Annotated in this window: 104 protein-coding genes, 4 pseudogenes and 1 riboswitch (1 of these 109 only partly in view); of the genes and pseudogenes, 31 read left to right on the top strand and 77 right to left on the bottom strand. The window is 60.4% G+C overall.

What is annotated here, in order from left to right; all coding sequences use genetic code 11:
• Window positions 1–572 carry the 5' portion of a LysR family transcriptional regulator gene (locus tag ATY79_RS28215; RefSeq protein ID WP_088705546.1) on the bottom strand. 337 nt of this gene lie to the left of the window's left edge, so 572 of the gene's 909 nt are visible here — the first part of the coding sequence; its start codon is at window positions 570–572; its stop codon lies off the left edge, out of view.
• Window positions 573–680: 108 nt separating this feature from the next.
• Between ATY79_RS28215 and ATY79_RS28210 the strand changes: the two genes are divergently transcribed.
• Genes ATY79_RS28210 through ATY79_RS28200 form a run of 3 tightly spaced genes read left to right on the top strand, consistent with a single transcriptional unit; the run spans window position 681 to window position 4908 of the window.
• Window positions 681–2081, top strand: a complete 1401-nt coding sequence (locus tag ATY79_RS28210; RefSeq protein ID WP_088705678.1) for a VOC family protein — start codon at window positions 681–683, stop codon at window positions 2079–2081.
• 53 nt (window positions 2082–2134) lie between these two features.
• Window positions 2135–3667 (top strand): aldehyde dehydrogenase family protein, encoded by a 1533-nt coding sequence (locus ATY79_RS28205; RefSeq protein ID WP_088705677.1) that lies wholly within the window; start codon window positions 2135–2137, stop codon window positions 3665–3667.
• Window positions 3668–3675: 8 nt separating this feature from the next.
• Entirely contained in the window at window positions 3676–4908 is a 1233-nt protein-coding gene (locus ATY79_RS28200; RefSeq protein WP_088705545.1) for a pyridoxal phosphate-dependent aminotransferase, read from the top strand.
• Window positions 4909–5034: 126 nt separating this feature from the next.
• Here the strand turns inward: ATY79_RS28200 and ATY79_RS28195 are convergent, their stop codons facing one another.
• Entirely contained in the window at window positions 5035–5214 is a 180-nt protein-coding gene (locus ATY79_RS28195; RefSeq protein ID WP_088705544.1) for a hypothetical protein, read from the bottom strand.
• A gap of 266 nt (window positions 5215–5480) precedes the next feature.
• Window positions 5481–6584 (bottom strand): saccharopine dehydrogenase family protein, encoded by a 1104-nt coding sequence (locus ATY79_RS28190; protein WP_088705543.1) that lies wholly within the window; start codon window positions 6582–6584, stop codon window positions 5481–5483.
• Between the two features lie 129 nt (window positions 6585–6713).
• On the opposite strand from ATY79_RS28190, the gene ATY79_RS28185 reads away from it, so the two are divergent.
• Window positions 6714–7145, top strand: a complete 432-nt coding sequence (locus ATY79_RS28185; RefSeq protein WP_088705542.1) for an Lrp/AsnC family transcriptional regulator — start codon at window positions 6714–6716, stop codon at window positions 7143–7145.
• Between the two features lie 36 nt (window positions 7146–7181).
• On the opposite strand, the gene ATY79_RS28180 is transcribed toward ATY79_RS28185, so the two are convergent.
• From ATY79_RS28180 to ATY79_RS28135, 9 genes are all read right to left on the bottom strand, one after another.
• Window positions 7182–8168, bottom strand: a complete 987-nt coding sequence (locus tag ATY79_RS28180; RefSeq protein WP_088705541.1) for a beta-ketoacyl-ACP synthase III — start codon at window positions 8166–8168, stop codon at window positions 7182–7184.
• The gene (locus ATY79_RS28175; protein ID WP_088705540.1) at window positions 8165–9433 is read right to left on the bottom strand and encodes an adenosylmethionine--8-amino-7-oxononanoate transaminase; all 1269 of its coding nucleotides are present in this window, start codon (window positions 9431–9433) and stop codon (window positions 8165–8167) included. Before ATY79_RS28175 ends, ATY79_RS28180 begins: the two co-directional genes overlap by 4 nt.
• Window positions 9430–10068, bottom strand: a complete 639-nt coding sequence (gene bioD / locus ATY79_RS28170) for a dethiobiotin synthase (RefSeq protein WP_088705539.1) — start codon at window positions 10066–10068, stop codon at window positions 9430–9432. Before bioD ends, ATY79_RS28175 begins: the two co-directional genes overlap by 4 nt.
• Window positions 10065–11210, bottom strand: coding sequence for an 8-amino-7-oxononanoate synthase (locus ATY79_RS28165; RefSeq protein WP_088705538.1), 1146 nt, complete (start codon window positions 11208–11210; stop codon window positions 10065–10067). Before ATY79_RS28165 ends, bioD begins: the two co-directional genes overlap by 4 nt.
• Window positions 11207–12178: a biotin synthase BioB gene (bioB, locus tag ATY79_RS28160; protein ID WP_348627581.1), complete on the bottom strand. Its 972-nt coding sequence runs from the start codon at window positions 12176–12178 to the stop codon at window positions 11207–11209. The genes ATY79_RS28165 and bioB overlap by 4 nt, the downstream gene beginning before the upstream one ends.
• A gap of 362 nt (window positions 12179–12540) precedes the next feature.
• A complete protein-coding gene (locus tag ATY79_RS28155; protein ID WP_088705536.1) occupies window positions 12541–13206 on the bottom strand; it encodes a GntR family transcriptional regulator in 666 nt (221 codons plus the stop codon).
• A 2064-nt stretch (window positions 13207–15270) separates the two neighbouring features.
• Window positions 15271–16095, bottom strand: coding sequence for a sugar phosphate isomerase/epimerase (locus tag ATY79_RS28145; protein ID WP_088705534.1), 825 nt, complete (start codon window positions 16093–16095; stop codon window positions 15271–15273).
• A gap of 49 nt (window positions 16096–16144) precedes the next feature.
• Window positions 16145–17317 (bottom strand): dihydrodipicolinate synthase family protein, encoded by a 1173-nt coding sequence (locus ATY79_RS28140; protein ID WP_088705676.1) that lies wholly within the window; start codon window positions 17315–17317, stop codon window positions 16145–16147.
• A 5-nt stretch (window positions 17318–17322) separates the two neighbouring features.
• A complete protein-coding gene (locus tag ATY79_RS28135) occupies window positions 17323–18498 on the bottom strand; it encodes a Gfo/Idh/MocA family oxidoreductase (RefSeq protein ID WP_088705533.1) in 1176 nt (391 codons plus the stop codon).
• Between the two features lie 248 nt (window positions 18499–18746).
• Between ATY79_RS28135 and ATY79_RS28130 the strand changes: the two genes are divergently transcribed.
• On the top strand, window positions 18747–19946 hold the full coding sequence (locus ATY79_RS28130; RefSeq protein ID WP_088705532.1) for an ROK family transcriptional regulator: 1200 nt from the start codon (window positions 18747–18749) through the stop codon (window positions 19944–19946).
• 2 nt (window positions 19947–19948) lie between these two features.
• Here ATY79_RS28130 and ATY79_RS28125 read toward each other — a convergent pair whose 3' ends face one another.
• From ATY79_RS28125 to hmgA, 10 genes are all read right to left on the bottom strand, one after another.
• Window positions 19949–21970 carry a beta-N-acetylhexosaminidase gene (locus ATY79_RS28125; RefSeq protein ID WP_189638084.1) on the bottom strand — a complete coding sequence of 674 codons (2022 nt, stop codon included), beginning with the start codon at window positions 21968–21970 and terminating at the stop codon, window positions 19949–19951.
• A 21-nt stretch (window positions 21971–21991) separates the two neighbouring features.
• Entirely contained in the window at window positions 21992–22462 is a 471-nt protein-coding gene (locus ATY79_RS28120; protein ID WP_088705531.1) for a GNAT family N-acetyltransferase, read from the bottom strand.
• A gap of 11 nt (window positions 22463–22473) precedes the next feature.
• On the bottom strand, window positions 22474–23406 hold the full coding sequence (locus ATY79_RS28115) for an ABC transporter ATP-binding protein (protein WP_088705530.1): 933 nt from the start codon (window positions 23404–23406) through the stop codon (window positions 22474–22476).
• Entirely contained in the window at window positions 23403–24215 is an 813-nt protein-coding gene (locus ATY79_RS28110; protein ID WP_088705529.1) for an ABC transporter ATP-binding protein, read from the bottom strand. Before ATY79_RS28110 ends, ATY79_RS28115 begins: the two co-directional genes overlap by 4 nt.
• Window positions 24212–25114, bottom strand: coding sequence for an ABC transporter permease (locus tag ATY79_RS28105; RefSeq protein WP_088705528.1), 903 nt, complete (start codon window positions 25112–25114; stop codon window positions 24212–24214). Before ATY79_RS28105 ends, ATY79_RS28110 begins: the two co-directional genes overlap by 4 nt.
• Entirely contained in the window at window positions 25111–26094 is a 984-nt protein-coding gene (locus tag ATY79_RS28100) for an ABC transporter permease (RefSeq protein ID WP_088705527.1), read from the bottom strand. The genes ATY79_RS28105 and ATY79_RS28100 overlap by 4 nt, the downstream gene beginning before the upstream one ends.
• A 24-nt stretch (window positions 26095–26118) precedes the next feature.
• Window positions 26119–27816: an ABC transporter substrate-binding protein gene (locus ATY79_RS28095; RefSeq protein ID WP_088705526.1), complete on the bottom strand. Its 1698-nt coding sequence runs from the start codon at window positions 27814–27816 to the stop codon at window positions 26119–26121.
• 201 nt (window positions 27817–28017) lie between these two features.
• Window positions 28018–28656, bottom strand: coding sequence for a maleylacetoacetate isomerase (maiA, locus tag ATY79_RS28090; protein WP_088705525.1), 639 nt, complete (start codon window positions 28654–28656; stop codon window positions 28018–28020).
• Window positions 28653–29678 carry a fumarylacetoacetate hydrolase family protein gene (locus ATY79_RS28085; RefSeq protein WP_088705524.1) on the bottom strand — a complete coding sequence of 342 codons (1026 nt, stop codon included), beginning with the start codon at window positions 29676–29678 and terminating at the stop codon, window positions 28653–28655. The genes maiA and ATY79_RS28085 overlap by 4 nt, the downstream gene beginning before the upstream one ends.
• Before the next feature lie 23 nt (window positions 29679–29701).
• Window positions 29702–31060 (bottom strand): homogentisate 1,2-dioxygenase, encoded by a 1359-nt coding sequence (hmgA, locus tag ATY79_RS28080; protein WP_088705523.1) that lies wholly within the window; start codon window positions 31058–31060, stop codon window positions 29702–29704.
• Between the two features lie 68 nt (window positions 31061–31128).
• Between hmgA and ATY79_RS28075 the strand changes: the two genes are divergently transcribed.
• Window positions 31129–31587, top strand: a complete 459-nt coding sequence (locus ATY79_RS28075; RefSeq protein ID WP_088705522.1) for a MarR family winged helix-turn-helix transcriptional regulator — start codon at window positions 31129–31131, stop codon at window positions 31585–31587.
• On the opposite strand, the gene ATY79_RS28070 is transcribed toward ATY79_RS28075, so the two are convergent.
• On the bottom strand, window positions 31573–32055 hold the full coding sequence (locus ATY79_RS28070) for an Lrp/AsnC family transcriptional regulator (RefSeq protein ID WP_088705521.1): 483 nt from the start codon (window positions 32053–32055) through the stop codon (window positions 31573–31575). The genes ATY79_RS28075 and ATY79_RS28070 overlap by 15 nt on opposite strands.
• 129 nt (window positions 32056–32184) lie before the next feature.
• Between ATY79_RS28070 and hppD the strand changes: the two genes are divergently transcribed.
• The gene (hppD, locus tag ATY79_RS28065) at window positions 32185–33294 is read left to right on the top strand and encodes a 4-hydroxyphenylpyruvate dioxygenase (RefSeq protein ID WP_088705520.1); all 1110 of its coding nucleotides are present in this window, start codon (window positions 32185–32187) and stop codon (window positions 33292–33294) included.
• A gap of 20 nt (window positions 33295–33314) precedes the next feature.
• Here hppD and ATY79_RS28060 read toward each other — a convergent pair whose 3' ends face one another.
• The 8 genes from ATY79_RS28060 to ATY79_RS28025 all read right to left on the bottom strand — a co-directional run bounded on the left by ATY79_RS28060 (window position 33315) and on the right by ATY79_RS28025 (window position 41401).
• Window positions 33315–34232: a DMT family transporter gene (locus tag ATY79_RS28060; protein WP_088705519.1), complete on the bottom strand. Its 918-nt coding sequence runs from the start codon at window positions 34230–34232 to the stop codon at window positions 33315–33317.
• A gap of 86 nt (window positions 34233–34318) precedes the next feature.
• A complete protein-coding gene (gene mmsB, locus ATY79_RS28055; protein ID WP_088705518.1) occupies window positions 34319–35203 on the bottom strand; it encodes a 3-hydroxyisobutyrate dehydrogenase in 885 nt (294 codons plus the stop codon).
• A gap of 9 nt (window positions 35204–35212) precedes the next feature.
• Window positions 35213–36808, bottom strand: coding sequence for an FAD-dependent oxidoreductase (locus ATY79_RS28050; protein WP_088705517.1), 1596 nt, complete (start codon window positions 36806–36808; stop codon window positions 35213–35215).
• 16 nt (window positions 36809–36824) lie between these two features.
• Window positions 36825–37814 (bottom strand): branched-chain amino acid ABC transporter permease, encoded by a 990-nt coding sequence (locus ATY79_RS28045; RefSeq protein ID WP_088705516.1) that lies wholly within the window; start codon window positions 37812–37814, stop codon window positions 36825–36827.
• 2 nt (window positions 37815–37816) lie between these two features.
• The gene (locus tag ATY79_RS28040) at window positions 37817–38704 is read right to left on the bottom strand and encodes a branched-chain amino acid ABC transporter permease (RefSeq protein WP_088705515.1); all 888 of its coding nucleotides are present in this window, start codon (window positions 38702–38704) and stop codon (window positions 37817–37819) included.
• Between the two features lie 4 nt (window positions 38705–38708).
• On the bottom strand, window positions 38709–39410 hold the full coding sequence (locus tag ATY79_RS28035) for an ABC transporter ATP-binding protein (RefSeq protein ID WP_088705514.1): 702 nt from the start codon (window positions 39408–39410) through the stop codon (window positions 38709–38711).
• Window positions 39410–40192, bottom strand: coding sequence for an ABC transporter ATP-binding protein (locus ATY79_RS28030; protein ID WP_088705513.1), 783 nt, complete (start codon window positions 40190–40192; stop codon window positions 39410–39412). Before ATY79_RS28030 ends, ATY79_RS28035 begins: the two co-directional genes overlap by 1 nt.
• Before the next feature lie 3 nt (window positions 40193–40195).
• Complete coding sequence (locus tag ATY79_RS28025; protein ID WP_088705512.1) at window positions 40196–41401, bottom strand: ABC transporter substrate-binding protein; 1206 nt, start codon at window positions 41399–41401, stop codon at window positions 40196–40198.
• 322 nt (window positions 41402–41723) lie between these two features.
• Here ATY79_RS28025 and ATY79_RS28020 point away from each other — a divergent pair, with 322 nt between their 5' ends.
• The 4 genes from ATY79_RS28020 to ATY79_RS28005 all read left to right on the top strand — a co-directional run bounded on the left by ATY79_RS28020 (window position 41724) and on the right by ATY79_RS28005 (window position 45860).
• Window positions 41724–42644: a LysR family transcriptional regulator gene (locus ATY79_RS28020; RefSeq protein WP_088705511.1), complete on the top strand. Its 921-nt coding sequence runs from the start codon at window positions 41724–41726 to the stop codon at window positions 42642–42644.
• Window positions 42645–42740: 96 nt separating this feature from the next.
• Complete coding sequence (locus tag ATY79_RS28015; RefSeq protein ID WP_088705510.1) at window positions 42741–43928, top strand: acyl-CoA dehydrogenase; 1188 nt, start codon at window positions 42741–42743, stop codon at window positions 43926–43928.
• Window positions 43929–44034: 106 nt separating this feature from the next.
• Entirely contained in the window at window positions 44035–44493 is a 459-nt protein-coding gene (locus ATY79_RS28010) for a DUF4126 domain-containing protein (protein WP_088705509.1), read from the top strand.
• Complete coding sequence (locus tag ATY79_RS28005; protein ID WP_088705508.1) at window positions 44493–45860, top strand: FAD-containing oxidoreductase; 1368 nt, start codon at window positions 44493–44495, stop codon at window positions 45858–45860. Before ATY79_RS28010 ends, ATY79_RS28005 begins: the two co-directional genes overlap by 1 nt.
• A gap of 155 nt (window positions 45861–46015) precedes the next feature.
• Here the strand turns inward: ATY79_RS28005 and ATY79_RS31770 are convergent.
• A pseudogene (locus ATY79_RS31770) lies at window positions 46016–46132 on the bottom strand (class C beta-lactamase); the annotation flags it as partial.
• A gap of 150 nt (window positions 46133–46282) precedes the next feature.
• Between ATY79_RS31770 and ATY79_RS27995 the strand changes: the two are divergent.
• On the top strand, window positions 46283–47119 hold the full coding sequence (locus ATY79_RS27995) for a nickel-binding protein (RefSeq protein ID WP_088705506.1): 837 nt from the start codon (window positions 46283–46285) through the stop codon (window positions 47117–47119).
• 226 nt (window positions 47120–47345) lie between these two features.
• On the opposite strand, the gene ATY79_RS27990 is transcribed toward ATY79_RS27995, so the two are convergent.
• The gene (locus ATY79_RS27990) at window positions 47346–48389 is read right to left on the bottom strand and encodes an NAD(P)-dependent alcohol dehydrogenase (RefSeq protein WP_088705505.1); all 1044 of its coding nucleotides are present in this window, start codon (window positions 48387–48389) and stop codon (window positions 47346–47348) included.
• Window positions 48390–48800: 411 nt separating this feature from the next.
• Here ATY79_RS27990 and ATY79_RS27985 point away from each other — a divergent pair, with 411 nt between their 5' ends.
• The 6 genes from ATY79_RS27985 (at window position 48801) to ATY79_RS27960 (ending at window position 54678) form a co-directional block, all read left to right on the top strand.
• Window positions 48801–49256: a PTS sugar transporter subunit IIA gene (locus ATY79_RS27985; protein WP_088705504.1), complete on the top strand. Its 456-nt coding sequence runs from the start codon at window positions 48801–48803 to the stop codon at window positions 49254–49256.
• A 512-nt stretch (window positions 49257–49768) separates the two neighbouring features.
• Window positions 49769–50794 (top strand): sulfate ABC transporter substrate-binding protein, encoded by a 1026-nt coding sequence (locus tag ATY79_RS27980; RefSeq protein WP_088705503.1) that lies wholly within the window; start codon window positions 49769–49771, stop codon window positions 50792–50794.
• Between the two features lie 8 nt (window positions 50795–50802).
• On the top strand, window positions 50803–51660 hold the full coding sequence (gene cysT, locus ATY79_RS27975) for a sulfate ABC transporter permease subunit CysT (RefSeq protein ID WP_088705502.1): 858 nt from the start codon (window positions 50803–50805) through the stop codon (window positions 51658–51660).
• Window positions 51650–52522 carry a sulfate ABC transporter permease subunit CysW gene (gene cysW, locus ATY79_RS27970; RefSeq protein ID WP_088705501.1) on the top strand — a complete coding sequence of 291 codons (873 nt, stop codon included), beginning with the start codon at window positions 51650–51652 and terminating at the stop codon, window positions 52520–52522. The genes cysT and cysW overlap by 11 nt, the downstream gene beginning before the upstream one ends.
• A 10-nt stretch (window positions 52523–52532) precedes the next feature.
• Entirely contained in the window at window positions 52533–53570 is a 1038-nt protein-coding gene (locus ATY79_RS27965; RefSeq protein WP_088705500.1) for a sulfate/molybdate ABC transporter ATP-binding protein, read from the top strand.
• A gap of 280 nt (window positions 53571–53850) precedes the next feature.
• Entirely contained in the window at window positions 53851–54678 is an 828-nt protein-coding gene (locus ATY79_RS27960) for a cell wall hydrolase (RefSeq protein ID WP_088705499.1), read from the top strand.
• An 11-nt stretch (window positions 54679–54689) separates the two neighbouring features.
• Here ATY79_RS27960 and ugpC read toward each other — a convergent pair whose 3' ends face one another.
• From ugpC to ATY79_RS27890, 14 genes and pseudogenes are all read right to left on the bottom strand, one after another.
• Window positions 54690–55745 carry a sn-glycerol-3-phosphate ABC transporter ATP-binding protein UgpC gene (gene ugpC / locus ATY79_RS27955; protein WP_088705498.1) on the bottom strand — a complete coding sequence of 352 codons (1056 nt, stop codon included), beginning with the start codon at window positions 55743–55745 and terminating at the stop codon, window positions 54690–54692.
• A 4-nt stretch (window positions 55746–55749) separates the two neighbouring features.
• Window positions 55750–56580 carry a carbohydrate ABC transporter permease gene (locus ATY79_RS27950; protein WP_088705497.1) on the bottom strand — a complete coding sequence of 277 codons (831 nt, stop codon included), beginning with the start codon at window positions 56578–56580 and terminating at the stop codon, window positions 55750–55752.
• 4 nt (window positions 56581–56584) lie between these two features.
• Window positions 56585–57520 (bottom strand): sugar ABC transporter permease, encoded by a 936-nt coding sequence (locus ATY79_RS27945; protein WP_088705496.1) that lies wholly within the window; start codon window positions 57518–57520, stop codon window positions 56585–56587.
• A gap of 84 nt (window positions 57521–57604) precedes the next feature.
• Window positions 57605–58864: a sugar ABC transporter substrate-binding protein gene (locus ATY79_RS27940; protein ID WP_088705495.1), complete on the bottom strand. Its 1260-nt coding sequence runs from the start codon at window positions 58862–58864 to the stop codon at window positions 57605–57607.
• A gap of 39 nt (window positions 58865–58903) precedes the next feature.
• Window positions 58904–60070 (bottom strand): PLP-dependent transferase, encoded by a 1167-nt coding sequence (locus tag ATY79_RS27935; protein WP_088705494.1) that lies wholly within the window; start codon window positions 60068–60070, stop codon window positions 58904–58906.
• Window positions 60067–60789 (bottom strand): FadR/GntR family transcriptional regulator, encoded by a 723-nt coding sequence (locus ATY79_RS27930; protein ID WP_088705493.1) that lies wholly within the window; start codon window positions 60787–60789, stop codon window positions 60067–60069. Before ATY79_RS27930 ends, ATY79_RS27935 begins: the two co-directional genes overlap by 4 nt.
• A gap of 524 nt (window positions 60790–61313) precedes the next feature.
• Window positions 61314–62730: pseudogene (locus ATY79_RS27925) on the bottom strand (M20 family metallopeptidase).
• Between the two features lie 301 nt (window positions 62731–63031).
• The gene (gene ribB, locus ATY79_RS27920; protein ID WP_088705492.1) at window positions 63032–63658 is read right to left on the bottom strand and encodes a 3,4-dihydroxy-2-butanone-4-phosphate synthase; all 627 of its coding nucleotides are present in this window, start codon (window positions 63656–63658) and stop codon (window positions 63032–63034) included.
• A 111-nt stretch (window positions 63659–63769) separates the two neighbouring features.
• Window positions 63770–63911: riboswitch (FMN riboswitch) on the bottom strand.
• Window positions 63912–64004: 93 nt separating this feature from the next.
• Window positions 64005–64787: a glucose 1-dehydrogenase gene (locus ATY79_RS27915; RefSeq protein ID WP_088705491.1), complete on the bottom strand. Its 783-nt coding sequence runs from the start codon at window positions 64785–64787 to the stop codon at window positions 64005–64007.
• Between the two features lie 74 nt (window positions 64788–64861).
• Window positions 64862–65605 (bottom strand): annotated as a pseudogene (gene tpiA, locus ATY79_RS27910) (triose-phosphate isomerase).
• Window positions 65583–66371 carry an SDR family oxidoreductase gene (locus ATY79_RS27905; RefSeq protein WP_088705490.1) on the bottom strand — a complete coding sequence of 263 codons (789 nt, stop codon included), beginning with the start codon at window positions 66369–66371 and terminating at the stop codon, window positions 65583–65585. Before ATY79_RS27905 ends, tpiA begins: the two are co-directional and overlap by 23 nt.
• A gap of 24 nt (window positions 66372–66395) precedes the next feature.
• Entirely contained in the window at window positions 66396–67874 is a 1479-nt protein-coding gene (locus tag ATY79_RS27900; protein ID WP_088705489.1) for a sugar ABC transporter ATP-binding protein, read from the bottom strand.
• Between the two features lie 28 nt (window positions 67875–67902).
• A complete protein-coding gene (locus tag ATY79_RS27895) occupies window positions 67903–68832 on the bottom strand; it encodes a sugar ABC transporter substrate-binding protein (RefSeq protein ID WP_088705488.1) in 930 nt (309 codons plus the stop codon).
• Window positions 68833–68949: 117 nt separating this feature from the next.
• The gene (locus ATY79_RS27890) at window positions 68950–69930 is read right to left on the bottom strand and encodes an ABC transporter permease (protein WP_088705487.1); all 981 of its coding nucleotides are present in this window, start codon (window positions 69928–69930) and stop codon (window positions 68950–68952) included.
• A 209-nt stretch (window positions 69931–70139) separates the two neighbouring features.
• Here ATY79_RS27890 and ATY79_RS27885 point away from each other — a divergent pair, with 209 nt between their 5' ends.
• The 4 genes from ATY79_RS27885 (at window position 70140) to ATY79_RS27870 (ending at window position 74408) form a co-directional block, all read left to right on the top strand.
• On the top strand, window positions 70140–70949 hold the full coding sequence (locus tag ATY79_RS27885; protein ID WP_088705486.1) for a transketolase: 810 nt from the start codon (window positions 70140–70142) through the stop codon (window positions 70947–70949).
• Window positions 70949–71905: a transketolase family protein gene (locus tag ATY79_RS27880; RefSeq protein ID WP_088705485.1), complete on the top strand. Its 957-nt coding sequence runs from the start codon at window positions 70949–70951 to the stop codon at window positions 71903–71905. Before ATY79_RS27885 ends, ATY79_RS27880 begins: the two co-directional genes overlap by 1 nt.
• A gap of 64 nt (window positions 71906–71969) precedes the next feature.
• Complete coding sequence (locus tag ATY79_RS27875) at window positions 71970–73436, top strand: FGGY-family carbohydrate kinase (RefSeq protein ID WP_088705484.1); 1467 nt, start codon at window positions 71970–71972, stop codon at window positions 73434–73436.
• Window positions 73437–73457: 21 nt separating this feature from the next.
• Window positions 73458–74408, top strand: a complete 951-nt coding sequence (locus tag ATY79_RS27870; RefSeq protein ID WP_088705483.1) for a sugar-binding transcriptional regulator — start codon at window positions 73458–73460, stop codon at window positions 74406–74408.
• 145 nt (window positions 74409–74553) lie between these two features.
• Here ATY79_RS27870 and ATY79_RS31935 read toward each other — a convergent pair whose 3' ends face one another.
• The 15 genes from ATY79_RS31935 to ATY79_RS27800 form a co-directional block, all read right to left on the bottom strand.
• The gene (locus ATY79_RS31935; RefSeq protein WP_280950905.1) at window positions 74554–74676 is read right to left on the bottom strand and encodes a hypothetical protein; all 123 of its coding nucleotides are present in this window, start codon (window positions 74674–74676) and stop codon (window positions 74554–74556) included.
• Between the two features lie 68 nt (window positions 74677–74744).
• Window positions 74745–75758 (bottom strand): GlxA family transcriptional regulator, encoded by a 1014-nt coding sequence (locus tag ATY79_RS27865; protein ID WP_088705674.1) that lies wholly within the window; start codon window positions 75756–75758, stop codon window positions 74745–74747.
• Window positions 75759–75797: 39 nt separating this feature from the next.
• Window positions 75798–76796, bottom strand: coding sequence for a 4-hydroxyproline epimerase (locus tag ATY79_RS27860; protein WP_088705482.1), 999 nt, complete (start codon window positions 76794–76796; stop codon window positions 75798–75800).
• Window positions 76797–76809: 13 nt separating this feature from the next.
• On the bottom strand, window positions 76810–77661 hold the full coding sequence (locus tag ATY79_RS27855; protein ID WP_088705481.1) for an ABC transporter permease subunit: 852 nt from the start codon (window positions 77659–77661) through the stop codon (window positions 76810–76812).
• Complete coding sequence (locus ATY79_RS27850; RefSeq protein WP_088705480.1) at window positions 77658–78506, bottom strand: ABC transporter permease subunit; 849 nt, start codon at window positions 78504–78506, stop codon at window positions 77658–77660. The genes ATY79_RS27855 and ATY79_RS27850 overlap by 4 nt, the downstream gene beginning before the upstream one ends.
• A 23-nt stretch (window positions 78507–78529) precedes the next feature.
• Window positions 78530–79660: a glycine betaine/L-proline ABC transporter ATP-binding protein gene (locus ATY79_RS27845; RefSeq protein ID WP_088705479.1), complete on the bottom strand. Its 1131-nt coding sequence runs from the start codon at window positions 79658–79660 to the stop codon at window positions 78530–78532.
• Window positions 79661–79704: 44 nt separating this feature from the next.
• Window positions 79705–80556, bottom strand: a complete 852-nt coding sequence (locus ATY79_RS27840) for a glycine betaine ABC transporter substrate-binding protein (RefSeq protein ID WP_088705478.1) — start codon at window positions 80554–80556, stop codon at window positions 79705–79707.
• Between the two features lie 78 nt (window positions 80557–80634).
• A complete protein-coding gene (locus tag ATY79_RS27835; RefSeq protein WP_088705477.1) occupies window positions 80635–81981 on the bottom strand; it encodes an FAD-binding oxidoreductase in 1347 nt (448 codons plus the stop codon).
• On the bottom strand, window positions 81978–83495 hold the full coding sequence (locus ATY79_RS27830) for an aldehyde dehydrogenase (protein WP_088705476.1): 1518 nt from the start codon (window positions 83493–83495) through the stop codon (window positions 81978–81980). Before ATY79_RS27830 ends, ATY79_RS27835 begins: the two co-directional genes overlap by 4 nt.
• Window positions 83488–84402, bottom strand: a complete 915-nt coding sequence (locus tag ATY79_RS27825; RefSeq protein ID WP_088705475.1) for a dihydrodipicolinate synthase family protein — start codon at window positions 84400–84402, stop codon at window positions 83488–83490. The genes ATY79_RS27830 and ATY79_RS27825 overlap by 8 nt, the downstream gene beginning before the upstream one ends.
• The gene (locus tag ATY79_RS27820) at window positions 84399–85115 is read right to left on the bottom strand and encodes a GntR family transcriptional regulator (protein ID WP_088705474.1); all 717 of its coding nucleotides are present in this window, start codon (window positions 85113–85115) and stop codon (window positions 84399–84401) included. The genes ATY79_RS27825 and ATY79_RS27820 overlap by 4 nt, the downstream gene beginning before the upstream one ends.
• Window positions 85116–85529: 414 nt before the next feature.
• Window positions 85530–86876 carry an FAD-binding oxidoreductase gene (locus tag ATY79_RS27815; RefSeq protein ID WP_088705473.1) on the bottom strand — a complete coding sequence of 449 codons (1347 nt, stop codon included), beginning with the start codon at window positions 86874–86876 and terminating at the stop codon, window positions 85530–85532.
• Between the two features lies 1 nt (window position 86877).
• A complete protein-coding gene (locus ATY79_RS27810; protein ID WP_088705472.1) occupies window positions 86878–87765 on the bottom strand; it encodes a dihydrodipicolinate synthase family protein in 888 nt (295 codons plus the stop codon).
• 161 nt (window positions 87766–87926) lie between these two features.
• Window positions 87927–88634: a GntR family transcriptional regulator gene (locus ATY79_RS27805; protein WP_088705471.1), complete on the bottom strand. Its 708-nt coding sequence runs from the start codon at window positions 88632–88634 to the stop codon at window positions 87927–87929.
• A gap of 259 nt (window positions 88635–88893) precedes the next feature.
• Window positions 88894–89781 (bottom strand): LysR substrate-binding domain-containing protein, encoded by an 888-nt coding sequence (locus ATY79_RS27800; protein WP_189638083.1) that lies wholly within the window; start codon window positions 89779–89781, stop codon window positions 88894–88896.
• Between the two features lie 223 nt (window positions 89782–90004).
• Here ATY79_RS27800 and nuoH point away from each other — a divergent pair, with 223 nt between their 5' ends.
• Genes nuoH through ATY79_RS27785 form a run of 3 tightly spaced genes read left to right on the top strand, consistent with a single transcriptional unit; the run spans window position 90005 to window position 92067 of the window.
• Entirely contained in the window at window positions 90005–90991 is a 987-nt protein-coding gene (gene nuoH, locus ATY79_RS27795) for an NADH-quinone oxidoreductase subunit NuoH (protein ID WP_088705672.1), read from the top strand.
• A 30-nt stretch (window positions 90992–91021) separates the two neighbouring features.
• Window positions 91022–91588 carry an NADH-quinone oxidoreductase subunit I gene (locus tag ATY79_RS27790; protein WP_088691661.1) on the top strand — a complete coding sequence of 189 codons (567 nt, stop codon included), beginning with the start codon at window positions 91022–91024 and terminating at the stop codon, window positions 91586–91588.
• 38 nt (window positions 91589–91626) lie between these two features.
• A complete protein-coding gene (locus ATY79_RS27785; RefSeq protein WP_088705470.1) occupies window positions 91627–92067 on the top strand; it encodes a CBS domain-containing protein in 441 nt (146 codons plus the stop codon).
• A 22-nt stretch (window positions 92068–92089) separates the two neighbouring features.
• Here ATY79_RS27785 and nuoG read toward each other — a convergent pair whose 3' ends face one another.
• The 14 genes from nuoG to ATY79_RS27715 all read right to left on the bottom strand — a co-directional run bounded on the left by nuoG (window position 92090) and on the right by ATY79_RS27715 (window position 106487).
• Entirely contained in the window at window positions 92090–94678 is a 2589-nt protein-coding gene (nuoG, locus tag ATY79_RS27780; RefSeq protein WP_088705469.1) for an NADH-quinone oxidoreductase subunit NuoG, read from the bottom strand.
• A gap of 29 nt (window positions 94679–94707) precedes the next feature.
• A complete protein-coding gene (nuoF, locus tag ATY79_RS27775) occupies window positions 94708–95973 on the bottom strand; it encodes an NADH-quinone oxidoreductase subunit NuoF (protein WP_088705468.1) in 1266 nt (421 codons plus the stop codon).
• A 4-nt stretch (window positions 95974–95977) separates the two neighbouring features.
• A complete protein-coding gene (gene nuoE, locus ATY79_RS27770) occupies window positions 95978–96493 on the bottom strand; it encodes an NADH-quinone oxidoreductase subunit NuoE (RefSeq protein WP_088705467.1) in 516 nt (171 codons plus the stop codon).
• Between the two features lie 17 nt (window positions 96494–96510).
• Complete coding sequence (gene nuoD, locus ATY79_RS27765) at window positions 96511–97725, bottom strand: NADH dehydrogenase (quinone) subunit D (protein WP_088705466.1); 1215 nt, start codon at window positions 97723–97725, stop codon at window positions 96511–96513.
• Window position 97726: 1 nt separating this feature from the next.
• Window positions 97727–98287 (bottom strand): NADH-quinone oxidoreductase subunit C, encoded by a 561-nt coding sequence (locus ATY79_RS27760; protein WP_088705465.1) that lies wholly within the window; start codon window positions 98285–98287, stop codon window positions 97727–97729.
• The gene (locus ATY79_RS27755; protein WP_088691667.1) at window positions 98284–98787 is read right to left on the bottom strand and encodes an NADH-quinone oxidoreductase subunit B; all 504 of its coding nucleotides are present in this window, start codon (window positions 98785–98787) and stop codon (window positions 98284–98286) included. Before ATY79_RS27755 ends, ATY79_RS27760 begins: the two co-directional genes overlap by 4 nt.
• Window positions 98775–99140 carry an NADH-quinone oxidoreductase subunit A gene (locus tag ATY79_RS27750; protein ID WP_088705464.1) on the bottom strand — a complete coding sequence of 122 codons (366 nt, stop codon included), beginning with the start codon at window positions 99138–99140 and terminating at the stop codon, window positions 98775–98777. The genes ATY79_RS27755 and ATY79_RS27750 overlap by 13 nt, the downstream gene beginning before the upstream one ends.
• A gap of 154 nt (window positions 99141–99294) precedes the next feature.
• Entirely contained in the window at window positions 99295–100734 is a 1440-nt protein-coding gene (locus ATY79_RS27745; protein ID WP_088705463.1) for an NADH-quinone oxidoreductase subunit N, read from the bottom strand.
• Window positions 100731–102206: an NADH-quinone oxidoreductase subunit M gene (locus tag ATY79_RS27740; protein ID WP_088705462.1), complete on the bottom strand. Its 1476-nt coding sequence runs from the start codon at window positions 102204–102206 to the stop codon at window positions 100731–100733. The genes ATY79_RS27745 and ATY79_RS27740 overlap by 4 nt, the downstream gene beginning before the upstream one ends.
• Window positions 102207–102215: 9 nt before the next feature.
• Window positions 102216–103973 carry a Na(+)/H(+) antiporter subunit D gene (locus ATY79_RS27735; RefSeq protein WP_088705461.1) on the bottom strand — a complete coding sequence of 586 codons (1758 nt, stop codon included), beginning with the start codon at window positions 103971–103973 and terminating at the stop codon, window positions 102216–102218.
• Window positions 103966–104220 carry a hypothetical protein gene (locus ATY79_RS27730; RefSeq protein WP_088705460.1) on the bottom strand — a complete coding sequence of 85 codons (255 nt, stop codon included), beginning with the start codon at window positions 104218–104220 and terminating at the stop codon, window positions 103966–103968. Before ATY79_RS27730 ends, ATY79_RS27735 begins: the two co-directional genes overlap by 8 nt.
• Window positions 104217–105680, bottom strand: a complete 1464-nt coding sequence (locus tag ATY79_RS27725; RefSeq protein ID WP_088705459.1) for a monovalent cation/H+ antiporter subunit D family protein — start codon at window positions 105678–105680, stop codon at window positions 104217–104219. Before ATY79_RS27725 ends, ATY79_RS27730 begins: the two co-directional genes overlap by 4 nt.
• A 4-nt stretch (window positions 105681–105684) precedes the next feature.
• The gene (gene nuoK / locus ATY79_RS27720) at window positions 105685–105987 is read right to left on the bottom strand and encodes an NADH-quinone oxidoreductase subunit NuoK (RefSeq protein WP_088691674.1); all 303 of its coding nucleotides are present in this window, start codon (window positions 105985–105987) and stop codon (window positions 105685–105687) included.
• Window positions 105987–106487, bottom strand: coding sequence for an NADH-quinone oxidoreductase subunit J (locus ATY79_RS27715; protein WP_088705458.1), 501 nt, complete (start codon window positions 106485–106487; stop codon window positions 105987–105989). The genes nuoK and ATY79_RS27715 overlap by 1 nt, the downstream gene beginning before the upstream one ends.
• 568 nt (window positions 106488–107055) lie before the next feature.
• Here ATY79_RS27715 and ATY79_RS27710 point away from each other — a divergent pair.
• The 6 genes from ATY79_RS27710 (at window position 107056) to ATY79_RS27685 (ending at window position 114086) form a co-directional block, all read left to right on the top strand.
• Entirely contained in the window at window positions 107056–108987 is a 1932-nt protein-coding gene (locus tag ATY79_RS27710; protein WP_088705457.1) for a methyl-accepting chemotaxis protein, read from the top strand.
• Window positions 108988–109213: 226 nt separating this feature from the next.
• Window positions 109214–109597, top strand: a complete 384-nt coding sequence (locus ATY79_RS27705) for a hypothetical protein (RefSeq protein ID WP_348627579.1) — start codon at window positions 109214–109216, stop codon at window positions 109595–109597.
• Window positions 109598–109857: 260 nt separating this feature from the next.
• Window positions 109858–111111 carry an aromatic ring-hydroxylating dioxygenase subunit alpha gene (locus ATY79_RS27700; protein ID WP_088705455.1) on the top strand — a complete coding sequence of 418 codons (1254 nt, stop codon included), beginning with the start codon at window positions 109858–109860 and terminating at the stop codon, window positions 111109–111111.
• Window positions 111101–112189, top strand: a complete 1089-nt coding sequence (locus tag ATY79_RS27695) for an FAD-binding oxidoreductase (protein WP_088705454.1) — start codon at window positions 111101–111103, stop codon at window positions 112187–112189. Before ATY79_RS27700 ends, ATY79_RS27695 begins: the two co-directional genes overlap by 11 nt.
• 56 nt (window positions 112190–112245) lie before the next feature.
• On the top strand, window positions 112246–113520 hold the full coding sequence (locus tag ATY79_RS27690; RefSeq protein WP_088705671.1) for a Xaa-Pro peptidase family protein: 1275 nt from the start codon (window positions 112246–112248) through the stop codon (window positions 113518–113520).
• A gap of 80 nt (window positions 113521–113600) precedes the next feature.
• On the top strand, window positions 113601–114086 hold the full coding sequence (locus ATY79_RS27685) for a DUF1643 domain-containing protein (protein WP_088705453.1): 486 nt from the start codon (window positions 113601–113603) through the stop codon (window positions 114084–114086).
• A 78-nt stretch (window positions 114087–114164) separates the two neighbouring features.
• On the opposite strand, the pseudogene ATY79_RS27680 reads toward ATY79_RS27685, so the two are convergent.
• A pseudogene (locus ATY79_RS27680) lies at window positions 114165–114756 on the bottom strand (electron transfer flavoprotein subunit alpha/FixB family protein); the annotation flags it as partial.

Here is a 114756-nt window from a genome sequence, read left to right as displayed (position 1 = left end):
TGAAGCAGTTCGAGGGGGCTGGCGACGGGATCCGATTGCAGCAGGTTCGGACTGGCGACAGGAACGATCTTTTCGTCGCAGAGAAAGGTGCAGGTTGCCCGTGCCCAGATCGGTTGACCGTAATGAATGGCAAGGTCGACGTTGTCTTGTTCGAAATCGAATGGCTCTGAGCGCGATGTAATGTCTACGAGCGAGCCCGGATAGGCTGCCAGGAAAGCTGGTAGCCGTGGTGTTAGCCAACGACTGCCAAACGTCGGCAGGGTGGCGATCGAAAGTGTCTCTGTTGCATCCGCGCCGGATGCTGCCCGGATCATCATCTCTTCAGTCTGGTGCAGCAGGCGTCGTGCTTCAGGCAGCAGCCGCCTGCCCGCGTCCGACAGGATCGCCCGCTGCCGAACCCGTTCGAAGAGAAGGACGCCGAGCTGGGTCTCCAGCTCCTTGATCTGTCGGCTGACGGCGCTTTGCGTGAGGTTGAGCTCAAGGGCTGCGCGCGTGAAGTTGCCGTGGCGGGCAGCCGACTCGAATGATTGCAGCGTGATCAGGTCGGGTATCAGCTTTCGAGGCAATGTCATTCCGAAACCGCATTATCCCAGCTTCATTTGTCGTTATTCATCTACTCTACGTGCGATATGATCGCAATCCAGAATGAACTCGTCGAATGGATGTCCGTGAGAAAAGATATGTCGACAAGAAGTTACGCCTCCTCCTGCGCGATCCGCTCCGCATTTTCTGCAGCCATGTCGGCTATGTATCGAACCGAAGTACCGGCTTACGGCACGCTGATGGACATTGTTGCCACCGTGAACGCGGAAACGCTTGCCGCCGATCCGACCCTCAAGCGCAGACTTCAAGAAACCGACACCTTGGAGCGTGTCTCCGAAGAGCGCCACGGTGCCATTCGCCTCGGGACCGCTGCCGAGCTTGCGATGATGAGACGCGTCTTTGCGGTCATGGGGATGTATCCTGTTGGCTACTACGACCTCAGCGAAGCGGGGGTACCGGTCCACTCCACCGCTTTCCGGCCGGTCGGCGACGCGGCGCTGAAGCGCAACCCGTTCCGCGTCTTCACCTCCTTGCTGCGCCTTGACCTGATTGCCGACGAAGGGCTACGAGCGCAAGCCGAGGCCATCCTGCAAGAACGCCAGATCTTTACCGCCGGTGCCATCGAACTGACGCAAAAGGCCGAGCGCCAAGGCGGTCTCGATGACGGCGATGCCAAGCGCTTCGTTGCGGAAGCGCTTGAAACCTTCCGCTGGCATGATCAGGCAAATGTCGATCTTGCGATGTACAAGCGGCTGCATGATGCGCACCGGCTGATTGCCGACGTCGTCTCCTTCAAGGGGCCACATATCAATCATCTGACGCCGCGCACGCTCGACATCGATCAGGTGCAGCGTTTGATGCCGGAACACGGCATTGCGCCGAAGGCGGTCGTCGAAGGTCCGCCAAGCCGACGCTGCGCAATCCTTCTGCGGCAGACATCATTCAAGGCTCTTGAGGAAGCCGTTTCCTTCAAGGATGCGAACGGCAATTGGCACAAGGGCACTCATACTGCCCGTTTCGGAGAGATCGAAAGCCGTGGCATCGCACTGACGCCTAAGGGTCGTGCGCTCTATGACAAGCTCCTGACGGATTCGCGCAAGGCAGTGCGTCCCGAAGCCGACGGCTCGAATGCTGCCGCCTACGAGACGGCGCTTGCCAATGCTTTCGTACCCTTCCCCGACGACTGGGCCGAAATCCGAGCACAGGGGCTCGGCTATTTCCGCTACTGGCTGACGGAGAAGGGCAACAGCGCGGTTGCGGCGGCCGAAAGCAGCGTCGATCAACTGGTGGCAGACGGCCTCGTCGGCTTCGATCCGATCGTCTACGAAGACTTCCTGCCCGTCAGCGCGGCCGGCATCTTCCAGTCCAATCTCGGCGACGAAGCGGCGCAGAAGTTCACCGCCAGCCCCAATCAGCAGCGCTTCGAGCGCGATCTCGGGACCGCGGTTCTCGATGAGTTCGATCACTATGCCGGTATCGAGGCGCAATCGATCGCTCACTGCCGGGCTCGCCTGAGCGCCGTTGAAGCAGCCGAGTGAAGCTACTCCACGGCAACTGGCACATATCAAACACCAAGATAAAGGGTCCTCACATGACCATCGCAGCAAGAGCAGTCAATGTAGAGCAGGAGGCCGTTGCGCTTCTCGATAAGATCGGCGTCGACAAGGCGCTCTATACCGGCGGCGACATGGCCTCCTATAGCCCGGTCACGGGCGCGCAACTGGCGGCCCTGAAAACAGACAGCCGGGAAGCAGCGACCGCGAAGATAGAAAAGGCCGCCGACGCCTTCAAGGCCTGGCGCCTGGTCCCCGCACCCAAGCGCGGCGAACTTGTCCGCCTGCTCGGCGAGGAGCTGCGTGCCGTCAAGACCGAACTTGGTCGATTGGTGTCGATTGAGGCCGGCAAAATTCCGTCCGAAGGTCTCGGTGAAGTGCAGGAAATGATCGACATCTGCGATTTCGCGGTCGGTCTTTCCCGTCAGCTTTACGGCCTGACCATTGCAACCGAACGGGCCGGCCATCGAATGATGGAAACCTGGCACCCGCTCGGCGTCGTTGGCGTCATCTCCGCCTTCAATTTCCCTGTCGCGGTCTGGGCCTGGAACGCCGCTCTTGCTCTGGTCTGCGGCAACGCGGTCGTGTGGAAGCCTTCCGAAAAGACGCCGCTGACCGCCCTTGCCTCGCAAGCCATTCTGCAGCGTGCGATTGCTCGTTTCGGCGATGCACCGGTGGGCTTGAGCGAAGTGTTGATCGGCGATCGCACCATTGGTGAGGTCCTTGTCGACCATCCGAAGGTGCCGGTTGTTTCCGCGACCGGTTCGACGCGGATGGGTCGCGAGGTTGGCCCGCGTCTTGCCCGCCGCTTTGCCCGGTCGATCCTGGAGCTCGGCGGCAACAATGCAGGTATCGTGTGCCCGTCGGCTGATCTCGACATGGCGTTGCGCGCCATCGCCTTCGGCGCCATGGGTACCGCCGGCCAGCGCTGCACGACGCTTCGCCGCCTCTTCGTTCACGAGAGCGTCTACGACCAGCTCGTGCCGCGGCTGAAGAAGGCCTATGCCAACGTCTCCGTCGGCAATCCGCTCGAAAGCACGGCGCTCGTCGGCCCGTTGATCGACAAGCTTGCCTTCGACGGTATGCAGAAGGCGCTTGGCGAGGCGAAGGACCACGGCGGCATGGTAAACGGCGGCGATCGCGTCGCGATGCCACACGGAGGGGCCTACTACGTCAAGCCGGCGTTGGTGGAAATGCCCTCGCAGGTCGGGCCAGTGCTCGAAGAAACCTTCGCGCCGATCCTCTACGTGATGAAATACACCGACTTCGACAAGGTTATCGAAGACCACAACGCCGTCGGTGCGGGTCTGTCGTCGTCGATCTTTACGCTGGACCTGCGGGAAGCCGAACGCTTCCTGGCGGCCAACGGATCCGATTGTGGCATTGCCAACGTCAACATCGGTACGTCTGGCGCTGAGATCGGCGGCGCATTCGGTGGCGAGAAGGAAACGGGCGGCGGGCGCGAATCCGGTTCCGACGCGTGGAAGGCTTACATGCGCCGCGCCACCAACACGATCAACTACTCGAAGGCGCTGCCGCTCGCCCAGGGCGTCTCCTTCGAAATCGGGTAGGTGCAATCATGACGATCGACGTGAAGATTGAGGAGGCGGGCTTCCGGCCCGCCTCAAGACTATCGGCCATCGGCGTCTCCGAGATCCTTAAGATTGGCGCGCGCGCGGCAGCCATGAAGCGGGACGGCAAGCCTGTCATCATCCTCGGTGCAGGCGAACCCGATTTCGAAACGCCAGAGCACATCAAGCAGGCCGCCTGGGACGCCATGCAGCGCGGCGACACCAAGTATACGGCGCTCGACGGTACGCCGGCTCTTAAACAAGCGATCCGCACCAAGTTCCAGCGCGAAAATGGCCTCGCGTTCGATGTCAGCGAAATAACTGTCGCGACGGGCGCCAAGCAGATCCTTTTCAACGCGATGATGGCGAGCGTCGGCCCGGGCGATGAGGTCATCATTCCCACGCCCTACTGGACATCCTACTCCGACATTGTTCAGATCTGCGAAGGCAAGCCCGTTCTCGTTGCCTGCGATGCAAAGAGCGGCTTTCGGCTAACCGCCGAGAAGCTCGAAGCGGCGATCACGCCGCGGACGCGCTGGCTGTTGCTGAATTCGCCGTCCAATCCTTCCGGTGCCGCTTATGGCGCCGACGATTATCGACCGTTGCTGGACGTCCTCCTCAGGCACCCGCATGTCTGGCTGATGGTAGACGACATGTACGAGCATATCGTCTACGACGATTTCCGCTTCGTTACGCCGTTGCAGCTGGAACCGCGCCTGCGTGAGCGAACGCTCACGATCAATGGCGTCTCGAAGGCCTATGCCATGACCGGTTGGCGTATCGGTTATGCGGGTGGTCCCATGGCGCTCATCAAGGCGATGGCCGTGGTACAGAGTCAGGCAACCTCCTGCCCGTCCTCGATCAGCCAGGCTGCGGCCGTTGCGGCACTCAACGGACCGCAGGATTTTCTGGCCGGGCGGACGGAGAGCTTCAGGCGCCGGCGCGATCTTGTCGTTTCGGGTCTGAACCGCATCGATGGTCTTGATTGCCGCACTCCCGAGGGTGCCTTTTATACTTTCTCTGGATGTGGCGGGATTCTCGGCCGAAGAACGCCGGGCGGTCGCAAGATCACGACGGACAGCGAGTTTTGCGCCTACCTTCTTGACGAAGCGAATGTTGCCGTCGTCCCAGGTTCGGCCTTCGGCCTTTCGCCGTACTTCAGGATCTCCTACGCTTCAGCGGAAGCGGACCTCAGGGAAGCCTTGGAGCGGATCGCGACCGCTTGCCGGTGTCTCACGTAATTCAAATTCTGTAGCGCAGGGCGGGCTTGCCAGTTCCGGCGAATTTTCGCAACGCGTTGCATATGTCCTGGCCGACATCGCGCTGGTTGGACAGCATTGGTTGAGAGCCTACCGAGACTGGCCGGGTCAGCCCGGCCCGTTTCTGTCAATTTCCTCGTGACGATCGAGGCCACCGCCAACAAACAGCCGTCGAATTTTGCCTGAACAACGCGCCTCGGATTGAGTGAGTGCATGCGCCGATTGCCCGCGCCACATGTCTTCGAGCTCGTCGACGACGTCCTCGATGTGCGTCGAGACCACGCGCATTCATTGCGGTTCGACGGGCCGATATGCACGTTTGATGATCGTCAGATGGCAGCACATGCAGAACAAAAATAGCGGGCCGGGGTGGTGAAATAGGAATGCAAAAATGTGCCCACGCCAATCTGATTGCAGCGGCTTTGCCGAAGACTTGACCCGACGTGCGTCGGATTTTGATCTGACTGCGATGGCGCCTCGACGGCAGATAGCGCCGCTCAAAAACGCCCGGGTCAACCGTCCGGGCGTTTCCGTTGGTAACTTCGGTCGAGACGTTAGCCGGCAATCTTTTCGCCGTAAGCCTTCTGAGCGTAGTAGTGGCCGAAGCGACTGTCCAGGAACGCGTCGAGACCAATGTCTTCCTGTTTAACAAAGCCCTTCGTCGGCAGCTCTTCCTTTGCCAGCATGTCAAGCACGGCGCAGATGCTCGATGCGGTGGTGATCTGGATGGCGCTCATCATGCGGCCCGCAACGACAGCACTGTAGACCTTGTTGGCGTAGGTCTCCTGCACAAGGCGACCATTCTTCCAGCCGGAAACCGTCACGAAGATGATCACAACGTCCTGCATCGTCGAGGGTAAAGCGTGTTCCAGAATATCCTTCAGCACCTCGCGGCGGTGGCGCAGGCCGAGATCGCTGAGCAGTGCCTTCATGATGGCGGCATGACCGGGATAGCGGATCGTGCGGTAGTTCAGGGTCCGCACCTTGCCCTTCAACGTTTCGCACAGGGTGCCGAGACCGCCGGATGTGTTGAAGGCCTCGTAGGTTACGCCATCAAGGGAAAATTCCTCCCGCTCTTCCAGCGCCGGAACTTCGATCAGCTGGCCGTCGACGATGGCCTCGCAGGGCTCGATGTATTCGTTGATAACCCCGTCGGTGCTCCAGGTCAGATTGTAGTTCAAGGCGTTCGAGGGGTACTGTGGTAGCGCACCAACACGCATTCGGACGCTATCGATTGTGTCGAAGCGGCTGGCGAGATCGTTTGCGACAATCGAGATGAAGCCCGGCGCCAGGCCACACTGGGGGATGAAGGCGGTTGATGCGCTGGCGGCGATCGCCTTGACCCGGCGGGTGGATTCGACGTCTTCGGTCAGGTCGAGGTAATGGACGCCGGCCTCGGCCGCAGCCTCGGCGATCGCGATCGTCAGATGGAACGGGGCGGCACTGAGGACGGCAAACTTGCCGCAGAGAAGTTTGACCAGCGAAGCGTGGTCGGCAATGTCGACTTCCGCCAGGCTGAGCGCGGAACTGGTCTCCATGTGATCCAGCTGCTGCCTGCTGCGGTCGGCCAACGTGACGTGATAGTCGCCGGAATGGATGAGAAGACGGGCAATCGTCGAGCCGATCTTGCCGGCGCCGATGACAACGATGTTTTTCATATAGGTTCCCTCTGCTGGATCGAGACATCTTTATTCCTTCTTTATTTCCGTCGGTTCAGTTGATTCACAGCGCGAGAATGATAAAATCGACTAAATAGTTTTGACATATCGCCGTGCCGGATGCTCAATATGACGATGAATGACAAGGATCGGCAACTTCTGTCGATTCTCAGCGAGAACGCCCGAATGCCAACCGCGATGCTGGCGCGCAGGCTTGGCTTGTCGCGCACCACGGTGCAGGCGAAAATCGAGCGCCTGGAACGGGACGGCGTGATCGCGGGCTATGGGGTCCGCCTATCGGACGACTTCGAGAGTGGCCAGATAAAGGCGCATGTCCTTATCACCCTGGCGGCCAAGGCGCTCGGGCGCGTCACGCAGGAGCTGCAGTCGATCGCCCATGTCCGATCCGTTCATTCGGTGAGCGGCAGCTTTGATATGATCGCAATCATTGCCGCGGCATCGATCAGCGAGCTCGACATGGTCATTGACAAAATCGGCGATATCGAAGGCGTGGAGAAAACGCTCTCGTCGATCATCTTGTCGACGCGCATCAATCGCTAGCGTCCTCAGGTCCGTCGCGCTGTCTTTGCGCAAGACCTAGGCGCGATAGACGACCGCTGCGCCGGTAAGTCCGGCGCCAGCTGCAGAAAGAAGCAGGATTTCACCATCCCGGAGAGGTCGTTTAGCGGCTTCCAGCGACAAGGAGAGCGGGATCGTTGCGGCCGAAGAGTTCCCAAATCGGTCAAGCGAGCAGACGGTCCGTTCGGCTTCGATGCCAAGATTGGTCGCAACCGCCTGGAAGATCCGTACATTAGCCTGGTGCGGCACGAACCTGGTAATTGCCCCGGCCTGAACAGCCGCCCTATCGAGCGCCCTTTGCGAGGCGGCGCTCATCATCTCGACCGCCCGCGAAAACACCTCGCGTCCGTCCCGCATCGTCATCAGATATTCCGCAGCTGCGCGCTCTGGCGCGAAGGGCTTGTTGCTGCCGCCGGCGGCAATCGAGATCAGGTCATAGCCGCTGCCTTCCGAGCACAGATCGGTGCCGAGGACACCGGCGGCCGGATCGCCCGCCGGCGACAACACGACGGCGCCCGCCGCATCGGCAAACAGCACGCAACTGGCGCGTTCCGCGGGATTGATGCGACGGCTGAGGATATTGGCGGCGATGATAAGAACGGCCCTGCCTTGTGCGCGCACGAAGGCGTCTGCGAGCGTCAGTGCGTACAAGAATCCGGAGCAGGCGCCGGCAAGGTCGATCGCGCCGGAGTGCTCAAGTCCAAGCCTGTGCGCGACAAGCGGCGCGGTTGGTGGCAGCAGGTGATCCGGTGTGGAGGTTGCCAGCAGCGTCAAGCCAATCTCAGAACGGCAGATCCCGGCATTGTCGAGCGCCATGGCTCCTGCTTCTGCAGCAAGGCCGCTCAGGGTATCGCCCTCTTCGGCCCAGTAGCGCGTGCGAATTCCCGTGCGGCGCTCGATCCAGCCTGCTTCGAGCCCGAGTGATTGTTCGATTTCGGCGTTTTCGACGCAACGGCCAGGCACACTGTGCCCGAAGCCTGCCATACGCGCGGAGCGGACGTTCATGCTTGAGTTCCGATCAGGAGGCTTGCCGCTTCGTCGATCGCATCATACAGGCGGTCGACCTCGGCGTCCGTTACACAATAGGGCGGCATCAGATAGATGACGTTTCCAAGCGGGCGAACAAGAAGCTGACGCTCGCGAAAAAAGGCGCGCAACTGCGGTCCTATGTCGGCTAAATATCCGTCTGAAGGAACAGCCAAATCCAGAGCGGCAATGGTTCCGGACTGGCGCAGGTTCCTGAAGCGCCGATCATTGACAAAGCGAGCGAGCCCCTGCCCTTGCAGGGTAACGAGGCGATCGATGCGCGCCTGAACCGGCTCCTGCGACCAGATCGCCAGGTTCGCGACGGCAGCCGCGCAGGCGATCGGATTGGCGGTATAGGAACTCGAATGGAAGAAGGTCTTGCGCCGGTCGGTCGAAAGATGCGCATCAAAGATCTCGCTTGTGCAAAGTGTTGCTGCAAGCGGCAAAGAACCGCCGGTCAAACCTTTCGACGTGCACAGGATGTCTGGACAAATGCCCGCCTGTTCGCATGCAAACAGGGTGCCCGTCCTGCCCCAGCCCGTCATCACCTCATCGGCGACGAGGAGCACGCCGTGGGATCGGGCGATCTTGCTGAGTTCACCAAGCAGCGAGGGCTCGAACATCTTCATGCCACCGGCGCCAAGCACGAGCGGCTCGATCAGGAGCGCCGCAACGCGGCCGGAACGGCAGGCAAGCTCGAAGGCATCAAGCGTGCTCTGCGCTCTGCCGGGTTCTGGAAAGGCAATCCGGTCGACGCCAAACAGCAAGGGTTCATAGGCGGCGTTGAAGACACCCCTTTCGCCGACGGACATGGTGCCGATCGTGTCGCCATGATAACCATGCTCCATGACGACGATCCGGTCGCGCTGTCGCCCCCTATTGTGGAAGAAACCGAGCGCCATTTTCAATGCGACTTCGACGGCTGTCGAGCCGCTGTCGGAATAAAAGACGTGCTCAAGCCCCTTCGGGCTTACAGCGATTAGCCCACGGGCGAGATCCTCCGCCGGGGCGTGAGTGTATTCGGCAAAGATGATCTGATCGTAGCACTCCGTTGCCCTGCGGACAGCCTCCATGATCGCCGGATGCCGATGGCCGTGGGTGACCACCCACCATGAGGAGATCGCATCGAGAACGCGGTTGCCGTCTTCGTCGATGAGATAGGCTCCGTCGGTGGCCACGACCTTCTTCATCGCCGGCTCAAGGGCATGCTGCGTGAACGGATGCCATACCGGCTGGTGCGTCATGACTGGTCACTCCGAAACATCGCAACATCGAAGCCGCGATGAAAGGCCGCCATCAGCGTTTCGTGGTTGAGCGGGTCGCTCGGCTCCAGGCGCCCCAGCGAGCGCGCTCCGCTCATCTGGACGATGATCTTCTGCGTTTCGCGATTTTCTTCACCGACAAAGGCAATGCCGAAGATCGGAACCTGACGTCGCTGCAGTGCTTCCAACGACATCAGGCTATGATTGATGGTGCCGAGCGCTGTCCTGGCGCACAGGATCACCGGCGCCTGCCACCGGGCGAAAACGTCGGCAAAAAGGATCTTCGATGTCAGCGGAACGAGAATGCCGCCGGCGCCTTCAATGACAAGCGGACCAGGGGGTGAGGGTAGCGCAAGTGCGTCCGGATCTATCGTCACGTCGTCGAGCGCAGCCGCATGGTGCGGGGACGCAGGCGTTCTCAGCCGGTAGGCCTCAGGGACAATCCGCTCGGGCGGTACCCTGCCCAATCGGCTGACCGTTTCAGCGTCCGTCTCCTCGCCGAGCCCTGCCTGTACAGGTTTCCAGTAGTATGCTCCGAGCGCGGATGTCAAAGCGGCGCAGAAGACCGTCTTGCCGATACCGGTGTCGGTGCCGGTGACGACGAAGCGCTGCGTCATTGCCGCTCCTCCCGCAGGGTGTCGGCGAGACTTTCGAACAACCGCGAGACGGTTGCTTCGTCGACATTCAGAGTAATCGAGATACGCAGCCGCGCCGTGCCTTCAGGCACGGTGGGAGGCCGGATCGGTCTGACGTCGAAGCCCTCGCTGCGCAAGCGTTCAGCGATGAGCACGGCGCGACGATTGTCGCCGATCACAATCGGCAGAATCTGCGATCCGCTCGCCTGTACCCCCGTTGCCGCTTCCATCGTACGACTGGCGAAAGAGACAAGTCCGGCAAGCCTGTCGCGGCGCTCCGGCTCGTCAGCGAGGATCCTCAAGGCCTCTCGCAGCGTCGCAGCCATGAGCGGGGATGGCGCCGTCGAATAGATGAAATTCCGAGCGCGGTTGATGAGGAAGTCGCAGATGATTGCCGGTCCGAGGACAACCGCACCCGATGCACCGAGCGCCTTGCCGCAGGTATGCAGGCTGATGCAGTTTTCCGGATGACCGAGAGCCTCCGACAGGCCGCGCCCACCTTTCCCGAAGACGCCCGTTGCATGCGCCTCGTCAATGATGAGGAAGCCGTCGTGCTGTGCAGCAACGTCCATCAGCTGGCGGAGCGGGGCGCAATCGCCATCCATTGAATAGAGGCTTTCGACCGCGATCCACGGTCGACCGGTGCCCCCGGCCCGCCGCCATCTGCCGATCGCATCGGCGACTGCGTCCACGTCGTTATGTGTGGTTGCGACCGACGGTGCGCGGCTTGTCGAGATCCCCTCATGGGCGCTCGCATGGATCAGCGCGTCATAGACGATGATGTCGTCGCGCTGCGGCAAGGTCGAAAACAGCGCTACATTCGCGGCATAGCCGCTGCCGAAGTAAAGAGCACGCGCCGCTCCGAAATAGGCGGCGGCCTCCCGCTCCAGCGCCTCATGCTCGGGATGATTGCCGCGAAGCAGGCGCGAGCCCCCTGCCCCGACTGGCACGCCGCGATCGATCGCCTCGCGGAGCGCGTCCTCGAGCCGCTTTGAATGGGCAAGGCCCAGATAGTCGTTCGAGGTGAAATCGGCGCCGGATACTGGAACCAGGCTTCGGCTTCTCCCCTTGCGATCAAGTCCAGCGAGCTTGCGCTCGTAAAGCGCAAGTTTGGCGCCAGTCATTCGGCTCGCTCCAGTTGCTCCGCCTTCAGCCCGAGACGACGAAAGAGTGCCGCATCCTCATCCTCGCCGGGATTGTCCGCAGTTAACAGGGTCTCGCCCACGAAAATCGAATTCGCGCCGGCGAAGAAACAGAGCGCCTGGGTCTCGTCCGACATGTCCGTGCGACCTGCAGACAGACGCACATAGGACGTCGGCATGAGAATGCGCGCCAGTGCGACGGTCCGGACGAAGTCGATCGGATCGATCGGTTGGGCATCGGCAAGCTTCGAGCCAGAGATTGGGATCAGCATATTGATCGGCACGCTCTCAGGTGGCGTCGGCAGGTTCGCAAGCGTGACAAGCATCGAGATGCGATCTCCCGCCGTCTCACCCATGCCGAGAATGCCGCCGGCACAAACCTTGATGCCAGCGTCACGCACATTGGCAAGCGTCTCCAACCGATCCGCAAAGCTGCGGGTCGTGATGATCTCGCTATAGAAGCGCTCGGAGGTATCGATGTTGTGATTGTAGTAGTCGAGGCCGGCCTTGGCGAGCCTTGCCGATTGCTGTGGGGTCAGCATGCCAAGCGTCATGCAGGTCTCCATACCAAGCGCTCGGACGCCCTCGACCATCGCGACAATCGCGTCCATGTCGCGATCCTTGGGGCTGCGCCATGCGGCACCCATGCAGTATCGCGTGGCGCCCCCCTCTTTGGCTTGTCGCGCTTGTGTGAGAACGCGCTCGACTTCCATCAGTTTTGAAGCCTTCAGCCCAGTCGGGTAGTGGGCAGATTGACTGCAATAGCCGCAGTCCTCGGCGCATCCGCCGGTCTTGACCGACAGGAGGCGGCTCATCTGGACTGCGTTCGGATCGAAATTGGCGCGATGGATGCCGTGCGCACGATAGAGAAGGTCGTTGAAGGGCAAATTATAGATAATCGTGGCTTCTGATTGGGTGGCAGCGCCTTTAGGGGCGGCGCTGCCCGGGATATCCTGCGTCGAACGGGCTGCGGGGGATGGCATCAATTCAAAATCCTCTCGTCATGACGCTTCGATTCGTAGATAGAAGACGATTTTATCTATAATTGGCTGAAACAATATTAGGCAAGCGCCTTTTTCTGGCTCGTCCCTGATGGTGGAGTTGGTCCAGAAGCAGGCGTCCGCGTTCAGACCTCAGTCATGAGCAGTCTGGGTCGACGCTACCGTGTCATGCTTCAATCAGGCGCCTGGCAGGAGCGCACGCCGCGACTTGCGGCAAGGGCGCGGGAAGAGGGCAGTGCTGGGCTCGTCCAGTTCGGGGGTCGCAGACCGGCGATACCAATTGACGAGGTATAGATCCACGGTCGTCGACACTAGCCGACGATCGCAAACCGTTCACGCGAGGCATGCTGCAGTCGCCGCGGCGGCCCGCCGATCCATTGCACGTGTCGCTCCAACGCGGTCACGGCATTCTCGACCTTGCCGGAACGAAGAAATGCGAGAATGGTACGATGGTCATTGTCGATCCGCGGCTCCCATTCCGTCAGCCAGGTGGCGAACAGAAATCGGGCGCTTGCTGCATGGAGATCGTCAATGACGGAGAGCAAGCGCGGCATGCCGCAGGGTTGGAGGATCAGCGTATGGAACCTGCGATTGGCCTCTTCCCAGGTGCGGACATCGAGCGCATTGTCGCCGTCGATCGTCGCCTGTTCGGCTTGATCGAGACGTGATGGCGTAAGATGCTCGGCCGAGTGGCGCAGTGCCAGCCCTTCAAGGGCAGCGCGCATCTTCGCAACCTCCTGCACTTCCTTCAAATCGAAGGAGGCAACGCGAACGCCGCGGCGCGGCTCGCTGACGGCAAGGCCTTGCGCTTCCAGGCGACGCAGAGCCTCTCGCACCGGGACGTGCGACGACCCGAATTCCTCTGCTATGTGGTCCTGCTTCAGCTTCGAGCCAGGCGGCAAGGCACCTGTCACAATGCGCTCGGCGAGCGCGCGACTTATACGGCCGGCTATCGTGTCATCGTTATGAATAGTCATATTTTAGAGATAGTTCCTGCGCTCGACGCTGTCGAGGTGCGCCCTTCCTAGGGCTGTGGATTTGTCTTAGCAAGACGGTAGATCGGGAGATCTGACGATCCTGTCAGCAACATGTTTCCCTGACGTCGGCCATGTCGGGAAGCAGTTGGAGGGGTCTCGCAGAGAGCGGCTGTAAGCCTCCTGCATGGCGGATGTGCTCAGCGTGACGACGGCCTTAATTTCTGACGGAGCTTTCGAAGGCGACCTCCGACCTTCTTCCGCTTCTGGTCGCTGCGGTGCTTATGTGCGCGAAGCGTCCGCGCGAGGGGCGCTGCTTCCTCCGACACGCCAGGCCGACAAGGTGTGGCGCCAATCTCTGGTCGCCACGACCGGCTTGGTCTCAACAAGTGTTGAAGGCTACTGCGGATTGGCGATGAATATCTCGTCCGTGGCTGCCCAAAGGAATCCGGTGTCGATGATCCGCGGATATCACCTGATAGAGGGCTTCACTTTTTGCTGCGCTGCCGCCACGGAATGCAACCCGGGCAGGCCTAGGGGGCAATTTCCGTCGGTATCGCCGAGGGACTTGCAGCTCGAAGGACCATCTTTGTGGCGGACGGCATAAGCGCCGGCCTTGCGGACAGGAGGAATGCAATCGGTTTTCGGGTGCCGCGAGGCAGCGAGAGCATCTCGTCGCTTGCGGCGCTTGTCTCGACGGTTGACGATGGCTTCGGTTTGGGGCCTGTCGCAGAGCCTGTCTGCCGATGAACCAGCTTGGGTCTGATGTCGTTGTGTCGAGCCGGCGTTGCGCACCACGCAGGTGCTGGCCGAAGCGAGATTGGGCCCTCTGAGCTGGAAGATCTGAAAGGGACCCGCTAGCTCGCGCGCGCCTGATGCGGCATTTGGTGCGCGTGCAGATGCTGCCGTTGGAGTAGCATCGTCTTGAACATCACTGCGCGCGCCCCGGGAGAGGTGGCACGGCTTTGATGGGCACTTTCCTGAGAGCCAGCTGTGGCGTTTGAACGCGCGGCATGGGCCGCCGGCCGATCACTGGGGATGCTGGAAAAGCTCTCGTTTGATCAAGGTGGAAGGCAGAAGGACGCGGGCAAGTGTTGTTCAGGGTGGTGGCGGCGGGAACGCGGGCACTGGCGTGCGGAACGGCATTGGCGAGGCGGTGGGTGGCCAGGCACTGCTCTCGCCGTTGGTCGGGACCGCTGCGGATGGGCCGCAAACACCCTCACTGGTGGTGCGTCGAACTGCTGTCTTTGTGGGGAGCGGAAAAGTTCCCCGCGGGGAACATTTCGTCAGGCAGCTATCCCACGATGCCGTTTTCAGGGAAACCTAGGAGGCATTTTGAGATCGTGCTTGGGATGGCTGGCAGGGTTGCCAGTGAGCCACCCGGCTCGCTAAGCCTCGCGTCGGCGACTAGCCGCGGTGCTGGCTGTCGGCTGTCCCGGCGTTGGATCGGCCGGCTGCATCCTCATTGGCGGCGGAGCGGGCTGCAGTATTTTGCGATTTGGATAGAGTTCCCCGCGGGGAACATTTGGGAAGCCGTATCGTGTACTGCCGTTGGAGATGGCCAGTTCGCCCCAAAGCCGGCCGAGCCAGCACCCTCACCCGTTGTTGTTTTCCCCGCGAGCCGGCGAAATGCGGTTGACAAATCACCGTCTTCTCCGAGATTCTATTGGTGGCCCTTCCGATGCACGGGGCGTCCGCAAGAGGCCCAAAGTGGCCGAACTGGGCCCAAAAGCGCATTTGATGGAATTTTCTCCGGCCCCTGTCTCCGACCAGATCAATAAGATCTAGCGGAAGCGAATGCGGCGTTAGCTGCCGTATACGAAAATATATACGAATATCCAAGGATTTAGCTTGTCTCCAGCGAGGCCAGATCAGCATGACTGCCGGTTCAAATATCCCGGCGGAACAAATCCATGGCGGCACTTTCCGCACGATCTTGAACGTCGAGGTTGGCTGACATTAGCTGATGCGATCTCGAACCCGTGAGGACCTTATGCGATGCGCGAAGGGTGAACCTTGCCGACCAGCCTCGTTGGAAAGCCGCCCTCGAAATTTGCACCGTGACCGTCAGCAAACGCTTCGGAAGCGATCAACGCAGGTCGAAAGCACCTTTTCGCCGGGCCGTTTCCACCAATTTCCGGCCGAAAAAATCTCCACCTCCTGGGCGCCCCCATAGCCGGCCATTTCGATCGCGCGCCGGATTCCCTTGAGGTCTATGACGCCGTCTCCCATCATTCCGCGGTCGAGCAGGAGATCCGTTGTCGGAACCAGCCAGTCGCAGATGTGGTGTGCGAGGATGCGGCCAGACGCGCCGGCGCGCGCGATCTGCTGCATGAGTTTCGGATCCCACCAGACATGATAAACGTCGATGGCAACGCCAACGCCGTCGCCAAGCAGGTCGCAGATATCGAGTGCCTGCTCGAGCGTATTCACGCAGGCGCGGTCTGCGGCATACATCGGATGCAGCGGTTCGATGGCTAGCGGTATGCCGGCGGCGCGCGCGTGCGGGAGGATTGCGCCGATCCCATCGGCAACCATTTCGCGCGCATGCGCAATATCCCGGGATCCTGCGGGCAGACCACCGACGACAAGGACGAGGCAGTCGGCGTTGAGAGCTGCAGCTTCGTCAATGGCCTTCCGGTTGTCGTCAATGGCGGCGGCGCGTGCCGCGGCATCGGCGGCTGGGAACATGCCGCCGCGGCAAAGGCCGGTCACACGCAACTTGTTATCGGCGACGATACGGGCGGCTTCCGAAAGCCCGATGGCGTGAACCTGATCGCGCCAGGGAGCGATCGCCACGATATCCTGCTTGAGGCACGCCTCGACGGCCTGCTTCATATTGTACTGTTCTCGAACCGTCGCGAGATTGATCGAAAGGCCGTCGACAGCCATGCGTTGTCCTCCCTCACCTCGCCGATGCGAGGCGGATGCCGTGGTGTTGTTAGATTCCTGCCGTAGCGAGGATTGCTTTCATTCGTTGGGTGGCGAGATCCGGGTCGCTAAGGACGCGGGCCTGGTCGGCAAGGCGGAACAGTTCCGCAAGGTGCGTGATCGAGCGCGCGCTCTGCTGGCCGCCGAGCATCTGGAAGTGGTTCTGGAAGCCGTTGAGATAGGCCAGGAAGACGACGCCGGTCTTATAGAACCGGGTCGGCGCCTTGAAGATATGCCGGGACAGGGGCACGGTCGGTGCCAGGATATTGTGGAAGCCGGTGAGATCGTTTGCGGCGAGCTTGTGCAGGGCAGCGCTGGCAGCAGGGGCGATGGCGTCAAAAATGCCGAGCAGGGCATGCGAGTAGCCTTGTTCGTCCCCGGCGATAAGCTCCGCATAGTTGAAGTCGTCGCCGGTGTACATCTTGACCGCCGGATCAAGCCTGCGGCGCATGACGATCTCCTTTTCCGCCGACAGTAGAGAAATCTTCACGCCGTCCACCTTGCTTGCGTGGTCGTTGATGATCGCGACTGCCGTTTCCATCGCCTGCATGTCATTTTGCGAACCCCAGTAGCCCGCCAGCGCGGGATCGAACATGTCCCCCAGCCAATGAATGATTACCGGCCGGCGAACCTGCCGCAGAATGCGGTCATAGACCTGCACGTAATCCTCCGGGCTCTTGGCGGCCGCCGCAAGGGCCCGGCTTGCCATGAGGATGATCCGGCCGCCCTGTCCTTCGACGTAGGCGACCTGCTCCTCATAGGCGCGGATCACGTCGTCGATGCTGATATCACGCCCGGGGGACAGATGGTCGGTGCCGGCGCCGTAGGCGATCAGCGCATCAGGGCGTTTGCGCGCAGCCGATTGGACATTGGCAATCAGTTCCTTGGCGCCCGTCCAGTCAAGCCCCATGCCGCGCTGGGCAGTGTCCATGGCCTCGGCGACGCCGAGGCCGAGATCCCAAAGGTATTCACGGAACGCGACCGTGCGCTCCCAATCGATGCTGCGATCGAGCCAGGGATCGTTGTCGGCCAACGGATCGACCACCACGTGGGCGGCCGCAAAGGCGACGCGGTTGAAGGCGTGCCTGCCGGCCGGTGGCTCCGGTGCTGCAAGCGGTGTGTTGGCGACGGTGTAATCCTTGAGGGTACCGCCGGACAGGGGAAGACGAAGTGTTGCTGTCATGGTCGTCACGCAACCTTGCGAACGGACCCGTCGGCGAGCGAGGGAACATCCACCCAGCGGCGCTCTTTCCAGCTCTTGTGGGCCAGTTCGGCGAGTTGAACTCCCTTGGCGCCCTCGCGCAGGGTGAATTTCCATGGTGCGTCCTCAACGACGTAGCGCAGGTAGTCCTCCCACTGGGCCTTGAAGCCGTTGTCGAACACCTGGGTTTCCGGCACCTCGTCCCAGGTCTCGTAGAAGTTGATCGCCTGTGGCTGGTCCGGGTTCCAGACCGGCTTTGGCGTATTGACGCGATGCTGGGTCCAGCACTTCGTCAAACCGCAAACTGCTGATCCGTGTGTGCCGTCGACCTGGAAGGTCACGAGGTCGTCGCGACGCACGCGCACTGCCCAGGACGAATTGATGTGGGCGACGATGCCGCCCTCAAGCTCGAAGGTCGAATAGGCTGCGTCGTCGGCATCGGCCCGATAGGTCTTTCCGCTCTCGTCGACGCGGCTCGGAATATGGGTGGAGGCATAGCAACTGACAGCCTTGACCTCACCAAAGAGGTTGTCGAGTACGTAGCGCCAGTGCGGCAGCATATCGAGGATCATGCCGCCACCGTCGGCGGCGCGATAGTTCCAGGAGGGACGCTGCGCCTTTACGCCCCAATCCCCTTCGAACACCCAGTAGCCAAATTCGCCGCGCACCGAGAGGATCTTGCCGAAGAAGCCGCTGTCCTTCAAAAGCGCGATCTTGCGCAGTCCCGGCAAGTAGAGTTTGTCTTGAACGACGCCGTTCTTGACACAGCGCTCTTCGGCGAGCTTAGCCACGCTAAGCGCCTCCTCAAGCGTCTCCGAGATCGGCTTTTCGCAATAGACATGCTTGCCCGCTTCGATTGCCTTTTTGAGCAGCGAGACGCGCATTTGCGTGGAGCCGGCGTCGAAGAAGACCTTGTTGTTCGGATCAGCAAGCGCGCTGTCGAGATCGGTCGTCGTGCGCGTCAGGCCGTGCCTGCGGGCGATCGCTTCGATCTTGTCGGCATTACGTCCGACGAGGATCGGATCGGGCATCAGGCGGTCGCCGTTGGAAAGTTGAAGCCCGCCTTGCTCCCGGATCGCCAGAATGGACCGCACCAGATGCTGGTTGTAACCCATGCGGCCCGTGATTCCATGCATGATGATGCCGAGCGATATCGTCGCCATTTCCGTCCTCCTCGCAAATAAATAACCAGTTAGTTACATAAGTGACATGCGCTTCCCATGCTGTCAACCCGGCCCGACATACGCAGTCCTGCTGCGGCCTCGAACTCCGAAAAAAGTCGCTGCGCCAATTCAGCACCGCAATCCTTCAGTTTCGCTCGCGACACTCAACGCAAACCGCTGGATATCCGGGGCGGAACCCCTTATGCGGTAAGGCACGCGTTTGGTTTGAACTCCCGCAAGTCGAGTCAATGAAGGCAATTTCAGGCACCAACCTAGAGCAGGCAAAATCGCACAATCGGCGTGTCGTGATCGAGGCGATCCGAACGAATGGGCCGTTGTCGCGGGCGGCACTGGCCCGGTTGACGGCGCTCAGCACGCAAACGGTATCCAATATCGTCGAAGAGCTGGAAGGGTCCGAGCTACTGAAGGCAGAAGCCCCGCAGAAGGCGGCTCGTGGACAGCCGATCACGCCCTACTCGATCAATCCAAACGGTGCCTATTCCATTGGCCTGGAGCTGGAGCGGGATCACGCTGTTGGCGTTCTGACCGATCTTTCGGGAAGTGTCCGAGCCAGGATCGAGAAGGCCGTCGACAGGCCGGCGCCTGCCGCGGCGATGCCGATCCTTGCCGGTATCGCCGATGAACTGCAACACAGCTTCCGCTTCGATCGCGCCCGCCTCCTGGGTGTCGGTATCGCGATGCCGGGGCGTTATGCCGCCGAAGGTGTCACATCTTTGAGCCCGGTGACGCTTCCTGGCTGGCAGGGCTTCCCCGTGGCCAGAAAACTTGCCGAGCTTGTTGGCGTGCCCGTCCTTGTCGAAAACGACGCCACCGCTGCTGCGATCGGCGAGCGCCTCTATGGCGTTGCCCGTGGCCTGAGCAGCTTCGTCTATCTGTTTCTCGGCGGTGGCATTGGCGCCGGCATGTTCCTTGACGGCCATCTTTACAAGGGAAGCCGCAGCAATGCCGGCGAGATTGGCCATATGATCGTGGTTCCGAATGGTCTGCCCTGCGTGTGCGGCAAGCGTGGCTGTCTGGACCGCTATGTCTCGCTCGGCTCGGCCTATGAATATCTCGAGATTCGTGGTTCGAGACAGCACGATCCTGAAATTCTGGCCGCCCTTGTCGAGCAAGGCAACAGTCGCATTGACGCCTGGTCAAAGGCTGCCGCTGAGCCCATGCGTCAGACGATCGATTTTCTGGAGTTGGCCTTCGATCCGCAGACTATCGTGCTTGGCGGTTCGATGCCTCCATCGCTGCTGCAGCGCCTCGCTCGTCAGCTGGAACCCCTATATACGCCGGTTAATCCGGGGGAGGAACGAAACCTTCCCCGCATCATGATCGGGGCTACCGGCAGGGACACGGCGATTTTGGGCGCCGCGGCACTGCCGATCTTTTCGGAAACGAACCCGCAGTTCGATGTCCTTCAAAAGCCTCTCGGCCGATAGCCTCAGGGATAGGCATAGAGGACCGGCATCAATCCGGCGACCGCCTTGAAGCGCTCCCAGGACTTGCAGGCCGGCTTCGTCCAGGCGCTTTCGGCAAGCGCCGAGATCCGCGGGAACACCAGGCGATCGAAGACCGCACGATCGGTCATCGGTTCCGACCATATGCAGGCCTGGATGCCGCGCAACTTCTTCTTTTGCTCGTCACTCCAGCCTTCGACAGGATCGAAGTTGTAGAGCTTTTCCGGCTCTGACCAGCCGGCCCAGCTGGCACCAGGCTCGTCCCAGTCGGGGCTGTTTGCCATATCGAGGTAGTAGACCTGCCCAGGGCACACCACCATCTCGTAACCCTGGCCGGCCAGCGCTGCCGAGACCTCGACGCTGCGCCAGCCACAGAGATAGCTCTTTGCCTTGTCGATGACGTTGCCGTGCGCTGCTTCTTCCCATCCGCCGGTGATGCAGCCTTGTTCGGCGAGGAACGTCTGGATCCTTTCGAGAAAGATGGATTGCAAAACAGCGGCCCCCGATCCGTCGATTTCGTCAGCGCCATGCGTGTTGGTGATGACGTTGAGGCGCTTGGCGTGGGTGTTGGCCATGGCGTCTCCGCCGATCTCGCGCAGCCGCGCCAAGGCTTCCGGCGAGCCCGACCAGGCGCCAAGGGGCACCTCGTCGGCGCCGATATGGATCGTCTTGAAGGGAAAGAGCTCGATCAGTTCGCTCAGGATGGTCTCGAGAACCTCATATGTTTTCTCGCGCGCGGGGTTCACGCAGTTGTCGGGGAAGCCCTGGACGGAAAAATAGCTTCCGACCTCCTGTGGATCACGCAGCTCGGGGATCGCCTGTTGCATGGCATAGCAATGTCCGGGCACGTCGATCTCCGGCACGACCTCGATGCCGAGCGACTTGGCATGGGCGACGATCTCGCGCACCGCAGCCTTGGTGTAATAACCGCCGGTGCGTGCCGCGCCCGAGCCGAGGAGTGGCGGAATGGCAAGGCCATGTCCACGCCAGGCGCCGACTTCAGTGAGGGCTGGATAGGCGTCGATTTCAACGCGCCAGGCCTCATCGTCGGAGAGGTGCCAATGGAAGCGGTTGACCTTGTTCCAGGCGAGGATGCTGAGCAGCTGCTTGATTTCAGCCTTGCCGTAGAACTGGCGGGCAACGTCGAGATGCAGGCCCCGCCATCCCATGGATGGCTCATCGCGGATCTCGCCTGCGACGGGGAAGCGGAACGCGTGCGGATAAAGATGCGCTCCGCGCCAGATCTGGCCAAGCGTGATCAGACCATAGAGCAAGCCGGTCTGCGTGCTGGCACAAACGCGTACGGTATCGCCGGCGAAGGACACACGATATGCCTCTGGCGCGAAGCCATCGACGACGTCAAGTATCACAGGCATTCCGCCTTCGGAGGCGGGACGCACGATACCCTCGACGGCAAAGAGCTGTTCGACGAGGCCGGTAAAGGCAGCCGCCGCCGCAATCGCCTCAGGATTGCTGGCGTTTAGCGCAAAGCCCGGAGGGAGCGAACGCGTGCCCGATACCGACACCTCGTTCGGCCACGGCACGATTGCGACAGGCTCCGGCGGATTGGCCGGTACGGGATAGATTTCGGCGCCACGCCTCAATGGCGCATTGTTGGCAAGCGATCGGGTCGGCGAGACCGAAAGCGACAGCGTGCTGCCGTCGGCAAACGCCACATAGGCGCCGGTTGCGCCATCCGTCCAGTGCTGGAACGACCAGCTGAGAGCGGAGATGGTCAACGTCCATGTCTTGCCTGCCTCAAGCTCGAAGTTGGCAGGCGGCAGGAATTCGGTGAAGTTCGAAAGCCGGCGGCCGATCGTGCCACCCTCGATAAGCACCGCCGGATCCACCCGTCCGGGTCCACTGACGCAAAGGGCGAATTTGGCGATCGAATTCGATGAAAGGTTCTTGAGGCTGAGCGTATAGGCCTGAGCTCGTTCTTCCGAAGCTGGCAACCATGAGGTTTCGAGCCGCAGGGCGGGTTGGCGCTGTATCGACATGATCATCTCTTGATAACGTTGCGAGGACTAGGTTCTGAGCATTCCGGCATAGACGCCGGGAGCGGAATTGGGGATCGGCATGGCGCCGACGGCTTTCTCGTAAAAGGCGGCAGGCCCGACATCGCCAATGATGGCGTATCCGTAGCCCATGGTCCTGAGATCGAAGAGGCTGGCAAGCAGCAGTGCATGCCCGATCCCGAGCCCACGCGATCCTTCTTCGACGCCGGTCGGCCCGAAAAAACTGCGCGCAATGGATTCATGGCAGGCAAAACCGACCAGGCGCTGGTCACGGGTCGCGATAAAGCAGGTTGGCGGCTGGCGAGTCAGTGCGACAGCCGTCTCGCTCGCCCAGCCGTCGCCAAATTCATCTGCGACCCATTTGGTCACGAGCCTGGCTTCCGGAGCGAGTGGGCGTCGGATCGTCACACCAAGATCCTTCATCCTGGCTGTGACATCCGCGTTTGGCTCAAGAACCGACAGATTGACGAGATAATCCAAGACCGCCTCCCTTAATTCGATGCCACAAGCGGGCGGACAAAATGGTTTGGCCCGACCTGTTCGACCGCCGTCGATGGCGGCCGGCTCATGGCACGGACCTTTTCGGCCTGCTCGAGAAAGCGGGCGCTTCCTCCGGTGACGAACGGCTTGGCGCCATCGGGCACGGCCGACAGCAGCAGTTGCGTGTATCGGTGCCGCGGACTGCCGATGACAGAATTTGTATCCCCCCATTCGACCATTTGACCGGCAAACATCACGACAATTTCCTCAGCGACGTGCGCGGCCGTGGCTATGTCGTGGGTGATGTAGAGAAGTGCGAGGTTCTTTTCACGCTTGATGCGAGCAAGAAGATCCAGAATTCCCATGCGGATCGAGACGTCGAGCATGGACGTTGGTTCGTCGGCCACGAGTACACCCGGCGCGACCGCGAGTGCGCGCGCGATGTTGACGCGTTGGCGCTGGCCGCCCGAGAGCTCGTGCGGAAACTTCCGTTTGGTGATGGCAGCATCGAGCCCAACCTCGGCAAGGAGCGTCGAGACGGCGTCCGACAGGGCGGCCCTGCCCTTTGCATGCTTGTGCAGGGTTAGCGGTCGCGACAAGTGGTACTCGATCGAAAAGACCGGATTGAGCGAGGAGAATGGATCCTGAAACACCATCTGTACTTCCCGCCGATAGGCGCGTTCATCCACGGCGGGGCCGACGGCGGTGAAATCGCGTCCCTTGAACCAAAGCTTGCCCGACGTCGGCTGATCCATACGCGCGATGATGCGCGCGCATGTCGTCTTGCCGCAGCCTGATTCTCCGACGAGCGCAAGAGCTCTGCCGGGATTGAGCGATAGCGAGATCCCGCGCAAGGCGTGGACAGGACCGAAGCGGCGTTCGATATCGGTCAGACGGATCACGGGTTCGGACGAAACCGTAGACAGTTGAGAGCTCGTGGTCATGCGATCGCTCCCACCAGACGCTGGCCGGGGAGCTGCGGTATGGCCTTCCACAGTTTGCGGGTGTAGTCGTGCGCCGGCGCCTGGCTAACTTGCCTGACATCGCCGACCTCGACGAGTTCGCCTTTCAGCATGACCCCAATCCGGTGGCAGAGCTGTGCCATCAGGTGCAGGTCGTGGGTGATGAACAGCACCGAGAAGCCGTAGGTTCGTTGCAGGTCGATGACCTGCTCGAGGATCTCCCGCTGCACAACGACGTCGAGCGCGGTCGTCGGCTCGTCCATGATAATCAGTTCGGGCCTCAGAGCCAGGCAGATTGCAATCACGATGCGCTGGCGCATGCCACCGCTGAATTGATGCGGATAGTCCGATACTCGGCTGGTTGGAATACCGACCAGCTTGAACATTGCCTCGGCCTGCTGGCGCGATTGGCTTTTCGAGCACCCGGTGTGCCGATGCAGCACGTCATGAAACTGCGCATCGACCCGCATGAGCGGGTTCAACGAGTTCATTGCACTTTGAAAGACCATGCCGACGCGTTTCCAGCGGATCTTCTGCATCTCCCCTTGCGGCAACTGCAAGAGGTCCTGTCCGTCCAGGAGGATCTTTCCGCTGGCGACCCAGGCGGGCGGTTTCGAAAGACGCGTTATGGCATAGGCGATCGTGCTCTTGCCGCAGCCCGACTCGCCAGCAAGGCCGAACAGCTCGCCTCGGCCGATGGTGAAGGACACATCCTTCACTGCGCGGAACTCGCCCCGCTCCAGCAGATAGTCAACGTTGAGGTCGCGTATCTCAAGGAGATCATTGCTCATCGGGCAGCCTCCAGATTGCGATTGCGTGCCCGATTGAGCCTGAGCCAGCGGCTGAGCGCAGGGCCGGAACGAAGCTGCGGATTGGCAATCTCGTCAAAGGTGAAATTGACAAGCGCCAGGCCGAGGCCAATCAGTGCGATGCCGGCGGCCGGCGCTCCGATATCCCACCACGCGCCAAGGATGATCGCCGATGAGTTCTGCGCGTTGTAGAGCATGGTTCCCCAACTGACCTGCAAGGGGTCGCCGAAGCCGAGGTATTCGAGCGTGGTTTGCGCGACGATCGCGTAGATGATGCTACCGACCAGATTGATGCCGATAAGCGGCAACAGGTTTGGCAGGAGCTCGACAAAGACGATGCGCCATCCCGGCTCGCCGATCATTCTCGCAGCAGTGACGAAATCGCGGGTCCGCAGTGCCAGCGTTTGCGATCGGGTCATGCGCGCTCCCCAGGGCCAGGAGGTCAGGGCGATGATAGCCATGATCGCGAGCGGCCCGACGGTGCCGGCAAACGATGCAAGCAGGATGAGAAGCGGTATGTTGGGTATGACAAGGACCGCATTCGTCGCAAGGTCGAGCGCTGCATCCGTGCGACCGCCGACGTAGCCGGCAATCAGGCCGATCACCGTGCCAAGAGCCGTGATGGCGATGCCTGTTGCAAAGCCGACCGCGATCGATGTGCGCGCTCCCCAGACGAACTGGGTGTAGACATCGCGGCCCATCTTCGTCGTGCCCATGACGTGCTCGATCGTTGGAGGCTGATGCGAGCGGCCGACGCGCGCGCTGGGGTTTTTCGGTGCGATGACCGGCGCCAGGATCGCCATCAGGCAAAGTGCCAAGATGATGACAACACCGACGATCGCCTTGCGCTGCTGGCGGATCAGTTTGAGGGCGGCATTCATTGGGCAGCCTCCCGCAATCTCGGATCAACAAGACCGTAGATGATGTCGACGAGCAGGTTGGCTCCAAGTGTTGCCATCGTCATCATAAGGAGCTGCCCCTGGATCACGGGATAGTCGCGGGCGACGCTTGCGGTAAACAATGTCAGGCCGAGACCCGGATAGTTGAAAACGATCTCGGTAACGATCGACCCACCGAAGACGGCGCCGAGCATCAGTGCGAGGTTCGTCAACACCGGCAGCATGGCGTTTCTCGCGCCGTACCCGAACATCACGGTCATCGACGTCAATCCCTTGGCCCGACCCATGGTGACGTAATCTTCGCCGAGCACGGAGATCATTGACGATCGCATCGTCGTCTGGAACTCGCCGATGAGATAAGGCGACAGTGTCAACACCGGCATGATGGCGTGAAAGAAGACGCTGCCGACGAACGCGAAATTCAGTCCGGGGTCCAGGCTTGGATCGTAGGCGTAGCCGACGGGAAACCAGCGGAGCGATACGCCGAACAGGAAGAGCGTTGTCAGTGCAATGATCACCGGCGGAACGGCAATCATGACGACTGACAAGGGTGAAACGATCGTGTCGAAACGGCCGCCGCGCCGCCACGCGGCCACCGCGCCGAGCGTCACGCCGACGAGCAGGGAAAACAGGATTGCCGTGACGACCAGGAAGGCGGTCCACAGGGCAGAGCGACTGAGCACGGCGACGACGGTCTGCGGATAATATTTCACCGAAACCCCGAGATCGAGCGTTGCCAACCCTTTCAGATAATCAACGAACTGGGTGGCGATCGGCGCATCGACCGCGCCGAAGCGCGCCTTGATCGCTTCGATCGCGGCGGGTGTGGCGCGTGAGCCGAGTTGGGCGATCATTGCATCGACGGGAGTCCCCGGCATCAGCCGGGGAACCGTGAAATTCATGACAATCGCAAACACCAGCGCGATCGTGTAGACGCCAAGGCGTCGAGAGGAAATACGCATGCTGTTGTTTTCCTGGCCGACGGCCTATTGCACGGGCTTCAGACGCAGCAGGTGCACGAGACGCATACGGTTGTTGTCATGGTTTTCCGGGTTCATGACGGGTTCCTTGTCCGTCACCCAGCCGGTGAAACGCTTGGTCGAATACTGATACCAGGTCGGACCGTTGAACACGGGCACCATCGGCATATCGTCAGCAACGATCACCTGAATCTCGTCGAAGAGCTTGCGGCGTTCTTCGTCGCTGGTCGCCTTGCGGTAGGCATTGAACGTTTCGTCCAGCTTCGGGTTGGAGTAGCGTGTCGCTGCACTCGTGATGCGGCCGCCAAAGGCCGTCGACATCGACTGATAGTAGCCACGGAAGGGTGTCGAGCCGTCGGCGCGGGAGTTCAGAGCGACATCGAAGCTGCCTTCGAGCAACTGCTTTTGCCACTGCTCGTATTCCGGCGTTGCCACCGACACATTGAGGCCGGCCGCACGCAACCCCTCAGCGGCGATCTGCGCATCATCTATCCAGTCGGTCCAGCCGTTGGGGATGATGATCGTGAAGGCGATCGGCTGCCCGTCAGGCGTCGTCCGGAAATTGTCGGCGCCCTTCTTGTAGCCGGCATCGTCCAGAACCTTGTTTGCCTTGCCGACGTCATAGGCCATCCATTCGTCAGCGGCCCCTTCGGCTGCCTTGTTGCGCCAGGCTTCGAAGCGTGGCGGCAGTCCGCTTGCATGCTGGCTTGCGACCGGATAGCCGAAGCCCGCGACATCGACCATCGAAGCGCGATCCATGGCGAGGCTGAAGGCGCGGCGGAAATTGAGATCATTGAACGCCTGAGCGTTTGCTGCATTGCCGGTCTTCAGGTTCATCTGGAACGCAACTGTTTCGGCCGGTGGCTGCCAATAGCCGTTGTTCTTCGGGTCCAGCGTCACGAATGTCTTGTCGATCTGCGGCAGGAACGAACCGATCCAGTCCATCGTCCCTTCGGGCAGTAGTGCCAGCATCTGGTCGTTGCCCGATATCTGCGGAAGTTTAAGGCAATCGACACGCAGCGAGGCTGCGTCCCAATAGTTGGGATTACGGCACTGTTCGTAGACTTGCGGCGTGAAACGCCGGATCTCGGTCATCGGGCCGGAGCCGACCGGATTTTCGTTCTTGAAGGCGACCGGATCGGCGACGTCCTTCCAGACATGTTCTGGTACGACAGGGAAATCGGCAAGCGATTCCGGGAATTCGGTATTCACGTCCTTGAGGTTGATCTTGACCTCGCTTGGCGACGGCGCCTCGACCGACGCGACTGTCTCACCGACACCTACCGTATCGGTCGCCGGGTTCTTCAGCATCAGTTCCAGCGTGTACTTGACGTCTGCGGACGTCAGCGGCTGGCCGTCCGACCATTTGACGCCATCGCGCAAAACATAGGTGATCGATTTGAGGTCGTCGGAAAACTTGTAGCTTGTCGCCAGCCGGAAAATGGGTTTTCCGCCGTCATCGGCATTGAAGATAACCAGCGGCTCGTAGATGAAATCCATCGTGCTCTGGCGTCGGCCCGCAAGGTCGAAAGGATTGAAATTCCTGACCCAGCTGGTCTGCTCCTCGATGTGCATCGACAGCATCGCCTCGGCTTTCGCCGGCGTTGCGAGGACGCCTCCGTTGGTCATCAAAGAGACTGCGAGGCTGGTCGCAGACAAAAGGATAGCGCGGCGCGAAAACGCGCAATAATGCCTTGTTTTCATTATCTTAGGTTCCCTCTTTGAGCTTGATTTTATTTGGTCAATCAATTTGATTTAATCAAACTACGATTTTTCTCGAGGGTCAATCCGAGGCACCGAAAATTATTCTCGCCGAGCAATGGAATGCGCGGAAGAACGGAGGAAGAGCCGGTGTGGAAGGCTTGCCAACAGCAGGCGTAAGCTATGCTTCGCGATGGATTGGACTTATGCCGGCTTGGCCGCGTCCGGATGGGCTGCCCTGAACGCCGGCAGCATGTTGCACTCATCTGCAATGCGCGTGATGCGGGAAAACGGCGACATTTCAATGCCCCAGCGCCGAGCGTTGTAGACCTGCGGCACGAGGCAGAAATCGGCCATGGAAGGCGTGTCGCCAAAGCAGAAGCGGCCTGTTGTCGGATCATCAAGCATCTGTTCCAGGGCCTGCAGTCCGCTGCCGATGAACTTGATCATCCACTCCGTTCGCGCACCCTCGTCACCGGTAAGGCGGGCGACGTGGGAAACGACGTTGAGGTTGCAGATCGGATGAATGTCCATCGCGACGGCATAGGAGAGCGCCCTCACCCGTTGCCGCCCCACGACGCCGCCGGGCAGGAAGCCGCTGTCTGGCCTTGTCTCGGCAAGGTATTCGATGATGGCCAACGATTGCGTCAGGGTATGCCCGTCGATGCAAAGGCTCGGGAGGAGGCCCTGGGGATTGATCTCCAGGTAAGCTCGGTCCTTATGCGCGCAGGTAAGAAGGTCCACCGGGATGGTCCTGTAGGCAAGTCCCAATGTTTGCAGCGCGATGCGGACCCTGTAACTCGCGGAGGAACGCCAGTAGTCGAAAAGCACGATCTCGGTCATTGCCGCTTCTCTCCATCGTGGCGTTCCACCGTCTGTTCGATCGCGCCGAATATCGAAGCCCCATGCCCGTCGTTCATCTCGATGCGAACCCTATCGCCGAAATGCAGGTAGGGTGTTTTGGGTCCGCCGTGCTCGATGGTCTCGATCATCCTGATCTCGGCAATGCAGGAATATCCGTCTCCTCCCTCGGCAATTGGCCTGCCGGGGCCGCCATCACGCTTGTTGGAAACCGTGCCGGAACCGATGATCGAGCCTGCCGTCAGCGGGCGTGTTTTTGCCGCATGCGAAATGAGCTGTCCGAAGTCGAATGTCATGTCCACACCGGCATTGGCGCGGCCAAACGGAATGCCGTTCAGGCTCACCAGCAAGGGAAGATGGATCTTGCCGTCCTTCCATGCGTCGCCAAGCTCGTCTGTTGTTACGGCGACCGGCGAGAACGCCGATGACGGCTTCGATTGGAAGAAGCCGAATCCCTTGCCGAGTTCGTCGGGAATGAGGCCTCGTAGCGACACGTCATTCACCAGCACGACCAGCCGGATTGCGTTGAGCGCCTGATCGGGTGTCGCGCCCATCGGGACATCGTCGACGATAACGGCAACCTCGCCTTCCATGTCGATGCCGTACTTCTCGTCAGCAGCAAGGATCGGGTCGCGCGGTGCGAGAAAGCTGTCGGAGCCGCCCTGGTACATCAGCGGATCAGTATAGAATGTTCGCGGCATTTCGGCGTTTCTGGCCTTTCGCACCAACTCGACATGGTTGACGTAGGCAGACCCATCTGCCCATTGGTAGGCACGCGGCAGCGGTGAATGCACAAGCCTTGGGTCAAAGGACTGCGATGGCTCCGAGCCGGCTTCCAGCCGCTCGCCGATGCGGGCAAGTTGTGGCGCGATTGTTGACCAGTCGTCCAGCGCTGCCTGCAGCGTGCCGGCGACCTCGCGCGCATCGGCAAAGCGCATCAGGTCGCGGGAGACGACGATCAGCTGGCCGTCCCGGGTGGAATCTTTGAGTGTGGCGAGCTTCATGGGATCTGTCCGGGTTCAACAGCTTATTTGGCGCCTGGCGTTCCATCGAAGCGCCTTTCCAGGCCATCCCAGCAATCGATGTAATCGTCCTGCAGCGTCTCAAGCTCAGCGGCGTATTTTGTCAATTGCTGCGGGAAACGGGTCTCGAACATAAACGCCATTGTATGATCGAGCTTGACCGGCTTCAGCTCCACCTTGGACGCCTTTTCGAAGCCGGGCGCGTCCGGTCCATGCGGCAGCATCATGTTGTGCAAGCTCATGCCACCGGGGACGAAGCCCTTTTCCTTGGCGTCATATTGTCCGTGGATCAGGCCCATGAACTCGCTCATGATGTTGCGATGGTACCACGGCGGTCGGAAGGTGTGCTCGGCGACCAGCCAGCGTGGTGGAAAGATCACGAAGTCGACATTCGCCGTACCCTCTTCGCCGCTCGGTGCCGTCAGCACCGTGAAGATCGAGGGATCCGGGTGATCGAAGAGAATGGCTCCGACCGGGGAGAAGGTCCGCAGATCATATTTGAACGGCGTGTAGTTTCCATGCCATGCGACGACGTCGAGGGGCGAATGATCAATCTCCGTCACATAGAACCTGCCGCACCACTTTACATGCACCCGGCAGGGCGTTTCCTTATCCTCGAAGGCTGCAACCGGGGTCTTGAAGTCACGGGCGTTCGCCAGGCAATTGGCGCCAATCGGCCCACGATCCGGCATGGTAAATTTGGCCCCGTAGTTCTCGCAGATATAGCCCCGGCATTCGCCTCCGTCGCCGAGACGGGAAACCTTGAACATCATGCCGCGGGGGATAAGGCAGATTTCGGCTGGCTCGACCTCCATCGCCCCCATTTCGGTGAAGACGCGGATGGCGCCGAATTGCGGAACAATCAGCAATTCGCCATCGGCATTGAAGAAATAGTCATCGACCATGTCGTCGTTGAAGACGTAGGCATGCGCGGCCATACCGACCTGGGTCATGACGTCGCCGGCTGCTGTCATCGTACGGATTCCGGCCAGGAAGTCCGTGCGCGCTGTCGGTGCAGGAATGGGATCCCAGCGTAGCTGGCCAAGCGGCAGGGCGTGATCGTTGAGGCAGGGCGCTGATTTCCAGAAGGGATAGCTTACATTGGAAAATCTGCGCGTGTGACGCACGCTTGGCCTGATGCGGTAGAGCCAGGAGCGCTCGTTCGTTCCGCGCGGAGCGGTAAACGGTGAGCCGGAAAGCTGTTCGGCGTAGAGACCGTAATTGCATTTTTGTGGACTGTTCTGGCCCTGCGGCAATGCCCCGGGGAGCGCCTCCGTCTCGAAGTCGTTGCCAAACCCGGGCATGTAGGCCGGTGCCTTTGTTTCTGTGCCTGCACGGGAAAGCGGTGCTTCCGTGGTATCCATGCTTGCATCTCCTCCATCCCTTGAGTTACAAACGTAACCGTTGATTTTGTAACTATCAAGGAGCGGTCATGGCGAATGGATTCGAGCTTGATGGTTTCATTCCCTACCGGCTCAACCGGGCATCGGAAGTGATCAGCCTGTCGTTCGCCAGGCAATATAAGGAAGAGTTCGACTTGACCCGGCCCGAATGGCGCACACTGGCTGCACTCGGCGGCGTCGGCGTGATGACGGCCAAGGACATTGGTGCTCATTCGCACATGCATAAGACCAAGGTTAGCCGGGCGGTCCATGCACTGGAGCAGCGGCATTGGCTGAAACGGATCCCGAGCGAAACCGACAGACGTTTCGAGCAGATTGAGCTCACTGCGCTTGGGAGGCAATACTACCAGAAGATCACCGTCCTTGCTCAGAAGTACCAGGAGACAGTGCGCCAGATGCTCGGCGATGAGGCGCTTTGCCAGCTCGACCTTGGGCTGCAGGCCATCGAAGCGTCTGCCGGACTCCGGCGCAAATCAGGTGAACGATAATCCGCTTAACGGATAGCCTTCGAAGTTCTTCAACGTATTGAGAACGATCGAGGTCTTCACGTGCTGGACGGATTCGTGCGGTAGAAGCACATCGTTGACGAAGCGCGAAAGGCCGGCGAGACCACGGGTTGCGACCTTGAGGTGATAGTCCATCTCGCCTGTCAGCGCATAGGCTTCCAGAACCTCGGGAAGACCATTGACCAATTGCGCAAAGCGGCGCGCGTTGTCGCGATTATGGGTCGCCAGCGTAACCGAAATGACGACCAGCAGATTAAGTCCCAATTTGTCCGGATCGAGATTTGCCTGATAACCGCGAATGAAGCCCTCGGCCTCCAGTCGCGTTCGCCGTCGCGAACATTGCGAGGCTGAAAGTGCAATGCGTTCCGATAGTTCGATATTGGTCAAGCGTCCGTCACTTTGAAGCTCGGCGAGGATCCGGAGATCAAATCCATCCAGTTGCTCAGACATTGTATGATATGCTCGCTATTTGCATCTTTCGTGCGGATATTTTGCCAAGAGCGCTCACTATGCAAGCACATTGCATCGATGCGGGGCCATAATTTGCATCCAAACGGTCGCAGCCGCAGGAGGAGCAAAATGGGCCCGTATCCACATGACGCACCGCCGTCTCAGATTACCCCGGACAATCCTGCAGGTACGGATGGGTTCGAATTCGTCGAGTTTGCGCATCCCGAGCCCGCGAAGCTTTCAGAACTGTTCACGCGCATGGGGTATCGACCGGTCGCAAAGCACAAGAGCAAGGACATCACCGTCTGGCGCCAGGGCGACATCAACTACATCGTCAATGCCGAGCCCGGCAGCCATGCCATGCGCTTCGTCGACAATCACGGCCCCTGCGCGCCTTCGATGGCGTGGCGCGTTGTCGATGCCCGGCATGCCTTCGATCACGCCGTTGCCAGGGGCGCCACCCCTTATGAAGGCAATGACAAGACCCTCGATGTTCCTGCCATCGTAGGCATCGGCGGATCGCTGCTCTACTTCGTCGACCGCTACGGTGCGAAAGGATCGGCTTACGATCTCGAGTTCGACTGGCTGGGCGAGCGTGATCCGAAACCAAAGGGCGTCGGCTTCTTCTACCTCGATCATCTGACCCATAACGTCTATCGGGGCAACATGGACAAGTGGTGGGACTTTTATCGCGAACTCTTCAATTTCAAACAGATCCACTTCTTCAACATCGACGGCCGCATCACCGGTCTGATGAGCCGCGCGATCACCTCGCCCTGTGGCAAGATCCGGATTCCGCTGAATGAATCGAAGGACGAGACCAGCCAGATCGAGGAATATCTGAAGCGATACAAGGGCGAAGGCATCCAGCATATCGCTGTCGGCACCGATGCCATCTACGAGGCGACGGACGCCCTTGCAGAGAATGGCCTTCGCTTCATGCCCGGCCCGCCCGAGACTTATTACGACATGTCACGCGAACGCGTCCATGGACATGACGAACCAATTCACAGGATGCGCAGGCATGGCATCCTGATCGACGGCGAAGGCGTGCTTGATGGCGGTACGACGAAGATCCTGCTGCAGATCTTCTCCAAGACCGTGATCGGTCCAATCTTCTTCGAGTTCATCCAGCGCAAGGGCGACGAAGGTTTTGGCGAAGGCAACTTCCGGGCGCTTTTCGAATCCATCGAAGCCGACCAGATACGCCGCGGCGTGATCAAGCCGGCCGCCGCCTAGCGGTCGACCGAACTGCGAAATCAATGGCCGTCGGGGGCAACGGCCTCTGGCGGCATGGTTTCCAGCAGGTTCTTGCGATGGAAGATAAACAGGCCGGCGACGACGATGATCGTGCCGCCCGTGATCACGTAGAGATCCGGAGCGTCGCCGAAGAACACGTATCCGAGCGCAATTGCCCAGATCAACAGGCTGTACTGCAGCGGTGCCAGCAGTGACGCTGGGGCAAGCTTCAGCGAACGTGTGATCAAAAGGTGGGCGCATGAGGCAATGACGCCAAGCGCAAGCATGCCTGCGAGCTCGACTGACGTTGTCGGCTGCCACGTACCGATCGAGAGCGCTGCCCCGACGACGAGCGCTGCGACCATCTGCCACGTCACGAGCGTTGTGTCGCTGGTGTTGCGGAGGTGTCGGTTGAGCACCAGCGTCATCGCAAAGGACAGGCTGCCGACAATGCCGAAGAGAGAGGGCAGCGACAGCATCGCGGAGGATGGACGCAGTGCGATCACCACCCCGCAGAAGCCGACGAAGACCGCCAGCCATCGGCGCCAGCCGATCCGCTCGTTGAGAAGGAAGTGCGAGAGCGCGGCAACGTAAATCGGGCCAGCCATGTAGAAGGTCATGACGCCAGCGAGCGGCAGATAGGCGACCGCGGCGTAGAACAGGCCGACATCGAGCGTGGCGAAGAGCACGCGCAAAAACTGCAGTCCTTTCTCCTCTACCCTGACGAGTTGGGCAGGACCCTGCAGAGCGATGAGCGGCCCCAGAATGGCGAAACTTCCAAGCGAGCGGATAAGCAGCACCTGCCCGACAGAAAAGTTTGTCACCAGCCACTTACCCATCGCGTCATTAAGGGCGAAGAGAAAGTCTCCAAGCAGCATCAGTGCAACGCCCATCACTACGACGTTCTTGAGGCCAGTCGCGGTGGGCTGCGGTTGCATGTCAAAATTCCTGTAGACGGTCGCCGCCTCGTTGCGGCAGTCGGGGCGTCGCGTATCTAGAACAGGGTGTCAAGTCGTTACGGAGGCTATTGCGACCTGCCGCGGAACATTTCGATGATCGCCGAGAAATCGCGCTCGCCGTTCCCCTGTTTCTCGAAAAGGGCGTAAAGCTGCGAGGCTTCGGCCCCAAGCGGCGTCGACGCACCGGTTGAAAGTGCCGCCTCCTGTGACAGCCGCAGGTCCTTCAGCATCAGCGCGGCCGCAAACCCCGGCTTGTAGCCATTGTTCGCAGGCGATGTCGGAACCGGCCCTGGAACAGGGCAATAGGTGCTGATCGACCAGCACTGACCCGACGACGTCGAGGCAACGTCGAACAGGGCCTGATGGGAAAGCCCGAGTTTTTCACCAAGCGCGAAAGCCTCGCAGACACCGATCATCGAGATGCCGAGGATCATGTTGTTGCAGATCTTGGCCGCTTGTCCGGCGCCTGCATCCCCGCAATGAACGATCTTCTTGCCCATGGCTTCCAGGATCGGTTTGGCCTTCACAAAGGCCTCGTCGGAACCTCCGGCCATAAAAGTCAGCGTGCCAGCCGCCGCCCCGCCGGTGCCGCCCGAAACCGGGGCGTCAAGGGAAAGACAACCGGCGCTGCTCGCCATGTCGTGCGCCTTGCGGGCGCTGTCGACGTCGATCGTGGAACTGTCGATTACAAGCGTACCGGCGGAGATCGAGCGAAGGATATCAGTCCAGGCGCTGAGAACGTGCTTACCCTGCGGCAGCATGGTCACGACGATTTCCGCGTCTAAGACCGCCTGGCTGATATGGCTTGCTGCCGTCACGCCATGTGCTTCTGCCGCTTGCAGGACCGGGGCAGCCAGGTCGAAGCCGGTGACCTCGTGCCCGGCCTTGACGAGGTTGGCGGCCATCGGCCCGCCCATATTGCCGAGCCCGATGAAGGCAATCCTTGACATGACATTCTCCTATCTGTTGTCTTCCAGAATCATGGCCGCCGCCTTTTCGGCGATCATGATGGTCGGTGAATTGGTGTTGCCCGATGTGATCGTCGGCATCACGGAGGCGTCGGCAATGCGAAGCTTCGCCAGCGCCTTGAACTTCAGGCGAGGGTCAACAACACTTTCGCGATCAGAACCCATCCGACATGTTCCGACAGGATGAAAGATCGTCGTCCCGATATCGCCGGCCACCTGCGCCAGTTCTGTATCGGTACGATAGCTCGGGCCTGGCTTGAACTCCTGCGGGTTAAACCGCGCCAATGACGGTTGCGCGACGATTTTCCGCGTCAGGCGTATCGAACGGATAGCTATGTCGCGATCGCGTTCGGTCGAGAGATAGTTCGGGCTGATTGTCGGTTGGGCGGCAAAATCGGGGCTCACCGCGTGCACCGAGCCGCGGCTCTCCGGCCTCAGGTTGCAGACACTCGCGGTGATGGCAGGGAACGGATGAACCGGATCGCCGAACTTGTCGAGCGACACCGGCTGCACATGATATTGAAGATCAGGCGTCTCCTTGTCGGGACCCGAGCGGGTAAAGACGCCGAGTTGGCTCGGCGCCATAGCCATCGGTCCTGAGCGCCTGACGAGATATTCCAGGCCGATCGCGGCCTTGCCGATGAGGCTTGTTGCCTTCTCGTTGAGTGTCGCAACGCCGGTGACCTTGTAGGCCATCCGAAGCTGCAGGTGGTCCTGCAAGTTCTCGCCAATAGTCCTCACCTCCGTGGCGACCTCGATGCCCGCATTCTTGAGCACCTCACCGCGGCCAATCCCCGACAGTTCCAGAATATGCGGTGAACCGATCGCGCCGGCCGCAAGGATGGTTTCCCGTGCGGCGTAAGCGCGTCTGGTGGTGCCGCCATGATGATAGTCGACGCCACTGACTGCACCTTCCTCAATCAGCAGCCGGGATACCTGCGCTTTCGTCAGAACCGTCAGATTGCCGCGTCGCATGGCTGGACGCAGGAAGGCCTTGGCGGTGTTCCAGCGAATGCCAGATCGTTGATTGACGTCGAAGTAACCCGATCCTTCGTTGTCGCCCGTATTGAAATCCGGGCTTTCGGGAATGCCCGCCTCCCTCGCGGCCGCCTGAAACGCGTCGAGCACCGCCCAGCGAACGCGGGCTTTTTCCACGCGCCATTCCCCGCCCGAGCCATGCACATCATTCTCGCCGCGATAAAAATCCTCCGACTTGCGGAAGAATGGCAGCACGTCCTCCCAGCTCCAGCCGGTGCATCCCATCTGCCGCCAGAGATCATAGTCGCGCGCCTGACCGCGCATGTAGATCATGCCGTTGATCGAGGAGCAGCCGCCGAGCACCTTGCCGCGTGGATAGTTGAGCGCGCGCCCGTTCAATCCGTCCTGCGGCGCGGTCGTGAAGCACCAATCGGTGCGCGGGTTGTTGATGCAGTAGAGATAGCCGACGGGAATATGAATCCAGTGGTAATTGTCGCTGCCGCCGGCTTCCAGCAAGAGAACGCGCGTGTTTCGGTCCTCGGACAGCCGATTGGCGAGCACGCAGCCGGCGCTGCCGGCACCAATGATGATGTAGTCGAAGCGATCCATGGGAATGCCAGGCGGGTTAGCGGCGGTAGACGAAGCCGAGTTTCCGGCCGAGGCGCGACGCGTAGAACTCACCAACGATGCCGCGGCGGAATATCAGCACGCAAATCATGAACACGATGCCGGTGATGATCGTCACCGGGAATTCCGATGTTGCAAGGTAGTTTTCCAGCGTTACGACCAGGCCAGCGCCAAACAGTGGACCGATCAACGTGCCGATGCCGCCAAGCAGCGTCATCAGGATCACTTCGCCGGACATCTGCCAAGCAACATCGGTCAAGGTCGCGAACTGGAAGACCAGCGACTTTACCGCTCCAGCGAGGCCCGCCAATGCTGCCGACATGACGAAGGCGCCAAGCTTGTAGCGGGCGACGGAATAACCGAGCGATATCGCCCGCTGCTCGTTTTCGCGGATCGATTTGAGGATCATTCCGAATGGCGAATTGATGAAGCGCCAGATGATCAGGATACCGACGACGAAGACGGCGAGGACGAAGTAATACATGTTGGTCGAGCTGTTGAGGTCGATGAGACCGAACAGATGACCGCGTGGCACGGACTGGATTCCGTCCTCGCCGCGCGTGAACTCCGATTGCAGGCAGAAGAAGAAGAACATCTGCGACAAGGCCAGTGTGATCATGGCAAAGTAGATGCCCTGTCGGCGGATCGCGAAAAAACCCATGATCAGGCCGAGGACGGCAGCGCCCGCGACACCGACCGCGATGCCAAGTTCCGGCGAAAACCCCCACTCCTTGACGGCATGCGCCGTGAAATAGGCGGCGCCGCCGAAGAAGGTCGCGTGGCCGAACGACAGTAGACCGGTATAGCCGAGCAACAGGTTGAAGGCGCAGGCAAACAACGCGAAGCACAGGAGCTTCATCAGAAAAATCGGGTAGAAGAAGAACGGCGCAAGCAGCAAAAGCAGCAAGCCGATGACGATGAAGGCCGCCTGCACCGAGATGGCGGTTCGGCTCTTTTCTGTGCTGATGGTTTCGGTGATCTCTGTCATCGTCACGCATCCCGGCCGAAGAGGCCCGCTGGCCTGATGAGAAGGACAATTGCCATGATGACGAAGATCACGATGTTGGAGGCTTCTGGATAGAACACCTTGGTAAGACCTTCCGCGATGCCGAGGACATAGCCGGTAATGATCGCCCCCATGATCGAGCCCATCCCGCCAACCACGACGACGGCGAAAACGACGATGATCATGCTGGAGCCCATCAGCGGCGACACCTGATAAATCGGGGCTGCCAGCACGCCCGCGAAAGCCGCAAGACCGGCTCCAAGCGCGTAGGTCAATGTCAGTAGAACCGGTACGTTGACGCCGAATGCCTGGACAAGCGTCGCATTTTCGGTGGCGGCCCTCAGATAGGCCCCAAGCTTCGTCTTCTCGATCAAGAGCCAGGTGCCAAGACAGACCACAAGCGAGACGACGACGACCCAGCCGCGATAGATCGGCAGGAACATGAAGCCGAGATTGACCGCGCCGGCGAGTGCCGCGGGCTGCGCATAGGGCTGGCCTGAAGAACCGTACAGGTAGCGGAATGTGCCTTCGACCGCCAGAGCAAGGCCGAAAGTGAAGAGCAGGCCATAGAGTGGATCGAGATCGTAGAGCCGGCGAAGAAACAGTCGCTCGATGACAGCGCCGGCCAGTCCGACGATGATGGGGGCAAGGATCAGCGACGGCCAGTAGCCGATGCCGGCATAGGCAAGCAGGAGATAGGCGGCAAAAGCGCCGAGCATATACTGTGCGCCATGGGCGAAATTGATGACGCGCAACAGGCCGAAGATGATGGCGAGTCCGAGGCTCAAGAGGGCATAAAAAGAGCCGTTGATCAGGCCGATCAGCAACTGGCCCATGAACGCCTGCAGGGGAATGCCGAAGATCGTCGTCATCAGATCACACTCCCAGAACCTTGTGCAGCGTCTCCATCCGCTCCGGCAATTCGCCCACCGGGAACTCTGACACCATCTGCCCGTGGTCCATAAGATAGAAGCGATCGGCGATCCGGCTAGCGAAACGGAAATTCTGTTCGACGAGCAGGATCGTCATGCCGCGCTCCTTCAATTGCTTCAGAACCTCGCCGATGCGCTGGACGATGACAGGCGCCAGTCCCTCGGTGGGTTCATCGAGCAACAGCATGCGAACACCGGTGCGCAGAATGCGGGCGATTGCCAGCATCTGCTGCTCGCCACCCGACAGCTTCGTGCCTGCACTATTGCGGCGCTCGTAGAGGTTTGGAAACAGTTCGTAGATCTCGTCAACCGACATGCCGCCCGAGGCAACGACGGGCGGCAGCATCAGATTTTCAAACACCGTCAGCGTCGAAAATATGCCGCGCTCTTCCGGCACGAAGCCGATACCGCGATTCGCCGTCTTGTGCAGCGGCACATGCATCATGTCTTCGCCGGCAAAGGCGAGCTTGCCCTTGCGGGTGCGGACGATGCCGGTGATGGTGCGCAGCGTCGTCGTTTTTCCGACGCCGTTACGGCCAAGAATGGTGATCGTCTCACCCTCGCCGACCCGCATGTCGACGCCGTGCAGGATGTGGCTTTCGCCATACCAGGCGTTGAGGCCCTGGACCTCAAGAAGTGTCGCCATCAGCCCTCCTCCGAGCCCATGTAGGCCTGGCGTACCCGCGCATCGGCGCTGACGGTCGCATAATCGCCTTCGGCAAGAATTTCTCCGCGCTGGAGCACCGTCACATGCTGGCAGATATTGGCGACCACAGACAGATTGTGCTCGACCATCAAGACGGCGCGGTCGCGCGCCACTTCCCGGATCAGCGCCGAGACGATCCCGACATCCTCGTGGCCCATACCTGCCATCGGTTCGTCGAGCAGGAGAACCCGTGGATCGAGGGCAAGGGTCGTTGCGATTTCCAGAACGCGCTTGCGACCATAGGAAAGATCAGCTGCGATCTGGTCGCGCTCCTTGGAGAGGCCGACTTTGGCAAGCAGTTGGTCCGCGCGATCGTTCAACGCATCGAGGGCCGATAATGGACGCCAGAACTGCGTCGACAAATTGCTTGGCCGCTGCAACGCCACCCGTACATTGTCGAGAACGCTCAGATGCGGGAAGACCGCGGAGATCTGGAATGATCGTACCAGCCCCATGCGCGCCACCTTGTCCGGCGCGGTTTTGGTGATGTCGGTACCCATCAAGGTGATGGTGCCGGCGGTCGGCTGCAGGAACTTTGTCAGAAGGTTGAAGACTGTCGTCTTGCCAGCGCCGTTGGGCCCGATCAGCGCATGCACGCTTGCATCATGAACGTCGAGATCGACATTCTTGACGGCAGTGAAGCCGCCGAAGTCGCGGCGCAAACCGCGGGCGGAAAGGACCACCCGCGGCGCTGCGTTCGATTGGGTTGCGGAAACCGCCATCACCTAGTTCACCAGGGCACAGCCGCTCTTGGCGGGATCGATATAGGCTTCCTTGCCGGGAATGGTCGCGAGAACGTTGAAGTAGTCCCACGCTTCCTTGCTTTCGGCAGGCTTCTTGACCTGTAGCAGGTACATGTCGTGGATCATGCGGCCGTTCGGGCCGACGGTGCCACCGCGGGCAAAGACGTCATCGACGGGCAGTTCATGCAACTGCCTGGCGACGGCGTCGGTGTCATCGGTCCCGGCCTTGTCGATCGCCTTGAGATACTGGAGGACGGCCGAATAGGTACCCGCGTGGACCATGTTCGGCATCTTGCCGGTGCGGGCGAAGAACTTCTTGCCGAATTCGCGGCTCTTGTCATCGAGGTTCCAGTAGTAGCCTTCCGTCAGCGTCAGGCCCTGTGCCGCCTCTAGGCCGAGACCGTGAACTTCAGCCAATGTAAAGAGCAGTGCCGCCAGATGCTGGCCACCCTGGGTGATGCCGAACTCGGCTGCCTGCTTGATGGCGTTGGAGGTATCGAGACCGGCATTGGCAAGGCCGATCACCTTGGCGCCGGACGATTGAGCCTGCAGCAGGAAGGACGAGAAATCCTGGTTCGACAGGGGATGGCGCACGGCGCCAACCACCTTGCCGCCGGCGGACTTCACGAAATCGCTCGTCTGCTGCTCCAGCGAATAGCCGAACGCATAATCGGCCGTCAGGAAGAACCAGCTGTCGCCGCCCTGTTTGACAAGTGCGCCCCCTGTGCCCACGGCCAGCGCATGCGTGTCATAGGCCCAGTGGAAGCCGTAGGGCGAGCAGGCCTTGCCAGTCAGGTCGGTTGTTGCCGCACCGGTGACGATGTCGATCTTCTTCTTCTCCTTCGCGATCGCCTGGACAGCGAGCGCCACCGAAGAAGTGGTCAATTCCATGATCGCGTCGACCTGCTCGGTGTCGTACCACTGACGGGCAATGTTGGAGGCGATGTCGGCCTTGTTCTGATGGTCGGCATCGACGATCTCGACCGGGACACCGAGTACCTTACCGCCGAAATCCTCGACCGCCATCTTGGCGGCTTCGACAGAGGACTTGCCGCCAAAGTCTGCGTAGACACCGGACTGATCGTTCAAGATGCCGATTTTCACCTTACCGTCGGATGCACCACCGGCGAGCACGGCGGTGCTGCTTGCAAGCAGAAATGCCAGCGAGGCAATGAGATTCTTTCGCATATGTCTCTCCTCCCAGAGATTGGCCAGAATGCGGATCTGTTCAAATTTGGCCAGCCGCCCTCCTCAAGGCCGCCAACCCATGCCTTACGATCATGGAATTGCACCAATCAGGCAAGGCCGCTTTACAACTAATTCCAAACAGTATCTGTTCGTTTTTGAACAGAACTGTTGCTCTGTCGTGACCGTGACGCAATGAATGCAGATCGTTAGGGTGCTTTCTTTGGAAGATAGGGCGGACATGGTCGAGGTGCAGGCTGCGTCGCATTAGACGAAAGACCAATATCGAGCGGCCGGCCGATACCAGGGCTGGCAGGGGGCTTGAATGAACAATTCGCCGCAATTTACCTGGGATGACCTGCAGTTCTTTCTGGCTGTTGCTCGCACCGGGCAGCTTTCGACCGCCGCGCGGCAATTGCGCACCAGCCATGCGACCGTCTCGCGCCGCATCGACCGGCTCGAGTTTGCCCTGAAGGTCAAGCTCTTCGAGCGCAACCCACGCGGATATGTGATGACGGCAATGGGGGCGCGCTTCGTCGAGACCGCAGAGAAGATGGAGCAGGAAACGGAGCGGCTGCGTGCTGACCTGACCGACGGCGCCACGATACAGCGCGGGGTCGTGCGCCTCAGCGCACCGGAGGGCTTCTCCAACTTCTTTTTTGCGCGTGTGTTGCCACGGTTCGTGGCAAGCCATCCCAATCTGTCGCTCGAGCTCGTGACCATCCAGCAGATCATGTCGCTGTCGCGCAAGGAGGCGGATATCACCGTCGTCCTCGATGAACCGAAGGGCGGACCTTATTTTTCCGACAAGCTCACCGACTATCATCTCCAGGTCTACGGCTCTAAGGAGTACCTGAAACGAAGTGCGCCGATTACCTGCCGAGACGACCTCCTGGAGCACCCCTTCATCAGCTATATTGAGGAGATGATCTTTGCGCCCGGGCTCGACTATCTCGGCGACGTACATCCGCGCATCAAACCGCAGTTTCAAAGCTCGAGCATCTTTGCGCAGCTGACGGCAACGCGAAACGGCCTCGGGCTGTGTGTTCTTCCCTATTTCTTCGCCAGCCGTTACCCCGAACTCGAACGGGTTCTTCCCGACGAGGTCGATCTCAGGCGGCACTACTGGATCACCTGCCATCGCGACTTGCGCCAGTCGCCACGAGTGCGGGCGGTTATCGATTTCCTGCGCGAAGCGGTCGTTGGCGAGGATGTCCGCTTCATTCCGCCCTGGGTGAAACGCTAGATCGACGTCGAAATCTCCTTGCGAGTTGACCCTTCTAGCAGGCGGGTCTAAGCCCGAAGGACGGTTGCACCGGCAGGTGGATGAGGAGGAATGACCATGCAGCATACCCGCGAGATCTTCGACTGGGCCGATCCGTTCCGGCTCGTTGAGCAGCTGACGGATGAGGAGCGCATGGTGCAGGAGACGGCGCACGCTTACGCGCAGGACAAGCTGGTGCCGCGTGTGCTGGACGCCTTCCGCCACGAGAAGACGGATCCTGATATCTTCCGCGAGATGGGCGAGCTTGGGCTGCTTGGACCGACGATTGCCCCGGAATATGGTGGCGCCGGCTTGGGTTACGTCGCCTATGGCCTGATCGCCCGCGAGGTCGAACGCGTCGACAGCGGCTACCGCTCGATGATGAGCGTGCAGTCCTCACTCGTCATGGTGCCGATCGATGCCTTCGGTTCGGTGGCACAGAAGCAGAAATACCTGCCGAAGCTTGGCTCCGGCGAGTGGATCGGCTGCTTCGGCCTCACCGAACCAAACCACGGCTCGGATCCGGGCTCGATGGTGACTCGGGCGCGAAAGGTCGATGGCGGCTATAGCCTGACCGGCGCCAAGACCTGGATTTCCAATGCCCCGATCGCCGACGTCTTTGTCGTCTGGGCCAAGACCGAGGACGGCATTATTCGCGGCTTCATCCTGGAGAAGGGCTGGAAGGGCCTGTCGGCGCCGGCGATCCACGGCAAGGTCGGTCTGCGCGCCTCGATCACCGGCGAGGTGGTGATGGACGAGGTCTTTGTGCCGGAAGAGAACCTGCTGCCCAACGTATCGGGCCTCAAGGGTCCCTTTACCTGCCTGAACTCGGCCCGCTTCGGTATCGCCTGGGGCGCGCTTGGCGCTGCCGAGGACTGCTATGCAAAGGCCCGCCAATATGTTCTCGATCGCAAGCAGTTCGGCCGGCCGCTCGCGGCCAACCAGTTGATCCAGAAGAAGCTTGCCGACATGATAACGGAGATTTCGCTCGGCCTCCAGGGCTGCATCAGGCTTGGCCGCATGAAGGAAGACGGGCACCCGCCGGTCGAATTGACCTCGATCGTCAAGCGCAATTCGTGCGGCAAGGCGCTCGATATTGCTAGGCTCGCGCGCGACATGCTCGGCGGCAACGGCATTTCCGACGAGTTCGGCATTGCCCGCCATCTCGTCAACCTCGAGGTGGTCAACACCTATGAAGGGACGCATGACGTCCACGCCCTTATCCTCGGCCGCGCTGTCACCGGCATCGCCGCCTTCGCCAATTGACTCACGTAAACCATCGCGTCAACGGTCGCATAAATTGAAACCTGCGCGACAATGTGCCAGCCTCTCGTGACCGCGATTGGATTACGCGCGGCATGGGGGATTGCACATGTTTTTGTTTCTTGCATTTCTGATCGGAATTATCGCAGGGCTCAGAGCCATGACGGCGCCAGCCGCCGTTGCCTGGGGGGCTGCTCTCGGCTGGTTTGACGTTTCCCAATCACCGCTTGCCTTCATGGGATATCGCTGGACGCCTTGGGTGTTTAGCCTGCTTGCCGTCGTCGAGTTGATTACCGACCAGTTGCCCTCGACACCATCCCGCAAGGTTCCCATGCAATTTGTCGCGCGGCTGATCATGGGCGCGCTGACCGGTGCCACGATCGGCGCCTCCGGCGGGTCGCTTGTCGGTGGGCTCATTGCCGGTGTCGTCGGTGCCGCGGTCGGCACATTCGGCGGAGCGGCGGCTCGTGGTAAGCTCGCTGCCGCCCTCGGCAAGGATACACCGGCTGCGCTGATCGAGGATGCGGTTGCGATCATCGGCGCACTCATCATCGTGGGAGCAGTGTGATGCCCAGTTTCGACGCCATCGTCATCGGGGCCGGCCAATCCGGTCCCTTCCTCGCCGCTCGTATGGTCGCGAAGGGTATGAAAGTGGCGCTGATCGAGCGCAAGTTCCTTGGCGGAACCTGTGTCAATGCCGGCTGCATGCCGACGAAGACGCTGGTGGCAAGCGCCCGTGCAGCCCATATAGCCCGACGCGGCGCAGACTTTGGCGTGATGATTCCCGGTGCCGTGGGCATTGACATGGCGGCGGTGCGCAAGCGTGCCGAAACCGTGACGATGAACGCCCGCAACGGCCTCATCAACTGGTTTGCGGGCATGGACGGCATGACCGTCATTTATGGTCACGCGCGCTTCGAAGACCCTCATAGCGTGACAGTCGACGGGCAGACCCTGACGGCCCCGAAGATCTTCCTGAACGTCGGCGCGCGCCCAACCATTCCCGACATGCCCGGCATCGGCGATATCGAGTATCTGACGAGCACCTCGATCATCCATCTCGACCGTCTGCCCAGGCATTTGGCGATCATCGGCGGCAGCTATATCGGGCTTGAGTTCGCGCAGATGTATCGTCGTTTCGGGGCCGACGTGACGGTGATCGAGCGCGGCCCGAAGCTCGCTTCGCGGGAGGATGCGGACATCTCGGATGCGATCGCCGATATCCTGCGTTCGGAAGGCATTGCAGTGCATACGGATGCCGACGGGATCGGATTCTCGAAGACGTCCGGCGGCATCGAGGTCAGGATCGGCCATGGTCAGCCGGCCGTCGCGGCAAGCCATGTGCTCGTTGCCACCGGACGCACGCCCAATACCGATGATCTTGGCCTCGACAAGGCTGGCGTCGCCATCGACCGGCGCGGCTATATCACCGTCGATGACAAGCTTGCCACCAACGTCGAGGGCATCTTTGCGCTCGGCGATTGCAATGGCCGCGGAGCCTTTACTCACACATCCTACAACGATTTCGAGATCGCTGCCGCCAACCTGCTTGACGGCGAAGACCGCAAGCTCAGTGACCGGATCCTCGCCTATGCGCTCTACATCGACCCACCGCTCGGTCGCGTCGGCATGAGCGAGAAGGAAGCGCGCGCCACCGGCCGCAAGATCATGATTTCGACCCGCCCGATGAGCCGGGTCGGGCGTGCCAACGAGCGGGCCGAGACCAAGGGCTTCATGAAAGTGATCGCCGACGCCGAGACGCAGCAGATCCTGGGCGCCGCCATCCTCGGGATCGAGGGCGACGAGGCGATCCACGGCTTCATCGACGCGATGAACGCCAAAGCCCCCTACCCAGTCCTGAAATGGGCCATGCCGATCCATCCGACTGTCTCCGAGCTGATCCCGACCCTGCTCGGGGATCTGCAGGCGATTTAGCGGGCGATTTATCCGCAGCGGGACGCGGTCATTGTCGCAGCCATCAGCGCGGCGGGGACGAATGCCGGTCTAACCACTTGATGGTCGTTGGAGGAGCCATGAAGCTCATCCTCTGCCTGCGGAGGTCTAATCGGCGCTTGCGGCCGGGAGTCGTCCTCGAGTGCCGTCAATATCTTATAGGCAGCCTTCACTCGCTCGCTGTTCGGATAGTTCTTATTTGCGAAGACTGCGACCCCGATATTCTTGGATGGCACGAAGGCGACATAGGCGCCGTCGGCGATGTCGGCCTTCCGTCAGTGGCTATCAGAGGCAGCGCAAGCGTCCGCCTGACCTGCCTGCCATTCCCCCGCTGTGGACCGAGCAGTGCCGGCGGCGTAAGATGCCGCCGTTAATGCTGGGGGCTCTCCGAAGGACGCACGCACGTGGCTATCTTCATGGACCGGCATGATCTTGCGGGGACATCCGCTGAAGATATTGCCGAGGCGCATCGCAGGGATCTGGCCGTTGAGGATCGGTATGGGGTGAAGTTCCTCACCTACTGGTATGACCAGCGGCGCGGAACCGCGTTCTGTCTGATCGATGCGCCGGACGCCGAAACCGCCCAATGCGTGCATCGCGAAGCACATGGTTTTATCGCGGCTGAAGTGGTCGAGGTGGCGCTGTCGGCGGTCGAGGCCTTCCTTGGACGCATTCACGAACCCCAACAAAAGGCAGGCGGGACCGGTGTCGAAAGGGATGCCGGGCATCGGGCAATCCTGTTTACCGATATCGTCGGTTCGACGGAGATGACATCGCGGCTCGGTGATCGGATGGCCGCCGAGCTCGTGCGGGCGCATGACGCAATCGTGCGCCGCTGCCTGGCGCAATGCGAAGGCAGGGAGGTCAAGCACACCGGTGATGGCATCATGGCCTCTTTCGCCTCTACGCACGCCGCCGTCGGTTGCGCGATGAGTATCCAGCGCGAATTCAGGACCTATAATGGCGGCACGCCGGAACCGATCCATGTTCGCATCGGGCTTGATTGCGGCGAGCCGATCGAGGACAGCCGCGATCTCTTCGGCTCGACTGTGCAACTGGCCGCCCGGCTGTGTGCGGCAGCCGGGGCTGATCAGATCCTTGTTTCGGAAAACATCTTTAGAGAGCACGGAGCGGCCCGTCTTTTCGCCAATGCCACGCGCCGGCGCCTCAAGGGGTTCACGATACCGGTACTGGCATTTGAGTGCGATTGGGCCGACGCCGAAGGGGCGCGGCCCACATAGGCAATTTTCAGTGTCGATGCCAGCTCGCCAACCGCGGATGATCTCAAGGACGGGTGCAAGGCTCTTGTATCGCCCCGCAAGAATACCGAACGAGCTTGAGACCTGCATGGGTCGGGCGCTTGGCGAATGGGATATGACGCATGGCAATGCCAATGGGATTTCGGCGGGCATGATCCTCGGGCCCTGATGGTGTTTCCCTGTTCTTTGAAACGCCACCGACCGTGCGCTACCCCATCACGATCTGCAGTTTCACATCGCTCGGACGCGCCTCGACGGCGCGATCGAAGGCCGTGATGGCGTCCTCGAAGCTGAACGTCTCTGAAATCAGCGGCTTCAGATCGACACGGCCGGAGCCGAGCAGCGCAATCGAGCGCTCGTACTGGTGCGCGTAGCGGAACACGGTCTCAACGCGGATTTCCTTTGTCGAGGCGGTCGAGACGTCGAAGCCGATCGGATTGACCGGCAGGCCGACAGCAACGATCACGCCGCCTGGTCTCGGCAGTTCCATGATGCTTTCCCAAGCTTTCGGCGAGCCGGAGCATTCGAAGATCACATCGGCACCCCAGCCGTCCGTCAGACGCGCGACTTCTTCGACGAGGTTCTTCTCGCGGATATTGACCGGGATGACGCCCTGATATTGGGCAGCGATGTCGAGTTTCGGCTGGGCAAGGTCGGCGACAACCGCGCGGGCGCAGCCGCCGGCAAGAGCGGCAATCGCCACCATCGTGCCGATCGGGCCCGCGCCAAGCACGACGGCGGTATCACCGGGGACGATTTTTGCCTTCGCTGCGGCCTGCATGCCGACGGCGAAGGGCTCGACCATGGCGCCTTCGGCGAAGCTGACATTATCAGGGAGCTTGTAGGTATAGTTGGCAGGATGGACGACTTCGGGTGTCAGCACTCCGTGGATCGGCGGCGTGGCCCAGAAGGTGACGGCTGGATCGATATTGTACATGCCAAGCCGACTTGCCTTGGAATTGGGATCGGGAATGCCAGGCTCCATGCAGACGCGGTCGCCGACCTTCAGATGGGTGACGCCGGGGCCGACCTCGACGACTGTGCCGGCGGCTTCGTGGCCGAGCACCATCGGGTCGTTGACCACGAAGGGACCGATCTTGCCGTGAGTATAATAGTGGACATCGGAACCACAGACGCCGACCGTGTGGATCCTGATCTTCACCTGTCCTGGACCTGTGTCCATCGGCAGCTCGATGTCACGGAGCGCAAGTTCATGCTGGCGCTCGAGCACCAGCGCGCGGACTTTGGCCATGTCAGCTTCCTTCCCGTGTGCCTGCCCGCGCCGTCTCAAATCAACGCGGCTTGGGAAAGACTATAAGACCCGAAGCCTTCGCAATTCAATTCCATTGCGAAGCTTTTGCTCATTAATTGATGATTTGCTCATTTTCTTCGAAACGTGATCGCGGTCGGGACCTCATCTCTGTGGCAATCGGCCGAAGAGATCCAGGCAGAGCAGTTTGGAGCATTCGGTGCAAAATTTGGATAATCTTTATGCGATGCTTATGTTTGTGGTGGCCTGTCACACTCGAATTTTTATCTGCTCCAGGCATATGAACGCGGAGGAATACAGGCCAGGGCACCGGTTTGCAGCAATGGAAGCGATGCTATCATCTTCGAAGACGCCGCCCGCCACCGGTTCTTGCACAATGACAAGAGAAACTTCATGGACCTTTCGTTGATCATCCGTCCCGAGCACACCTTCATCGGCGTGTCGGTTGCGACGAAATGGAGGGGGCTGCAGACGATTGCGGAAAAGGCCGCCGCCGCCTTCGGCATCGAAGAAAAGAAGATACTGCAAGCCCTGGAAAGCCGCGAAAGCCTCGGCTCGACGGGTATCGGCAATGGCGTCGCCGTTCCACACGCCGTGGTGGAAGGGATGACGCATCCGCGTGGCCTGCTCCTGCGCTTTGCGCGGCCCCTTGATTTCGAGGCCGTTGACGATGTGCCAACCGACATTGCCTTCGCGCTGTTGTTTGGCGAGGCCAACCGCGGCGAATATCTGAATGTGCTGGCGGCGATCGCACGCCAACTGCAGACGCCGGGCGTTCTTGCGGCCATGCGTAAGGCAAGAACGGCAGAAGAGCTCTATTCGGATTTCCTGGCCGACTCGCGTCTTTGACGATCAGCCAGGCGGTTGAGCTGGTTAGACGTCGCGCCGGAACCGGAAGAAACCTTCGACCTGGTCATCGCCGTCCTCTTCGTCGTGATGCTGCAGGTTCAAGCGGTCCTGGCAACCATGGATGACTATGATGCCGGCGGTCGATGCATTGTCCCGGAAAAGCCGTTGCCATCGGGATCCAGCACGATGGTTCTCGAAATACGCGCCGGGATCAGCATGAGCTTGTCGGTCACGTTGTATTCATATTGCGACGGTCCACTCCGATGTTCGTGTGGCAATTGGCGCCAAATTAGATGATCCGGCTGCCGCAAGATTATCAAGGGTAAGTGCTGTCAGAAGTCGCCCTTGCGAGCTCGTCTCTGAAGTTTCGCCGCGTCAAAGGGAGCAAGCCTATTTCGAAAGGGCGGCTCAAATGGGATGCCATTCCAGGTTCCGGGCTGGAACAGAAACATTCTTCGTTTCATTATACGACCAACTTGGTAGAGTTTCGGCCACAAACGAAGGAGGTTTCCATGCAGTCTATAAGGATCACACGGCTTCTCGCGGCTGTGGCGCTGGCAGGCAGCGTCGCAATCGGTGCCGTCGCTCCCGCTTTCGCGGATCAGACGCTTCTCAACGTATCCTACGATCCGACGAGAGAACTGTACAAGGACTTCAACGCCGCCTTCGCAGCGAAGTGGCAGAAGGACACGGGCGAAGCGGTGACGATCAAGGCGTCGCATGGTGGCTCCGGCGCGCAGGCGCGCTCGGTGATCGACGGGCTTGATGCCGACGTCGTAACCCTTGCTCTTGAGGGCGATATCGACGCGATTGCCACCAAGACCGGCAAGATTCCCGCTGATTGGAAAACGAAGTTCCCGAACAATTCGACGCCCTATACGTCGACGATCGTCTTCCTGGTTCGCAAGGGCAATCCAAAGGGCGTCAAGGACTGGGCCGATCTGGTCAAGGACGACGTTCAGGTTATCACGCCCAACCCGAAGACCTCGGGCGGTGCGCGCTGGAACTTCCTCGCAGCCTGGGCCTGGGCTAAGCAGGCCAATGGCGGCGATGACGCCAAGGCGCAGGAATATGTGACGAAGCTGCTGCAGCATGTTCCGGTTCTCGATACCGGAGCGCGCGGCGCAACGACGACCTTTGTGCAGCGCGGCCTTGGCGACGTTCTTCTTGCCTGGGAAAACGAAGCCTATCTGTCGCTTGAAGAGCTTGGTCCCGACCAGTTCGAGATCGTCACGCCGACCTTCTCGATCCGCGCTGACCCGCCGGTCGCAGTCGTCGACGGCAATGTCGACAAGAAGGGCACCCGCAAACTTGCGGAAGCCTACCTGAATTATCTCTACTCGGACGAGGGCCAGAAGATTGCCGCGAAGCACTTCTACCGGCCGACAAAGCCCGAAGCGGCCGACAAGGCAGACATTGCGCGCTTCCCGAACCTGAAGCTGGCGACGATCGACGACTTCGGCGGCTGGAAGGTGGCGCAGCCGAAATTCTTCGGCGATGGCGGCGTATTTGACCAAATCTACAAGCCGGCACAATAATACGTCGCATGAGAGCACATAGCCCCACGCGGTGGCGGTTCAGACGGCCGAGTGTCATTCCAGGCTTTGGAATGGCGCTCGGCCTTACCTTGACCTGGCTCACCCTTCTGATCCTGATCCCACTTTCAGGCCTTGCCTGGCGGTCAAGCGAACTTGGCTGGACAAAGTTCCTCGCCATTGCCTTCGATCCTCGCACGTTAAGCGCTCTTCGCATCAGCTTTGGCGCCGCTTTTGCTGCGGCTTGCATCAATGCAGCCTTCGGCGTGGTGCTGGCCTGGGTCCTCGTGCGCTATCGCTTCCCAGGCAAGCGCATCATCGATGCCATGGTCGATCTGCCCTTTGCGCTGCCGACCGCCGTTGCCGGTATCGCTCTGGCGACGCTTTATGCACCGAACGGTTGGATCGGCCAGTTTCTGACGCCGCTTGGCATCAAGATCGCCTTCACACCGCTCGGCATCGTCATCGCTCTCGTCTTCGTTGGCCTGCCCTTCGTCGTCCGCACGGTGCAGCCGGTGATCGAAGAAATCGACAAGGAAGTCGAGGAGGCCGCGGCAACGCTCGGCGCCACTCGTCTCCAGACCATCTTTCGTGTGCTTCTGCCGGGATTGGCGCCACCTGTCCTGACGGGCTTTGCGCTCGCTTTTGCCCGCGGCGTCGGCGAGTATGGTTCGGTGATTTTCATCGCCGGCAATCTTCCGTTCAAGTCGGAGATCGCGCCGTTGCTGATCGTCATCAAGCTTGAAGAATATAATTATGCGGCCGCGACAGGCATCGCCGCCGTGATGTTGGTGATCTCGTTCATCATGTTGTTGATCATCAACCTCATCCAGAGCTGGAGCAGACGGAGGTACGGCTATGGCGCTTGATACAAGCCTTCAGCCGACAAAGGTGCGTTCGGCCGTTACCGAGCATCGGTTCGCACGCTGGACGCTGATCCTTGCTTCGCTGATTTTTCTGACGCTGATCCTGCTTTTGCCATTGTCGGCCGTCTTCGTCGAAGCGTTCCGCAAGGGTGCGGGGCCATTCATCGAGGCATTGCAGGACGAGGAGACCTTTTCGGCCATTCGTCTAACGCTTATCGTCGCAGGCGTCAGCGTGCCTCTTAACCTAACCTTCGGCGTGGCAGCTGCTTGGGCGATCGCCAAGTTCGAGTTCAAGGGAAAGGCCTTGCTGACAACGTTGATCGACTTGCCCTTCTCGGTCTCGCCCGTCATTTCAGGTCTGGTCTTCGTCCTGCTGCTTGGTGCCAATACCTACCTTGGTCATTGGTTGAGTGCCTACGATATAAAGATCCTGTTCGCCGTTCCGGGGCTGATTCTCGCCACCATGTTCGTGACCTTTCCCTTCGTGGCGCGCGAGCTGATACCGCTGATGCAGGAACAGGGAACGGGTGACGAAGAGGCGGCGATTTCGCTCGGGGCCAGTGGTTGGCAAACCTTTTGGCATGTGACTTTGCCGAATATCAAATGGGGCCTGCTCTACGGCGTGCTGCTCTGCAACGCCCGCGCCATGGGCGAGTTCGGCGCCGTTTCGGTGGTGTCCGGCCATATCCGGGGACAGACGAACACGATGCCCCTGCAGGTGGAAATTCTCTATAACGAGTACAATTTCACCGGCGCGTTCGCCGTTGCCACCCTGCTTGCCTTGCTTGCGCTTGTGACCCTTGTTTTGAAGACGCTGCTCGAGATGCGATACAGCGAAGAAATCGCCGCCAGCCGGCGGCACTGAAGGAATTAGAATGGAAGTTCGCGTACAAAACCTGCGCAAGGAGTTCGAGCGCTTTCCGGCGCTGCACGACGTCTCGCTCGACATCCGCTCCGGTGAGCTGATTGCGCTGCTGGGGCCGTCCGGATCCGGTAAGACGACGCTGCTGCGTCTTATCGCGGGTCTCGAGAGCCCGACGGAAGGGCTTATCTACTTTGGCGACGAGGACGCGTCGAAGAAGACCGTCCAACAGCGCAACATCGGCTTCGTGTTCCAGCACTATGCCCTCTTCCGGCATATGACCGTGCTCGATAATGTCGCCTTTGGCCTCAATGTGCGTGATGGCGCGCGACGCCCGCCCAAAGCGGAAATCCGCAGGCGAGCACTGGAACTTCTCGACCTTGTCCAGCTCTCGGGTCTCGAGAAGCGCTATCCGGCCCAGCTTTCCGGCGGCCAGCGCCAGCGCGTCGCGCTGGCGCGCGCCATGGCGGTCGAACCGAACGTGCTTCTGCTCGACGAACCCTTCGGTGCGCTCGATGCCCAGGTGCGCAAGGACCTGCGCAAATGGCTGCGCGAGATCCATGATCGCACCGGTCACACCACCGTTTTCGTCACGCATGACCAGGATGAGGCGATGGAACTTGCCGACCGCGTTGTCGTCATGAGCCAGGGCGCGATCGAGCAGGTCGGAACACCCGACGAAGTGTATGACAATCCGAACTCCCCCTTCGTCTTCGGTTTTGTCGGGCAGTCCAACTGTCTTGATGTACGGGTCAATGGCGGCGAAGTCTGGTTCGAGGACCGGCCGCTCGGGCTGAAGGCCGAGGGCGAAGCGGATGGCGACGCGCAGATCTATTTCCGACCGCACGACGTTGAATTGCGGGATGGCTGTGGCGGCTGCATCGCCGGCTTGCTGACGACGAGCCGGCGTGTTGCCGGCACGCGCCATATCGAGGTTGATATCGGCAAGGGGCATCCGCCGATCGAACTCGAACTGTCGCCGGCGCAAGCCGGGGCCCTCGATCGCAGCCGGATTGCCTTTAGACCGACGCGATGGAAATTGTTCCGATAGCGATGTGAAGGAGCCTCGACGTGGTCGGTTTTTGCGCTCCGAATCAGCTTTGTGACGGCCGGCTGATTTGTCCGTCGCGCCCGTTTGGCATCCGTCGCCCGGCCGGAAATATCATCGATTTCAGTGGTGATGGGAGCGCCAATGAGCCTCGTTAGGCTGGCAAAAGGCAGCCAAATCAAATTGTGATACTAATTGGGTTTGAAATTTACCTGAAACGCAGGTAGAAAAGCGACCACTTAATCGAGAAGGGCTTACTACACCAAATAGGGGGCACCTGCCATTGAGGGCGCATCTAGCGTTGGGAAAATCTCTCGCCGGGATTTTGTTTGCGGGCGTGGCGGCTGTGGGCTGCACGACCGCACAGCAACCGGCTCCGAAGGTGGCGAGCCAGGCCACCAAGCCCAAGAATGCGGCGCAAGCGGCGCAGTCAACCAAAGTCACCTTCAATTACACTGCCAAGGATCGCGATTGCCTGAAACGGGCAATGTACTTCGAATCCGAGCATTCGGATCGCGACGGCTACATGGCGGTCGGAACGGTGGTCATGAACCGCCTGACGTCGGGTGCCTATCCCGATTCAATCTGCGGTGTCGTTGCCCAACAGAGGCAGTTTGCGCCTGGCGTCATGACGCGCGAAGTCGAGCCTATGGCGGAGATCGAACTGACAGATGCTGCCGATGCAATCTTGCGTGGCGAACGGCATCCGGGCGTCAAGGACGCGATGTTCTTTCACACGGATGGCCTGACGTTCCCGTACCGAAATATGCATTACGTGACGATTGCCGGCGGCAATGCGTTCTACGAGAAGCGCGGCCGGGATGGCGAGCTGCAGACGCCTGCACCGCTGCCCTCATATGAAGTTGCAATGAACTATCTGCCTGGCCAGAGCATGATGCCGGCGCAGTTTTCGGCGCTTGTTCCAACGACCGTCCCGGTGCCGATCCCCATGCCAGGCCCTGTGGCGACCTTGGGAACGGAACCGGCCGTTCCAGCACCGACGGAAGCAGTTGTGCCGGTCAGTACGGAGGCGGTGATCCCGGTCGCCATTCCGACACCGAGACCAGACCTGAATAACGCCGTGTTGCGCGGCAGCCTCGCCCACGGCTGAGGCTGCTCTTCCTATTTTGCCCTGTTTCCATCCGTGTCGAAGACGTGCAGGTGTTGCGCGGGGAACGACACGTTGATCGTCGGACCTGATGTCAGCGCGGCCCGATCCAGCGTGAAGATCTTGAATGGCAGGCCATGCAGCGACAGGTGCAGGATGATGCCGAATCCGGTCGGCTCGACCAGTTCGACGTTCGCGTTAAGGCCACCCTGAGCGGCAATGACGACATGCTCTGGCCGAATGCCGAGCGTGACCTTGGTACCGTTTGGCAGCGACAGCGGCGTAGCCAGCGGCACGACCGTCCCGTCCTTCAGGCGGACACCGCCGTCTGCATAGGTCGCGTCGAGGAAATTCATGCCCGGCGAGCCGATGAAGCCGGCAACGAAAAGGTTGGCAGGACGATCGTAAAGCTCGAGCGGGCTGCCAACCTGCTGGACGACGCCGCCATGCATGGCGACGATCCGGTCGGCCAGCGTCATCGCCTCGATCTGGTCGTGGGTGACGTAGATCGACGTCGCCTTGAGATCGCCATGCAGTTTCTTGATTTCGGCGCGCATCTGTTCGCGCAGGCGCGCGTCGAGGTTCGACAGCGGCTCATCAAAAAGGAAGGCCTTCGGCTGGCGCACGATCGCGCGGCCCATGGCGACGCGCTGGCGCTGGCCGCCCGAAAGCGCTTTCGGGCGACGCTCCAGCAGCGGGTCGAGGCCGAGCTTGGAGGCGGCGGCGCCGACGGCGCTTGCGATCTTTTCTTTCGCCGTTTTTCGCAGCTTCAGGCTATAGCTCATGTTGCCGGCGACATTCATGTGCGGATAGAGCGCGTAGGACTGGAACACCATGGCGATGTCGCGATCCTTCGGATGCAGCTCGTTCACTCGGTTACCGGCGATGCGGATCTCACCGCCGGTGACGTCCTCCAGCCCGGCGATCATGCGCAGCAGCGTAGACTTGCCGCAACCCGACGGCCCGACGAGCACGACGAATTCGCCGTCCTTGATCCTGAGGTCGACGTCGTGCAGCACCTTGACGGGGCCGTAGGCCTTCTTGACGTTCTGGATATCGATCGATGCCATTTGATTAACCCTTGACCGCGCCGGCCGTCAGGCCCTGGACGAGATAACGCTGAATGAGCAGGAAGAAGAGACCGGCCGGGATGAGTGCGAGCACGCCCGCCGCCATCATCTGCCCGAAGTCCACGGAGAATTTGGACACGAAGGTCAAAAGCCCGACCGGGAAGGTTGCTGCGTCGTTGCCGTTGATCAGCATGAGGGCAAAGAGCAGTTCGCTCCACGCGGCGGTAAAGACGAAGCCGAGCGTTGCCGCAATACCAGGCAGCGTCAGCGGCAGGATGATCTGCCGGAAGGCGGTAAACTGCGTTGCGCCGTCGATCATCGCCGCTTCCTCGAGATCCTTCGGGATGCCATCGAAGAACGACTGCATCAGGAAGGTGGCGAAGGGCACGTTGAAGGCAGTGTAGACGACGACAAGGCCGGTGAGGCTGTTCGTCAGGTGCAGTGGCGTCAGGATTTTGAAGATTGGCGCAACCAGCATGACAAGCGGGAACATCTGGGTCAGCAGCATCAGCGCGACGATCCAGTACTTGGCCCGGAAATTGAAGCGCGACAGCGCGTAGCCGGAGAGCGAAGCGCAGATCGTCACGACAACGGCTGTCGAGGCCGACACGACCAGACTGTTCTTGAAGAAGGTCGGGAAGGCGCTGTGCTGGATGACGAAGGAATAGTGTTCCCAGGTCGTCCGCGAGGGCCACATCCGGACCCCCTCGGTATAGAGCAGGTCGTTCGGCGTCACCGACACCTTGAGAAGCCAGAACAGCGGAAACAGCGCAAAGACGATGTAGCAGAGAATGGCCAGGCGATGAGCGATGGTGGGGAGAATGGATCGCTTCATGGCGTCAGTCCTTGTTCAGCAGGGTCTGCCGCAGCAGGATGATCAGCATCGAATAGGCAAGCAGCAGCACCAGCAGCACCAGCGCGATCGCCGAGGCGTAGCCGAAGTCCAGGCGCTTGAAGGCCTGCGTGAAGATGTAGCTTGCGACGATCTGTGTGCGGTCGGCCGGCCCGCCGCCGGTCATGACAACGATCAGGTCGGCGAAGTTGGACACCCAGACCGTGCGCAAAAGCACGGTGATGGCAATGGTTGGTGCGAGGAAGGGCAAGGTGATCGAACGGAAACGCTGGAACCAGCCAGCGCCGTCGATGGAGGCTGCCTCGTAAAGATCGCGCGGGATTGCCTGGAGTGCGGCAAGCAGCGTGATTGCGAAGAAGGGGATGCCCCACCAGATATTGGCGATAATTGGTCCCCACATGGCATGTTGCGGATCGGAGAGGATGTTGCCGGGCTCGCTCATCAGGCCGAGCGCAAACAGCCAGTGCGGGATTGGCCCGATCACGGGATTGAAGAGCCACGCCCAGTTGAGGCCCGCGAGGAAGGACGGAACAGCCCAGGGCAGGAAGACGAGCGCCTGTACGACGCCCCTGCCCCAGAACGGCTTGTCGAGCAAAAGCGCGAGAATGAGGCCGAAGACGAATTGCAGCAGGACGGAGGCGCCTGTCCACCAGAGCGTATTTTTTAATGCACCATAGAAGGCTGCGTCTTTCGAAAGTGCTCGAAAATGCTCAAGCCCGACAAAGCCGCCCGAAAACGGATTGAGCAGCTGGATGTCGCGAAACGCGTAGGATACCCCGATCACCAGCGGCACCAGCATGACCGCAATGATCAGGATCAGCGATGGCGCGCTGTAAAGATAGGGTTCGCAGGCATCGGCGACGCGCTTCAGCCAGGGGCGTCTGTCCTGGCGCCTGTCCAGCGTATCGGCAGTCATGGTCATCAGGCAAAATCCGTTTCGCGGCGCGCTTTGCGCCATCGCAAGACAGTGAAAGAGGCGGCGGACAGGTCCGCCGCCGGTGGTCGGCTACTTCTTGGCGAGAAACTTCTGCTGTGCCTTGGTCAGATAGTCTGCCCACTGGTCAGCCAGTTCCTTCGGCGTGATGTCGCCGAGAAGCGCCTGCTGCGTCGTCTTGATGGCGAGCGAGTCCTTGAAGAAGGCGAATTCCTCGAGGTAGGTCGGCATCACCGTCGGAACGACGTTCGGATCTGCCAGTTCCTCGAACCAGCCCTTGAACTGTTCGCCGGCATAGAAAGGATCTTTCTCGGCCGATGTGTGGACTGGAAGCGCACCCGTCCGCTTGTTCCACTCGATATTGCCTTCCGGACCCTCAAGCGTTTCGATGAGCTTCCAGGAAAGATCCTTGTTCTGGCTCGTCGTAAACATCGACCAACCGGCGAAGCCGATTGTCGTGAAGGCCTTGCCGGCTGGGCCGGCCGGCATCTTCGTCACGCCGAAATCATCCGGCTTCATGCGCTGGGCGATGGCGATCAGAGCGTCGGGGTCCTGGTCGAGCATGGCGCAGGTGCCGGAATAGAAGCCGGCGACGGTTTCATTGAAGCCCCAGTTGACGCTGTCCTTCGGGGTCAGGCCTTTTTTGTAGAGATCGACGACCCATTCGAGACCCTTTGCCCAGCCTTCGCTGTTCATCGTCGAGGTGCCGTCCTCGTTGAAGAACTTGTTGGAACCGGCCATCGTCGCGCCGAACATCACCCAGCCGTTCAGGCCGCCCGGGCCGCCACGCAGGCAGTAGCCGGACTTGCCGGGGAGCTTGGAGACCTTTTCGGAGGCGGCGACGAAATCGTCGAGTGTCTTCGGCGGTTCGGCAACGCCAGCTTCCTGGAAGAGTTTCTTGTTGTAGAACAGCGCGCGCAGGTAGAAGCCGTAGGGCAGCATGTAGGCGGTGTTCTTGACGTCGCGGCCGAGTTCAAGCGCGCGCGGCGTCAGGCCCTTGGTGTGCTCCCACTTGGTGAGGTAGGGCTCGAGGCTTTCAAGCATGCCATTGTTGGCATAGAGCGAAAGCCAGGTGTCGGGCATTTCCATCACGTCAGGCGTGTCGCCGGCCGAAACCATTGTCGCGAACTTCTGGAAGGCTTCGTTCCAGGGCAGCGAGATGATGTCGACCTTGGTGCCGGGATTTGCCGCCTCGAACTTGCCGACGATCGACTTCAGCGTCTCGGTGCGTTCGGGGCTGGTGATGACCTCGACGAGTTTCAGCGTGGTATCGGCGAGCGCCGTACCAGCCATCATCGTGGCGAGTAGAGTGGCGGTGATCAGTCTTTTCATGCTTGCTCCCCTTTTTTCAGGTTTTTCAGGTTTCGAACGTTACGACGCGACCTTCAGTGCCGCCTCGATGTCCTTCCACAAGGCCTCGGTTCCTTCGAGGCCGACGTGAAGGCGTACGGACCGCGCATGGATCCCGAAGGTATGCGCGGAATTCGGCTGTGCCTTCTGCTGAAGCACGACCTCGCCTGGTACGATCAGGCTTTCATGCCCGCCCCAGCTCACTCCCAGTTTGAAGAGCTTGAGGTGATCGGCGAAGGCGCGGATATCGACACCTTCGCGGAATATGAAGGAGAACAGGCCCGACGTGCCGTTGAGGCCCGCAGGCAGGCGGTTGGCAAGGCCCGGATGGCAGACTGTCTCCACCACGTCGAGCTCCTGCAGGCGCTTGGCGATCGTCATCGCAGCTGCCTCATGTGCCCGCATGCGGATCGGCAAGGTACGCAGGCCGCGGATCAAAAGCCATGCATCGAACGGTGACAGCTTGCCGCCGAGATAGGGATAGGCCTCCGCCTTGATGCGCGCGATCATCTCCTTCGAGCCGGCGACGACGCCAGCAACGACGTCGCTGTGGCCGCCGAGATATTTCGAGGCCGAATGGATGACAATATCGACACCGAGCGAGATCGGCTGCTGGAAGTAGGGGCTTGCCCAGCTGTTGTCGATCATCGTGACAATGCCATGCTTCCTGGCGAGTGCCGCGAGCGCGCCGACGTCGTGGGCTTCCATAACCCAGCTCGTCGGGCTTTCCATGTAGAAGACCTTGGCGCCCGGCAGTGCCTTTGCGACGGCTTCCTCGTCGCGACCATCGACATAGGTCACCTCGACCTTCATGCGCTTCAGGATGGTGCCGAACAGGCGGAAGGCATCAGGATAGACGTGCTTGACTGCAACGATCCGGTCGCCCGGCTCGACGAAGGACAGGACCGCCGAGGAGATTGCAGCCATGCCGCTTGCAAAGCCGAGGGCATCTTCGGCTCCTTCGAGCTTTGCCAGCATCTCCTCGAACATGCGAACGGTCGGGTTGAGGCCGCGCGTATAGATCGGGCGCACCTTCTCTCCGCGATAGGAGGAGATCATGTCGTCGTAGTCGGAAAAGGTGAAAAGCGACGTCTGGAAAATCGGCGGCACAACGGCTTCGGCGAAGTTTCCCTCGTCGTGTGCAGTGATCAGCGAGGCAAGATCGAACGCGTCTGCGCCGTTATTCATTTGGACATTTCCTTGATGTCTTCCTCGACAACCTCGAGGATTTTCAGGGTCTCCTCCCGCGCGGCCTCGGCATCCCGGGCGGCGATCGCGTTGAAGAGCGTACGGTGAAAGGGAAAGGAGCGGCGGGCAAAATCCTCGCGCTCGAACGGGTGCTCCCAGAACTGCCAGAAGGTCTCGCGCATCTGCTCGAGAAGCTGGCGAAAGAGCGGGTTATGGGTCGCGTCGTAGATGGCAAGGTGGAAGGCGAGGTCTTCCGGGCCTGATGTGCCTTTCTCGATATGGACGCGCTCCATCTCGTTGAGGTTCTGCTCGATGAGAACGAGATCCTTGTCGGTCCGTTTTCTTGCGGCGACCATGCAGGCCTCGCATTCGATCCCGCGTCGCACCTCCAGCGTCTGCAGCAGCACGTCGCGCAGATGGCCGGTGTCGAGGGAAAGCGGCATATGGATTGTCGCCTTCGAAACCGGTTTCAAGAGGTAAGTACCGCTGCCCTTGCGGGTTTCGATAACGCCGAGTGCCTGGAAGTGACGGATCGCTTCACGGATCGTCGAGCGGCCCACCATCAGCGCCGACATCAGTTCGCGCTCCGCCGGCAGCCGATCGCCGGCTTTTAGCTGCGCGCTTTGGACATAGTCGGCGAGCGCGTCTGTTACCTGACGCGCCCGATCGATCGCCGGAAGCGGCCGGATAATCGGCCTATCGTTGCCTGATGCCTTCATGGTTCCCCAGATTATTATAGGCAGTCGACCCTTAAATTGGTCTGACATCTTAGCATTTCGCAAAGATCACGCGGCGTCAAGCTGTCTTTGGTAGCGACAGGATCTTCGCGAACACGGCAACAAAAACCAACCGGAACGGATCTTGTAGCATCAGCATGAACTCCACACCGGAGCGGTAGGTGCTGCCATTGGCGCTGGTGTCGCGGCGCTGCGGGTGGCAACGGGGGAAGCGCTATCGGGGGTTTTCGTAGGCGGCTATGCTGGAAGCTACGGACCGAGCGTTGGTGTTGCCGCCGGCCTGGGATAGGGGAGGCTTAGGGTGACCTCAGCGATCTCCACCAATAGCTTGAAACAGGCACCTCCCAGAGCGGGAGGTGCCTTTTGATTTTCTTGTACGCCATGTACCCGCCTTGCAAAGGCTGAACAAACCTCTCGTCGCGGCAGTCGTGGGTGGCGGCGTTTCTTTTTCATTGTTATCAAATATCTTTGAGAGCGTTACTCAGGTTTCAGCCAACCAGGGCACTCTAGTTCTGTGGCAGCAAAAAGCTGCCGACCTTCTGCGGCACACCTGTCTCTCCCATATCCCAATAGATGCCGGCCATTACCGCGAGTCCCTCGCGCACGAGGGAAACCGGAAGGTGCTCGTTCGGCGCATGCTGCGAGCATCCCGGGTAGGAATGCGGAATCCAGATGGTGGGAAGTCGGAGAATGTCCGAGAGGATGTCGTTCGGCAGCGAGCCGCCAAGGTTGGGCAATATCGCCGGCTTCTTTCCAGTGGTTCGGGCGATCGAAGCAACCGCCCACCGAACCCAGGGATGATCGGGGTCGAGGCGCGTGGCGTAGAAGCTCTCGTCTGCCGATTTCGCGACCTGAACCATCGCAAAGCCGTTTTTATTAAGATGCCGACCTAGCGCTGGCAGGATGTCAGCCGTATCGATCCCGACGACGAAGCGTAACTGACACCGCGCCCAGGCGCGCGGTGGAATGGCGTTCACCGGGGTCTTTGGATTTCCCGCTTCGCATGCAAGCACAGAAAACGACGGCCATGCAAACACCTTTTCGGCGGCCGACAAGCCGGGTTCACCCCATTCAGGATCGACCTTTGCGTCGCTGCTGTCCTCGACCTCACAGTCACAAAGAGCCTCCCTGACGTTGTCAGGAATTTCCGCCGGCCGCCATTCCGGAATCAGGATTTCTCCGCTCTGCGACACGATGCTCGAGATCGCATGCGCGAGTTGGATTGCCGGATCGGAAAGCAGCCCGCCCCAGTTGCCCGAATGATGTCCACCTTTGCGCGCGTCGATCCAAAGGTCGAAGCTCATCGCGACCGCGCGACCCGAGAAACACGGTCGGACGGCCGGCAGACAGTCGCGGGCCGTCGGATGCGATCAGGACGTCCGATCGGAATAGCTCCTTATGGTTTTCAGCCAGCTTCCTCAGGCCCGGGGAAATCTTCTCCTCGCCCATCTCGATCAGATACTTGGCGTTGAAGCCCAACCGGCCCCTTGATTCCAGCACGGCCCGAAGCGCGCCGATGTTGATTGAATGCTGCCCCTTGTTGTCGGCCGTGCCGCGGCCAAACCACTTCCCATCGCGCTCTACGAGGTTCCAGGGCGATAGCCCCTCTTCCCAGCCATCGGCAAGGCCCCGCACGACATCGCCATGCCCATAACCCAGGACCGTCGGCCGAGCCTCGTCCTCGAGGCGCTCGGCGTACAGGAAAGGCCAGCCGTCCTGTGACAGTTTGCGGCAGGAAAATCCAAGCGCTTCGAAGGCAGGCCTGATTTCGGCCTCGATATAGTCGGTCAGAATGGGAGTTCGTTCGGGATTCTGGCTCTCCGTCGGCATGCAGATCCGCAGCGCCAGGTCGGCTCGGAGATCGCCGGAATCGAAATAGGCTTCAGCCTTGGCAATAGCGGCATCGCGGTCGGGTTCGGACACGGTCCCCTCCAACGCTTAAACCCTGAGTATTATTTATTAGAACATGCTTGCAGACGTTTTGCCAGGGCGGGCAGCAGTGCAGCACCCAAGTCTGTGCACAGTTTTCGGGCAGCCAACGGATCGTCGGCGACCTACGCGATCAACCACGCCTGGGGCAAGGTCCAGACGGTGGACCTCTCGACCTCCGACTTCGTGCTCTTCAACCCGAACTACGGCGGCAAAGGCGCACTCGCCAATCGGTGGCCAACCACGTCGACGTATCGTCTGCGACGCTTGCAGCGAATGCCGCAAGCATCCCATTTCAGGCGGCCTTCTCGGACAGGGCGGAAGTCCGGTAGGCGATGAGGTCCTCGATCGTGATCAAACGCAGCCCGTGTTTCTCTGCAAATTTCTCCAGTTCCGGCAGTCGCGCCATGGTGCCGTCGTCATTTGCCACCTCGCAGATCACGCCGGACGGGGAAAGCCCTGCAAGCTTCGCCAGATCGACGGCGGCCTCGGTATGGCCGGGCCGAGACAGGACGCCGCCCGGATGTGCCCGCAGCGGAAAGATGTGGCCGGGCCGTGCGAAGTCATTCGGGCCGGACTCCTGTCTGACGAGCGCCCGAACTGTTGCCGCCCGGTCAGCCGCCGAAATGCCGGTAGTCGTCTCTGGGATGTAGTCCACAGAGACAGTGAACGCGGTCTTGAGCGTCTCGGTGTTGTGCGCAACCATCAGCGGAATGTCGAGCTCGTCGAGCCTCTCGCCTTCCATGGCGACGCAGATCAAGCCTCTGGCGTGGTTCATCATGAACGCGATCGCCTCGGGAGTAATCGCGTCGGATGCGATTACCAGATCGCCTTCGTTTTCCCGATCGCGGTCATCGACGACCACGACGATCTCGCCGCGAGTAATCGCGGCCACAGCTTCCTCAATCTTTGAAATTGCCACTTTCTTGCCTTTCAAGGGTTAGCCGCCGGAGCGGCGAGCATGGCCAGTTAAAGCCACAATTTTCCCTTGGGCGAACAAGCATAGGAAACGCCGCACGAGTGGCGCCCACAGCATTGTTCTCTTCCATCCGGACTATACCGTCGGCTCCGGCATCGCACCGGATCTGCTGACCCTTCCTTTCGGAAGGCGCTCGCGGGCTCCGAGTTGCCTCGATACCGCCGGTGGGGAATTGCACCCCGCCCTGAGAACAAACGTAACATAGACATTCGATGCCCGGTTCTGCAAGAGCGGCGGGCGTCAAATCTTGTTCTCCAAGCGAACGCACCGTTTCGAAAATGCAGCAAGGCTAGGACATGATCAGACCACCGTCGACATTGATCGTCTGACCGGTGATGTAGGCAGCGTCATCGCTTGCCAGGAATGTTACCAGGCCTGCAACATCTTCGCCCGACCCGGCTCGCTTCATCGGAATGCCTTCGACCCATTCCTTCATCAGCTCGCCGGGGCCGTAGTTTCCAAGAAGCTTCCCCCACGCCTGGTCATTGTAGGCCCACATGTCTGTCTCGATGATACCGGGGCAGAAGGCATTGACGGTGATGTTCTCGGTCGCGACTTCCTTGGCGAGGCTCTGCGTGATGCCGACCACGCCCATCTTCGATGCGGCATAGTGGGGCGTGAAGATGAAACCGTCACGCGCCTGACCGGAGGCCGTGTTGATGATCCGGCCGCCTCGTCCATGCTTGCGCATGCGCAAAATAGCTTCCTGCGCGCACAGGAAGACGCCCTTGGTGTTGACCGCCAGGACCTTGTCCCATTCGCCTTCGGTCATGTCCTCGATGCGGGCGATGGTGATGACGCCAGCATTCTGGATGGAAATAGCGACAGCGCCGAAGGCCTCTTCGGCGGCATCATAGAGCGCCTTGACGCTTGCCTTGTCGGTGACGTCGCCAACGAACGAAATCGCCTTTCCCCCGTCGGCCTTAATCTGTTGCGCCACTGCGTGCACGCTGTCCTCGTTGGCAGAGACCACCAGATTGGCTCCTTCGCGCGCAAACCGTTTTGCGATTGCCGCACCGATGCCCCGGCTTGCGCCGGTGATAACGACGGTTTTGTTTTCAAAGCGTTGCATTTCCTTTTCCTTTCACGATGCTGGCGAATGCGGGCGCTGGAGCAAGCCCGCCACCTGCTGCATCCACGCGGATTTCAAACGGCTGCTGAGATGATCCCGGCAAACTCTGACGCCTTTAAAGATGCGCCTCCCACAAGGGCTCCGTCGACGTCGCGGGCTTCGAAGATCGCCGCTGCGTTCGACGCCTTGACCGACCCGCCGCAGAGGATCCTGACGCCTGCCATCGTCGCCCAGCCGCACTTCGAGCACCTGCCGGATGGCTGCATGCACTTCCTCGACCTGCTCGACCGTCGGAACAAGTCCGGTACCGATTGCCCGGACCGGCTCGTAGGCGATGATCGTGTTCGAGTCGCGCCTTGCGGCACCGATCCCTCTAGCTGGACACGGACGACCTCGAGCGCCTTGCCCTCGACGCGCTGCTTGCGTGTCTCACCGACGCTGACGATGCTCGTCAGTTCCGTCCTGTGGGCCGCGGCGGCCTTGGCAGTAATAGCCGCATCGGCCTCATGGCGGGAATGTGCGAGGATGGCGACACGCGCGCCGGCTTCGGCGAGCAGGTCGGCCGACACATCCCCGGTGTAAGCGCCAGAAGCCAGCGAGTGGCGGTCCTGTGCGCCGATCGTGACGATCGAATCCTTGGCGGTGTAAGCCGCCTTTTCGATCAGCGTGAAGGGCGGGCAGACGACGATATCGCACGTCGCCGTGCCCGTTAGCCCCTTCAGCGCCTCGATCTCTGCCAGGGAGGAGGCGAGACCGTTCATTTTCCAATTGCCTGCGATCAGCTTGCGCATGGCATCACCAGCAGCAGAAGCCGCCATCGACGAGCAAATCAACGCCCGTCACGAAGCTTCCGGCGTTCGACAGCAGGAAGACGGCCGGTCCGACCATCTCGTTAACGTCGGCCATGCGCTGCATCGGCGTCTGTTCTTCGAAGAGCTTGGTCTGGTGGACCATCTCCGGGCGCGTATTCATCGGCGTGGCCGTGTAGCCTGGCGAAATGGTGTTTACGCGGACGCCGCGATCGACCCACTCCATCGCCATTGACTTGGACATGTGGATCACGCCGGCCTTGGAGGCGTTATAGTGCGCCTGGCTGAGCCCGCGATTGACGATCACGCCGGACATGGAGGCAATGTTGACGATGGCGCCGCGTCCGTTCTTCAACATGGCTCGGGCCTCGGCTTGGCAGGAAAGGAAGACCCCCTTCAGGTTAATGTCCATCAACATCTGGTACTGGTCCTCCTCCATCTCCTCCGCCGGGTTCGCGTTGGCGATGCCGGCGGCGTTGACAGCAAGGGTGAGCGGGCCGAGCTCGGCCTCGGTGCGTGCCACCGCGTCGGCCAGGGAGGATTTGCTTGTGACGTCGGCTGCGATCTGTATCGAACGTCGGGCGGCGGCCTCGATATGCTTGGCGGTGTTGGCGAGGCCGTCGTCCGTACGGCGGTCGAGCAAGGCGACGTCGGCGCCGCATTGGGCGAGGCCGATGGCGATGCGCTGGCCAATCCCGCTTCCAGCTCCAGTGACGATAGCAACCTGGCCGCTGAGATCGAAAAGCTTCGGGGCGTTCAAAGTGATGTCGGACATCGCTCTCTTCCTTTTCATGGTGGTTTAGATCGTGGCCAGCTCCATGACGGAGACGTCGTTCGCCTCATCACGGTCGAGGATGCCTGCCTGCTTTCCCTGAGCCAGAACCATAATTCGATTTGAAACTCCGAGAACTTCTTCGAGGTCAGAGCTTACGACGACGACGGCAACGCCCTGCTTTGCGAGATTGACGATGATGTCGTAGATGCCGGCCCTCGCGCCGACGTCGATGCCGCGCGTCGGCTCGTCCAATACGACCACCTTCGGGTCTCGCATTAACCACTTTGCTATGACCACCTTCTGCTGGTTGCCGCCGGAAAGGTCGGAGGCGAGCTGGTCGGCCCGGCCCTTCACGCCGAACTTGGCGACGGCCTTCTCTGCGAACGCGCGTTTGACGCCCGGGGAAATCCACCCTCCTCCGAGCTTGTCGAGGTTTGCGTAGATTATGTTCTCGCCGATGCGGTGGCCGACAACCAGTCCCTGGTCCTTGCGATCCTCGGGAACCATGACGATCCCCTGGGCGATTGCATCGGCCGGGTCGCGGAGCTTAAGCTCCCTGCCTTCGAGCTTGACCGATCCGGCGCTGATCGGATCCGCTCCGGTGATGGCACGCACGAGTTCCGTGCGCCCGGCGCCCACCAGCCCGGCGATTCCGAGAATCTCGCCGGCCTTTACGTCGAAGGTGACGTCGCGAAACGAGTCGGCCGGCGAACTGAGCCCGGAGACCTCCAGCATCGGCCGATCGGTGGGAACGGGCAGCGGCGGGAACATGCGCTCCAGCGCGCGTCCGACCATACTCTCGACGATCGTCCGCACCGGCGTCGCGCTGTCGGCGAACTCCTGGACGCATTCGCCGTCACGCAGGACGACGATCCGGTCGGTGATCTTCTTGATCTCCTCCATGCGGTGGGAAATGTAGATGATGCCGACCCCCTCGGACCGAAGCTTGCGGACCTGCTCGAAGAGAGCCTCGGTTTCCGCACCCCCAAGAGCCGCGGTCGGCTCGTCGAGGATCAGAAGCTTTGCATTGAGAGCCAGCGCCTTCGCAATTTCGATTAGCTGCTGGTTGGCGGTCGACAGTCCCTCGACCTTTCGCGAGGCGGGAATATGCAGATTGAGACGCGCAAGCTGCTCTTGAGCGCGGCGTAGCATCTGCGCACGATCCACGACGCCGTTTTTCATCGGCCAACGTCCAATGAAGACGTTTTCGGCAATGGAGAGCTGCGGCAGAAGTTGCAGTTCCTGATGGATCAGGACCACGCCCTTGTCTATAGCCTCTCTCGGAGTGGCCGGGGCATAGGGCTGCCCCAGCCATGTCATCGATCCCTCGGAAGGTGTGCGTGACCCGGCGATGATGCCGGAGAGCGTTGACTTTCCCGCGCCATTCTCACCGAGAAGTGCTACCACTTCGCCCCGATAGACGTCCAAGCTGACATTCTTGACAACCTGGAGCGGTCCATATCGCTTCGATATGCCTCTCAGGGAAAGAACTGGATCAGTCACGACGCACCTCCTCGCGATCTTGACGTTGTTACGGATGGTTGGCGATGAAGCCTGCTACGTTTGCCTTGGTCGTCAGCGTCGCGTCCATGAGCTGCTCCGGCGGGACTTTCTCGCCGGCGACGAGCTTTGCGGCGTTCTCCACCGCATCACGGCCCATCTTCTGTGTCTGCTGCGTTGCCGTCACGTCGAACACGCCCTTGCTGAGCGCCTCGAGGGCTGCGGTGTCGCCGTCAAAGCCGCCGACAACAATTTTCTGGGATGGGTTGGCGACCTTGATCGCTTGAGCGGCGCCGAGCGCGAGCGCGTCGGCCTGGGCAAAGACGATCGACACGTCCGGGTTCGCCTGCAGCATGTTCTGCATGATCTGGAAGCCTTCGTCCTGGCTCCAGATGTTCGAATACTGCTCGGCAACGACTTTCACGTCCGGATTTGCCTTGAGCGATTCAGCACAACCCTTGGAGCGATCGACCTCGGGTGTCGTGCCCTTCTGGCCATGGATGATGACCATCTTTCCCTTGCCGGCAGCCTGCTTCAGTATGTAGTCGCAGACGTTTTTTGCCGATGCGACAGAATTTGTGGCGAGGAAGGTGTCGCCCGGCGCGCCTTCAGCATTGCGGTCAACGTTTACGACTGGAATGCCAGCACTCTTGGCAAGCTTGACCGGAACGCTCGCAGCGGCCGCACCAGCAGGAATGTAGATCAGGGCGTCGATTTTCTGCGTGAGAAGGTCCTGGATCTGGTTGACCTGCGTCGGGCCGTCGCCTTTGGCGTCCACAGTGACGACCTCGATGCCGCGCTTCTTGGCTTCGGCTTCCACCGATTGCTTGATCTGGTTAAAGAAGTTTGCCTGAAGGTTTGCGACGGCGAGGCCGAGCTTTTTCAGTTCCGCGGCATGGACCGGTCCAAGAGTAAGGCCGAGCAAAGCAGCAGACGCGAGCATGGTGCGCGCAATTTTCATTGTCATTCCTCCGTTGTTAGATGAAACCCTCGGGTAGATCCTCCCCCTCGGGGTATAGATCCGCTCCGAAACTTCGGCGCGGAATTCCTGGAGATCCGCCAGCGGCGGACCCGCTCGTCAGGCGCGATGCCGACGAATGGTCTCCGCGCCGACTGCGAGAACGATGACGATGCCGATGATCACCTGCTGCAGGAACGGCGAGACGTTGAGAAGATTGAGGCCATTGCGCAGGACACCGATGATGAGCACGCCGATAAGCGTCCCGCCGATGCCGCCGGCGCCGCCGGAGAGCGAGGTGCCGCCGATCACGACCGCGGCGATAGTGTCGAGCTCGTAGCCGAAGCCGCTGGACGGCTGCACGGAGTCGAGACGGGCGGCGAGGACGATGCCTGCAAGACCCGCAAGCACTGCACTGACGACATAGACGCCGATCGTAACGAGCTGGACGTTGATCCCGGCAAGACGAGCGACCTCGGGATTCCCCCCTACCGCATAGAGCATGCGCCCTTCAGAACGAAAATGCAGGAAGAGCCAGGCAACCAGGACGACGGCGAGCATCAGGAAGACGGTGGCCGTCAGGATGCCGAAGTGGCGGTCGATCGCAAGCATCATGAACCAGTCCGGGAAGCCGACGATCTGCTGGCCGTCAGTGATCATGTTCGCGACGCCGCGGGCCGCCGACATCATGGCCAGGGTAGCGATGAACGCGGGCACTTTGAACTGCGTCACGAGAAGTCCGACGATCAGGCCCGCTGTTGCGGCGGCGAACAGGCCGAACACCATGCCGACGGCCAGCGGAAGACCGGCGACATTCGCGCTCCAGCCCATGACCATCATCGCCAGAGCGAGCACCGAGCCAACGGACAGATCGATGCCACCGATCAGAATGACGAAGGTCATCCCGACCGCCATGATGCCGAGAACGGTGATCTGGTCGAGAATGTTGAGTCCGTTTCGAACGGAAAGGAACGCGTCTGTGCTGAAGCTCAGGAAGATGCAGAGGGCAAGCAGACCAACGAGCGGACCCGTGGCGCCTTTGAGCTTGCCGAGCCAATTACCGGACGAAAGTTTCTGTTCGTTGATGTCGATCGCCACCATCATTCCTCCCAAGGCTAGCTGGTAGCCAATAATCGTGCAGGCTAGAATAATTATTCACGCTTGCTGGAAAATTCATTAACAAGTTGCAACACCCGTGTCAATAAGATTTGCCGCCCTTGAATTTCGCCCATCTTCGCCGCGAGGGCTTGACTAAAGGGTAACTTATGCAAAAATATTGCATGATGAATAATTATGCAGTAGAGGAACCCATGGATATCAAGGAACTTGAGCGTCAAGCTCGTGAGATCCGATTACGTGATCTTCAGGCAGTCTTTGAAGCCGGTGCTGGACATATCGGCGGCGAGATGTCGGTCATCGACATCCTGACGGCGCTTTATTTCCGTGTCTTGAAAATCCGGCCCGACCAGCCGAAGGACCCGGAGCGCGACCGATTTGTTCTTTCCAAGGGACACACGGCTTGCGCGCTCTATGTCACCCTGGCCAAGCGCGGCTTCATACCGGAAGAGGAAATCTCCACTTTCCTGCAGCCGCATTCTCGATTGAACGGGCATCCCAACTGCAACAAGGTTCCCGGCGTCGAAACGAACACCGGTCCGCTTGGCCACGGTCTGCCGGTCTCGGTCGGCATGGCCAAGGCCGCCAAGCTTTCTGGAGCGAAGTATCACACCTACGTCGTCACGGGCGACGGGGAGATGCAGGAAGGATCCAACTGGGAGGCCGTCATGGCGGCCGCCCAGTTCAAGTTGGACAACCTCACCCTGATCATCGACCATAACAGGTTCCAGCAGGGCGCATCTCTTTCCGACACCAACGACCTCGCCCCTCTCCGGCCCAAGCTCGAGGCTTTCGACTGGGAGGTTACCGAGATCAATGGAAACGACATGAGCGAGATTGTCCCCGCTCTCGAATACCGCGGCTCACGGCCGCATTGCATCGTGGCCCACACCAACAAGGGTCATGGAATTTCGTTCATGCAGGACCGTGTCGACTGGCATCACAAGGTTCCGAGCAAGGAACAGTACGAAACCGCGATGGCAGAACTGTCGGAGGCACTGTGATGAATGCGCCGGTAAACGCACCCAAGCTCTACGACTGCCGTGACGCGTTCGCAGCCACGCTCGAGCGTCTGGCGGCCGAGAACGAGACGATCGTGGCGGTCTGCAACGACTCTGTCGGCTCCTCCAAGCTTGGCGGATTCAAGTCTAAGTTCCCCGAGCGGCTCGTGAACGTCGGTATTGCCGAACAGAACATGGTCGGCGTCGGCGCCGGTCTCGCCAATGGCGGCCGCCTTCCCTACGTCTGCGGCGCTTCTCCCTTCCTCACGGGGCGGTCTCTCGAACAGATCAAGGCTGACATCTCCTACTCGAACGCGAACGTCAAGCTCGTCGGCATCTCGTCTGGCATGGCCTATGGAGAGCTGGGTCCCACCCACCACTCGATCGAGGACTTCGCCTGGACCCGCGTCCTGCCCAACCTTCCGGTGATTGCCCCATGCGACCGGATCGAGACTGCGGCGGCCGTCGAATGGGCGGCGACCTATAACGGGCCCTGCTTCCTCCGTCTGTCGCGCGTCGGCGTTCCCGACCTTCTTCCGGAAGGGCATAAGTTCGAGCTCGGCAAGGCCAATCTTCTGCGCGAAGGCACGGACGTGACGCTTGTCGCAAACGGCACCCTGACGCATCGCATCATGAAGGCCGCTGAAATCCTCGCCGATCGCGGCGTCAGCGCAAGGGTCCTGAATCTTGCGACGGTCCGCCCGATCGACGAGGACGCGATCATCGCCGCCGCCAAGGAGACCGGCGCGATCGTCACGGCAGAGGAGCATTCGATCTTCGGCGGGCTCGGCTCCGCCGTCGCCGAAGTGGTCGTCGAAAACGCACCCGTGCCAATGAAGCGCCTTGGCGTTCCTGGGATCTACGCGCCAACCGGATCGGCTGAGTTCCTGCTCGACGAATTCGGCATGGCTCCCGTAGCGATGGCCGACGCGGCACAGTCACTCATCGGGCGCAAGTGATGTAGCACGCGCTCGAGCCGGGGCGCGGATATCTCGCCCCGGCATTTCATTTTGGGAGGATAAGATGCGGGCCATTCTGGCGATCGACCAAGGCACGACCAATTCCAAGGCCGTTCTCGTTTCTGAGGAAGGACAAGTCGTCGCCAGGGGTTCGGCCTCTGTCGGCATTACCTATCCGAAACCGGGCTGGGTCGAACAGGAGCCCTGCCGGATCTATGCGTCAGTGTGCGAAGCAATCGAGGCGTGCCTAGCAGTAGCGCCGGCGGCAGCCGTCGAAGCCGTCGCGATTTCAAACCAGCGCGAATCGGTCACGATGTGGGACGCCGAAACGGGAGAACCACTCGGGCCAGTCGTAAGCTGGCAGTGCAGACGAACCGCGCCTGCTTGCGAACGCCTCATCGCCGAAGGCCATCAGGACCGCGTGCGGGCGCTTACCGGTCTTCCGCTCGATCCGATGTTTCCTGGCTCCAAGTATCGCTGGCTGCTCGAGCGCGCACGGGCCGGCCGCCGCGTGCGGCTGGGGACGATCGACAGTTGGCTCGTCCATTGCCTGACCGGTGGACGACGCCATGCCTGCGACGCCTCGAATGCGGCAAGAAGCCAGTTGTTCGACCTGCAAGACCAGAGGTGGAGCAAGGAACTCGGTGAAGTCTTCGGTGTCGACATCGCGTTACTTCCGGAGGTGGTCGACAGTTCGGGCGACTTCGGAGCAACGCTTGGGCTGCCCGGTGTACCTGACGGCACCCCCATAAGGGCGGCGATCGGCGACAGCCACGCTGCGCTCTTCGGCCACGGCGCTTTCCAGCCTGGCGACGCAAAGGTGACATTCGGAACCGGCTCTTCCGTGATGACGACGCTTCCCCAGTTCATCGCTCCGCAAAACGGCATCACGACAACGCTTGCCTGGCGCATCGCCGGCAAGCCGACTTTCGCCTTCGAAGGCAACATCCTGGTTTCGGCTGCCAGCCTGCCTTGGATGGCTGGAATTCTTGGCCTTCCCGACGTTGCCGCGCTCGTCGATCTCGCCGCTACTGCTGAGCCTGGCGGGCCAGGTTTCGTGCCCGCCTTCGTGGGATTGGGCGCTCCGTACTGGAGTTCCGACGCTCGGGCGCTGTTTTCCCAGATCAACTTCGGCACGACCCGGGCACAAATGGCCCGTTCGGTGACGGATTCGATCGCCTTCCAGGTTCACGACGTGATCAAAGCGATGCGCGCCCAGAGCGGCGGCGAGCTCGGTGCCCTCTATGTCGATGGCGGGCCCAGCCAGAACCTGTTCCTGATGCAGTGCGTCTCAAACCTTGTCGAGCACGCCGTCATCCAGTGCGCGGCCCCTGAGGCGTCGGCGTTGGGAGCTGCCTATCTGGCCGGTCTTTCGCTCGGATTCTGGAGCGACCTCAAGGTCATCGAGCGGTTACCGCGAAGTACGCAGATCATCACTCCGCAGCCGGTGGATCGCCAGACCCTCCTCGATACCTGGAAGGATGCCATCGCCCGCTCGACGGCGCGCCGTACACCGGCTAATGGTGAATAAAAATTCACTCCGGGATTCACGATGACTCGCCTGAACGAACTCCGCCTCATCTCAAGAGTGGCCCAGATGTATCATATCGAGGGCCGGCGCCAGGCGGAGATCGCCCAGCACCTAAGGCTGTCTCAGGCGACGGTCTCCCGGATGTTGAAGCGCGCCGAGGCCGAGGACATCGTCCGCACGAGCGTCATCCCTCCCGTGGGGACCTATAGCGAGCTCGAGGGCGCGCTTCGCGAGAGATACGACCTACCGGAAGCCATCGTCGTCGAATGCACCGAAGATCGCGACGGAGCGATCATGGCCAGGATTGGCGAGGCCGCCGCTCATCTACTCGAGGTCACGATGGCGCCCGGTGAGATCATCGGCGTTTCGAGCTGGAGCCAGACAATCTTCAAGATGGTAGAAAACATTCATCCGCAAAAGAGTGCGCAGGCGAAGTATGTCGTCCAGACGCTCGGCGGCATGGGTGACCCCTCGGTGCAGACCCATGCAACCCAGCTCACCACGCGATTGGCACGGCTGACGGGCGCTGAGCCGAAGCTTCTCCCGGTCCAGGGCGTGACGTCGTCTCGCGAGGCAAAACTTCTGATGCAGGCCGATCCGTTTGTTCGCGAGACAATGGACTTGTTCGGAAGCATTTCGCTGGCGATCGTCGGTATCGGCGCCGTCGAGCCGTCCGAGCTGCTCGCGCGCTCGGGAAACATCTTTTCGTCGCGCGAACTCGCCGACCTTGCGGAAGCCGGTGCCGTGGGCGACATCTCGCTGCGCTTCTTCGACAAGGACGGGAAGCCCGTCAAGACGCCATTGGACGAGCGCGTCATCGGCCTCCCGCTCGAAGAGCTTAAGCGTGTCGATAGAGTGATTGCCCTGGCGGGCGGCTCGAAAAAGACCGCCGCTATCGCCGGCGCACTTCGAGTGGGCGTCATTGACACGCTGGTGACGGACAAGTTCACCGCCCAGCGCCTGATCGACTAAGTCATGTCAGAACCCTGCGGAAATCGGATGTCGGATTCCCGCTATACGTTGGGCTTGAGGATAGACACCGCACGAGACAAGGCTCGTCATCGCTCGCAGCCGTTGATCACTGGCAGCTTGCGCGTGTTCTTTCCCGGCCGCCGTGCTAGCCGGTGCGAAGACCGAAGGCAGGCGCCGCCGGCCCGTCCTGCAGGAAAGTCGGGAACGTTTCCTGGATGGTCGTCTCGATGATCGACAATGTTCCCGAGAGATCCTTTCGCAGCGGCAACTGCCAAAATCTCCTCCCGGCAAACTCAATCGACGATCGCGCTGTGCTCGGCAAGGAGGCCGAGGCGTCTAGTGAAGCCGTAGTCCAGAGGCTCGAAGTTGAGTGGGCGTTTGGCCGAATATGCGCTTGAACGTGCGCGTGAAGTGGGAGGCGTTCTCGTAGCCAACATCGAGAGCGACTTCGATCAGCGACGCCTTCGATTGCAGAAGCAGGGCCTTTGCCCTCTCCATCCGCACGCGCGTATAGGCTTTCGCAGGAGACATGCCCGCCTTTTCCAAAAACAACCGCTCGAGCTGACGGCGCGACAGGCGAACCGAAGCCGCGAGCTTGAGAATGGTCATGCCGCCCTCGACATGCTGCTCCATCAGGATCATCGCGGCCTTGACGCGGTTATCTTCGTACTCGTCGTGCAACGGACGTCGAGGTTGAATGTCGCCCGCAGACCGCGCCTTTTCGATTTGCAATATTTCCAGCGCATGCCTTTCGGCCTCGCGGCTGATGTAGCGCCGCACAAGGACGGCTGCGACATCGGCTGCACTGCTACCGCCGGCGCACGAGCCGCGTTGCCGGTCCAGGTTGAATATCCTGTCCGATCGTACAGGAAGATTAGGAAAGCGCTCTCTAAACTCCTTGTAGTGGAGCCAGCTCACGCATGTTTCATGGTTCCTCATCAAACCAGCATCCGCAAGGATGAAGGTGCCGGTACATAGGCCGATCAAGGGTACCTTGGCAGCATCCGCGCGCTTCAGAAATGTGACCGTGTCGTGATCGACCGGGTTTTCCGCTGTCAGGAGACCTCCGACGACGACAATGTAGTCGAACCTCGTCGGATCCACGAAATCGGAGGTCGGCGCCACCTGGACCCCGCAGCTTGATGTAATCAGATGCCTCGTGCTTCCTAGCACCTGCCAGTCCGCCAGCACGCGTCCCGAACGATCGTGCTCGTCGCTGGCAAGCCGCAGCGTATCCACGAAAAGCGCGAAGGCCGAAAGCGTGAAGGATCGAGCAAGCACAAATCCAACCTTTAGACGGCCGGCGGATTTGCCGACGGCGTCTCCTTGCCGATGGTCTTCTGGTTGCATCTCAATCTCCTTGATACGGGGACGCTTGCCGTCCGTCACTCATCTTATCTGAAAGCCGTGTGCCAACGGGTCTCGATCATCGACGAAGATTGTATTGTGACCGACAACGCGGGCCCAGCCGCCTATGCTCGGAAGGATGCCCTTGTACACACCAATGTCGACATCCCCCTCAACCTTTCCCTCAAACACCGTCCCGATGAGGCTCTCATGTCGGTAGGAAGAGCCGATGGCAAGCCGTCCCTTCCCGTGCAATTGCGCCATCCGTGCCGAGGTGCCGGTTCCGCCAGGTGACCGGTCTATCGCCTTGTCGCCATAAAATACGGCACATCGGCCATCCGACTGGTCATTGACCGGACGATCGCACCAGATCGCATGATGAACGCCGCGAATTCTCCCGTCGTCCGGATGAACCGGGTCGCAAACATCAGCGAGCGCTTCTCTCAGCCCCCGGCTGAAGCCGATGATCTCGGCTGCGGTCATACCGTCAAGTCCTGCCCAGTTCTCCTGTGGCTCGACGACGGCGTAGTAGTTGCCGCCATAGGAAATATCGACAACCAGGCGCCCCATTCCAGGCACGTTAACGGTGACGTCCGCTTCGTGCAGATAGCTCGGCACATTATAGAGGCGGACCGAGTCCACATATCCGTTCCTTTCCTCATAGGCGACGTCGACCCGTCCTGCCGGCGTTTCGATGGAAACATGCCCCGGTGTGCGCGGCTTCACCAGCCCCTCCTCGATCGCGGCCGTCACGACACCGATCGTTCCAGCCCCACACATCGGCAGGCACCCGCTCACCTCGATGAAAAGGACCGCGAAATCACAGTCGTTGCGATAGGCAGGATAGATGATCGCTCCCGACATGATGTCATGCCCTCTGGGCTCGAACATCAAGGCCTGTCGCACCCAGTCGTGGTCGCGGACAAAGAGTTCGCGCCTCTCGCCCATCGGAACATGCGGCAGTAGCGGGCCGCCGCCGGCAACGAGACGCACCGGATTTCCACATGTGTGGGCGTCAATGCAGAAGAAGCTGTTTCTCATATCTTTCCTCGAGTCACGCTGCCCGAAGCGTCCGGTCACGATCGAGAAGACCGCGGCTCAACCGGTCGAGCAGGAGCGCGACTGCCACGATGGAAAGCCCGGCGCGCAAACCCAACCCCATCTCCATGCGGGTCAGACCGCGTGTCACCTCGGCGCCAAGACCACCTGCTCCAACCAGGCCCGCCAGAACGACCATGGCCAGCGAAAGGAGAATGCATTGGTTCAGGCCGACCAAGAGGGTCTGCTTGGCCAGCGGAATTTCGATCTTCCAAAGCACCGAACGAGGATGGGCACCAATCGCACTGCCAAGCTCCACGAACTCGCGCGGCACCTGGTTGAATGCCAAGGTGGTCAGTCGCAACATTGGTGGTATGCCGTAGACGATCGTGGCAATGATGGCCGGTACGCGCCCAAGGCTGAAGATCATCACCGCGGGGATCAGGTAAACCCACGGCGGCACGGTTTGCATGACGTCGAGCATCGGTCGGACGATGGCCTCGAGGGTCTTGTAACGCGAGCAGAGGACGCCGACAGGGAACGCGATGAGCACCGAGATCAAGACCGCGACGGTCACAAGTGCAATTGTCTGCATTGACGCCGTCCAGAACCCGACGATCAGGCAAAACCCCAGGCAGAGACCTGCGAGGATTGCCGCTCGCAGGTTGACCGCGAGGAAGGCGGCGACCACGACGATACCGATCAGGGCCATAGGCGGCACGAAAAGCAGTGCGGCCTCGATTGCCGACAGGACGGCCTCCACCAAATAGCTGATCGCGGCGAACAGCGGATGCAGGTTGGTGTTTAGCCAGTCAACCGCCGGAGCCAGAAAAGCGCCTGGCGAAAACTGCAAGAGCGACGGGTTCATGACTGCCTCCCTGTTCCAAGCCGAGCCGCGCTCTGTGTTACGCGGTCGAGCACCATCGTCAGGACGACGATTGCGATTGCACCGTTGATGGACGTCGCGATGTCGAGCGTGCGGATCGCGCCATAGATCGTCTCTCCAAGGCCGCCGGAGCCGACGATGCCGGCGATGACGACCATGCCGAACGCCATCATCAGGCTCTGGTTGATCCCAGCCATGATGCTGGGAAGGGCAAACGGCAGGCGGATTTTGAAAAACATCTGGTCCGGTCGCATCCCGCTTGCCTCACCAAGTTCGATGAACTCCCTTGGCGTCATGCGGATCCCAAGCGAGGTCAGCCGGATTGCCGGCGGCACGGCAACGACGATGGTGGCGATAAGTGCCGTTGCTGGACCGTAACCCAGCAGGGCGATCGCCGGCAGGAGATAGATGTATGGCGGAAGCGTCTGGATAAGGTCGAGGACCGGTTCCATGAACCGGTCGATAGCCGTTAGGAAACCTGCCGCGACCCCGACAGGAATACCGATCGCGAGTGCGAGCACCGTTGCCGTCAAGACCAGTGCCAGGGTGCTCATCGTTTCGGGCCAGAGCCCCATGGAAAAGCACAATAGCAGCGCAACGCCGCTCAAAATAGCGAACCAGGCGTTCACCAGCCGCCATCCCACCAGCGCAACCACGATCGCGACGACATAAAACGGCGGAAGCTCCAGCAGCCAGAGGATTCCACCGTAGAGCCCCTCGAGAACCCATCTGACGTAGTCGAAAAGGGATTCTCCGTGCTCGCTGACCCACTCAAGGGCGGCGTCGGTCCATTCGTCGAAGGTGTCAGTGAAGCTTGAAACGTCCATGTCACTCAGCTCCCGTTCAGCGGTCAGGCGGCCGCGCGATCGTTGTTGGAGGTACCCTTGACGCCCATGAGGAGGCTGCGCGGTGTGACCACGCCGACGACCTCATTGTTGTCGACGACGGCAATGGCGTCGCGGTCTGTCTGCATGGTCAGCGTGATCAACTCGTCGATGTCGGCATCCAGAGTGGTGCGCACCAGCGACGAGATGTCGGCGTGTGGCTCGCTGCGTTGAAACTCGCTAACGCTGTGCATTACGGAATGCGCCTTGATCAGATGGAGCCGCGATATGCCCGCCACGAACTCGGCGACATAATCGTCCGCTGGATTAAGGATGATCTCCTCGGCAGTACCCGTCTGGATGATGACGCCGTCTTTCATGATGGCGATACGATCACCGATGCGGATTGCCTCGTCGAGATCGTGCGTGATGAAGACGGCCGACTTGCCAAGCGATTTCGTAAGCTGGCGAAATTCGTCCTGAAGCTGTCGACGGATCAGCGGATCGAGCGCGCTGAAAGGCTCGTCCATCAGGATGATTTCGGGATCGGAGGCAAGCGCGCGGGCAAGGCCGACACGCTGCTGCATGCCGCCGGACAGTTCCTTCGGGTAACGGTCAACCCAGTCTGCCAGGCCCACCGTTTCCAAGGCGGCCTTGGCGGTCTTGTTACGCTCGGGCTTGGGGATGCCCTGGACTTCCAGGCCAAAGGCCGCGTTTTCAAGCACCGTGCGGTGCGGAAGCAGCGTAACACTCTGGAATACCATGCCGATATTCTTGGCGCGCATCTGCCGAAGCTCGGCCGGAGGCAGGGCGGCAATATCCTTGCCCTTCACGAACACCTTTCCGGAGCTTGGTGTAATCAGCTTGTTAAGCAGCCGGATAAGTGTCGACTTGCCACTACCGGACAGGCCCATGATACAGAAGATCTCGCCGCGCCGTACCTGCAGGCTGGCGTTGGAGACGCCGACGACGCAGTTGAACTCCTTCAGCACGTCCTTCTTGCCCAGTCCACGCTCGGCAATCGATCTCATGGCGGCTGCGGACTTGTCTCCGAAGACCTTCCAGAGGGATTGGCAATCAATCAGGACTTCATTGGTATCGGCATTTGTGGCTTTCATAGCGATCCCCTTGAGCCAATTGGTGCTGGCTTCTCTCATTGGGCTTCAAGGGCCGCCCGACCGGATCGGACGGCCCTGCACGGTTAGTTCTTCTTGATGTTTTCCCAACGCTTGATCAGGTCGGCATGCGCCGCGATCCAGCCCTGCACAGCCTGATCCATCGTCTTGCCATCCTTGACCTCGCCGTTGATGGCGGTGATGTCGGTGATCGGAACGTAGACGCTGGCCATGACCTCACGGGCGTGCGGGTTTTCTTCGGAGAACCCCTTCTTGCCGATCCAGTAGTAGCTCTGCGGCGGCGGGAAGACGCCCTTCGGGTCCTTGAGGTACTTCACCTCGTATTTCTGGACCATCCACGACGGCTCCCAAATCGTAACGGCGATCCACTCCTTGCGATCATAGGCCGACTTGAGGGCAGCCGTCATCGCAGCCGTGCTGCCTTCGACAAGTTGCAACTTGATATCGTAGTCCTTGACGGCGTTCGAAGAGTCACGCATCAAACCGGCGCCGGGCTCGATGCCGATGATCTTGCCGCCGAACTTGTCGGCGTTTTCATTGAGCTGTTCCAGTGAATCGATCGGAACGTACTTCGGAACTGCGATGCCCTGGTAGAGGCCGTGCGAAACCGGCGAAATCTTCTCGAGACGGTTCTTGTTCTTGTTCCAATAGTCCTGGGCGACATAGTCCGTCTGCGAGGTGAGAACCTGGATGTCGCCCTTGGCAAGAGCGGCATAGGCGATGCCCCATTCTGAGAACTCGGTCACCTTGACGGTATAGCCGGCGTCTTCAAGAACCTTCTTGGTAATGCCGGTGATGGGCGTTAAGTCTTCCCATGACATCGTGCCCATGTTGATCGTCTTTTCTTCCGCGCGAGCAGGAAGGATGCTGATCCCGACCATCGCGGCGGCGCAGAGCGCTTTCCACAAAGTCTTCATTGTTCTTACTCCTAGTTCTTGTTCCCATTCTCGTTGAAGACCTGCTTTAGGCTCAGTCTTCACATTGCGCGGCAAGGGTCATCCCTCGCGGCCTGCACGCAATTCCTGCAATTTGATCACCGAATTGATCCCCAGCCATGCAAACGGCTCGGGCGGCAGTCTCGTGGGCGCCGGATGATCCATGTATTTGTCGAGTTGTTCCGAGCCCGTTCCGGTCGCAAGCTCGGCCGCCAGCACACCGGCAAGCGTGCTCTTCACGGTCCCGAGGCCATTTTCGCAGCACGCCGAAAACAGGCCTTCGTCGATTTCGCCAAAGGCCGGCACGTGATTGCGACTGAGGCACAGGCGGCCGGCCCAACTGTACTGGAACGGCAAATCCGTCAATTTCGGAAAGCGTGCGTCAAGCGAGTGGCGATGGGCTGCCGCGAGCTTGGCCAGGCGTTTGTCGGTGACGGTGACCGTCCTGTCATAGGTGTATTTTGTGCGAAGGACGATGCGTGAAAGCCCGTTCGACGTTATCTTGCGAACCGTTGCGCCCATGGCATCGGCCGGGAGCAATGCCCACCTGTCCTGCCCAGATAGTGCGTGTGCGATATCATCCGCCGGAAAGGGAGCCGTCATCGACGCATAGGCAAATATGTGGATCAGCCGACCGCGAAAATGGCCGAAGTCCTCGATATGCCCGTTGACCCCCAGGATGACCTTTGGCGCGGTAACCGAGCCCCGTGTCGATTTGGCAGCCCAGGTCCCCCCCTCGCGCCGCAGTTCCGTTACAGGGGAGCGCTCGAAGATGGTCACGCGTTGCCCAACACCGGCCGCAAAGCCGCGAACATAGTCCGCAGGCTGGATCATGATCGCACCGGGCGTATATAAACCGCCGAGGTAATAGTCGGAGCCCGTGAGTTCGCGCATTTGCGATCGGTCGAAGAACACATGTTTTTCGCCGATGCGCCGAAGCGACTCGCCGTAACTGACGTTCAGCTTCATTCCCCGCGTCGTTGCGGCAGCATTGATCTTGCCTGACGGGTCGAATGTCTCCCGGGACATCCCGTATTCGTCAGCAGCGCTTTTTGCAAAATCGATCGCAAAGCGGTTTTGTGCGATCTCAAGGGCGGTTGCCGTTTCACTGGCGCCCGAGTACTCGCCCGCCGAGAGATTGTGCGGCACATCGATCATGTAGCCGGAATTTCGGCCGGCGGTGCTTTTGGCTACCTCTCCCGCCTCCATGATGACGATCTTGTCAGCTGGCCGGATCTGCGAGAGCCGTCGGGCAGCGGACAATCCCGCAAACCCGGCCCCGACGATGAGCCAGTCGGCCGCCACACTGCCTTCGAGCGTCTGCATGGGGGCGATACGGTTGCTGATCGCCTCCCAGCCTGAGACGCCGGATTCAGCTGGGAGCCGTCTGACGATAGTCTTCGTCATCGGATCGTCTCGTCGACCGAACGATCGGAAACATCGATCCAGATCGTCTTCAGTTCGCAGTAGTTGTCGTGGGCGAAGATCGACTTGTCTCGGCCGCCGAAACCCGACTCCTTGTAACCGCCAAACGGCGTCGTCGCGTCCCCTTCCCCGAAGCAGTTGACCGTAACGACACCCGCCCGGATCTCGCGTGATAGCTTGATCGCGTTCCTGAGGCTTGCGGTATAGATTGAGGCTGTCAGACCATAATTCGTGTCGTTGGCAAGGGCGACCGCCTCGGCGATGGAATTGAAGGTCGTGACCGATAGAACGGGCCCGAAAATCTCTTCCTTGAAAAGCCGGCTCGACGGCGTGACGCCTTCTACGACCGTTGGTTCGACGAAGATGCCGTCGCGCGTGTCGCCGCCATGCGCGATTGAAAGCTTTTCCTTCCTTGCGTCATCAAGGAACGAGGTAACCTTCTCGAAGTGCGCCTTGTTGACGAGCGCGCCGATGCGGTTTTCCGGGTCGAGCGGGTCGCCGGTCTTCCATTCGCGCATGTAAGCCCCGATCCGCTTGAGGAGCTCGTCCTTGACTTTGGCATGTACGATGAGCCGCGATGTCGCCGAGCAGTTCTCGCCCATGTTCCAGAAGGCGCCATTGACGACCTGCTCGGCGACAAGGTCGAGATCTTCTACGTCGTCAAGAACGACCGCCGGGTTCTTGCCGCCGCACTCGAGCACCACGCGTTTCAGGTTGGAGTCTGCTGCATAACGCAGGAAACGGCGTCCCGTCGGCGTCGAACCCGTAAAGGCGATCATGTCCACGTCCATGTGCAAACCAAGCGGCTCGCCCGTGTCCTTGCCGCTTCCGGTTACGACGTTGAAGACGCCGGCAGGGATGCCCGCCTCATGGGCAAGTTCGGCGACGCGAAGCGTCGTTAGCGTCGTATCCTCCGCCGGTTTGACGACCACGGAGCATCCCGCGGCAAGGGCCGGCCCGATCTTCCATGCGAGCATGAGCAGGGGGAAGTTCCAGGGCAGAACGCAGCCGACGACGCCCACCGGTTCTCGCACGATCATCGTCAGCGCATTTGGTCCGACCGGTGCCGTATTGTCGTAGAGCTTGTCGATCAGTTCCGCATGCCAGCGCAGCGTATGAATGGTATCGGGCACGTCGACCGTCTGGCACTCGCGGATCGGCTTGCCGCTATCGAGGCTTTCCATGACGGCAAGCTCGTGACGATTGCGCTCGATCAGCTTGGCAAGCTGCAAGAGAACGGCCTTGCGCTCGGACGGGGACTGCAGCCGCCAGCGACCATCATCGAACGCCTCCCTCGCCTTGAGCACGGCATAATCGACATCCGCACTGTCACAGGCAGCAACTTTCGCAAGGGTCTCGCCGGTCGCGGGGTTCTTGGCCTTGAAGGTCTTGCCGGAGCTTGCCGGACGGAATGCGCCGTCAATGAACGCATTCGTCGGAAACTGTATGTCGGCTGCGATCGCCTTGTATTCGGCGGCGGTCAATGGTTCATGCATGACGATTGGCTCCCGACGTGATTTGGCCGACCGTGCGCTTCAGAGTGGCAACGACGGTCTGGAGTGTTCGTTTTTCTTCGCAGTTGAGTGGGCGAAGCGGCGCGCGCACCGGGCCGGCCTCAAGGCCGATGATCTCGCAGCCGTGTTTGATCGACTGGATGAACTTGCCGCATTCGAGGAAATCCATCAGTGGCAACATTGCGGTCATGATCGCGCGACCCTTGTCGAAATTCCTCTCGACCACACAGGCTTCATAGAGAGCGACATGCTCCCGCGGCAGGAAATTCGAGCCGGCGCAAACCCAGCTTCTTGCGCCCCATGCGAAGAATTCAAGCGCTTGGTCATCCCAGCCACAGGAAAGGGCGATATGCGGGAATTTCCTTGCGAGCAGATGAAGGTTGCCCATGTCGCCGGAGCTTTCCTTGATGGCGACGACGTTCTTCGACTTGCCGACGCGCGAGAAATATTCCTCGCCCATCATCACACCCATGCGGGCGGGGTAATTGTAGAGCATGATCGGCAGGTTGGCCGCACGATCGACGGTCAGCGCGTGAACGGCGTTTTCCCGCTCCGTCGGAAGCGCATAGGGAGGCGTGGATACGAGGATCGCATCGGCGCCGATCTCCTTGGCGGCCTTCGCGTATTCGACCGAATCCTCGGTCCGTGTGGCGCCCGTTCCGATGATGAGAGGCAAGCGGCTCCCGATGACGTCCTTCGCGTAGGAAGCGAGGTCAAAACGTTCCTGGCTTGTCTGCGCGTAGTACTCGCCCGTCGACCCGCCAACGATAATCCCGTGGACCCCGGCCTCGATCAACGTTTCCAGCACGGCCGCGAAGGCCTTCCGGTCGATCTGTCCGCTTTGATCGAGCGGCGTGATGGCCGGGGTGTAGATCCCCTCGAATTTCACTGTGATTTCTCCAATGTTCTGGCAGCCGGACCGCCGATCGAGACGTCCGCCTTAAGTCCCTGCGGCGCGATGAACATCTCCATGTTCTCGCGGGACAATTCCCAATGTTCAAAGACGAGATCGACGACGGCATCCTCGTCGTGCGCCGCCAGCGCTTCGATGAAGGCGTCGTGGTGTTCGACCGCCTGCTGAAGCCGGCGCTTCATGTCCTCGTTTTTCGGCCGGAAGAAGGTGTGACCGATCCGGGCATGGTCGATGAGCAGGCGGCCAAGGCTTGGCTGCAAATAGACGTTTGCCGACATCTCGCCGAAGATCTCGTGGAAGCGGTTGTTCTCAAGGACCATGTCCAAGGCGTCGCGGTTTTCGCTGGCCCTGCGGAAGCGTTCCTGCGTCTGCTTCAAATCCGCAAGTTGTGATGATTTGAAGTTCTGGACCGCCAATCGACCAATGGCCGCATAGATCATCGGCGCGACCAGAAAGAAGTTTCGCAGCGTGGCGTGGTTCATCGGAATGACGCGTGCGCCGCGGTTTTCGCGAATATCGACATAACCTTCGCCTGCCAGCCGACGAAAGATGTCCCGCACCGGTGTTCGAGAAAGGCCATAGCGCTCGCTCAGGCTGGCTTCGTCGAGATCGGCGTCGGGGTCGAGCTCCATCGTCAGAATTTGACGTTTCAGGTCTTCGTACAGGTTGCTCTTGACGGTCTTCGCCATGCGTCACTCCACGCCGTTGGTTGCGCCATGGCAGAAACATGGCACGCATCTAATATGCTGTCAATAAATTGTGTACTTTGCGTACACAATAAAAGTTCTGACAGAATACAATTTTGGATGAATCTAAGCTAACAGCCTGAAATAGCTAGTGATTCCGTCGCGACGGTTTCGCTTCGGGTCACCGCGGATCAAGGCTGGATGAAAGGAACCGGAGGCGAACTCGGCATTGGACAAGCTGCGGAGTCCGGGATCAGGCGCCACGCAGCTATGGCCGTGGGCACATCCAATGCGAAAGAGATGGACGTTTTGGGGTGGCAAGGATTGGCGAACCCCGCGCATTCCAGAGCAAAACCTAGGCTGATGACGCCCGATATCGTGTGCGTCACTTTTCCGGAGGTTTATGGCGAGCCCTGCTCACTCGGCCCCTGCGCGCCATTCGCGATATGCAAGGTGAAGCTTCGCGCCGATCGTTGCAAACGGCTGTGGTGGCCATGGTGTCGGCGCAGCCAGTCGTGCGTAGACCCGGCCGAGCTCGGTGTCGTATCCAAGAGCCAGTTCGGCAGCCGCGATCCCGGATGCTGTCGAGTTCGAGGCTCCAAGGCCGTTGCAGCCGCATGCGGCAAATACGTTGCGCTCGATTTCGCCGAAGGCTGGGACATGGTTGCGTGTAATGGCCATGGCGCCCGCCCAGCGATATTGCATCTTCACCCCACACAAGTCGGGGAAGCGGTGGCCGAACTTCGCGTCATGCAGGCGTCCGGCGCGCCTTATCGCCGCCTCATTCACCGCAATGCCCGGATTGTAGCTGTAACGTGAGCGCACCAGAATCCGGTCGCCGCTCTCGGTGTTGATGCGACGAACGGTCGTTCCCATGGGCAGGGCGGGTGTTGCCGCCCACTTTCGTTGTCCGCCAAGGCGGGAGGGATCGAATTCCTCGGTAAGCGAGGCATAGGTGAAGATATGGAGCAGACGTTTGCGGAAGAAACCGAAGCTCTCCGCATGCCCGTTGTTCGCCAGAATGATCTTTTCCGCCTGCACGGATCCCTGTGGTGTCTTGACGAGCCAGCCGGTCTTGCGGCGTTCAAACGAAAGTGCGGGTGTTCGCTCGAAAAGCCTGATCGGGTCGTTTAGGCCGTCGGCAACCGCGCGAATGTAGGCGGCCGGCTGTATGATGACGGTGCCGGGCGTGAAGAGTCCGCAGGTATAGGCCGGTGATCCGGTCACGGCGCCAATCTCCCTGGCGCTCAGCAACCGATGATCCTCGCCCATTCTTGAAAGCTGCCCGGCGTAATCCACAAGGTGCCTGTCGCCTTCGGGGCTTATCGCAACGCTGTAGCGCCCGCAGCGGTCGAAGATGTCTCTGCCCCAGCCGCCTTCCTCTGCCATCTCCGCGGCCAAGGCAATCGCCGAGCGCTGGATCAGCACGGACTGTTTGAACTTGTTTTCGGATTCTCCGCTGAAATCGTCGGAGGAAACCTCGTGCGGAAGGTCGATGATGAAGCCCGAATTCGCGCCTGCAGGTCCTTCGCTGACAACCCCTGCTTCCAGGATTGCAACGCCGGCAGAAGGATCCAGGCGCGAAATGCGCCGGGCTGCCGAAAGACCGGCAAAACCGCCGCCGATGATGACGATGTCCGCGATGACCGATCCCGTCAGCGCTGGGCGTGGCGTGCGCGGTGGAAGGGTCGCCACCCAGCCCGAAACACCAGCACTTTTCGGAATCTTCGACGCGACAAAGACGTCTTTGGAACCGGAGAGCATGTCATATCGCCTCCCGCTCAATGAGCGTATCGAGGGACTGCCGGACCGCCGGGATCCAATCGGCAGAAAGGCCGCGCAAGGGCTTTCGTGGGGATCCGGCGCCGTAGCCGGTCAGTTGGGAAGCAGCGTAAACGGTTTGTACGTAGTCACCCTGCGAAATGAGGGCCATCGCCGGCTCAAGCAGCTTCCACAGTTCGCGAACCTCGACCCAATTGCCCTTTGCGGCGGCGGCCACGATTGAAAGGCATGTTTTCGGCGCGAAATTCGCTCCTCCCCAGATCAGGCCGTGGCAGCCGGCATAGAGCGCGTATGGGACAAGATTGTCAGCGCCATTCATGACGAACTTGCCGGTGCGAACAAGCCCTGCCTGTTTGCCAAGGTCGCCGCCACTGTCCTTGATGGCACAAAAGCCGGGAATTTCGCTGAGCTTGATCAAGAGCTCAGGCGTAATCGCGACGCCGACGGCCTGCGGTACGTTGTAGCCGATCACTGGAAGGCAGGCCTTGGCCACCTCGGCGTAGAAATCGAGGATACCCCGATCGTCGGTCGGCCCTTCGAAGAACGGCGGAAGAACCATCACCGCTTCCGCGCCGGCATCGCGGGCGCGCGCTGTGCGCTCGACAACATCCTCGACGAGAAGGGCGGAAGTTTGGGCGAGGACCTTGGCGCGACCATTCACGATGCGCGCGCCCCGTTTGATCAGCGCCTCGGATTCTTCCTTGGAAAGATAGACGTGCATGCCCGTTCCGGAACTCAATAGAAAGCTGCGGACACCTGCTGCGAGATATCGCTCAATGTTATGTTCGAGCCTGCTATAGTCGATGCGTCCCGCGTCGTCGAACGGCGTGGCGATCGCAAGATTAAGGCCTGGAAACTGGAAGTCTGGCATTCGGTGGGTCCTCCCGCGGTAAGTATCGGAAGCTCAAGCCGATGGCCTTGAGCTGCGTGTAGGCATAGATCCGGCGCCAGCATCGAATGTGGCGCGCGCGCGCCCCACGTCTTCAGAATCTGAGACCCGCAAACGGGCTGGTGACGTCTCGAACTCGATCCTTAAAGTGCGGGCGTTTCCAGACCTTCAGGGGCTGCGTACATGGCCATGTTTCGTCGAGAAAGTTCGAGATGCAGGCGCGCAAGCTCAGCCGCGGCATCGACATCGCGTTGTTCGATGGCTCCGATCATTTCCTCGTGCTGCTGGGAGGCCAGTTCGAGCTCTTCCTGCATGCGGGGCGTATTTGGATGCTTGTAGAAGATCTTCCCGATCCGGGCATGGTCGATCTGAAGCCTGCGTAGGCTTGGCACGAGGTAGACATTGTGCGCCATCTCGCCCAATTGGCGATGAAACTGATCGTTGTGGAAGACGCGACCCTCTACGTCGTTCTCATCGATCGCGGTCTGGAACGATTGCTGGATCTGCTTGAGAACATCGAGCTCCGCCCGGGTGCGGTTCTCGGCGGCGAGCTTGTTTGCGGTGATGTAGATCATCGGTGCCAGAAGAAAGAAATCCCGCAGCGACTGGTAGCTCATCGAGCTGACCCGCGCAGCGCGGTTGGTTTCCAGTTCGATATAGCCTTCGCCGGCCATCTGACGCATCAGTTCGCGAACCGGCGGACGCGACAGTCCGAACTCCTCGCTCAGCGCCACTTCGTCCAGAATTGCGCCCGGAGCAAGCTCCATCGTCAGGATCCGGCGGCGCAGAGCAAGGCCCAGGCTGGCCTTGCGGTCGAGGTTCGCATGCTCGGAAATCATTGTGCCGTTCATCGTGGTTCCTTTTGGAAGACATTATGTAGACATATGATAGACAGTCAAGGTGTCGCGATCTCTTATTTGAGGCGATGCTCCAGAGAGGTTTTGAACCGCCGCTATAAAGGAGAGTGACTGGTCCGCAGGCGATGGCAGTGATGCTGGCTTGCCGTTCCGAAGGAATGGTCAGAGACTGGCCGCCTCAATCTCGATGGAATGCCCTGCCCAAAGCAATGGTCGTCATCCTGTTTCCTGCAGTTACCCGAAGGGGAAACGATCATGCATGAAGTGCGGCAGTGAGCCACGACGCAGCCCGGTTGATCGCCACGGTCCTTCTCGACTTCAATGGCAGCAGAACATTGTACCGGCCCTCCGGTGACAGTCTGGTCTCATCGAGAGCAACCAGCGTGCCGTCATCAAGAAACGTCTGAACAAGGGTGCCCCAGCCGAGCGCAACTCCTTGACCCGCGCGGGCAGCGAAGATCGTCTCGGTATAGTGGCTGAAACGAAGAGAGGGCGTGACCTCGAACTGCACGCCAAGTTCTTCCAGCCATTGGCCCCAGGAAAGCCATGACCGGTCCTCCGCATCAGTCTCGATGAACTCGTCCGTCGCCGACAATGGGCCGTTGCCGCGCCGGTTGAGGTATTCCGGCGAGCAGACAAGCATTATCACGTCCCCGCGCGAGGCAATCACCGTTCCGTCGCTGAAGGGAGGCAGGCCGAAGCGGATGGCGAGATCGACAGTCCCGCTATCCAGATCGATCTTTGCATCCTGGGAAACGACGCGGATCTGGATGCCGGGATTCTGGGCACGAAAATCGGCGAGCCGGGGAAGTAGCCAGAACGATGAGAAAGCCACGGTCGCGCCAATGGTGACGACATCCTGGGCCGCCCCCTTTATGGCATCGATCGCGTCGGAAATGTTGGAGAAACTCTGCGCAAGGGAGGCCCCCAGAACCAGGCACGCAGCAGTCGGCTCAATCGCGCGATGCTTGCGCACGAACATCGGCTGACCGAGTTCTTCTTCAAGCAACGCAATTTGCCGGCTTACGGCCGCCTGGGTAACCCCGAGCTCGCCGGCCGCGATGGTGAAGCTCTTCCGGCGAAGGACCGCTTCCAGCATGATCAACGCCGTCATCGACGGCAAGCGCCTGCGAAACTGCATTGCAAAACCCTCACCGCATTACTCTTCATTATGCGAGCGTGAGAATTAATGCCGCGGCCAAATACCTGCAAGCCGTTAGCCGCAGATGACGTGAGATGCGACGGATTGTATGGGGCGCGTCGTCGCTGTATCCTGAGGTCTGACTTGTGCAGACTACGAAGTGGATAACCGGAGCCAAAGTCCGGTCGCGTGTTTCAACCTGTCAATGAAGCCGCTGCGGATCATGGAACTCATATTCGCCATCGGATTGATCGTCTTCAAGGTTGCGTTGCTGATTGCGATGCTGCTGCTGTTGCCCTTGCCGCTCACCTGGCTGGAACGCAAGATCGCCGGACACATGCAGCAACGGATGGGACCCATGCGCGTTGGCTGGCATGGGCTGCTGCAGCCGGTGGCGGACGGAATCAAACTCTTGACCAAAGAGGACCACATCCCGGCCGAGGCTGACCGCTTCCTGTTCAAAGTGGCTCCGATCCTGGCGCTTGCTCCGCCCTTCGTGGTGTTCGTCGCGATCCCCTTTGGCGAATCCATCTCGGTGCTCGGCAAGGAGATTTCCCTTTACGTCTCCGACATGAATGTGGCGCTTCTCTTCGTCTTCGCTGTGCTCGGGATCGAGGTCTATGGTGTCATCTTCGGCGGCTGGGCAGCCAACAGCAAGTACGCTGTGCTTGGCAGCCTCAGGACCTGCGCGCAGATGATCAGCTACGAGATCCCAATGGGGTTCGCGGTGATCGGCGTGGTGATGCTGGCGCAATCCATGAGCCTTCTCGAAATCGTGCGAGCGCAGGCCGATGTCTGGAACATCGTCTATCAACCGGTCGGATTCTTCGTGTTCTTTGTTGCCGGATTGGCCGAAGCGCAGCGCATTCCTTTCGACCTGGCGGAAGCGGAGGGCGATCTCGGTGCCGGGTTCCATACCGAATACAGCGGCATTCGCTTTGCGTTCTTCATGATCAGCGAATATTCCATCGTCCTTCTGGTCTCGGTGGTGGTGGTGCTCCTGTTTTTCGGCGGCTGGAACGGCGTACTCATCCCCTTGCCACCGCTCCTCTGGTTTGCGCTCAAGGTCGCGTTCTTCGTCTACTTGTTCATGTGGTTCCGCTTCACCTTCCCGCGCTATCGCTACGACCAGCTGATGGCGATCGGATGGAAAGTCTTGCTTCCGCTGTCGATGGCGAACATAATCATCACTGGTCTTGTCTTCTTTTAGGGGCCAAAGCGGCTCCGGAGTGGGGCAGCGATGTCGCACGCACAGGACAGAATTGGAACTTGGATCGGCTGGGCGTTCTTCGCCGACCTCGCGAACGCTTTGGCGTTGACCTTCGGTTACATGTTTTCCAAACCGGTGACCATGCAGTACCCGGACAAGGAAAAATGGCTGCCCTACTCGCGTTACCGCGGGCACCACTTCCTGACGCGCGACGAAGCCGGCGAGATCAAATGCGTGGCCTGCGAACTCTGCGCGCGGATTTGTCCTTGCGACTGCATCGAAGTCGTCCCTTACGAGGACGAAAAGGGCAACCGTCACCCGGCGAAATTCGAGATCGACACGGCCCGGTGCCTCTTCTGCGGCCTATGTGAGGATGCCTGTCCGGCCGACGCGATCAAGCTTGGCCAGCAGTATGAATTCTCGAGTTTCTCCTCGAAAGACCTGGTAATCGGACGCGACGATCTGCTCGCCAAGCCGGGTAAAGCGGCGACCGGCGGCGGCGTGGTCGCCGCGCGCCTGAACACAGAACGCGACGTCCTGGTCGAGACGAGCGAGCCGCAAGGGTACAACTGGTGGCGGAATATCCGCAGAAGATGACGCGCCAGCCGCAAGTGGGGCGCAGAAAGGAGGCGCAGATGCATGTGTGCCAGATTTTGAATAGCAAGTCTCCCGAGATCATCTCGGTCGCACCGGACCACACGATGGTGGAGGTCCTGAGACTGTTTCGCGAAAACAACATCGGCTTCGTCATTGTCGGTCGTTCCCCGGGGGAATGCCTGGGCACGGTGTCGGAGAGGGACTGCTGCAACGCGATCGCTGAATATGGAACCGAAGCGCCCGCCATGCGCGTCCGCGATATCATGAACCGCCGGGTGGCGACCTGCTCGTCAGACGATTTACTGCCTCTTGTAATGGCGATCATGACCGAACGGCGCACGCGCCATGTGCTGGTCATGGATGGCGAGACTATTGTCGGCATTGTCAGTATCGGCGACGTGGTCAAGTACAGGCTCGAAGAAGCGATGCGCACGGAGCAGGATCTGCACGACTACATCAGCGGGGTCAGCTATCATTGACAACATACACCTGGGTTAAGGGTCAGCCACCAGTGCTGCCCTGGCCGAGGTCCTTCGGACCGAGCCCCGCTGTGGCGGCGATCATGGAGGCGACTTGTGCCTTTTGAACCTCCACCGGACTTGGGTATTGACCCCGCAGCATCAGCCTGTTGAGCCGCAAGGCTCTGTAATTTTCGGGAACGAACACAAGGCCGCGGGGAAAACGCCGGTTGACCTTGAGTTGTGCACTCAGCTCGCCCTGGCCGGATCGCACGACGACCTGATCGCCATCCGAAAGGCCCAGCTCTTCGGCATCCTGCGCGCTCATCTCGGCATAGGGGTCATCGGCGATCGTATTCAGGATTTTTGAGCGTTCGGAAAGATATCCATTGTGGAAAAGGCAATTGCCGGTGATCAGCATGAGACGGTCAGACGCAATGGGGGCAGGCGCTGGCGCAAAGAACCCACCAGCCGGTGGTGTCAGCCCCCCTTTGGTAAACGCGCCGTCGGTGCCAAGCCCATCCTGCGTCAGCCCCTGGTAAGCGGGAACCAACCGGACGATCTCGTCGAAGATCTCGCCTTGAACTGATGGTCGCATCGAGTGGCCGCGAAGGGCTGCGACGAAGTCGAAGATCGCCAGGTTGCCCCGCGCCTCGACAACGGGCTCACGGAACTTGCTGACCTTCTGGAGCCGACCTTCGTTATTGGTGAAAGTGCCTGCCTCCTCACCGTAACTCGCTGCGGGCAGCACCACTTCGGCGAGGCTGGTCGTATCCGTGATGAACGCGTCCTGCACGATCAGGAGATCGGCGCGACGAAGTGCCCGCCGCGCGAACTCCCGGTCGGGATACGACATCAGCGGGTCGCTGCCGGCGATATAGAGCGCGCCCATTTGACCCTGGTCACAGAGATCCAGCATCCGGTCGAAATCCGCGCCCGGTTCGGAGCGGATCACAGTACCCCAGGCCCCTTCGAGAGTTTTGCGCGTTGCATCATCGGCGAGCGCGCGCAACCCCGGCAGGGTTGTCGGTAAAACGCCCATATCCCAGGCTCCCAACTGGTTGGCGCGGTCGAAGAGAAACTGCAGCGCCGCTCTTTTGCCGAGCAGGCCGAGAACCTTGAGAAGGTTGTTAAGCTGCTGCAGCGTCACGCCTGCTGTTGGCGACCTCAGGAGTTCGGCGCTGACAAGCACGGTGATGCTTTGTCCGTCCGAGAGCGCCGTGGTCAGGCGGGACAGTTCGTCGCTGCCTGTGACCGCGGGTGGCCCGCTAACGTCCGCGGCAACCTCGCTCGGCAGGTCCTGACCGGCCGCCGCGAGACCGGCCACCACTGCGGCAAGGCTCGACGCTTCACCGCCCGGCGACGCGCGAACGACCGCGCGAGCATCGGCGTCCAGGCGGGACGGTCGCGCCGAAAGCATCAGCAATCTGGTCTGGCGCCGCCGCGCGGCGTCGCGCAGCAGATATTCGGTGACGGGGTTTTCCTCGGTCGGGTTACCGCCGACAACGAGCACGCAGTCGTTGCCGATCACGTCCGCCAACGGCGCGCGGCTGTAAAGGCCCGTCAGCAACGGACCGAGCGTATCGACGGGCGTGGACCAGCGCGACGAGCAGTCTATGTTGTTGGTCCAAAAGACCGTCCGCATCATTTTCTGGAACTGGTAAAGGATCTCGTTGGGAAGGCGCGGTGAGGCAAGCCCGCCGGCAGCCTTGCCCTCGACGGACGAGAGGCGCCGTCGCAGGTAGTCTCCCGCTTCTTCCCACGAAACCGGAACGAGGGCGCCGTCACGACGGACCATCGGATGCTTGATCCTGTCCGTGCTCGTGACGAAATCGAGGCCAAAACGCCCCCGCGCGCAGAGCGTTTCGCGGTTGAGCCCTTCATCCCATTTCGAGCGCACGCGCATGAACTCGCCCTTGCGCGTGCCGACGGTCAACTGGCAGCCGGTGCCGCAATGCGGGCAGACCGTGTCTGTCTCGGCCAGATCCCAGGGCCGAGCCTTGTAGCGATAAGGGAAGCTCATGAGAGCGCCGACCGGGCAGACCTCGATGCAATTGCCGCATTGGTCGCAGCTCGCCAGGCTGCCCTCAAACCCGGTCACGGCCGTATCCATACCTTTCTCGACGGTGCCCAAGGCGACCGCACCGACCACTTCCTCGCACATCCGCACGCATCGCTGGCACTGGATGCAGCGGTTGACGTTCATGATGACGACCGGGCTCAGACGGATATCCTCGGAGTGGAACACGCGTTTGGCATCGCGGAACCGGCTTTCGCGCGGCCCATAGGCCATCACCTGGTCCTGCAACTCGCACTCGCCGCCCTTGTCGCAGATCGGGCAGTCGAGGGGGTGATTGGCGAGCAGCATGTCGAGCATGGACGAGCGCGTTTCGTCGATCAGCGGCGTGTTGGTGCGCACCACCATGCCGTCGGTGACCGCGGTGGCGCAAGACGGTTGCAACCTCCGCTGTCCCTCGATTTCAACCAGGCACATGCGGCATGAGGCGAGCGGCGGCAGCCGTTTCATATAGCAGAAGGTCGGAATGTCGATGCCAAGGCGCTCGGCCGCCTGCAGCACGGTAGAGCCGGCGTCTACTTCCAGCGTTTGGTCATCAATCGTGATACGAACCATGGCTTCCTCGCGGTCTTTTCCCGCGCACCTCAGTGAAACGGGCACCTCCGCTCCTCGATATGGGCGACGAACTCATCGCGGAAATGCTTGAGCGCGGCCCGCAGCCCCATGGCCGCGCCGTCGCCCAAAGCGCAGAACGTATTGCCGAAAATGCCCTTGCAGAGAGCGTCCAGCTGTTCCAGGTCTCCCCGGTCCCCCTGCCCCGCCTCGACCCGCCGCAGCACTTTCACCGCCCAGTCCAGCCCTTCGCGGCAGGGCGTGCATTTGCCGCAGGACTCGTGGTGGAAGAACTCGATGATCCGGGTCGCGACCTTGACCATGCAGGTGGCCTCGTCGATCACGATCACACCGGCCGAGCCGAGCATCGAACCGGCGGCGGCAAGCGAGTCGAAATCCATCCCCACGTCAAGCCCGCTTTCCGGGATGACCGGCGCCGAGACGCCGCCCGGGATCACCGCCTTGATCCTGCGTCCAGGCAACGGACCGCCAGCGTGGTTCTCGACCAGTTCCCGCAGCGGTATGCCCATCGGCAATTCGTAGAGCCCGGGTTTGCGCACCTGTCCGCTTATGCAATAGAGCTTCGGGCCTGGGCTCTTATCCGGGCCGATCTCCCGAAACCACCTCGAGCCGCGCATGACGATATGCGGCACACAGGCGAGCGTCTCGACATTGTTGATGACGGTCGGGCTGGCGTAGAGCCCCTCGACTGCCGGAAACGGCGGTTTCAGCCGGGGCTGTGCCCGCTTGCCCTCGAGCGAATCGAGCATCGCGGTTTCCTCGCCGCAGATATAGGCGCCGGCACCGCAATGGATATGCACGGCAAAATCGAAATCGGTACCCAGGATGTTCCGTCCAAGGAAACCGCTTTCGTGAGCCTCGGCGATCGCCTGCTCCAGGTGGCGGATTGCCGTCACATACTCTCCGCGGATGTAGACATAGGCGGTCCTGGCGCCGATCGCATAGGCGCTTACAGCCAGCCCCTCGATGAGCTGGTGCGGGTCGCGCTCCATGATGATCCGGTCCTTGAAGGTGCCAGGCTCTCCTTCGTCGGCGTTGCAGCACAGGTATGTCGGCTTGCCGGTCTTTTTCGGGACGAAGCTCCATTTCATGCCCGTTGGGAAACCCGCGCCGCCGCGACCACGCAGGTTTGATTCCTTGACAAGGCCGATGATCTCGTCGGGCGTGTGCTCATGCAGCGCCTTCTTCAGCGCCTGGTAGCCGCCGCCAGCCTCGTAGGTCGACAGCAAATGACCGTCCGGCACGTTCATATTCTTGAGGAGAACCGGTTCGAACATGGCGCTATTCTCCCGGCTGCTGCTGTGAAGCGGTGTGCTCAACGCTTGCCGCCTGCGGCGCGGTCGCCCGAAGACTGTCCAGAAGTATGTCAACCTGTGCGACATTCAGCTTGCCGTGGTAGTTGTCGCCGACCTGCATCACGGGCGCCATCTCGCAGGCGCCGAGGCACTCCACGGTAGAAAGCGTGAATAGCCCGTCCGCAGTGGTTTCGCCCTTTTCGATCCCCAGCACCGCTTCCATATGCTTCAGCAGATCCTCCGATCCGCACAGCATGCAGGAAACGTTGTCACAGAGCTGCAGGTGGAACAGGCCGACCGGTTCGGTATGGAAGAGCGTGTAAAAGGTGGCCAGCTCGTAAACCCAGATCCGCTCGACGCCGAGGATGTCGGCGACTTCCTCGAGTACCGGACCCGGCAGATAACCATGTTCCTTCTGCGCAATCAGCAGCGCGGGCATGATCGCCGAGCGCTGGTTCGGATACCGCGCCGCCGCTGCCTTTATCTTTTCGCGCATGCTCATCTCGTCAAAGTCTCCTGTCACTTGTCCACCTCCGCCATTACCGGGTCGAGACTGCCCAAGACGGCGATCATGTCGGCCAGGTAACGTGCGTTGGTCACCCCGAAGAGCGCCTGCAGGTTGACGAAAGACGGTGCTCGCACTTTCATGCGGAACGGTTTCGGCGATCCGTCGCTGATGATGTAGAAGCCCAGTTCACCCTTTGGCGCCTCGATCGCCGAATAGACCTCGCCCTTGGGCACGTCGAAGCCGTAGGCCGACAGGTCGAAATGCTGGATCAAGGCCTCCATCGAGCAGTGCACGCGTTCCTTGTCCACCGGGAATGCGATCGTCGGCATGTCGATCTGGAACGGTCCTTCGGGCATCTGGTCGATGCACTGTTCGATAATTGCGAGGCTTTCGCGCATCTCATCCACGCGGCACCGCCAACGGGCGTAGCAATCGCCCTCGTTGCGGGTGATGACGTTGAAGGCGAGCCGGTCATAGATCTCGTAGGGCTCGTCGCGGCGGATATCCCAGTCGACACCGGAGGCACGCAGGTTCGGGCCACTGAGACCCAGATCGACTGCGTCTTCACCGGAGATCACGCCGATCCCCTTCGTGCGCTTGAGGAACACCCTGTTATCTTCGAGCAATTGCTCATAGTCGCGGATCCGGCTTGGGAAGATGTCGCAGAACTCCCTGATCTTGGGAAGAAATCCATCAGGCAGATCCTCGCGCAGGCCGCCAACCCTGCAGTAGGATGTGTGCATGCGCGCACCGGTAATCATCTCCAAAAGGTCCATGATCATTTCGCGCTCGCGCATGACGTAAAGCAGCGCTGTCATGGCACCGAGATCCATCGGTAACGCGCCGGTGATCAGGAGATGACCAGAGATCCGCGCCAGTTCGGCCATCATGACGCGGATATACTGAGCCCGTATCGGCGCTTCTATGCCAAGAAGCTTCTCCACCGCCAGCGCAAAGGCAAGGTTGTTGGATGGCGGGCAGAGATAGTCGAGCCGGTCCGTCAGCGGAAAAATCTGGGTGTAGGTGAAGCTCTCGGCGAGTTTTTCTGTGCCGCGGTGGAGGTAGCCGATATGCGGGTCCACACGCTCGACATACTCGCCGTCCAGTTCGAGGACGAGCCGGAGTACCCCATGGGTGCTGGGGTGCTGCGGGCCGAGATTGAGAAGCACTTCCTTGGTATTGAGGGCTTCGCCTTCCGGCCTGCCGAGCTCGGTGACTTCGGTCATCTCAATTCTCCGGCGTAAAACGGCCTCCTTCTGGAATGTCCCTGGTGGCAATGTCGGGCTGCGTTGGCGGCGGGCCTTCGGCACCGAAGGGATTCAGCTTGTCCTTGTAACCCCTCAAGGGGAAATCCTTGCGCTGGGGAAAGCCCTCGAAGCCTTCCCACATATAGATCCGCCGCAGATCGGGATGGCCTTCGAACCTGATTCCATACATGTCCCAGGCCTCGCGCTCATGCCAATTGGCCGTCCGCCACACCCCCGTCACCGACGGGACGCAGGGCGGATCGCCAAGCCGGCACTTGATGCGAACGCGCCATTTGTTCGGCAGCGAATAGAGGTGGTACACAGCCTCATAGCGCGGCAGCTCCGGGTAATGATCGACCCCGCAGATATCAGACAGGAAATTGAACTGCAGCGCTGGATGTTCTTTCAGAAACCGGCAGAACTCGACAATCGTTTCGGGTTGAACGGCAAAGGCGTGAATGCCGTGCGCGGCACCGAGGTCGTCGATTGCTCCGTCGAAGCGCTCCAGGATCAGGGTTCGATCGAAAGGCTGGATGCTCATGAGGCGGCGATCCGGTCCAGAGGCGTCCCGGCCAGCGCCCGGGACTTCTTGATCTTCTCCTGAAGAAGCAGGAAGCCGTGCATCAGCGCCTCGGGCCGCGGCGGGCAGCCGGGCACATGCACGTCCACCGGCACGAAGGTTTCCGACCCCTGTACCACAGCGTAGGTATTGTAGACCCCGCCCGAGATCGCGCAGGTCCCCATGGCGATTACCCAGCGCGGCTCCGGCATCTGGTCATAAAGGCGGCGCACGACGGGAGCGAATTTCCGGGTCACGGTACCGGCGATGATCATCACGTCGGACTGGCGCGGCGAAGGCCGGAACACCACGCCGAACCGGTCGAGATCGTAACGCGCGCAGCCCGCCGCGATCATCTCGATGGCGCAGCAGGCAATGCCAAAGGTCTCGGGCCACAACGCCGATCGCCGGCTCCAACTGATGACGCTGTCGGCGGTGGTGAACAGCACGCTGTCGCGTATCGCATTGCCTACGCCTCCCATTCCAGCGCTCCCTTCAGCCAGGCGTAGGCGAAACCCACGACTAGCAGCATCATGAAGACGAACATCTCGACATAACCGACCGGACCGATGTCTTTCAGGACGACAGCCCAGGGAAAGAGAAACATCGTCTCGACGTCGAAGACCACCAGCAGGATAGCCAGCATAAAGAACTGCACCCTGAAACGGCCTCCGGCAGCCTCGCCTGCCGGGTCCATGCCGCATTCATAGGCCATGTTCTTTGCAGGATAGGGATTGGACGGGCGCAGCAGCGACGAGACAAACAGGGTCGCCCCCGTCACCAGAGCAACTCCGGCGACCATGACAAGGACCGGCAGGAATTCCATTGCAGTCATAGTTCACCGCCTCGCTCGCCCACCTGGGGTTTTGCTCCGGCTGCCACCGACCCGCTCGGGCCGGTATTGCAGTCGCCCCGGGAAAGCGACTTCTGCAATCCTTTCTTGCAGTATCAGTGTATTCCGTCGGGTGGATCATTGCAAATTCAATAGATCAGCCGCCAAACACCGAATGCTGGGCAAGCCTCAAAAACCATGCCGGAAACAGGCCAATACCGATAGTGCCGGCCGCGGTGAAGGCGAGTGTGGCGCGCAGCAAGGGCGTCAGCGCTGGGGTGAACGCCCTCTTTGGTTCGCGCATGTAGATCACCATGGCAATGCGAATATAGAAATAGGCAGCGACGACGCTCAGCAGCACGGCAATCACCGCCAGCATGACGAACCCTCGCTCGACCAGCGCGACCAGCACGTAGAACTTGGCGAAGAAGCCGGCCGTCGGTGGAATGCCGGCGAGCGAGAACAGAAAGAGCAGCATCACAAGCGCCAGCCCGGGATGCTGCTTGGCGAGCCCCGCATAGTCCTCGATAACCTCGCCCGAGAAATCATCGTTCCGCATCATGATGACGGTGCCGAAAATGCCGATATTCATGAAAGAGTAGATCAGCAGGTAGAGCATCACGCTGGCAATCCCATCCGTACCGCCGGCCACCACGCCGAACAGGGCGAAGCCGGCATGGGCAATGCTGGAATAAGCCAGGAGGCGCTTGAAATTATCCTGCACCAGCGCCACGAAACTGCCGAGCGCCATCGTCGCGACGGCAATCACCGCGACGATGATCCAGACATTTGAGGCTGCGACCAGCGGGTTGATGAATACGCGCAGGATCACCGCGAAACCCGCCGCCTTGGGACCGACGGACATGAATGCGGTGATGGTCGTCGGCGCGCCCTCATAGGCGTCCGGCAGCCACATATGGAACGGTACTGCGCCGACCTTGAAGACCAGCCCCGCGACGATGAAGACCACCGCCAACAACAATCCGGGATCGCGTGGATCGCCGGTCACCGCAGCAGCCATCCCGTCCAGCTGCGTTGTGCCAGTCAGACCGTAAACCAGTGAAACGCCGTAGAGAAAAATCCCGGTCGAGACCGAGCCAAGGATCACGTATTTCAGCGCCGCTTCATTCGAGCGCCTTTGTTTCCGCAAGAAGCCGGTCAACACATAGGTGCAAAGCACCGTCAGTTCGAGGCCGACATAGATCGACAGGAGGTCGCTCGCCGAGGCCATGATCATCATGCCCGAAAGCGCAAGCAGCAGCAGGACATAATATTCGCTGTTTCCGATCCCTTCGATGTCGGCGTATTTTCGCGATAGGAGGAGCGTCAGAACGGTAGCCAGGTAAAAAATGGTCTTGAAGAAGATCGAGAAGCGGTCAGCGATGAACATGCCCGTGTAGGCTGGCCGCACTTCGCCCGCCAGCATGAATGTCATGGCGGCGGCAACAAGCACGACGGCCACGGAAGCCGAGACAAGGAAATCGCCCTGCCCTTTGCGGACAAGCTGTCCCAAGATAAGCAGAATGCAGGCCCCGGTGACGACCACGATTTCGGGTAGGCTTGCAAGGATCGACTGGAAGAGCGCAGCGGCGGTCATTGGCCACTCCCCTTGCCGTGCATCTGCACCATCAGATGCTTTGCCGAGGTGTCGATGATGCCAAGAAAGGGTTTTGGATAGAGCCCAAGCCAAAGCACGAGAAGCGCCAGCGGCAGGATCGCAACCATCTCGCGGGCGTTGACGTCACGTATTTTGAACAGGGCGCCGACGCTTGCCGGACCAAGCGCAACTTTCCCATACATGCCAAGCAGGTAGGCCGCGCTCAGCAAGGCGCCGAGGACGGCGGCCGCACCAACGGCGAGGTTGGCCGCAAAGCCACCGGACAGCACGAGCAACTCGCCCACGAACGAGTTCGTTCCCGGCAGAGCCATCGACGACAGCGTGAACAGCGCAAGAAACGCGCTAAAGACGGGGGCTGCCTTCATCAACCCACCATAATCGGCGATGCTGCGCGTATGTGTCCGCTCATAGATCAGGCCGACGAACAGGAACAGCGCGCCCGTCGTTACACCATGGTTGAACATTTGCAGGATGGCGCCCTCAAGGCCGCGGAGGTTCAGCGCGAAGATCCCCAGCGTCACAAAGCCCATATGGCTGATGCTGGAATAGGCCACCAGCTTCTTCAGGTCGTCCTGCGCGAGCGCAAGCAGCCCGCCGTAGACGATCGCAAGCGCCGAGAGCGCCAGCATCAACGGCGAATAATACGCCGACGCTTCCGGCAGCATTGGTAGGGAGAAGCGCAGGAAGCCGTAGGCGCCCATCTTCAGGAGCACGCCGGCGAGGATGATGCTGCCTGCCGTCGGTGCCTGCACATGGGCATCCGGTAGCCAGGTATGGACCGGGACCATCGGTACCTTCACGGCGAAGGCGACCAGGAAGGCGAAGAACAGCCACGACTGGATCGGAAACGGCAAATTCTGCGCTGTCAGGGCGAGAATGTCGAAGGTCCTGCCGCCGTTGAAATAAAGGACGATGACGCCGATCAGGAACAGGACACTGCCTGCCAGCGTGTAGAGGAAGAACTTGAAGGCTGCATAGACCCGGCCCTCGCCCCCCCAGACGCCGATGATCAGATACATCGGGATCAGCATCGCTTCCCAAAACACATAGAACAGGAACAGGTCGAGCGCGCAGAACACCCCGAGCATCAGCGCCTGCATGACGAGCAGGCTGACCATGAACTCCTTCACCTTGCGGTTAATCGCAGCCCACGAGGCGAGCACGCAGACCGAGCCCAACAGCGCGGTCAAGAACACGAAGAGCGCGCTTATTCCATCAACGCCGAGCGCATAGCTGATCCCGAGCGCGGGCACCCATGAGTGTCTCTCGGTGAACTGTGTGACATGGGTCGTGGTGTCAAAGCTCGCAAGCATAGCGATACAGAGGGCGAGATCGAGGACGGTGGTGGCGAGCGCCGTCCATCGTATCGCATTGTCGCTGCGCAGAAACATCAGCACCGCTGCCCCGGCGGTCGGCGCAAATACGATGAGGCTGAGGAGCGGTAACCCCATGGACACCCCCTAGCGCCACGCCACGGTAAAGACGACGGTGGCTGCGACCACACCGACGATCATTGCCAGTGCGTAATGGGTCACGACGCCGGTCTGGAGTCGCCGCAGAGTTTGGCCGCCGCGCAGGATCGAGCGGGCGACGCCATTCACGACAGCGTCGACGCCGACAAGATCGATCCGCAGTCCCGCCCGGGCCGCCCAGTGCAGAAAAGGCAGCGCCGCGGTCTCCGACATATTGCTCACCACCTGCTCGTAGCGTGCCAGCGGCCTTTCGGCGAGCCACATGAAGGCGCGCGCGCCCTTGCGATAGAACCAGTCGGTGTCGAGACTGATCGTGTTTTCGGGGTCGAGGGCCCTGAGGAACAGCACGAAACCCAAGGCGGTAAACATCAGCACGCCGAGGCTCTCGGTGACGTGGGAGCCGGTATAGGGTTCGAAGTCGACCGGGTAGGGCAGAAGCGCATAGAGCGGCTGCGGAAATACCCCGATCGCAATGCAGAGTACCGCCGCCATCGCCATTGCAACCAGCATGTTGAGTGGCGGCTCCCGCGCCTCCAGCTTCCGGTCCGTACCAAAAAACATGTAATAGGGAAGCTTAAGCCCGGTGTGCAGGAACGTTCCGGACGACGCCATGGTCAGCGCCAGCACCACCAGCGCCCGGTGATCATCTCCGGCAGCGGCAATCACCATCGACTTGGTGACGAAGCCCGAGAAAAATGGAAAAGCCGAGATCGCGAAAGCGCCGACCATGTAGAGTGCAACGGTTACCGGCATGGTCTTGTGCAGCCCCCCGAGTTCGGTGAGCTTGCGCCGGCCGGTGACGTAGATCACGGCGCCTGCCCCCATAAACAGGAGGGCCTTGTAGAGGATGTGCGCGAAAGCGTGGCTTGTGGCCCCATTGACAGCCATCTCGGTCCCGATACCGATGCCCGCCACCATGTAACCCACCTGGCTGACGATGTGATAGGCCAAGAGCCGCCTGCAGTCGTTTTCCAGTACCGCATAGATGACACCGTAAAGCGCCATCACGGTGCCAAGCCAGACAAGCAGCTCGGTCCCTGGAAACGCCCGCGCCAACACATAGACGGCGGTCTTTGTGGTAAAGGCGCTCATGAACACTGCCCCCGTCACGGTCGCCTCCGGATAGGCGTCGGTCAGCCAGGCGTTGAGCGGCGGCACGGCTGCATTGAGCAGGAACCCGGCCAGGATCAGGTAAGTGCCCGGGCCCATTTCACCGATCGGTCCGAAGAGTAGCGATCCTGTTGAATGCCCATGGAGGATGATGCCGCCGAGCAGGACGACGCCGCCGGTGATATGGACCATGAGGTAGCGGAACCCGGCGCCGATCGCTTGCCGACCGCCATTAGCAAAGACCAGATAGGCAGAGGCAAAGGCCATGATTTCCCAGAACAAATAAAGGGTCAGGTAATCACCGGCAAACACCACGCCGAGCGAACTACCGATGTAGACGAAGGCAGCGACATGCTGGCCGGGGCGGGGCACGTGCAATGCGTAGACCGTGCCGATCAGTGACATGATGGTGAAAACGGTGGCGAAGACGATGCTGAGCTTGTCGACCTTGGCAATCAGGATCGCCTGCCCGAGGAACTGCGCCGCCCCATAGCTGCCCGGCTGCATCATAACCACCGCAAGAACCGCGAGCACCGTGACCAGTACCAGATAGATCGTGCGGATCGCTCCCGTCAGGAATGGGATCGGCAGGGCACCAACAATGAACAGCAGGGCGGGATGGACGAAGTCAATCATAATAGTCCTCGCGCTCCATGAGTCCGCCCTGATGGCCGAGGAACTTGGAAACGAAGATCAAAAGAACGCAGGACACGAAGCCATAGATCGCCGACCAGCCCGGCAGGCGGTCCCACAGGTATTCGGCGTGTTCGCGGGGGACCAGGAAGTCGGCGATGACGATCAGAGCGAGCACCAGATAAAACAGCCGGCGCCGCAGCTTGGCATATTCCTCATCGCCAAAGAAATCGACAACGCGCTTGATCATCTGACAACTCCTTGCGCCAGGGTGAGGAAATAGTCGGGGAAGATACCCATCGATACCGACAGGACGGCGGTTGCCACCAGCGGGATCGTCAAAAGCGGAATTTCGCGAACCGTTGCCGGGCTCTCCTCAGCTTCGGTCCTGAAGAAGGCGAGATAGGTCACCGGCAGGAAATAGGCCGCGTTGAGAACAGAGCTCACGAGGAGTACGACGAGGAAGACAACGTCTCCCGCCTGCATCGAGCCGAGGGTCAGATACCACTTGCTGACGAAACCCGCTGTCGGCGGCACCCCGATCATGCCGAGCGAGCCGACGAAGAACGCCCCCATCGTCCAGGGCAACCTGCGGCCGATCCCGGCCATGTCGCTGATGTTACGCTTTCCGGACGCGCAATAGATCGACCCGGCGCAGAAAAACAGGGTGATCTTGGAGAAGGCATGGGCCGCAATATGGATGATCCCCCCGACCATCGCCAACGGCGAAAGCAAAACCGCACCCAGCACGATATAGGAGAGCTGGCTGACCGTCGAATAGGCAAGCCTCGCCTTCAGGTCGTCGCGCGTGAGCGCGTAGACGGACGCCATCAGGATCGTGAATGAGACCAGGTAGGCCGTGGCAATGCCCAGATGCTGGCTGCCCATCAGCCCCGTGCCGAAAACATGGAACACCACGCGGAGCACGCAAAAGACGCCCATCTTGACCACGGCAACGGCATGCAGGAGCGCGCTGACCGGTGTCGGGGCCACCATGGCGGCAGGCAGCCAGGCGTGCATCGGCATGACTGCGGCTTTGGCGAAGCCGAAGAGATAGCAGAAATAGACCACGGTCATAAGCGCTGCGGAGGCATTGACCCCCGCCAGCAGCCCACCAGGCACAAAGTCGAGCGATCCCGCAAGGGAGTAGGTCAGCGCCAAAGCGGCGAGAAGTGCGCTTTTCGAGGCGCCCATCAAATAGACGAGGTATTTGCGGCTGCCCGCCCATGCTCCTTCGTCCTCGTGGTGATAAACGAGCGGATAGGTAACGAGGCTGAGCACCTCGTAGAAGATCACCAGCGTGAACAGATTGGCGGCAAAGGCGCCCCCGGCGGCGGCCGCAAGACTGCTGGCAAAACAGGCGAAGAATCGCGTCTGCGCGTGCTCCTTCAGGTGCCGCATGTAGCCGATGGAATAGATTGCTGCCACGATCCACAACAGCGATGAGACGGTGGCAAATACCATGCCGAGTGCATCGACCCGGAACGCGAAGTCAATACCCGGCAGGATCTCGAACAGGTGCAAATCGATTGTCCCGCCAGAGAGCACGATGGGCGCCATCGAGGCGACGATCGCGAACATGCCCAGCGCGGCGATCGGTGAGACGAGATCGCGCAGTTTCTCGCGGTTGTTCAAAAGGAGAATCGCAAGGGCCGCCAGACCTGGTATGGCGACGGCAAGCAGCGGCCGGATCGATATCACCGGGTCCAAACCGCTATCCTTTCATCATCGTCACATCGTCGACCTTGAGAGTGGATTTGTTCCTCACAAAGGCGACCAAGATGCCAAGGGCGACGGCAACCTCCGCCGCGGTGATTGCGATGACGAAGATCGCGAAGATCTGCCCGCGGAAATCGCCGTACTGGCGCCCGAAAGCGATGAAGTTGATGTTGACCGAGTTGAGCAGCAGCTCCAGCGACATCAGCACGACCAGAATATTGCGCCTGAGCAGTACGCCCGCCGCCCCGATCACGAAGAGGACCACCCCGAGCACGATGTACCAGGAGAGCGGAGCCATCATCCCTGTTCCTTCCGCGCCAGCACGATGGCGCCGACCAAGGCGGCCAATAGGACGACGGAGGCTGCTTCAAACGGCAGCAGGTAATCGGCAAAAAGCGTTGTGCTGAGCTGCCTGATCTCGTCACCGCCGCCAACGGCTGCGGGCTCCACAGCCGAGAAGCGCCTGCTCCAGAGCACCAGCGCGAACATCTCGACCCCAAGCAGGACGAGCAGCACCAGAGCGGGCAGGTTGCCGCCCGGCAAGAAGCGCTGCAACACCGCTTCGCGCACGTCGATCATCATGATCACGAACAGGAAGAGCACCATAATCGCGCCGACATAGACGAAGATCTGGATGACGGCGGGCAACGGGGCGCCGAGCAAGATGAAGATTGCCGAGATCTGCAGGAAACAAGCCATCAACGCCAATGCACTGTGAACGGGATTGCGCGCCACGACCACCGTCAGGGCCGCAATCACGGACACCGTCGCGAACAGAAGAAAGAACCCCTGACCCATCGACGCGCCCCTCCCACGCAAACTGTCACCCAGCGCGAAACGGCCGGATATGAAATAGTTGCGCACTTCAGGTGCATTAATAAATTGTGCCCTAGTCTCGGATTTTTCACAAGATTATTGTCGTTAATTGAAAAAAAGCGGGCCAATCCGGATGTGGCCAATGAGGCGCGTGAGACTGCCGGCAGAGCGAACCTGCGGGACTCCCTTACGGCTGTTGCCTGTCGCAGTGATGCTTGGCCTGCGCCACTGTCGCGGCATCGCTGCAAGCATTGGGATTGGCTGCGAACAAAGTGAACCAATCGCTTAGAGTCGAATCAAGAAAATTGAGCGCTATTGAATTGCAACCTGGAATACTAGTGGCTGGCATTACTTGGAATGAGCCTAATTATTTTACTCATATTATAATTATTAACCATCTTTCATTATCTGTTTGTTCACGAGTGCTTTCTTCACGCAAAGCGGGAAATGAGCTCAACGGCGCTCGCCCGGCGTCCCCGGATAACGCTCATTGTCGCAGCATCGCGCAAATTCGTTTCTTGCGCGACTATTTGCGCTTGGAGGACTGCAAATGAGTTTCCGATTTGGCATCGGCCCCCGCCTTTACGCAGCTTTTGGTTTCCTGCTGCTGCTCATGATTGGCTTGACGCTCTTTTCCGTTTCAAGGATGAACTATGTCGACCACGATCTCGTTGAGATCAACGAGGTCAACAGCGTCAAGCAGCGCTTCGCCATCAATTTCCGGGGTAGCGTTCATGACCGGGCAATTGCCATTCGCGATGTCGTTTTGCGCGATGAGCCTGCCGCTCGTCAGACCGCCATCGATCTCATTGCAAGGCTTGCTGCCACTTATGCCGAAAACGAGCAGAAGTTGAATGCGATGATCTCTGCCCCAGGTGCTGCCAGCGAGACCGAGAAGGCGATTATTGTGGAAATCGCCGACGTTCAGTCCAGAACCAATCCCGTTGTCGCAGATATCATCGCGCGCCAGATGGCAAGCGATCCGGTGCAGGCCAAGAAGATGCTGATCGAACAGGCAACGCCTCTCTTCGTCAACTGGCTCAAGGCGATCAACAAGTTCATCGACTACCAGGAAAACCTGAACAAGTCGGTCGGCAGTGGCGTCAGCGGTGTCGTCGCAGGCTTCCAGACGCTGGCGCTGGGCTCGTTGGCAGGCGCAGTCCTAATGGCTATTGCCGCTGCGTTCCTCGCGACCCGCTCGATCACGTTGCCGATGGCCAAGCTGCAGGTCGCCTTGCGGCGGATAGCAGAGGGTAACAACGAAAGCACCATTGATATCGAGGCCCGCGGCGACGAGGTCGGCGATTTGGCAAAGGCCGTCGGCGCCGTTCGCGAGGCCGTGACGTCGCAGGCCGAAGCGCGCGCTGCGGCCGATGCACGCCGGACTGCTGATGAAAACGCGCGGCTTGAAGCAACTGCGATGGAACGCGAAGCGCTTGCAGCACAGACGAATGATGCCGTTCACCGGCTCGGCCATGCGCTTGAGGAAATGGCTGCCGGCAATCTTGATGTCCGTCTCGACAAGCCGTTTTCAGTCTCTCTCGATACGCTGCGCGTAAACTTCAACAGCTCCGTCGAGAAGCTTCAATCTGCGTTGAAGACGATTGGCGATAACGCATTGTCGATCGATGCGGGTGCCCGCGAGATCAGTGAAGCGTCCAACGACCTGGCAAAGCGTACTGAACAGCAGGCGGCATCGATCGAACAGACCGCAGCAGCACTCGACGAAATTTCGACGACGGTTAACGACGCAACCCGTCGCGCGGAGCAGGCTGGCAAGCTTGTTGAACGAACACGCACCAATGCCGAGCGATCCGGCGAAGTCGTGAGGCGTGCGGTCGCCGCGATGAGCCAGATCGAAGGTTCCTCGAACGAGATCAACAATATCATCACCGTCATCGATGACATCGCATTCCAGACCAACCTGCTGGCGCTGAATGCCGGGGTCGAGGCCGCACGTGCCGGAGAGGCGGGCAAAGGCTTTGCAGTCGTCGCTCAGGAAGTACGCGAACTTGCTCAACGCTCCGCCAATGCCGCCAAGGAGATCAAGCAACTGATCAGCAATTCCGGCGATCAAGTGCGTTCCGGCGTGACGCTTGTCGGCGAGACCGGAACGGCGCTGACAGAGATCGTCAGCGAAGTGCAGGAAATCAACCGTCACGTAAACTCGATCGTCGAGGCCGCGAAGGAGCAGTCCACGGCCCTGAAAGAAATCAATGCCGCGGTGAATTCGCTTGATCAATCCACCCAGAAGAATGCAGCGATGGTCGAAGAGACGTCCGCGGCCAGCCACAAACTGGCTGACGAAGCGGGGTCGCTGACAAACCAGCTGTCCAAATTCCGCTTTCGGGGCTCTTCCGGGACGGCGCAATCTCACTATGCACCGGCAGCGCCGCAGCGAAACGCTCCAGCCGCAATGGCACGAAAGATCTCAACAGCGTTTGCCGGCGGTGCGGCTGCTGAAGATTGGCGGGAATTCTAAATAGGAGACACGATAAAAAGCGCCGCGACCGCCGATGTCGCGGCTCTTTTTCGTTCAGATCTTCGTCGTCGCCATTGCGCACGCGCCTGTCACCCTGCGGAGCGCAAGCGATCTTCCTTTTTTGGCGTTTCGTATGATAGCTCATGGGTGAACCGCCAGGTATCGATGTCGATCCCGAGTGTTGGTCCCACGGTGCGGGCGGGTTTTCCCGCGAAAGGAGACGCAGTTGGCTGACAACCGCACACCAATGCTTCAATCCTTGCTCGTCATCACCGCCTTCTTCGCGTCCGCATCGGCTGCGGCATCGTTGGACATCGAAAATGATCGCTCCACGTCAATCAGGCACGGCCTGTTTGAAATCCGTGAAGCGGCCAGGCGTTTCATCTCGAACGAGAACGCCAAGGGCCTTCAGCAATGGGACGTATTGGAGCCCAACCTGAAGACATTCGTTCCTCGCTGTGCGGTCCCACTCAAAGCACGGTGGACGCCGAAGAGCTTCGGTCTTTCGCGACAAAGCGTGATGGTAATATGCCCAACCGCGATTGCGAATATTGCGATGCGAAGCTGGGATGTGCACGTGCCTGTACGGCAGAAGCAAAACTTGGACTGAACCACCAGCTTTGGGTCCAGCCCGCCTTCCAAACTGTAGCAGGCTGATACGCTGACGGAGGAGAAGAGGGACCGGCTTGACGCCCGGGCATAAGCACTCCATCCGCCGCCAACGGAATTTTCCGACTCACGGCATCGACGGCGAAACTGCATCGCATGCTCAGGCGCATTACTTTGCGTTATGCGTGCGTGATAATTAATGCCGTTGAAGAGGCTGGCCAGCAAGAGCAGTCTGCGCAAAGACAAGCATAAGGGGCTCTCATGCTAAACAAACTTCCTTCCTCCGTCTCCGCCCTTCTCGACGCTCGCAAGAACGGACACTCGCTGCCCGCCGGCCTCTACACGCGGGAGGACGTCTTCGACGCCGACATCGATGTTTTCTTTCACAAACACTGGATCTGCATCGGTCTCGACTGCGATGTTCCGGAAGCGGGCGACGCCACGGTCATCGACATCGGCAAGACAAGCCTCATCCTGCTGCGAGATGACGACGGCGAAATTCGGGTGCTGCACAATGTTTGTCGCCACCGCGGTGCCCGTCTTTTGGATGAGGGAAAAACGATCGTTTCAAAGCTTGTCTGTCCCTATCACAACTGGACCTACGAGCTTACCGGAGAGCTCAGTTACGCTCCCCATATGGGCAAGGACTTTGACAAGGATTGTCACGGACTGAAACCCGTAACCTTCAAGTCGATCGGCGGTCTGATCTACGTTTGCCTTTCCGACAACCCACCCGAGGACATCGACGTGCTCGAACGCACGATGGCCGAACGCCTGGCTCCCTACGACATCCGCAATGCGAAGGTCGCCCATCAGACGGATGTGATCGAGGATGGCAACTGGAAGCTGACGATGGAGAATAATCGTGAGTGCTACCACTGTTCGGCAAACCATCCCGAGCTCTGCGTATCCTTCATCGATCTCGACTTCGGTTTCGATCCGGAAACCTTGAGCGCGGAGGATCGCGAACAGGCGCAAGAACACTTCCGGCTGTATGACGAAAGGACCAAGGCATGGGAGGCCGAAGGCTTCCCATCCGCCTCCGTCGAGCAACTCCTTGACTGCGCCACGAACTTCCGTACGCAAAGACTGATCATCGCCGGCGCGGGCGAATCCCAGACCCATGACGCCACGGCGGCATCATCGAAGCTGCTCGGCCACATGACACGGAAGGACTTGGGCGACACCCATCTTTGGGGCCACAACTCCTGGAACCACTTCATGGGCGACCATGCCGTGGTCGCCATCGTTATCCCCTTGTCGGCAGGCAAGACCCTGGTGCGGACAAAGTGGCTGGTGCACAAGGATGCCGTCGAGGGCGTCGATTACGATCACCACAAGCTGACAGACGTCTGGATTGCAACAACCGACCAGGACGCTGACCTGGTGGCGCGCTCCCATGCCGGCGCGCTCGATCCTGCCTACCGGCCAGGCCCCTACTCGCAATTTTCGGAGACTAACCTCGACAAGTTTGCAACGTGGTATATCGATCGGATGCGCGCAAATGGATACTGATTTCGCACAGAAACACGGTGGCTCAGCCTTGCCCGACACGTGGGATCCCGAGCACGACGACACCCTGGTGTGCCTGGACGTCCATCAGGAAACCCATGACGTCAAGAGCTTCACCTTTGCGTCACCGCAAGGCAAGCGCTTCAGCTTCGATGGCGGGCAGTACTTCCTCTTCGACTTCCCGATTGGCGATGACGCCGAGGCGCGCTGTTATAGCATCTCGTCCTCACCGCACCGCTCCAATGCCTTCACCGTGACGGTGAAGCGCGTCGTGAACGGAAGAATATCGAACTGGCTTCACGACAACATGCGAAGCGGCATGACCCTGAAGGCTCAGGGGCCGCTCGGTCATTTTGTCTGTCGGCGCGTCGCTAACCCGAAGCTTCTGCTTCTTTCCGGCGGCTCCGGCATTACGCCGGTAATGTCCATTCTGCGCGGCCTGGCGGATCGCTGCGAGCCGGCCGATGTCGTCTTTCTCCATGCCGCTCGCTCTCCAGTCGATCTGATCTTTCGCAGCGAGCTGAACTGTCTTGCCACGCGCATGAAAGGCCTTCGCCTGCAGTTTCTGCCGGAGAGTGTCGATGGGGAGCCATCCTGGCCGGGGCTGACGGGGCGCATCTCGCCCGAGTTCCTCAAGCTCGCCGTGCCCGACATTGCGGAGCGAACCGTGATGTGCTGCGGCCCGGCGCCATTCATGGCTGCCGCACGCTCGATCACAGCGCAGCTCGGAGTGCCGGCGAACGGCTATATCGAGGAAAGCTTCGAGGCTGCCATCATCGACGAACCGGCGGTCATTGGTGAGGCCTCGACACCAAACAAGGTTTTTCAGGTCGAGTTCGCCAAGCAATCCCGAAAGATCGAGGTCGCCGACGACCAGACCGTTCTTGCCTGCGCAAGGAAGTCGGGAATACGCATCCCTTCGTCCTGCTCCAATGGCGTATGCGGCACATGCAAGTCGAAGCTGGTTTCCGGTGCCGTGGACATGAACCACAATGGCGGCATACGCCAACGAGAGATCGACCTTGGACTATTTCTACCGTGCTGCTCCAAGCCTCTCAGCGACCTGGTGATTGATCGCTGATGCCGGAAAGGCGCGAGCCGCGCATACCATTCTTCGACGACAATCAGGGATCGCCCATGCTGCTCAGAGAAAGCGTTTCCGACCAAGGCCCCTCGGTGTTCAAGGACGAACGCAAGCAGGCCTACCTCAATCCAGCCGGAGCCGATCGGCCGCTCATCAGTCCAATTCCTCTCCAGACTCTCGATAGCGCCCGGCGGTATCGACTGAACCGCCTTCGATCGAAAATGATCGAATGGGATTGTTCGGCGCTGCTGTTGTACGATCCGGTCAACATCCGTTATGCGTTCGATTCATCGAACATGAGCATCTGGACGATGCACAACCCCTCGCGATATGCGCTCATTTTGGCTGACGGCCCCGCCATCATGTTTGAATTCGAGGGATCGCAGCACGTCAACGACGCGCTTCCCGGCATCGATGAGATCCGGACGTCAAAATCCTTCCTGTTCTTCACCTCAGGTAATCTGGTCGAGCACAGGATGAGGGACTGGGCCGACGAAATCGCGGACATCGTGAAGTCGCATGGGCGCAACAACAGACTAGCCGTCGACAGGTTGGAGCCGGCGCCGGCATTGGAGCTTCAAAAGCGCGGTTTGGAACTGCTGGATGGCCAGGAGCTGGCCGAACGAGCCCGCTCGATCAAGAGTCCCGAAGAAATCGACCTCATGCGCTGGACGATCCGGGTGTGCGAAGCCGGGATGGCCCGCATTTACGAGGTCTCCGAGCCGGGACGAACGGAGCGCGAGATCTGGGCGGAGCTTCATTTTGAGAACGCCCGCAGTGGTGGCGAATGGCTTGAGACGAAGCTCCTGACGGCTGGCCGACGAACCAATCCCTGGTATCAGGAGTGCTCCGACTACGTCATAAAGCGCGGCGAGATGATCTCCTTCGATACCGACATGATCGGACCATACGGATATTGCGCCGATCTGTCGCGTTCATGGACTTGCGGCCATGTGGCAATGAATGACAAACAAAAGGAGCTCTATTCTGCGGCGCTGGACCAGATCGAGCACAACCTGTCGATCATTCGTCCCGGCACGCCATTCGTTGAATTCAACGAAAAGAGCTGGCGCATTCCTGCAAAGTATCTGCCTTATCGCTATACTCTGGCGGTGCATGGGACAGGGATGGCAGACGAATGGCCCGGCATCCTGCTCCACCCCGATTTCGATGAGAACTTCAGCGGCTTCATCGAAGAGAACATGGTTCTGAACGTCGAAAGTCTGATTGCGGAGGAAGGGTCCGAGAGCATCAAGTTGGAAACACAGGTCCTTGTCACATCTAAAGGAGCGGAGCGCCTGGACTCTTTCCCTTGGGAAGACATCTGACAGGAAACCTGGACGCGGGGAAACACCCCATTGTGCTTCTTTGTGCCCTGGGCGAGAGCGCCGGCGAAAGGAGAAGGCGGATGACGGGCTTCACTATCTCTTCTGCACGATTTTCAAGGTGTTGCTGCTATCGATACCGGCTGGAGCGACAGTGGGACCCGTTACGGCAAACTGTCGCGTTCCTGATGCTCAATCCATCCACAGCGGACGCCTCCAGCACCGATCCAACGCTACGTCGATGTATCGCCTTTGCAAGGTCGTGGGGGTTTGGTGGTCTCGTCGTTGGGAATCTCTTTGCCCTTCGATCGTCCAATCCAGGACGGCTCTATGAAGAAGCGGACCCGGTTGGGCCGGAAAACGATCGATACTTATGCGAGTTGTCCGAAAGCTGCGACCGGATCGTGTGCGGTTGGGGAAGACATGGTGCCTATCTTGGCCGAGCTTCTGACGTTTGTGGTATGCTCGCGACGTCAAAGCTTTACGCGCTCAAATTCACCGCGGGTGGGCACCCCTCCCACCCACTCTATATCTCCGGCACAGCCGAGCCGAAGAAATTCCAATGTTGAACCTCCTATTGCCGGCCGCGCCCAAGTCGGAAGGCCAAGAAACCGCCCCGCTCGGCATTCGCTGGTTTAATAGTGTGGCTAGAGAGACCGTTGCAGCTCCGGCAGGACATCGAAGAGATCGGCGACGAGACCGTAGTCGGCGACCTGGAAGATCGGCGCCTCCTCGTCCTTGTTGATGGCGACGATGACCTTGCTGTCCTTCATGCCGGCGAGATGCTGGATCGCACCGGAGATGCCGCAGGCGATATAGAGATCAGGGGCGACGACCTTGCCGGTCTGGCCGACTGCCAGTCGTTCGGGGCATAACCGGCATCGACGGCGGCACGGCTGGCACCGACGGCAGCACCGAGCTTGTCGGCCACCGGCAGGATGACGTCTCTGAACTTCTCCGCCGAGCCGAGTGCGCGGCCACCGGAGATGATGATCTTCGCCGAGGTCAGTTCGGGGCGGTCGGAGGCCGACAGGGCATCCTTGACGAAGGTCGAGAGGTCAGGATTGGCCGCAGCGGCAATGGTTTCGACCGGAGCCGAACCACCTTCGGCCGCGGCGGCAAACGAGGCGGTGCGCACGGTGATGACGCGTCTGGCGTCGGTCGTCTGTACCGTCTGGATGGCGTTGCCGGCATAGATCGGCCGCTTGAAGGTGTCGGAAGAAACAACTTCTGTTATTT

The sequence above is a fragment of the Rhizobium sp. R693 genome (assembly GCF_002211315.1).
GTDB lineage: Bacteria > Pseudomonadota > Alphaproteobacteria > Rhizobiales > Rhizobiaceae > Rhizobium.
The sequence above is the reverse complement of the archived record's forward strand: the minus strand, read 5'-3'. Positions and strand labels throughout refer to the sequence as shown.

What these genes read in the sequence shown, in the direction of transcription:
- ATY79_RS28210 (WP_088705678.1), top strand. Translation starts at nt 681, where the DNA reads ATGTCGACAAGAAGTTACGCCTCCTCCTGCGCGATCCGCTCCGCATTT.
- ATY79_RS28205 (WP_088705677.1), top strand. Translation starts at nt 2,135, where the DNA reads ATGACCATCGCAGCAAGAGCAGTCAATGTAGAGCAGGAGGCCGTTGCG.
- ATY79_RS28200 (WP_088705545.1), top strand. Translation starts at nt 3,676, where the DNA reads ATGACGATCGACGTGAAGATTGAGGAGGCGGGCTTCCGGCCCGCCTCA.
- ATY79_RS28195 (WP_088705544.1), bottom strand. Translation starts at nt 5,214, where the DNA reads ATGCGCGTGGTCTCGACGCACATCGAGGACGTCGTCGACGAGCTCGAA.
- ATY79_RS28190 (WP_088705543.1), bottom strand. Translation starts at nt 6,584, where the DNA reads ATGAAAAACATCGTTGTCATCGGCGCCGGCAAGATCGGCTCGACGATT.
- ATY79_RS28185 (WP_088705542.1), top strand. Translation starts at nt 6,714, where the DNA reads ATGACGATGAATGACAAGGATCGGCAACTTCTGTCGATTCTCAGCGAG.
- ATY79_RS28180 (WP_088705541.1), bottom strand. Translation starts at nt 8,168, where the DNA reads ATGAACGTCCGCTCCGCGCGTATGGCAGGCTTCGGGCACAGTGTGCCT.
- ATY79_RS28175 (WP_088705540.1), bottom strand. Translation starts at nt 9,433, where the DNA reads ATGACGCACCAGCCGGTATGGCATCCGTTCACGCAGCATGCCCTTGAG.
- bioD (WP_088705539.1), bottom strand. Translation starts at nt 10,068, where the DNA reads ATGACGCAGCGCTTCGTCGTCACCGGCACCGACACCGGTATCGGCAAG.
- ATY79_RS28165 (WP_088705538.1), bottom strand. Translation starts at nt 11,210, where the DNA reads ATGACTGGCGCCAAACTTGCGCTTTACGAGCGCAAGCTCGCTGGACTT.
- ATY79_RS28155 (WP_088705536.1), bottom strand. Translation starts at nt 13,206, where the DNA reads ATGACTATTCATAACGATGACACGATAGCCGGCCGTATAAGTCGCGCG.
- ATY79_RS28145 (WP_088705534.1), bottom strand. Translation starts at nt 16,095, where the DNA reads ATGGCTGTCGACGGCCTTTCGATCAATCTCGCGACGGTTCGAGAACAG.
- ATY79_RS28140 (WP_088705676.1), bottom strand. Translation starts at nt 17,317, where the DNA reads ATGACAGCAACACTTCGTCTTCCCCTGTCCGGCGGTACCCTCAAGGAT.
- ATY79_RS28135 (WP_088705533.1), bottom strand. Translation starts at nt 18,498, where the DNA reads ATGGCGACGATATCGCTCGGCATCATCATGCATGGAATCACGGGCCGC.
- ATY79_RS28130 (WP_088705532.1), top strand. Translation starts at nt 18,747, where the DNA reads ATGAAGGCAATTTCAGGCACCAACCTAGAGCAGGCAAAATCGCACAAT.
- ATY79_RS28125 (WP_189638084.1), bottom strand. Translation starts at nt 21,970, where the DNA reads ATGATCATGTCGATACAGCGCCAACCCGCCCTGCGGCTCGAAACCTCA.
- ATY79_RS28115 (WP_088705530.1), bottom strand. Translation starts at nt 23,406, where the DNA reads ATGACCACGAGCTCTCAACTGTCTACGGTTTCGTCCGAACCCGTGATC.
- ATY79_RS28110 (WP_088705529.1), bottom strand. Translation starts at nt 24,215, where the DNA reads ATGAGCAATGATCTCCTTGAGATACGCGACCTCAACGTTGACTATCTG.
- ATY79_RS28105 (WP_088705528.1), bottom strand. Translation starts at nt 25,114, where the DNA reads ATGAATGCCGCCCTCAAACTGATCCGCCAGCAGCGCAAGGCGATCGTC.
- ATY79_RS28100 (WP_088705527.1), bottom strand. Translation starts at nt 26,094, where the DNA reads ATGCGTATTTCCTCTCGACGCCTTGGCGTCTACACGATCGCGCTGGTG.
- ATY79_RS28095 (WP_088705526.1), bottom strand. Translation starts at nt 27,816, where the DNA reads ATGAAAACAAGGCATTATTGCGCGTTTTCGCGCCGCGCTATCCTTTTG.
- maiA (WP_088705525.1), bottom strand. Translation starts at nt 28,656, where the DNA reads ATGACCGAGATCGTGCTTTTCGACTACTGGCGTTCCTCCGCGAGTTAC.
- ATY79_RS28085 (WP_088705524.1), bottom strand. Translation starts at nt 29,678, where the DNA reads ATGAAGCTCGCCACACTCAAAGATTCCACCCGGGACGGCCAGCTGATC.
- hmgA (WP_088705523.1), bottom strand. Translation starts at nt 31,060, where the DNA reads ATGGATACCACGGAAGCACCGCTTTCCCGTGCAGGCACAGAAACAAAG.
- ATY79_RS28075 (WP_088705522.1), top strand. Translation starts at nt 31,129, where the DNA reads ATGGCGAATGGATTCGAGCTTGATGGTTTCATTCCCTACCGGCTCAAC.
- ATY79_RS28070 (WP_088705521.1), bottom strand. Translation starts at nt 32,055, where the DNA reads ATGTCTGAGCAACTGGATGGATTTGATCTCCGGATCCTCGCCGAGCTT.
- hppD (WP_088705520.1), top strand. Translation starts at nt 32,185, where the DNA reads ATGGGCCCGTATCCACATGACGCACCGCCGTCTCAGATTACCCCGGAC.
- ATY79_RS28060 (WP_088705519.1), bottom strand. Translation starts at nt 34,232, where the DNA reads ATGCAACCGCAGCCCACCGCGACTGGCCTCAAGAACGTCGTAGTGATG.
- mmsB (WP_088705518.1), bottom strand. Translation starts at nt 35,203, where the DNA reads ATGTCAAGGATTGCCTTCATCGGGCTCGGCAATATGGGCGGGCCGATG.
- ATY79_RS28050 (WP_088705517.1), bottom strand. Translation starts at nt 36,808, where the DNA reads ATGGATCGCTTCGACTACATCATCATTGGTGCCGGCAGCGCCGGCTGC.
- ATY79_RS28045 (WP_088705516.1), bottom strand. Translation starts at nt 37,814, where the DNA reads ATGACAGAGATCACCGAAACCATCAGCACAGAAAAGAGCCGAACCGCC.
- ATY79_RS28040 (WP_088705515.1), bottom strand. Translation starts at nt 38,704, where the DNA reads ATGACGACGATCTTCGGCATTCCCCTGCAGGCGTTCATGGGCCAGTTG.
- ATY79_RS28035 (WP_088705514.1), bottom strand. Translation starts at nt 39,410, where the DNA reads ATGGCGACACTTCTTGAGGTCCAGGGCCTCAACGCCTGGTATGGCGAA.
- ATY79_RS28030 (WP_088705513.1), bottom strand. Translation starts at nt 40,192, where the DNA reads ATGGCGGTTTCCGCAACCCAATCGAACGCAGCGCCGCGGGTGGTCCTT.
- ATY79_RS28025 (WP_088705512.1), bottom strand. Translation starts at nt 41,401, where the DNA reads ATGCGAAAGAATCTCATTGCCTCGCTGGCATTTCTGCTTGCAAGCAGC.
- ATY79_RS28020 (WP_088705511.1), top strand. Translation starts at nt 41,724, where the DNA reads ATGAACAATTCGCCGCAATTTACCTGGGATGACCTGCAGTTCTTTCTG.
- ATY79_RS28015 (WP_088705510.1), top strand. Translation starts at nt 42,741, where the DNA reads ATGCAGCATACCCGCGAGATCTTCGACTGGGCCGATCCGTTCCGGCTC.
- ATY79_RS28010 (WP_088705509.1), top strand. Translation starts at nt 44,035, where the DNA reads ATGTTTTTGTTTCTTGCATTTCTGATCGGAATTATCGCAGGGCTCAGA.
- ATY79_RS28005 (WP_088705508.1), top strand. Translation starts at nt 44,493, where the DNA reads ATGCCCAGTTTCGACGCCATCGTCATCGGGGCCGGCCAATCCGGTCCC.
- ATY79_RS27990 (WP_088705505.1), bottom strand. Translation starts at nt 48,389, where the DNA reads ATGGCCAAAGTCCGCGCGCTGGTGCTCGAGCGCCAGCATGAACTTGCG.
- ATY79_RS27985 (WP_088705504.1), top strand. Translation starts at nt 48,801, where the DNA reads ATGGACCTTTCGTTGATCATCCGTCCCGAGCACACCTTCATCGGCGTG.
- ATY79_RS27980 (WP_088705503.1), top strand. Translation starts at nt 49,769, where the DNA reads ATGCAGTCTATAAGGATCACACGGCTTCTCGCGGCTGTGGCGCTGGCA.
- cysT (WP_088705502.1), top strand. Translation starts at nt 50,803, where the DNA reads ATGAGAGCACATAGCCCCACGCGGTGGCGGTTCAGACGGCCGAGTGTC.
- cysW (WP_088705501.1), top strand. Translation starts at nt 51,650, where the DNA reads ATGGCGCTTGATACAAGCCTTCAGCCGACAAAGGTGCGTTCGGCCGTT.
- ATY79_RS27965 (WP_088705500.1), top strand. Translation starts at nt 52,533, where the DNA reads ATGGAAGTTCGCGTACAAAACCTGCGCAAGGAGTTCGAGCGCTTTCCG.
- ugpC (WP_088705498.1), bottom strand. Translation starts at nt 55,745, where the DNA reads ATGGCATCGATCGATATCCAGAACGTCAAGAAGGCCTACGGCCCCGTC.
- ATY79_RS27950 (WP_088705497.1), bottom strand. Translation starts at nt 56,580, where the DNA reads ATGAAGCGATCCATTCTCCCCACCATCGCTCATCGCCTGGCCATTCTC.
- ATY79_RS27945 (WP_088705496.1), bottom strand. Translation starts at nt 57,520, where the DNA reads ATGACCATGACTGCCGATACGCTGGACAGGCGCCAGGACAGACGCCCC.
- ATY79_RS27940 (WP_088705495.1), bottom strand. Translation starts at nt 58,864, where the DNA reads ATGAAAAGACTGATCACCGCCACTCTACTCGCCACGATGATGGCTGGT.
- ATY79_RS27935 (WP_088705494.1), bottom strand. Translation starts at nt 60,070, where the DNA reads ATGAATAACGGCGCAGACGCGTTCGATCTTGCCTCGCTGATCACTGCA.
- ATY79_RS27930 (WP_088705493.1), bottom strand. Translation starts at nt 60,789, where the DNA reads ATGAAGGCATCAGGCAACGATAGGCCGATTATCCGGCCGCTTCCGGCG.
- ATY79_RS27915 (WP_088705491.1), bottom strand. Translation starts at nt 64,787, where the DNA reads ATGCAACGCTTTGAAAACAAAACCGTCGTTATCACCGGCGCAAGCCGG.
- ATY79_RS27905 (WP_088705490.1), bottom strand. Translation starts at nt 66,371, where the DNA reads ATGTCCGACATCACTTTGAACGCCCCGAAGCTTTTCGATCTCAGCGGC.
- ATY79_RS27895 (WP_088705488.1), bottom strand. Translation starts at nt 68,832, where the DNA reads ATGAAAATTGCGCGCACCATGCTCGCGTCTGCTGCTTTGCTCGGCCTT.
- ATY79_RS27890 (WP_088705487.1), bottom strand. Translation starts at nt 69,930, where the DNA reads ATGGTGGCGATCGACATCAACGAACAGAAACTTTCGTCCGGTAATTGG.
- ATY79_RS27885 (WP_088705486.1), top strand. Translation starts at nt 70,140, where the DNA reads ATGGATATCAAGGAACTTGAGCGTCAAGCTCGTGAGATCCGATTACGT.
- ATY79_RS27880 (WP_088705485.1), top strand. Translation starts at nt 70,949, where the DNA reads ATGAATGCGCCGGTAAACGCACCCAAGCTCTACGACTGCCGTGACGCG.
- ATY79_RS27875 (WP_088705484.1), top strand. Translation starts at nt 71,970, where the DNA reads ATGCGGGCCATTCTGGCGATCGACCAAGGCACGACCAATTCCAAGGCC.
- ATY79_RS27870 (WP_088705483.1), top strand. Translation starts at nt 73,458, where the DNA reads ATGACTCGCCTGAACGAACTCCGCCTCATCTCAAGAGTGGCCCAGATG.
- ATY79_RS27865 (WP_088705674.1), bottom strand. Translation starts at nt 75,758, where the DNA reads ATGCAACCAGAAGACCATCGGCAAGGAGACGCCGTCGGCAAATCCGCC.
- ATY79_RS27860 (WP_088705482.1), bottom strand. Translation starts at nt 76,796, where the DNA reads ATGAGAAACAGCTTCTTCTGCATTGACGCCCACACATGTGGAAATCCG.
- ATY79_RS27855 (WP_088705481.1), bottom strand. Translation starts at nt 77,661, where the DNA reads ATGAACCCGTCGCTCTTGCAGTTTTCGCCAGGCGCTTTTCTGGCTCCG.
- ATY79_RS27850 (WP_088705480.1), bottom strand. Translation starts at nt 78,506, where the DNA reads ATGGACGTTTCAAGCTTCACTGACACCTTCGACGAATGGACCGACGCC.
- ATY79_RS27845 (WP_088705479.1), bottom strand. Translation starts at nt 79,660, where the DNA reads ATGAGAGAAGCCAGCACCAATTGGCTCAAGGGGATCGCTATGAAAGCC.
- ATY79_RS27840 (WP_088705478.1), bottom strand. Translation starts at nt 80,556, where the DNA reads ATGAAGACTTTGTGGAAAGCGCTCTGCGCCGCCGCGATGGTCGGGATC.
- ATY79_RS27835 (WP_088705477.1), bottom strand. Translation starts at nt 81,981, where the DNA reads ATGACGAAGACTATCGTCAGACGGCTCCCAGCTGAATCCGGCGTCTCA.
- ATY79_RS27830 (WP_088705476.1), bottom strand. Translation starts at nt 83,495, where the DNA reads ATGCATGAACCATTGACCGCCGCCGAATACAAGGCGATCGCAGCCGAC.
- ATY79_RS27820 (WP_088705474.1), bottom strand. Translation starts at nt 85,115, where the DNA reads ATGGCGAAGACCGTCAAGAGCAACCTGTACGAAGACCTGAAACGTCAA.
- ATY79_RS27815 (WP_088705473.1), bottom strand. Translation starts at nt 86,876, where the DNA reads ATGCTCTCCGGTTCCAAAGACGTCTTTGTCGCGTCGAAGATTCCGAAA.
- ATY79_RS27810 (WP_088705472.1), bottom strand. Translation starts at nt 87,765, where the DNA reads ATGCCAGACTTCCAGTTTCCAGGCCTTAATCTTGCGATCGCCACGCCG.
- ATY79_RS27805 (WP_088705471.1), bottom strand. Translation starts at nt 88,634, where the DNA reads ATGAACGGCACAATGATTTCCGAGCATGCGAACCTCGACCGCAAGGCC.
- ATY79_RS27800 (WP_189638083.1), bottom strand. Translation starts at nt 89,781, where the DNA reads ATGCAGTTTCGCAGGCGCTTGCCGTCGATGACGGCGTTGATCATGCTG.
- nuoH (WP_088705672.1), top strand. Translation starts at nt 90,005, where the DNA reads ATGGAACTCATATTCGCCATCGGATTGATCGTCTTCAAGGTTGCGTTG.
- ATY79_RS27790 (WP_088691661.1), top strand. Translation starts at nt 91,022, where the DNA reads ATGTCGCACGCACAGGACAGAATTGGAACTTGGATCGGCTGGGCGTTC.
- ATY79_RS27785 (WP_088705470.1), top strand. Translation starts at nt 91,627, where the DNA reads ATGCATGTGTGCCAGATTTTGAATAGCAAGTCTCCCGAGATCATCTCG.
- nuoG (WP_088705469.1), bottom strand. Translation starts at nt 94,678, where the DNA reads ATGGTTCGTATCACGATTGATGACCAAACGCTGGAAGTAGACGCCGGC.
- nuoF (WP_088705468.1), bottom strand. Translation starts at nt 95,973, where the DNA reads ATGTTCGAACCGGTTCTCCTCAAGAATATGAACGTGCCGGACGGTCAT.
- nuoE (WP_088705467.1), bottom strand. Translation starts at nt 96,493, where the DNA reads ATGAGCATGCGCGAAAAGATAAAGGCAGCGGCGGCGCGGTATCCGAAC.
- nuoD (WP_088705466.1), bottom strand. Translation starts at nt 97,725, where the DNA reads ATGACCGAAGTCACCGAGCTCGGCAGGCCGGAAGGCGAAGCCCTCAAT.
- ATY79_RS27760 (WP_088705465.1), bottom strand. Translation starts at nt 98,287, where the DNA reads ATGAGCATCCAGCCTTTCGATCGAACCCTGATCCTGGAGCGCTTCGAC.
- ATY79_RS27755 (WP_088691667.1), bottom strand. Translation starts at nt 98,787, where the DNA reads ATGGGAGGCGTAGGCAATGCGATACGCGACAGCGTGCTGTTCACCACC.
- ATY79_RS27750 (WP_088705464.1), bottom strand. Translation starts at nt 99,140, where the DNA reads ATGACTGCAATGGAATTCCTGCCGGTCCTTGTCATGGTCGCCGGAGTT.
- ATY79_RS27745 (WP_088705463.1), bottom strand. Translation starts at nt 100,734, where the DNA reads ATGACCGCCGCTGCGCTCTTCCAGTCGATCCTTGCAAGCCTACCCGAA.
- ATY79_RS27740 (WP_088705462.1), bottom strand. Translation starts at nt 102,206, where the DNA reads ATGGGGTTACCGCTCCTCAGCCTCATCGTATTTGCGCCGACCGCCGGG.
- ATY79_RS27735 (WP_088705461.1), bottom strand. Translation starts at nt 103,973, where the DNA reads ATGATTGACTTCGTCCATCCCGCCCTGCTGTTCATTGTTGGTGCCCTG.
- ATY79_RS27730 (WP_088705460.1), bottom strand. Translation starts at nt 104,220, where the DNA reads ATGATCAAGCGCGTTGTCGATTTCTTTGGCGATGAGGAATATGCCAAG.
- nuoK (WP_088691674.1), bottom strand. Translation starts at nt 105,987, where the DNA reads ATGGCTCCGCTCTCCTGGTACATCGTGCTCGGGGTGGTCCTCTTCGTG.
- ATY79_RS27715 (WP_088705458.1), bottom strand. Translation starts at nt 106,487, where the DNA reads ATGGGTCAGGGGTTCTTTCTTCTGTTCGCGACGGTGTCCGTGATTGCG.
- ATY79_RS27710 (WP_088705457.1), top strand. Translation starts at nt 107,056, where the DNA reads ATGAGTTTCCGATTTGGCATCGGCCCCCGCCTTTACGCAGCTTTTGGT.
- ATY79_RS27700 (WP_088705455.1), top strand. Translation starts at nt 109,858, where the DNA reads ATGCTAAACAAACTTCCTTCCTCCGTCTCCGCCCTTCTCGACGCTCGC.
- ATY79_RS27695 (WP_088705454.1), top strand. Translation starts at nt 111,101, where the DNA reads ATGGATACTGATTTCGCACAGAAACACGGTGGCTCAGCCTTGCCCGAC.
- ATY79_RS27690 (WP_088705671.1), top strand. Translation starts at nt 112,246, where the DNA reads ATGCTGCTCAGAGAAAGCGTTTCCGACCAAGGCCCCTCGGTGTTCAAG.
- ATY79_RS27685 (WP_088705453.1), top strand. Translation starts at nt 113,601, where the DNA reads ATGACGGGCTTCACTATCTCTTCTGCACGATTTTCAAGGTGTTGCTGC.